Origin of the sequence: Legionella norrlandica (assembly GCF_000770585.1) — a bacterium.
GTDB lineage: Bacteria > Pseudomonadota > Gammaproteobacteria > Legionellales > Legionellaceae > Legionella > Legionella norrlandica.
Genome location: NZ_JNCF01000005.1, coordinates 1 through 97,875, shown reverse-complemented (window position 1 = coordinate 97,875; position 97,875 = coordinate 1). Strand labels below are relative to the sequence as shown.

Sequence of the window (97,875 nt, the reverse complement as noted above, 5' to 3'; positions counted from 1 at the left end):
CGGCAGCTATATTTTCAACTCCTACACGAAAATTAGCAAGATCAGAAAAATCGTTGAAACATTCTTCAACACAATTTTCTCCATTCCAAACGATATTCATATGGGAAAGGAGCGCGATGAACTTCGGAAGGAAATGGCCGAATCCATGTTTTATAGGGTTTGCTTTTTCGATGTCAGTGTCATTGCCATGTACGTACGCCCATGAAACGCGTGATCAAAGCAAATTACTGCTTGTTTACCAGTATAGGCACGTGCAATTTTAATTGCATTTTCTACTGCTTCCGCGCCTGAATTTAACAGGAATGATTTTTTTTCAAAATTTCCAGGCGTATGATAATTTAATTTTTCACATACTTTGACATAGCTTTCATAAGGAATAATAGTAAAGCCGGTATGGATAAATTTTTCAGCCTGAGCTTTGATTGCATTTACTATGGCATCAGGAGCATGCCCTGTATTCACCACGCCAAACCCAGAGGAGAAATCCAAAAATACATTCCCATCCACATCTTCCAAAAAGGAACCTTTTGCTCGTTCCACAAAAATGGGAGTCGCGTGAAATGGTCCCTTCGCAATATGTTTACGACGTTGCTCCATCAATTTTTGGGATATTGGCCCCGGTATTGAAGTTTTAATATTAATTTGCATTTTTAGTACCAACCGATTGGTGTTTCATCAAGGTTAATATTCACTTGCTTGACTTCAAGGTAACTTTCGATTCCATATAAACCCAGCTCGCGACCTGATCCGCTTTGTTTGTACCCTCCCCAGGGCATTTCATTAAACGTGGGATGATAGTGGTTTACCCAAAGAATTCCAGCTCGAAGATGAGAAGTCACTCGATGAGCGCGATTAATATTCTTGGTCCACACAGCAGCAGATAAACCGTAATCCGTATCGTTTGCAATGCGAATTGCTTCTTCTTCGGTGTCGAAAGGAATCACTACGAGTACAGGGCCAAAAATTTCTTCACGAGCGACGCGCATCGTAGGCTTCACCTCATCAAAAATAGTTGGCTCAAAAAAATTACCTTTCGCAAACTCACTACCGCCAGGGCGTTTACCACCACAGAGCAATGTTGCACCTTCATCAATTCCGATCTTGACATAAGACTCTACTTTTTCACGGTGCGCGTCCGAAATTAATGGCCCCATTTTTACCCCAGCTTCTAAACCATGGCCAAGTTTGATGTTTGGAATTTTTTTCAACATTTCTTCCACAATTTTTTTGTGGACAGCTCGCTCCACTATCAAGCGAGAACCTGCAGAACATACTTCACCTTGGTTTGCAAATGCCCCAAATAGAGCGCCATCAATTGCCATATCAAGATCACAATCTGCAAAAACAATATTTGGATTTTTTCCACCAAGCTCTAAAGATATTTTTTTCAAATTCCCAGTAGCAGCCTGCATGATTTTTTTTCCAGTTACTGTTCCCCCAGTGAAAGCAACCTTATCCACCATAGGATTGCTTGCTAATTCTTCCCCGACTTCAGCGCCTGGACCAGTTATAAGATTCACAACACCTGCTGGGAATCCGCATTGATCAATCAGCTTGAATAACTCCAATGCAGTCAACGGCGTTAGTTCCGAAGGCTTTAATATGACTGTGTTTCCTGCAGCGAGTGCTGGCGCAAGTTTCCAGGCCGCCATAAGTAGCGGGAAATTCCATGGAATAATCTGTCCACACACTCCAATAGGTTCGCGAACAACATAGCTAAAAGAGTTCGCAGGAACTGACATCGTTTCGCCATGAATTTTAGTAGTAAGTCCTCCGTAAAACTCAAAACAATTGGCAGCATCTGTTATGTCAAATTCAGCTTCAGCCAGAGGCTTTCCGCAATTTCGTGTTTCCAACTCTGCCAACATTGTGGCATTAGCACGAATCAGTTCAGCAATTTTAAATAAAAGTTTACCCCGATCAAGAGCCAGTGTGTTCCTCCACTCTCCTTCATCGAAAGCTTTGCGAGCAGCTTTGATCGCAAGTATTGCATCTTCTTTGGCGCTCTCTGGCACTTTTGCAATTAACTCGCCATTACCTGGATCAATAATGTGGCGAGTAGCCCTGCTTTTAGCTAGGGTAAATTTCCCATCAATATACATTTCATATGTTTTCATCGGTTCAACACCTTTTTCTGGAGTGCAATTTGCTACTCGAATTGTTCCCTGCAGCCATTATTGGTGGATTCCATTAAGCATATCATTTCACTATCTTTCTTCAAGTAGATTAAATGGACAATTCCGATGGAAATGGGATGCTGTTTAGAGTTATTTCTTGGTTTGGAAGAATAAGCCAAGCGCAGCTTGGATTCAAAAATCCAGCGAACTGATCTTGGCGATTAATTCTTCAAATTAGTAGGGCTGCAATCGGCACATAATCCTTTAATTTCTATGGTGCAATTTATAATTGAAAATTGAATAGAGTTAGCCGATTCGATTATGGAAGTGAAATCAACAAGGCACTCTAGCTCTTTGGCAAAATCGCACTGATTGCAAATGAGAAATTGAGCTTGTCCTACATGATGTCCATGTAGACAAGCAACATAGGATTTAAGGCTGTCAATGCAATGAATAAAACCTTCTTGATGCCAAAACTGAATAGCCCGATAGACAGTAGGTGGCTTGGGGTTCTTAACTTCCATGGATAATCTTTGCAATATATCATAAGCGCCAAGAGGCTTTCTCTCAGCCACTAGTATTTTGAGGACACGCTCTCTTGGCTCAGTAAATCGGTAGCCACGATTCATACAATGCTTATAAGCCTTGTCCAGTAAATTATGTTTCATCAATTATCTTTAGGTCTAATAGTTAGCGAACATTATATTATCATAATTCCAACACCATTGATTATTTCATAGAAACGATTTGATGTCTAAAAATTATTTAATGTTTCTTGTTATTCGACAATTAAATGTTACAATGTAACATTTTTGTGGGTTGGGATGTACGGTTCTCTTAAGCATCTATCGCCCTTTCGAATAGAGGAAACCAATGTATTACAATAATTATCGATTTCGCCTTTCAGATGATGCCCAACTTCTTGACCTGGAAAAAGCCACAGAGAAAATTGAACAAATTTTGAACAAAGAGAAAGGCTTAGGCTTAGTAAGGGTAGCCATTGATTTGACTAGTCCTAATAAAAGCATCAGCTTGTTGTGTGAATCCAAAGATGATATTACCGTGCAGGCTCAAGTGACACAGCTTTTGTTGGAGGAAGGGATCATTATCCGCGAAAACATGGAGGTAGAAGCACTTTACGATGAGGAAGAAATAGAGCATCAACCTGTACATGCTTCTAAGCACAATCATTCTGGCCGCATTAAAAAGCGCAGAAAAACCGAAAAACACAATCACTCTCATAAGCATCATCACGATCATTCTCATGGGCATCATGGGCATCATGGGCATCATGGGCATCATCACGAAAATCATTGGCTTAAAGCGGTATTAGGTTTAATTTGGGGAGTGGGCTTACTTGTTCTTTCTATTGCAAGCTTTAATATTCCTCTTATTGCCTATTATATCATAACAGGGCTTACTGCGCTGATGACATTATATTTGGGAAGTACCGTTTATCGCTCAGCATGGCAGGCATTGCAAGAAAAAAAATGGGATACCACAACTTTATACTCGATTAGTACACTAACCATCTTTGCTGTGTCTATTGTCAGTTTGTTTGTTCCTGGATTACCCATGATGTTCGAAGCAGCACCTCTTGTTTTAGCATTTTGGCATTTAGGTGAAGGAATTGAACATACCTTAATCGGGGAAATCAATAAAAAATTAGATGTGCGCGATTGCATACCTCCACTAGTCCTCTTAAAGGGAAAGCCAAATAAAGAAATTTCGGTCAAAAAATTAATTCCGAATGATATTATTATAGTTAAAAAAGGAAATGTGATTCCCGTTGATGGTGTATTAACAAAAAAAGCGCTACTTTATACTACACGCATTGATGGCTCACCTCATCTTCAAGAGTTTAAGCCAGGTGATGTTGTGAAAGCTGGCATGTGTTTAGCTGATCATATTCCTTCATTGGAAATGCGCGTTACTAAAACTTATCAAAACTCTTATCTGTCATTAATTGCAAAAAATATTAATAAGGCTAATGATGAAAAAGCCCCTGTTGAAATATTCGCAGATAAGGTATTGAAATATTTTATTCCTGGTTTGATCGCAGTAGCAATTGTATCAGGCATCGTCATAGGCTCATTATTTAACCCTGCACTTGCCATTCAATGTGTTGTATCAGTTCTCGTAAGCGCCTGTCCTTGTGCCTTAAGTTTGATTACGCCCCTCGCAGTTAAAATCGGCATGAAAAAAGCATCTGACAATGGAATTCATTTTAACAATGGAAAAGCATTACAAGCGGCAGCTGATGTTGATACTATTGTTTTTGATTTAAATGGCACACTGACTAAAGGTCAAATTGAAGTCGACACGTTGCATATCGATGATAAAAAATATTTGAGTCATATCGCGTTATTAGAAAGTCAATCCGATCATCCAGCAGCAAAAATTATAAAGTCTTATATAGAAGAACAAGGCGCTGTTACAAGCGAAGTACTAGAAATAACGTCCATTGATAAAAGTCATCATTCTGGCATAAAAGCCACGATTAATGGAGAGACATTCATAGTGGGCAATAAGGATATGCTTTTAGCAAACGGGGTGGCACATATCGATACACCTTATGATAATCCTGAAAATGGCTCCATTTATATTGTCCGAGACAGAACAGTAATAGGACAAATTGCCTTAGCTGATCCTTTGCGAGAAGATGCCTTTACAACAGTGAAACAATTAAAGCGTCTTGGTAAAACAGTACATATGTGTACAGGTGCAGATAGAGCCTCTGCAGAAAAATATGCCGCATTATTGGGTATTTCTAAAGATAACATTTGTGCGAATACTGTAGGCGCTGTCAGTAAACCTGGCGAGGTTTCCAAAACAAGTTATATTCAAAAGTTAAAACGCAGAGGGTGCAAAGTCGCTATGGTAGGTGATGCCGCCAATGACGCCACAGCAATTGCCTATTCAGACATAGGCATTGCTGTTAAATCAACCATTGGTGACAGCATCACTGAACAGCAGGCAGACATAGTCGTACAGCAAGGATTATTATTCCCTATTGCTACAGCATTCGATGTGTCAAAAAAGACCAAGCAAAATATTTTCCAAAACCTGTTTGTGAGCTTAACGTATAATTCCGTAATTACCTTAGTGGCAGCAGGGTTGTTTGTTGCGTTAGGTTTTACGCTTAATCCTATACTTGGTGTTGCCCTGATGGTACTGGAATCTACGATCATTTTAACGAATTTATACCTTTTTAAACAACAAAAAGTTGTGTCTGCAAAACCCAATGATAAGAAGGTAGCTGAAGAAGTCACTGAAAATACAACATCAAAGGTTTTGAATGCTTTAGGTTACCAACCTAAGGCAAATTTAACTATTGAATCGGACCCTAGGACAGCGTGCTCTAAAGCCGGCAATTTATTTGAGCCTAAAGAAGATAGCTCTTCTAATCTTTCTGTGGTAATAAACGAGATGAGGCCCGCATTATGCTGATTTGCCGAGGCAATGAGAGGATTATTCGCTAAGATTGGGCCCTGCCAGCATCCCCAATTTTTCGAATTCCGAACATACTATGCAATTAACCTGGCTTTTATGTAAGCCCTCTATTCTTAGGGTATGCCAGGTTTCATATCATCGCTGGCTTCAGTTGACGCAGATTCATTTTGTTCCATATTACCTTGCCAAAGAAAGAATCTACCACTCATAGGATTAAATTCAACATGGGCTAAAGAGCACTGTTCCTCAGCAAATTCTTCCCAAGTTAAATAACATGGCTCTTCGAGCTGATAATCCGATAAATTGGTCCCGGGGAGCAATTTATTTATGAATCGATCTCCATATAATAAGTTGTAATATACAGAAATAAAATTTTGATACTCTTTAAAAGACAGATGGGCATAATTTCTACTTCTAGAATCGTAAAGAATTAAAAACAAATCATCTATTGTCGCTGTTGATTCTAGATCAAGAGTAATTGACTCTGGATTGTTTTTCTTGCTAATTATAAATTTCATTCGTAATGGTTAACCAAAAATAAGTTATACCTCATTAATATATTTTAAATAGTGAGAAATCAATATATGGTCTATGAATTTTAAAGGTCGATTGGGAAGATTTGACTCCTATAATTCTCATGATTGATATCTCATATTCAGGAAAAACAGCACGATCAACCAAGTACACGAACCATTTTTGAGTAGTTTTAAGGAATTAAGGAATAGATTCAACCCTGAGTCTACAAGAATACTTCATTCAGAATACTTCATTCTTATTGATCATTTAAAAGACTAAATGTATAATGTTAAATCCAACTACTTGTAGGTAATATCATGCCTAGTATTAAAATCAATGGAATAGGAAAATATTTACCTCGGAATTTAATTTCATCTATAGAGCTGGACAAAAAACTTAACTTGCCCTTAGGTACTGTTGAAAAAAAGTCAGGGCTTATTTCTAGGCATTTTGCTTCACCAGACGAAACCACTTCTTATATGGGAGGCCAAGCAGCCCTTAAAGCAATACAGGAAGCTGGTATTAAACCAAACGACATCGATCTCATTATTTCAGCTTGTGGTGCAGTAGAACAACCTATTCCGTCGACCTCAGTCTTAATTCAAAAACAACTAGGATTAGAATCTTCAGGAATAGCCTGCTTTGATATTAATAGCACTTGCCTTAGTTTTTTAACGGCTCTGGATACAGTCTCATACTTAATTGATGCGGGACGTTATAAGCGTGCTTTGATTGTTTCAAGTGATATACCTTCACTTGGACTTAATTGGCATGATATGGAAACCTGCACCATATTTGGCGACGGGGCCGCAGCCTGTGTCATAGAAAAAAGTGATGGTTCCAGTAAAATACTCAGTTCCCATATGGAAACTCATAGCATAGGTTCTTCCTATTGCCAAGTTGAAGCAGGAGGTACGCGCATCCCACCTTCCCTTCCTTTTGATCATCAGCGTTTTGGGTTGTTTACTATGGATGGTAAAAAGGTATTTAAATTGGCAACCCAACTACTATTAAGTACTCATCAAGTGGTGTTTTCACAAGCTAAATTAACTTTATCCGATATATCTTGGGTTATCCCGCACCAGGCAAGTTTGCTAGCTATGCATCATCTGCGTAAACGACTCAACATCCCTTTAGAAAAATTAGTAAATATTTACGCCACCCATGGAAATCAAATGGCAGCCTCTATACCCATGGCTCTTTACAGACTCACGCAAAGCAAGAAATTAAAGCGCGGTCAGCGGATCTACCTGTTAGGTACCGGTGCAGGGCTCTCTTCTGCTGGAATGATCCTGGAGTACTAAAATGCTCTATGTAGTAACTGGAGCTACTGGCTGCCTAGGAATGAACTTAACAAACCGATTACTTCAAGAAGGAAATAAAGTCATTGCATTAGGACGTAATCGACAACTAGGCAACATCCTAACTCAGCTAGGAGCACAATTTATAGAAGTGGATTTAAAAGAAAAAGAGCATCTGAGAAAAATAACTCGCAGAGCCCAAGTTATTTTTCATTGTGCAGCGCTCTCTAGCCCATGGGGACCTTGGGATAAATTTTATCAATCCAATGTGGTGGGCACCCAAAATGTCATCGAAGCAACACCCGATAATTCGCGACTTATCCATGTATCCTCACCAAGCATTTATTTTGACTTTAAAGAAAAACATCAGATCAAGGAAAATGACCCTTTACCCACAATTCCTGCTAATTATTATATAAAATCCAAATTGCTTGCTGAGTCATTAATTGACAAAGCCTATCTTGAGAAAGATTTGAAAGTAATTACTTTACGTCCACGAGCCATTATTGGCCCCTTTGATAGGGCGATTATTCCCAGATTATTGCAAGCAGAACGAAAAGGAATATTGCCTCTTATCGGTTCGGGTGAGCAAATTATTGATATCACGTACGTTGATAATGTCGTAGAAAGTTTGATTCTAGCTGCCAATGCATCGCATAAATTCTATGGGAAGAAATACAATATTACCAACAACGAACCTAAATCATTGATTACTATCCTTAAGTTACTTTATAGAGCACTGAACAAATCGCTTAAAGTAAAACAGATCTCCTATGCGTTTGCCAAACGTATTGCTTATTGCCTTGAAATAATTCATCATCTTCCTTTTTTAGGTGAACCTAGCATTACACGATATAGCTGTGGTGTATTAGCCCTTGGTCAAACCCTTAATATTGACGCTGCCAAACAAGATCTCCATTACAAACCAATAGTGAGTATCGAGGAAGGCATACATCGATACGCCAATTGGTATCAATCTTCATGCTGACTTATCAACTTTTTGAATCCGGTTTTTGTCGACATTGTGAACGAATGACCTTGCAATCCGGAATGCTGAAACAACGAGAATACCCATCCACATGCGCTCTAATAAATCATCCAGAAAAAGGTTTTATTTTATTTGATACAGGCTATAGTCATCGTTTTTTTCAATTAACTCAACGGTTCCCTTTTTCTTTGTATCGTTATTTAACCCCAGTAACCTTGAAAAAATCACTAAAAGATCAACTCAAGGATCAAAATATTGCGCCTACTGACATCAATTATGTGGTGATTTCTCATTTCCATTCAGATCATATCGCTGGTTTATCTGATTTTCCCAACGCTCACTTTATTTGCCATCCGGATGGGCTTGAAAGTATTCGCTATAAAAGCAAATTCAGGGCACTACTCAAGGGATTTTTGCCTGATCTCTTACCTAGCGATTTTTATCAGCGAACCATCATTCTTGGCAACAGGAAAGTTAAATTAGAACCATCATTACACCCATTCCGCTATGGTTATGATGTTTTTGGCGACAAGCGTCTCATCGCTATACCCTTGCCAGGACATGCCAAAGGCCATATCGGTTTGTACTTTAAAGCAGAAACTGAAGTGTTTCTGATTGCCGACAGTTGCTGGCACCAGGAAACCTTTAAAGAACTTATTTACCCCAGTCATTTAACCTACCTAATTCATGACAATAAAGAAGAATACATTAATACAATAAAAAATCTCCATGAACTCTATAAGTCTAATAAGAATATTGAGATTATTCCTACCCACTGTAAGCATTCACGTGAACGGACGGGGGCTCAAAAATCATGCTAGCTCGCATCCTTTATTATTACTATAAGACTCTTTATTTAAAGTATTATTTGAATACTCATGAACAATTAATAGCCTATCAAAATAAGAAGTTCCACTCTCTAGTCCAAAAAACACTAGTTAACTCCCCCTTCTATAAGGATTATCTTGATAAACCTTTTCATCAATGGCCCATTATGAATAAAACCATAATGAATCATTATTTCGATGAAATAAATACCGTGAAAATTAAGAAATCAGACGCATTAACCATTGCTTTAACAGCAGAGGAAACTCGCAATTTTTCGCCCCTTATCAATGACATCGCCATTGGCCTTTCCTCAGGAACATCGGGCACCAGGGGGTTGTTTTTGACTAGTCCAAGAGAACGTGATGCCTGGACTGGGATTATCCTAGCAAAAGTATTGCCTCACGGCCTTAAGACAAAAGAGCGAATCGCCTTTTTCTTGAGGGCTAACAACCAACTTTATATGACACTCAATAAAAGCAGGAAAATACAATTTCATTTTTTCGATCTTCTACACCCTTTTGAGGAGCATCTGAAAAAAATAAATGCACTTAATCCAACGATTGTGTCAGCTCCATCCAGTGTCTTGCGCTTACTTGCCCAAAACAAAAATCTACTCACAATCCGCCCTAAAAAGATCGTTGCAGTTGCTGAAGTATTGGAACAAGCAGACGAAGAATTCATTAGTAAAGCATTCAATTTGCCCGTATCACAAGTATATCAATGCACTGAGGGATTTCTCGCGGCAAGTGATAAAAGCAGTAATAGTCTGGTGATGAATGAGGAGTTTTTAATAATTGAAAAAGACTGGATTGATGAACAGCGTTTTGTTCCAATAATTACTGATTTAATGCGTACCTCTCAACCGATTATTCGTTATCGTTTGGATGATGTACTCATTGCGAAAAAATCTACTGGAGTATTTACTGAGCTTTCTGCTATTGAAGGTCGTTTGGGCGATGTCTGTTATGGCCAAAAAGGGAATGAAATACTGCCGATTTTTGCAGACGCCCTTCGCCAAAAAATGACCAGTAGCCCTATAAATTTTGATGATTATCGGATATGCCAGAACTCCCTTACTGAATTTACTATACAGGTTTTTCCTGAAATAAACCATCGGGAGGAGTTAATTAGGCATTTAAACCAACTGTTCATCAACCTAGGTTGTGACACACCAACTTGGCTTTGGCAGCCCTATAAAACTAAAGACAATACATTGAAACACCGTCGCATCCAATCCAGATATTATCCTGGGGTGGACTGCTTTAAGAGGAGAACTCAATGAGAGTACTAGTCACTGGGGGCCGAGCTCCAGCAAGCATGGATGTCATGCGCAGCCTGATTCAACAAGGGCATGCCGTTTATAGTGCTGACAGTATGCATTTTCCTCTCGGCCGCTTTGTAAAAGGATTACAAAAGCATTTCACCCTGCCTAAGCCTAATACGGAACTTCAACAATTCATTCAAGCTCTTAAAACAATAATCATTGAGTATCAAATTGATCTACTTATTCCTACTTGTGAAGAAATTTTCTTCATCAGCCAAGGATATGAAGAGCTGTCGCAATATACTCGCCTATTCTGCGAATCCTTCTTGCGACTTAATCCGTTACATAACAAGTTTATTTTTAATCAACTTGCTCTAGATTATGGATTAGACGCGCCACAAAGTTGGCTTGTAACAACTGAAGATGAGAAAGGCAGAATTCCATTAAACAAAGACATCTTATTGAAACCTGTTTATTCTCGTTTTGGCTCCCATTTAATAATTAAACCATCACCACAAGCCATTACCGAATTAAAACTTGATGTTCCTTATGTGGCGCAACTCTTCATTACTGGGAAAGAATACTGCAGCTACGCCATAGCAGATAAAGGCAAGATCCTGATTCAAACGGCTTACCATCCCAAATATACTTCCGGCCCGGCTGCAGGGATTTACTTTGAACCCGCAAATATAGAAGCAATCGCACATTTTGTTACAGTTTTTTGCGAAAAATATCGCTTTAGTGGACAAATTGCCTTTGATTTTATAGTGAGTGAAGGAAAGGCTTTTGCTTTAGAATGCAATCCCAGAATTACTAGCGGATTTCATCTGATTTCAGAACAAATAAACTGGTCAACCCTCATGCAAGGTCAAGAACAAAATTGTCTATTACCCAAACAACCCTATATGCTCGGTCTGGCAATGAAACTTCAAGGGGTCCATTATTTTTTAAACAATCCCCAAGGGTTTATTTATAAAAGGGCTCATGACGTGCTAAAAAGTAAAGATTATCCATGGCTGGGTCTAAAAAGCTTCATGACCATAACCAATATTTTTTGCCGTATGATTAAGGAAAAAAAGAATTTCCATTGCGCTTCAACGGATGATATTGAATTTAATGGTGAGCAATAACATCATGATTTTTAATGATAAATGCACTTTATATAGCAATCCCTTTATACACGGTTCGAGCAAAGAATGGATGCTGAATGTTGAAACCAGAATGACCACCGAAGAGATGGGCGGGTTCCTATTCCCAGCCACCTTAAATGATACAGAATATCATTCCTCTTATGTTTGCTCTCCCTACAACGCACTAATTACTTACAGCAAAGATGAGCTCTTTAAAATTAATAATAGGCTGTTGCGTTTTTGTTTAATCCTATTAATTAATTCCATAGGTGGATTGCTCAGGCTGGGAAAGGTTAATAAAAATTATTTTATCAATAATTTTTTACTGTCAACTAATCCTTATCCGAATTGGCATGGGGATGGGGTGAAGGAGCAATTAAACCGAGCCCGAGAAAAGTATCCTCAACATGCCATCATGTATCGCTCATTAAACGAACATACCAATAAGAATTTAATTGAACATTTAAAAAAAGAAGGATTTATCCTGGCTGCTTCACGGCAAGTTTATATTTTTGATGCTAATTTACAGGAATTCATTAACCGTAATAATACTCAGAATGATCGCCGTGCCTTGGCTAAAAGTGAATATGAACTAGTGCTGCATGACCAAATCAAAGAATCAGATTACCACGATATTGTAAGACTATATAATTTATTATATTTGGAAAAATACTCAAAACATAATCCACAATTTAGTTTAAAGCTTATAGCCTATTGGCATCAGAATCGATTGTTAACCTTGATGGGGCTTCGCGATAAACATGGGATATTGCAGGGTATAGTAGGATTATTTGAAAGTGAACAAGTCATTACTGCACCACTCGTAGGATATAATACCAAGCTATCGAAAGATAAATCCTTGTATCGAATTCTGATTTATCTGGTTCTCGACTACAGTCATAAAAAAAATCGTTGCTTAAACCTAAGCTCGGGTGCTTCTCATTTTAAATTATTAAGAGGAGGCCAACCATTCATAGAATACACAGCCGCTTATATAAAACATTTGCCCTTATATCGTAGAATTACCTGGAGAGCCATACAGATTTTGCTCAACGTTGTTTTTGTTCCGCTCCTTAAAAGGTATAAGTTATGATTATAGAGCGATTAAAACAGCAATGGATGCCTATTACTACGGTAAAAAAAATATCAACTAAGCCTCAACGATTCGTCTTACTCGGTACCCCTATCGTAATCTATAAACTTAATAATCAAATAGTAGCACTACAAGATCGATGCCCACATCGTGGTGCCCCTCTCTCATCGGGAAAGCTGGAAGGTACATTATTACAATGTCCCTATCACGGCTGGAGTTTTAATCCATCGGGCGAATGCATTAAAATCCCTGGTCTGGAAAAAAAAATAAATCTTACAGATAAAAATATACCGGCCTACCCAACTCAAATTGATATGGGATTGGTCTTTATTTGCCTCAATAAAAATGAAACAACACTCCCGCTTTATAATATATCAGCATTGAACTCCAAGAAATATCGTTCTTATTTTATGCAGCTTGAGTTAGAAGGGGATATTTTGAATATCATAGAAAATACCCTTGATGCGACCCATACGCATTATATTCATGCAGGCTTGCTAAGACATGACAATAAAAGACAGATTATAAAAGCCAGTTTAAAAGTCAATAAACACAGTGCTGAAGTTTATTATGAGGACAAACAAAAACAATCCGGCCTAATCAGTTCGCTTTTTGAAAAAAATAGAAAATCATCTATAGGACGATTCCATTTTCCTTTAATCGCTGAGCTTGAATATTATAGTCAGGAACATCTAACAGCTTCATTTACTTTTTATCTAAGTCCCATAACCAATAAAAAACACCGGGCATTCCTGTTAATCAGTTACAGACACCATTGGTTAACCAGCTGGTTAAAAAAACTTGCTTTCCTTCCTTTTATCAAAATGGCATTAAAGCAAGATATTTCTATATTAACAAAACAAGAAAACAATAGTACCTTTTTTCCAGACGCATCATTTAAATCAACCGAATTGGATTTATTACGCCCCCATATAGAACGGATTTTTGAGAATAAAGCGCAGATTTACCAGAAAACAATTTTTTTAAATATTTAAATAGGATGTTAACAATTAATGATAATTTGGATTGATGGGGATGCTTGCCCAAAAGCTATAAAACAAATTTTATATCGTGCTGCAATAAAACGTCAGATTTCAGTGAGAATCGTTGCAAACCATTTAGTAACTATTCCTCCTTCTCCCTTTATAAAAAGAATACAAGTAGAATCAGGTTTTGATAGTGCAGATAAATATATTGTCCATCATGTTCAACCTTACGATCTCGTAATTACCGCAGATATTATTTTGGCCGATCAAATTATTACTAAGCAAGCTTTTGCTCTTAGCCCAAGAGGAACACTTTATTCAGCAAACAATATGAAGCAAATATTAAGCATGCGTAATTTAAATGAATCTCTGCGAGAAAGTGGCTTGATACGAGGAGGCTTCGATGCTCTCAGTGCAAAAGAAATTCAACTTTTCTCAAATCATTTGGACAGAATGATTACTCAATATCACATTTAACCGCTTAAGTCTGCGAATTTAATAAAGTGAGCCAAGCATTATTAGGTTACAATAATTTTGCACAATATAATTGTTGTCACCAAACAAATCATAAAGAAAAAATTTTGATCTATAATAAAATGGCATAGCTGGAATATTGTTCCTACATTAGATCTCTTTCGAAACTCGCTTCATCGAGTGAAGTGTGAGGAGACGCGGAACGGAGAACCGGAGTGTACCTGTCAGTACATGAGGATTCTATTATTCCTAGTAACCTAAGCAAAAGAGTAATGCAGATGTTCACAGATCATAAAGAACTTTCAATTATAACCAGTGACACTCAGAATAATAGAATCAATGAAATAATCAAGGCAGAGCAAATTGAATTACTCTATAAGCAATTACCCTTTGGTTTGGCAGGAGAATTTATTGTATCCATTTTTTTATGCTCAGCATTATGGGAGGTAACTAAGCATAACATCTTAATGAGCTGGTTTATGCTGACTTGTATCTCAGTTTTAATGCGCAGCTCGCTGGTTTACTTCTTTCAGAATAACATTATAAATTTATCTTATAAATTGTGGTTAAGCTTATTCATAATAGGCATTCTCTTTACTGGGAGTACATGGGGTTATGTTGGAGGGTTCCTTATCCCCGAAAAAGGAATCGCTTATCAGTCCTTTGTTGTTTTTATGGTATTAGGGGTTAGTGCTGCGGCCAATAACTTATATTCACCTATACTCAGTGTTTACATTTTGTTTTTAATCATTTCCTTCACTCCTTTTTCCATATGGCTATTTACTAAAGGGGATATCTATATTTTATTGGGTTTCTCAAGTTTTATTTATGTTGCGATACTTTTAATCACTGCGCACAAAGCTAATGCGCTACTGCTTTCATCTCTAATTCTAAGATTTGATAATAATAACCTTGATGCGGTCACAAAATTGTTAGAACAGAAAATAGCGGAACGTACTGATAAATTAAATCAAGCCTTAGCAGTTACCCGCTCAACGCTCGAATCAACAACAGATGGAATTTTGGTAGTTAACCTAAATGATAAGATTGAATTTTATAATCAAAAATTTCTAAGTATGTGGAAATTTGATGATGAAACCATTAAAAAATTGAATGACAAAAATGCGATTGATTTTGTTAAAAATCAATTAGTTGAGCCTGAAAAATTTGTTAGCCGAATTCAATATCTATATGCTAATCCAGATCAAAATAGTTTTGATGAATTACATTTTAAAGATAGAAGAATATTTGAGCGCTACTCCATGCCGAACCGGCTAGGTAATAAAATTATTGGCAGAGTATGGAGTTTTCGTGATGTCACCGAGCGAAAAAAAATGGAACTTAAAATTACCCATCAAGCGACTCACGACATACTAACTGATTTACCAAACCGCACCTTATTAAACGATAGAATTATACAGGCTATTAATTACTCAAAACGCTTTCATACCAATTTAGTTGTTACTTTCATTGATGTTGACCATTTTAAATATATTAATGATAGCCTTGGTCATCATGCTGGTGATATAGCACTAAAAGAAATTGCGAGTCGATTAAAAAATTGCATACGAGAGAGTGATACACTGGCACGATTTGGTGGAGATGAATTCGTCATTTTATTTTTAAACGATAAATTTGAGGAAATTCATAGTGTAATTAATAAAATTCATAATGCTATAGGCCAAACAATTACCATTCATAATCAGAAATTAGCTATCACAGTAAGTATTGGTGTAAGTATTTACCCAAGGGATGGAAGAACTCCTTCCACATTATTAAAGAATGCCGATATTGCAATGTACATGGCCAAAAATAACGGCCGAAATTATTATCATCTATTTGATAAGACTATGCACATTAAAACGAAAAGAGAAATGATTATTCATAATTATTTACGGAATGCGCTACAAAAAAATGAATGCACTCTTGCATTTCAACCTATCCTAAATTTAAAAACAAAAAAAATAGTTGCTGTTGAAGCGCTCATGAGATGGTTTCATCCAGAATTAGGGGAGGTCAACCCTGAGGAATTTATTGCGATTGCTGAAAAAACTGGATTAATTATTCAGTTAGGAGAATGGGTTCTGCGGCAAGCTTGTTTACAAATTAAAACCTGGAATGATAAAGGTTTGCCGCCAATCCGAATAGCCGTGAATGTTTCGGGGACTCAAATTAACCGAAAGAATTTTATAGACCTCATTAAGAATATATTAACTGAGTTTGCACTTGATCCCAAAATATTAGAGATAGAAATAACAGAAAGTGCCATTATGACGAATGCACAACACGTCATATCTTCTTTGCAAGAATTAAATTCATTAGGTATTAGTATTTCAATTGACGACTTTGGGACTGGTTATTCCAGTTTTAGTTACCTCAAAGATCTTCCGACAACCAAATTGAAAATTGATAAATCATTTGTTAAAAATTGTGCAAAAAATAATAAAAATGCTTCAATAATCGGGGCCATTATTACCATGGCGCGCCAACTAAATTTGCGAGTACTCTCCGAAGGTGTTGAGACAATTGAACAAGAGAATGTCTTAATTAAATTTAATTGCGATGAAGTCCAAGGTTATCTATATAGTCAAGCTGCTCCGCCAGAGAAAATTGAAGCCATGCTTGGTCACTAAAGGCTTATTCAGAAACCATCTTTAAAACAGCTATCTACTCAATTTAAAATCTTATTTGCAGTAAATCCAAAGCACCAACACCTCAAAAAAGACAACAAAACAATCAAGTAGTTCAATTTTTAATAATTCCTTAATCTATTTCAGCTAATATATGTAGGCAAATTAAATCCATTTAGACTAAAAAGAGGATAATCTGTGTTTAGCAAGCTGTTTAAAACAAAAACCGATATCGTAAACGAAAAAATCCATCGCATTAAAAAGGCCACTGAAGTAAAAGACATAAGATGTCTAGCCAATTTTAATGAGATTTTGAATAAAAACCCATACCGGGAAAATATTCAAGGTTATTATGTTGAAATTCCATTATCGGAATATAAAACGTTTGTTCCAATTAGCTCTCAGTTTCCTGATCGATACGGTAATAATTACGAAGGGGGGCAGTTTGACGCACCATTATTCACATTAAAAGAATGGCGTGACAACTGGAAAAAAGGTCATCCCAATACTGAGATACCGGATTTATTAATCAATGCAAACTGGTTTAATGTATGGACGAGTGGCATCCCAAATGTGGGAGAAAAAATCAACCCCAGAACACAACCACGCACATATCTTATTGGTTTGTCGTTGAGTAATGGGGAACTGGTATCCACCCATAAAGTACTTGATCAAAATAATATTGGGTTAGACACGATTACCTTTGATACCGCAGATAAAAAAGCAGCGATCATTCCACATGATAGTATTGATGCCGAATTAGAGAAAAATCTCAATTTTTATGATAATAAAAATGCCGTATCTGGGTTTATTATTCTAAAAGATCAATCCAAATTAAAAACACCTGATTTGAATAATAACCACTCAAATCGACTACCACGTACAGGCGTTGGATATAAAAATAATGGCAATACTATTGTGATAATAGTTATTCATAATCCAGATCGTAATTTCGGTGTCACTGCAGAGGAATTTGCGGATTTATTTGAAGAACTCGATTGTACAGATGCTATCAACTTGGATAATAGCGGATCAGTAGAACTGTACTATGAGGGCTTGGGTGAATTCGGTAAAAAGTTGGTCACTGCACAAACAAAAACTTGTGATGCAGGGACAACAACTGAGCGGCCTAAGCCTAACTGTTTAGGCTTCAAAAATGTAAGCAAGTGCACATTCTTTGCAAAAGATGACTCAGATCTTCCAACACACAAAAGTTCTATTGTTGAAGAATCATTAATCAAAACAGACGATGATATAACAACGCACACATATTAACTTAAGGCCGACGAAAGTTGCAAATTGCAATTTGCATTTTGTCATTCGTGGAAATTGCGTCGGAGGAAGAGATGTCCGATGCAATTTTTACTGCTAGTTCTACAGGAAATTTCTTCTTCCTAAAGAAACTATTACAATCTCGATAGGCTTGAGCAAGCATATGTGAATCATATTGTATTTTATAGTATTCCGTGAAATAAGGACATATTACTGCAATATGGAATCTTGAAGCGGTATCATGGATACGTCTATCATTGATATATAAGTCACAGTCATCTGATTTAGAAACAATAAGCTTTGCATTATCTAAATTTAATAGATGAATAAAATTATCCTTTGATTTGACAGTTGGAAAAGTAACACCTAATAGCTGGCTTTCTGACAGGAGCGCCGGAAGGAAAACAGTATTCTTATCAATAATTATTGAACCAATTTCTTGATCTTGTGAAGAATTTATTTCAAGTTGCTCCAAAAATATATCGCGCATTCCCTGATTTGGAAATTCAATTGCCAATGATTTTTTTTATCCCTAACAAACTCTGATAATTTTATTACCGGGCCAATTGTTCGCTGAATAAAATTATTTAATCGCTGATTTAGCTCATGATCATCATAACAACAATGATCAATAATCTTTGTAAACCAAGTAGAACAATAATTCTTTTCTGTTAACAAAGTACACAGTTGCTCATAAAGCGCGAGGCTTTTTTTAGAAGCTTCCTGATCTGGTACTAAGCAAATTTGTGATGATATTTGTTCTGAAATAATCAGGTGCATAATACTTATAACAGAATTAATGCGCGAATAATTTGTAGAATTAGGTATCAACCGTTTTGACAAACTGACGAGATCATTTACATAGCTAGTTAGATCTTCTTGAGCTAAGAGATTTTTAGCACTCATTAGGTTAGCTTTTTATTATAAATATATTTCTATTTTGCAATTTTTATTAGCATTAAAGAACGCTCTGAATTACTAGAAACTGATAATTTTTTAGCTTCTCCTTGCCCTAGTAAAAATTATATCTTTAAATATACCGCCTTAAGAGTCTCTTAATATACTTGCTGTACAATAAATATCCTAATTGACCATTATGAGACATTTAAATGAGCATAGAGAGATATATTGCAGCATTACAAGCTAGCACGGTTGATTCTGCTGATTCTGTTTTAATTACTATTCATATCATTGAACACGAGTTAGGTCATTCGCAAGAATTGGATTTAGTAAAGCAAGCTTTTGCCCAAAATGATTATAAGCACGTATTTGATTTAATAGAATCACTTATTAATCCCACCTTGCAAGAAAAAAATGAGGAAGTATTTGAGCTAATCTGTGAAAAAATAGCCACTTCCTTTGAACATGACAATCCACATAAGAATTGGAGCAGAAGATACTTTGATACTCGTCTTTCCCAAGAACTTTGGAATATCCAGAATGCAAATTATTTTTCCAGTATAGAAAAACTTGCCGCTCTCATGGTTGAAAAAAACAGACAGTTTACACCATCAACCCAAATAAAATCGCTTGATGAAGCTGAGAGCGTGATTAAGCTTGTTAGGGATTTTGGTGAAAAAACTCATGAAATCAATGCATTAATGGTGAATTACGCTCAATGAAAACCAGCATTTCTAACTCCAAAGATCGTGGTCCCAAGCGAAAATTACCTGAGGAACTTATAAGCCAAAACCCAGGAATAGTGAAATCGATTTCACCCATGCCAGTCAATGAGCTATTACCCACTGCAATGTCCAATAAGGTTGCAGATATTTTTGAAATTGATCCTTCAATAGTAAGAGGATATTCAAAAACAAATACCCAAGTACCTTATGTGAATTCTGTATCAGGAACAACTTTTGTGCTAGTAGCTGTTTTGACACATTATATTGAAAAATATAAAAATGATTCTAACTTGGAAAATGATACTAATCACATCATCCAGGCATTTCTTTCTTTTACTTGCAAATGTGGCTATCATAGCCTGGCTGAAATGCAAGATGTTTTAAATGATCCTGCAGTTAAAGAAATTTTTGCTACCAATAACATCACAATTCACGATCTCCCACAAAAAGCGTTAGATGCCGCTATTGCTGCCTCAGGCGAATACGCAACCAGAATTACCTTACAACATAGGCTTCATGAACACATAAGTGAAAGGGGCCCATCACTAACCCATGTTGAATCTAATGATCGAAGTAAGCCTTCCCTATCCTTTTTCCGCAAATGTTATCCTATAGTGTTGTCAATATATGGTGTGCGCGAGAATAAAGCAACTGGCCCTCGAGTGACAGAGGCTATAAAAAAAATCCGAGAAGAGCAAGGAAATGTTCCTGCTCTGCAGGCAGCATTTAATTTCATGCATTGGGCTAGACAAAAACATCGGCATTTTAATACCACTGAATTAAAAGAACTTATTGTTAAGATGCGCACAGAGATACAACAAGAGAATTGTAATAATCATCCCAAAGGCTGTATTATCATCTAAACACAGCCCCATCGAAAATAATGGTAGGCTTGGCTTATCAAAATCGAACACGGTAGCTTGGAACCATAGTTCCAGCTACGCAACTATAAATAATTTGAATTAATAGCAATAGAGTTACTGATCAACCTTATTGTCTATGTTTTTTTTGTAATCACTCAATTGCTCTATAATTGCTTTATTAAATTCTGAAATATCACCAGGTTTTCTGCTGGTAATTAAATTTCCATCCTTCACTACTGCTTGATCGATCCATATCCCTCCGGCGTTAATTAAATCAATTTTTACTGATGGCCAAGAAGTCAGGCGTTTCCCTTTAGCAACTTCAGCATTAATAAGAAGCCAAGGACCATGACAGATGGCAGCTATGGTTTTTTGTTGCTCGTTTATTTTTTTGGTAAATTCCACAGCTTTGGGCAAAAGGCGCAATGCATCTGGATTCATCACTCCTCCAGGTAAGAGTAAGGCATCAAACTCATTTGGCTTGGCATTTTCCAAAAGCACATCGACATTAAAGGAATCTGCTTTTTCTGCATGATTCCATCCCTGAACTGTTGATTTATTTGAAATAAGAAAAGTTTGGGCACCTTGACTTTGCAAGGCTTCTCGAGGCTTTACCATTTCTACTTGCTCAAAACCATCTGTCAGCAAAATAGCAATTTTAAGTCCATCAAGTGGATTCATAGTTCATCCTGAAATAAAGTGATTCTATAAAGAATAGACGGCTTAGTGTTTTTTGCAATGAGATAATTTACACAGCATGATTTAGACTCTTAACAAGTTGTGAAATTTAAAGTGAACCATAAAATTTGGAGGATTTTTTGATTTTAAAAAACAAGTAAATTATTATCATGTTCTGAAAATACTTAACATTAAAATAATATGAAGGATTGCGGATGCAGGGAACGAACTACCGATTAGATCTCGGAAAAGAGAAATTCGCGATTGTCCATGATGTGGGCCTTACCAACAATCGACGATTAGCAAGCAGCACTAGATTTTTCTTTATTTTCATATTCCTTCATTACTTTTTATGGTATTCCCTCCCTTTATTCAGAATTCTGGTTTATCTCTCTATTGCTTAAAGCGTATGATGCATTTTGATGCACTCATTATCTTGTGATCTGGGATCGATTGTTGTTGACCATTTTTTATTTCCCCTTTTATTATACAAGGAGTACTTAATGAAGTATTGTTTCTTTATTTCTGCGCTAACAGCCAGTGTGCTGGCAAATCAAGCGTCTGGGGGCACTATAGGCCCTGTTATGTCCATCAAAGATCGGAGTTGGGTAGGTTCAATCAGTGCAGGTCCAGTTTGGACAAGAGCCGGCGAGACACAAACTTTCTTTCTAGCGCAGGAAATTGAAAAAACCTATGTAGCCCGAAAATCTACTAACGCCCTGGCATCTGGTGAATTGTTTGTTGGCTTGCAGAAAATTTTACCATCCAACTGGCAAGGTCAGTTAGGTCTTGCGGTCGCAATTACAGACAGTGCGAAACTACGGGGTGTTATTTGGGATGATGCGGATCCTCAATTTGACAATTACAGTTATCAATACCAAATAAGTCACAGCCGAGTGATAATGAAAGGCAAACTGTTATTTGACAAAGGATATTGGCTTACCCCCTGGGCGAGCGCAGGATTAGGAGTGGGATTTAACCGGGCGCATGATTTTATCAATACCCCATTGATTTTTGAGGCATTACCTAATCCTAATTTTACAGACCATACTAAAACCGCTTTCACCTATACACTGGGAGCTGGGATACAAAAATCCATCAGTGAACATTGGCAAGTGGGAGTTGGTTATGAATTTGCGGACTGGGGTAAAAATGAATTGGATAAAGCTTGGGATCAGACTCTGAGCTCAGGATTGGTGCTCGGTCACCTCTACACCAATGGAGTTTTATTAAATCTCACTTATATCGCTTAAGGAAAAAAGCATGCAAAGGAATAAGAAAAAAATTTTAATGAGCAGGATACTCGTTAGTTTGTTCTCCTGGTTAATGTTAACAGTGGTACAGGCAGCCGGGCCTCTTTGGACTATTGTCCCTGCGTCAGGGAATAATCCTACACAGACGGTACCGGAAAATGGAACGGCCGTTGTGCAATATATAGTGCAAAACCAATCCGGAAAATCCAAAAAACTGGTGATTCAGTCAATGCCAGGGATTACTCAGACCACCCCCTGTTTGCTGGCACCCAAAGGTCGAGCAGGTAGCAGTTGCGTTTTAAATCTTGCCATTAACGGCAGGGCATTACCTAGAAGCGGTATCCATAGCGGGCCTGCAGTGTGCCAGGCAAACCCAGATGGCACCCCTAATCCCAATCAGTGTTACCAACCAAGTGCCATTAACAGTTTAAACATCACCGTGGTCCTTCTATCGCCACAATAAGTGTTACTCCGACCACACTATTGTTTGCTGAAAATTCAACAGGCGAAGTTATAGTGACCAATAGTGCAAGTTCGCCATTTGCAGCAAATAATATAATGGCGACCATTCCTGGAAGCAGCAACATCAGCGTGCAAAGCACCACCTGTGGAGCCAGTCTTGCAATTGGGGCAAACTGCACCATCACCTTTGCCTCAGGCACCCAGGAAGGACCAACCACGATTTCAATTGCTGGGGATAACACCAATACGGTAAGTGTCAGTGTTACTGTCACCAGTCAACCACAAATAAGCATCACTGCTCCGGTGCAACAAGAGCGAGTGGTTGAAGTATCAGGTGCTGCGTTGAATTTACAAATCACTAATGACGCTGGCAGTGCAGTCAATGCCAATGGCATTACCATCAGTAATCAAGCCGCCTGCCCTAACCTCTCAGTCAACAGCACAAATTGCGCAAGCGTGGCACCTGGAAGCAGTTGTATGTTAGTGCTGACTTCCAATACCGCCTATGCCCCCTGCACTATTACTGTCAGCGGCAGCAATACAGCTAATAGCCCTCAAACCCTAATTGCTTTTTTTCATCTGGAAGGATTAGTGTTTGAAGTGAGCGGCAGCATTGGCAAGATCGTAATTGATGTGTCGCAACAGTTTGATACCAATTGGACGGCAATTGACTCTGATATAAGTGGTGCAGAAAGCCTGGATAACGGGATTGCTAATACCAATGCCATTGTGGGCAGTATAGCTTGTACTGCCAGTTGCGCTGCCCGACGTTGTCAAAATATAAGTACAAGCTGGTATCTTCCTGCAATAAATGAGTTATCTGCAATCCGTAATGCATTATGTTCCAATTCGGCAATTCCCTGTAACTTTGGTGATTTTTCTGCGAGCGAGTTCTACTGGAGTTCATCACAAAACGTCGACCACCCTAACGACAGCGCATTGCTCTTGGGCTTCCCATCGGGTACCATCAAATCTGACTTTAAGAGCCTGGGACGGCTTGTCCGTTGTACCAGAACGTTTACCCCTTAATCGTCTTCCTTAGAGGCAGCTTCTTGCTGCCTCATGATTCTTAAAGATAATTATCATTCCTTACAATTATTTGATTTAAGAGAAATTTTTCTAGAAAGACAATTTGCTTTAAAAGTATAATAACTGATTAATTACTTTATCTATGAATTAAAATATGCAACTAGAAAAAAAAGAACATTCCGCTCATCCAATATTTCACAAGATTCCTTGGAAAGTATGGCACCATGCTTTCTATACTATTGAGTCATCTATAAGATATTATCATGTATTCTTACGATACAAGGACCCAACCAGGCCATTGCAAAGGTATGAGGATCCCTTACAGGCTCTTTTAAGTATTATTTATTTTCATCCTGAACTAAATGATGCAACCTTACTAGAACTAGCACGGAAACTCGGTATTAAGCCCGAAACAATTTACCAAGCAGCAATAATTACGGGGAAACGTTCCTTCTTTGATAATGTTGTTGATACTCGTAAGCCAGATATTCTTCAGAGGATCCGCTCTGGCTATTTTTTTGATTTTTTAAATGCGGCAAAATTTGGTCATCTTGAAATAATAAATGGCTTAGTTAATTTGGTACCTGATCGAGTGCATGAGATAGTGGCTGCCTATAATTTTGCACCGCTTAGAGAGGCAGCAACCTATGGCTATATGGATATAGTAAACCGATTAGTGGAGTTAGTGCCTGATCAGGTTGCTGAGATGGCAGTTGCTGGGGAATACGCTGCTTTTCGTTTTGCAGCAAGTCATGGCCATCTTGACGTCTTAGACCGTTTGATAGAGTTAGCGCCCCATAAAGTCCCTGAAATGATAGCCTCTTTTAATTTTTCAGCATTTTGTTGTGCCGCCAAAGGCGGCTATCTTAATGTCCTAAATCGCCTGATTGAGTTAGCCCCCGATAAAATAAGAGAGATGATAACTGCCGAAAATTTTCATGCCTTCAGGTATGCTGCGGCTAATGGACATCTTCATATAATAAACCGTTTGATAGAGCTGGCTCCAGACCTCGTTCCTGATATGCTCGCTTCTGACTACTTCTTTGCTTTTCATTATGCCGCTATGGGTGGTTATCTGGATGTCATGAATCGACTATTAGAGTTGGCCCCTGAAAAAACAGATGACATGATCTCTGCCTTAAGTTATTCCGCTTTTCGATGGGCCGCTAGGTATGGCCATCTTGATTTAGTGAATCGATTGGTCGCTTTGGCTCCGAATAAAGTTGACAAAATGGTGGCTGCCGATGATTTTTTTGCTTTTAAGCATGCTGCTCAACAAGGTCACCTTCATATAATAAATCGTCTGATAGAGTTGGCGCCTGATCAAGTAATCAATATGATCATTGCAGACCGCTTTCATGCCTGTCACGATGCTATAGCTTGGGGGCATATTCCTGTTTTAATTCGCTTAATGGAATTAGCGCCTAATGAGATAGCTGGGTGGATTGATAATAATAGAGATCTTGTTTTAACAAGAGCCAGTAATCATGAGTCCATGCTCTATCATATGTTGAATATCCCAGAAAATTTTGCTTATGCAGAGCTCCATGAGCAATGTTTCTGGTATGATAAAATCATGCCATTTATCAATACTTATTTAGAAAAGTGGCATAATGAACAACGAGAATTAGAGCAGCAGTCCCCTAATCAGTTATTTAATTTGGACAATCCCCAAGAAGCAAGTTTAGGATTTTACATGGTGCGTCATTTGATTCGTTGCAATGACATAAGCCTATCCGATGAGATTCATTTTTTATTAGATATTCCGGCCATTAGGCATCTGGCTCATCAAGAAATGACCCCTAATCGCCCTAATGAACTACTGCGACTGAGTTTAAGTGTGGGTAATGAGGACGCAGCCAATATTCTTCTAACTATTCCGGCAGTATATGAGTTAGCTCAAACACAGCAGTTTTATTCCGAAGAACAACAAGCAGGCATGGATTTAAGGGCTTTGGCTACGGATCGTGAATCCTCAATGAATACATTGACGCAAGGCGAGCAAAAACGCCTCGCAGAAGTGATCAAGCGTTATCGACCGGTTTTAAAAAAGCAAGGTGTTGCCAAACTGGCAGGAGAGCTCCGCCAACAATTGATTGAAATTTATGAAAAAGCACCTGCCACTATTCAGATCAATAATCAAACCATTTCCTTACCCTTAACTTGGATTGATTTTAACGCCATGTCTTTGACTCCAGAAGAACGTCAACAGGCATTGCAAGCCTATTATCAGCATAAAACACACACAGCCTTTCGTTATCTTTCGAAGCCCAATTTTTGGATGGCAAAAAATGCTAATCATGTTCAGGTGAATCTAGATAACACGAACGAACGTTGGTCTACTTTTGAAGAATATTTACCATTGATTGCTATGTTCTGGTTGGCTGCCACTGATAAGGATACACCACCATGTGATGATCACACCTTTGAAAGCCGTCTTGCTCATTTTATTGAAGAATTGGCCTTCATAGGGCGAGCTCATAACTGGGATAAGCATCGAATAAAAACTGACACGCATGAGCAAGCCCTGTGTCATATCGATAGGCCTCAAAAAGGAAATCTGATTACTGAAGAATATGACGATCTGGAAGGAGATAAACCCAGTTGCTTTTCAGGAGTGAAGCGGCGTCTTTTTCAATCGGTATTAGGACATCCCTTATTAAAGGTATTAACTTTAGACGGTGTGCAAGAAGAGCTTCGGAATTTTCTAAGAGACGAATTCAGACAACGAATTCCTAATGAAAGTGAGCGTGCTTTGCTAAAACAATATCTTGATGGTTATATTGTCAATTTGGAATTGAGTGATACGGAGAAACAAGCGTTTCAAATATTCAATATTAGGCCTGAACAAGCCAATCAATTTATTGAGAATTTAGCCAACAAATACGGTTCTCAGCTTACCAAAGCCTTCAGGACTCATCTTGAAAAGCAACTGGCACTCAACCCAGCAGGCGGTAGCTTACTCGATGAGCTTCATTTTTTTCGCTTTGGAGAATGGGTCAATGATATCTTGCTACCCCAGAGCCAAGCAAAAATGTCGCCTCTCGCTCAAGTGGGATTTTTTTCTGGAACTGAACCAAGCGGAAGGCAGTTGATTCACTCGGACTCTATGTCTCCACCATGTGCTTGACTTATATTATAAGGAGAAAAGTCGTGAGGCCAATTGGTGATTCCTTTGCCTCACGTTTTCTCAATCACTTAATTTCCATGACATTTTAAAAATAAATCACTGAAACTTCCTTTTGGATCATATTGTTTCTTCAAACTATCATACAATTCTTTATTAAATATTTTCCAAAATTGGTCTTCAGAATAATAAACCCGTGAATAAAGGGATTTATTTCCATCTAATTCTTGTACTTTGTTTTCGATTTTTTTATTGTAAAAACCTTCTTCATGTTTTGTTGGCACCATATCCCAAAATCCGAAATTAACATACAGTATATTAGGGTCCATTTCATAAAATGAATAAAGATGATTTTCTTGATATGCCTTCGTCGGACAAATCCAAATTGGTTTGATTCCAATTTCGTGTTGAAAAAAATCTAGGAAATTTTTGGCGTGATGGATGGGAATTTCGACATCCTGAATGACTGATTCCACTGGACCAGTCATTGCATCAGCCACTTTTCGTGCGAATTTATTCGAATTAAAAAAACGTCTTATTTTCATATAAACAGTCGACTTCAACATTAATTTGCCAAACAAGAAACGTACAAAATAATTTTGCATAAAAAAATTTTTGGAACACCAAAACCAATCAGAATCCCAACGCCAGATGTAATCTTTTGTTATTAGATAATCAACGCTTTTTCTCTTGATGGATTGGTAATAAATATTCATGTATTTGTAATTGCTGGTAAATGGCGCATCATCAACAAACTCGCCTAAGGTGATATACATATTATCTTTATCAAAGATAACACCATCGATAAAGCAAATGGGACTTTGTGTTCGATTTTCTCCACATAATTTCTTTAATTGAAGAAAATATTCCTCTGCATTAGTAAAATGTAAATGATTTAATTTTACATATTTCTTTACTGGAATAAGTTTGATTTTAATTTTGAGTGCATAGCCTAATGTTCCATAAGTATTAGGGAAGGCATAGTAAAATTTTTGATGCTCATTATTCTGATTGACAGTAATCACACGGCCATCACCCAGTATCACTTCATACTCCAGCATGGTTTCATGGGCTAATCCATAACGAAATGAGGACGATTCAATACCACAACCTGCGAGTGCACCTCCTATCGTGATCGATTTCAATTGAGGGACAACCGTAGGTAGAAAATCGAATTCTAGCGTCTTATTCACGATTTCTTCATACGTTGTCATGCCTTCAATTTCAGCAGTTTGATTGATTGAGTCAATCGAAATGACTTGATTAAAATGCCTTACATCAATTTTCTTTTTTGCCGGTTTCCGATCGCGAAATAGATTGGATGTGGTTTTCTTTAGTCTAATTCCATTACCCTGAGCAATAGAAAGAGCTAATAGTTCTTGCATTAATTTTGCTTTTTTTTCTTCGTACTTTCTTAATCTTTCCGCATTATCGAAAACTTGTGTATCCATGTAACATCCCTTTTGGTGTAAGCGCAAATTGCCAAAGCTCCATATCACGTGCGCGGAATCCTCCAGCACAAGTAAGCAAATAATAATTCATCATACGATGAAAATTTTCATCGTATGATGACTTTAATTCGTGCCAATGGGCATTTAAATTTTGATACCATCCTAATAAGGTTTTATCATAAAAAGCACCAAAATTTTGCAAATCTTCTACTATAAATCGACCTTCGAACGCTTTGCCAAGCTGTTTTAATGAGGGTAAATGACCATTGGGGAAAATATATTTATTTATCCATGGATCACAATAAATTTTTGTCACATTTCCACCAATTGAATGTAATAAGAATAAGCCATCATCTTTTATAAATCGACGTGCTATATCGAGAAATGTGCCATAATTTTTATAGCCAACATGTTCTAAAACACCAACACTGACTACTTTATCGAACTTCTCTGCATTTAGATTGTAAACCTCTATGTCACGATAATCGCATTGATATATTTTTACTGGAAGATCCCTACAAAGATTTTTTGCATAAGCAGCAGGTTCCCTTCCTATATCACAAGCAACCACTTCACACCCATATTTTTCCGCAATGTACTTCGCAAGGCCGCCCCATCCGCATCCAAGTTCTAGTACCTTCTCTCCGGGATTAAGATACATCTTTTTACAAACAAGCTCGTACTTTGCGAACTCTGCTTCATCCAGGTTTCTTGCCTCTTTCCAATAGCCACAAGTATAGGCCATACTTTTACCTAGCATACATTCGTATAATCGGTTGCCTAAATTGTAGTGAACATTGGCGACTGTTTCGGATTTGCTGCGTGATTGTTGATTGAAAAGGGAATATTTGAGATTTAAAAAAAGATTAGACAATGTTGATGACAATTTATCATAAAGCTTATGTCGGCAAATTCGATAAAATAATTCATCCAGTTGATCACAGTCCCACCAACCTTTCATATAGCTTTCGCCAGCGCCAATTGATTTTTTTTTAAGAACTTCTAAGTAAAAACGCTTATCATGAATTTTGATATCGTATGGTTTATTACCATTAATCGTAACACCAATTTCATCAAGAATTTGTTGCAGCATGCTCATTCATCCTTCCATAGAGTGAAGTATCTTCCTCAAAATCCTTATTCCAAGAATTTTTATTAAATGCCATCTTTGAATTCACCGCTGAGCGTAATCTTCTCACCGTAGTGGTAGCTACTGTTTTCACGAAAAAATTCAAAAAGATCCAGTATCTTCAACGCCCTTATCTTCTCGCTACGGTCTCAAATGCTTTTTCCAAGATAATTTCTCTCAAATTGAGATGACTTGATAATTTGGATAATTTTTTTACTCGCTATATTGTTGTGTTTTTCAGGTCTATACACTAAACAAATCTCATCTTTAAATATAGGAGCACCTTTTAGTTTTTTAAGATGATTATATTGAGACGCAACCCTTGTGGGTAGAAGACCGTATCCAAGACCTAAGGATGTCAACTTGGCCACAACTTCCAGGTTAGCAGATTTAAGCACACCATTAAAAATGGTTTTATTGCCGATTTTGTTAAGAATGTATTGTGATTGAGCAAGGTTTTCATCATAAATCAGCCTATCCTGTGCGTTCTTGGCATAAAAAACAGTGACCTCATCTTTATATAGCTGGCTAATAACCAGATCGGGATGTCTCACCGGGTTAACAACGATTCCAAAATCTGCTTCCCAACTAATCACTTTTTCTGTCATCTCTCTTGAAAGGCCATGAATAAAATTAAATCCAAGCCCTGGGAAACCAACCTGAAGCTTTGGCATAAAACATTCGAGAGTGTAAAGAGCAACTGAGGGATGAACAGCAATGGTATAGCTTGCTTGAATAAGGCCTGATTCAGGATTAGCTAAATTTTGGGCCTGCTCCCATTCATATAATAGACGATGAGAGCGTTTCTTAAACTCTTCTCCAAGTTTTGTTAGCTGGATACCGTTTTTAAGCCTAATAAGTAGTTGTCCACCAAGTTTATTCTCTAATCTTTTTACAGCATAACTAAGTGCAGGCTGAGATATCCCAATAATTTCTGAAGCCCTTGTAATGTTAAGAGTATCGCTAACAACTATAAAATATTTTATATCATCTAATAATAAAGACATAAGTAAATCTTATCACAACCATTTGAATAAGTCATTTTATTTATTGATTGAAAGTTAGTAATCTACTCACACAGGAGAGAAAAGATGAAAAATACCGCTTTCAGTTTAATTGCAGTTCAAAATCATTCTATTAAAAATTCCGAATTTAAAAAGTCATCAGATAGCGATTCTGCTATGGAAATGGCTAAAAGGATATTAGCTGAGTTCATGATTTTTCGCCGTGTTCCAGAGATCAGCAAATCATGTAAGCATACAGATTGTCAAAAATGCCTTTCACCACATTTACCAAAAGTTATTTCAGCAGTGGAAAAACATAAGCCTGTTATTTTTGTATTGCCGGCCTTCCCTGGAAAGTCTCCAAACCCTGAAAAAGTTCTTGGGCCACTCCCAGATTTTGCTGAACGACTTGCACTTAATTTTCTTGGGAATCTTTGTCAACGAATAAAAAAATTTTACACACCTGGGATTAAAATTATTTTGTGTTCCGATGGAAGAGTTTTTAGTGATGTGGTTGGAATGAAGGAAAGCAATGTGACTGCTTATCAAGTTGAACTCGATAGATTGATAGAGGGAATGTCTCTTCGAGACATATCCACTTTTAACCTTGATGACTTTTATAAAGACCTCAACTTTGTCCAAATGCGTAACGAGCTGATGAAAAGTTATGAACAATCATTAGATTTTCTCAAGCATAAGGTACGCAACGGCGCAAAATCTTCAGCAAGCCAGATGAACAAGAAGCAAATCGTATGTACCGTGGAATCACGCGCTTTTTATTTGAAGACTCCATGCATAAAGACCAAACGAAAAGTCGTTCTGCTATCCAGAAAGAATCTCGTTTCAAAGCATATGAGGTTATCAGAAGGAGTAACGCCTGGAGTAATTTAATTAGAGAGCACTTTCCAGAGGCAGTTCGATTATCCATTCATCCACAAACTTGCGGCGCAAAAAAATTAGGAATTCGTTTAATAGGAAGCGAAAGCTGGATGACACCATGGCATGGAGTGGCCGTTGAAAGCAAAAATGGGTATGTCTTGCTGAAACGTTCAGAAGCTGAAGCGATAGGTGCAAAATTAATTTACTCTCCTGATGGACGCCGCAGTCATTATAAATTAATGACAGATGAGAGTTTATCCACAGCAGGAGTATAGTATGAATTATAAGATTACTCATCTTAAGCCATTTGGTGTGCTCTTAGAACCTAATAGCATAAATATTAATGTAAAAGACCTGGATATAGAGAGCTTACGCAAATTATTTTGGCAAGAACAACTTGTTTTATTAAGAGGGTTTGGTACTTTTCAAAATGCCGAGGATTTTTCTAACTATTGTGAATTCTGGGGGGAAGTTAGTCTTTGGCCATTTGGAAAAGTACTTGAGCTGATTGAGCAAGATAATCCAGAAGATCATATTTTTGATAATAGTTATGTTCCACTGCATTGGGATGGTATGTATCGCCCCCAAATCCCTGAATATCAAATTTTTCATTGTGTAAAAGCTCCTTTATTAGGACAAGGTGGACGAACCACTTTTTCAAACACAATTTTAGTCTTAAAACATGCATCTCCTGAATTAAGAGAGCTTTGGGGCAAGGTGACTGGGATCTATCAAAGAAAAATGGAATTTTATAATAGTAAAACTGTGTCGCCTATTATCACCAAACACCCTCAAAAGGATTTGTCAGTCATTCGCTACAATGAACCTCCTTCTGAAGACAAAGGGCATTTTGTAAACCCACCAGATCTTGAGTTTATTGGAATTAGTCATGAAGAATTAGATGCCTTCCATATCAGTTTAAAGAAGGCCCTGTACCACCCGAGCAATTTTTATGCACATGAATGGCAAATAGGGGATGTAGTCATTGCTGATAATTTTTCGCTGCTACATGGTAGAGAAGGGTTTATCTCTAAATCTCCGCGTCATATTCAACGCGTTCATGTTTTGAGTACCCCCCCTTTGGGTAACCCTGGTCTTGAGTCTTACGAATGAGCACACAAACAGCAGACATTGTAATAGTTGGAGCTGGTCCTGTTGGGCTTATGTGTTCATACCTGGGACAACTTTGTGGTTTACACACGATTATTGTCGATAAGAGTGATGGGCCTTTAGAAGTTGGTAGAGCAGATGCTCTTAACGCGCGCACTCTACAACTCCTTGAGATAATCGATTTATTTGCTGAGCTCTATCCTTTGGGAAAAACTTGCAACACCAGCTCAGTATGGGCGGGTGGAAAATTCATCTCCCGCCAATCTTCATGGTGGGATAAACTGGAAGGCTGCCTACATAAACATTTCCTGATGCTTGGACAGTCCTATGTAGAGAAACTGTTGGATGAAAAGCTTAAAACGATTGGCGCTGCAGTAAGACGTTCATTGACAATTGAGGATATCACCCTTAATGGGGGAGAGTGCCTCACAACTCTATCCAATGGAGAAAGCATTCGATCAAGCTACGTTATAGGCGCGGACGGGTCTCGTTCCTTTGTTCGAAATCACTTTAAAATACCTTTTGAAATCATACGACCACAAATAGTATGGGCAGTCATAGATGGCATTATAGACACTGATTTTTTAAAGGTTCCCGAAATCATCGTTTTTCAGGCTGAAACATCCGATGTGGCGTGGATCCCAAGGGAAGGAGAAATCGATAGGTTTTACGTAAGAATGGATACTAAACACTTTACTCTAAGGGATGCCACTGACAAAATTAATCATGCCATGCAGCCTCATACCTTAAGGTTTGAAGAGATTGTCTGGTTTTCACAATTTTCGGTCAAGGAATCTGTAGCCGAGAAATTCTTTATACGAAATCGTATTTTTCTTGCAGGTGACGCCTGTCATATTCATTCAGTAAACGGAGGACAAGGGCTCAACACAGGTCTTGCTGACGCATTCAACCTCATGTGGAAGTTAAATATGGTTATAAATTTCGGTGCTCCTGCAGAACTGTTGCAGAGTTATGAAGACGAACGTAAACCTGTTGCTCAAAGTGTGATTGAAACTTCTGGTGAGCTTGTTCGTTCAACCAAGTACTCACAGAACGGAACCCACGCCCAAGATTACGTAAAGATTGTACAAAATCGTGCAGGAAACATAACTGGAATGGGGATTCGTTATGGGGGCCAGGGGCTTCGTGGCTCACGACTATATGATTTTGAAATTTTTAATGGCTTCGTCAAAACACGACTTTATTCTCTTCTAGACTACACTAAATTCACACTATTACTCTTTGGCGATCAGAAATTGATTCGAAATCTACCCGAATTTGTAAAAGTTATTCAAATTTATTCAAACAAATACCAGGCAGAATATTGGACCAATAGTCCTCAGTATATAAATCAGGCCATTTTAGTTAGGCCTGACTCCTATATTGAAGCGTCCGCGCCTTTAGATAAAGCGGAATCTCTACTTGAATTGACTAGGTTATGATGAAAAATCTAATTTTTTTAGCAATAGGAATGTTTACAGTAGGCTGCAGCTCATTTCTAATTGCTGGACTATTACCTCAAATTGGCCAAACTATCGGACAATCAATTGCAATAACCGGGCAAGGTATTACCTTATTTAGCTTGACTTATTTTCTTTCAGCTCCACTATTTTCAATGCTCTTTATTAATAAGTCAGTTAAGCGCATTATTCAATTCGCACTTACTGTATTCATTCTTGGCCATTTAATCACGCTGGTTTCTGAAAATATCGCACTATTTCTAATAGGAAGGGCCTTTGCTGGAATAGGCGCTGGAATTTTTACTCCGTTATGTATCACCATTGCAATTCATCTTGTTAATCCATCTGCCAAGGGGCGAGTTTTAAGTTTTGTCTGGGGTGCTAATAGTGCCGGTGTAGTATTTGGCGTTCCCTTTGGACTTTACCTTTGTTCATTGTTTCATTGGCAGACCTCGATTGCCTATATCGTTACTTTAGGCTTACTTGCATTAATTGGTTTTTCACTACAAAATGCAGATATAATGCTACCCAAATCTCCATCATTTGGAGATAGACTTCGCCTTTTCGTCGACCAAAAAATTCTATCAGTCATTGGAATTACCTGTTTTACTTCCCTGGCAAGCTTAGGACTATACTCGTATGTAGCCCCTATTCAATCAGGATCTCCCAATTCACTCACCATGACGTTGTTTATTTGGGGACTGGGAGGTTTCACAGGAAGCTCATTAGTTGGGATTTTTATCGATCGAACTGAAAAACCACGGGTTATTATGGCTTTCATTTTAGTTGGCCTCATGCTAACTATCATTTCAATTCCTTTTACGAAGAACTTACCCTATTGGGGATTAATTCCTTTCTTTATGTGGGGCGCTTTCGGGTGGGCTACAACGACTCCCCAGCAACACATTTTACTTGAACTGCATGAACAACAGGGGAACATTCTTGCCGCTATCAATGCTTCAGCCATTGGGCTGGGAGGAGCTTTAGGAACGACTCTTGGTGGTCTAATAATTACTTCTGGATTTAGGGAAATCTATCTTCCTTTCCCTGCTGCAACTTTATTACTTGTCGTATTGATATGTCAGTTAATATTAATTAAAAACTCAAAAAGGAATATATTACGTGAATAGACCAGTCGTTATTGTTGAACCATTATCTTCAGGAATAGAATTGGCTCCCACTTTTAAGTCTCGAGGGATACCTGCTATTGCAATCACTTTTAAATCCCCAAACTGGATTGGATTTGGAGCGAAAATTCAACCTTCCGATTTTGCCGAGATTATTCCCTATCAACCAAACCTTGTAGAGGTTCTTAGGAAATACAACCCACTTGCTATTATTCCTGGTACTGAAGAAGGAGTTCCTCTGGCAGAAGAACTTGCTACAGCCTTAACACCTCAGTTCACCAATGATCCTAAGAAATCACTTCACAGATTACACAAAGCCCTAATGCAAAAAGCCTTGGATGAAGCGGGTGTACCTGCCCTTAAGACACTTAATACTTCATCCGAAAATGAAGTTGAAATTTGGATTAAGACAAACGAGTTAGCTGATTCTCCGCTTATAATTAAACCTCCAATTTCTGCCGGCAGTGATAAGGTCTTCCACATTCCAGCAATGGGGGATTGGAAAAGAGCTTTCAACCACGTTTTAACCGAGCCATCTAAAATTACTGGAAAAATTAGCGAAACAGTGGTTGTACAGGAACAAGCTATTGGTACGGAATTTGCCGTCGGCACTGTAAGCGCCAATGGAAAACATTATTTGGCGCATTTGATCAAGTATAATAAAACCTCTTCTAATGATCGTAAAACTGTTTTCGATTACGTTGAATTTGTTCCTTACAGCGAAGGAATACATAGTGAATTATTTGATTATACTCAAAAAGCCCTAGATGCTTTGGGAGTTCGCTGGGGAGCTGCTCACAACGAAATAATGCTCACTGAAAAAGGACCACGCCTTATCGAGTCAGGCGCGAGAATGTGCGGAGGTCCGGTTGTAGGATTTGCTAGAGAAGCAACTGGCAGCAGTCAAGCAGATAAATTAGTTGAAATTTATGCCCATGGTGATGTCGTGACAAAAAACTATGATTTCAAAAAAACGGTTGTACCTGTTTTTTTGAAATCACCTGCTAAAGGAACAATATCGAATATTGAGGCCTTTGATGAAGTTTCTATGTTGCCGACTTTGCTTAATAAGTATATTTGGTTTAAAAATGGTGACCAGGTGCCCCAGACAGTAGATTATCTAACAAGTATTGGAATTATTAGTTTGGCTGGAGACCGCGAGTCCATTTTTTTAGATTACCAAAAAATTCGACACATGGAATCAAAATTAATTATCCACAAGGTATAAATTTTAGAGTTCATTCATAACTTTGGAAACCTTTGAAATCTTTTGGATAGCACTTGATATAGGAAACCTCCCCCTTAGCATACATGTCAGACGGGCTTATAGCAGGGCTGTATTATTGCTTGACCAATAAACAATCAATGAGTACAATTGTTTTTATATTCCTCAGATTGAATATTATATGCCTCTTTTCATTATAGATTTTGATGAGACTATTGCTTCTGAAAATACGCATAATGCTGTGTCACATATTACTACTGGCGGCATAGACAGTGTGTGGGCAATTATTAAAAATATTCCTCCCATAGGAGGCGAAGAAATTTGGCAAAAAACAATACGCTCAATTATTGAAAATGGACATCGTCTCGCAATTGCATCCTTTAATGCCTATGGATCTACGGTTATTCCTCAATATCTAGAAGAAGTCATAGGATTGAGTTCTGAAGAAATTAAAAAAATACATATTGAATCCTGGCTGCCAATGAACCCAGATACTTCTGATAAGAATGAACACATACAATATGTTATTCAAGAGATGGGATATAAAGGTTCCCCAGAATCCATTGTTCTTATTGATGATGACCTGAAAAATATTCGATCGGCTCAGGCAAAAGGATATAGAGCAATCCTTGCAACAAATAATTACATGCAAAAAATTCAGTCTTTAAGTTACGACTGGAACCAACCAATCTCAACCTCCAGCTTTTTTAAGAAAGTGCCTGCCAATAATAAAGAAGATAACTCCACCTCAAAAAATCAATGCTTAATTATGTAGAAATAGCATTAATATTTTATTAATAATTATCCACTATAATTATATTTAAATCTTACTGTACATAATTAATCTTATTCTTCAATTCTATTAGACGCGTAAATATATGCAATGGAGTAGGAAAAATGGGTGTACCTGAAACTGAAATAACCACGATAATGCATGAGAGAATTAAAGTACTTTCACAAAAAGCAAAAGAGCATTTTTCTAAATCTGAGAAACACAACATTTTTGAAGATGGCGAAGACGAACATAAAATCGTCCGATTATATGATGAAAAGAAAAATCCAATTTATTTCCTCATGTCTCAAAAATTAGGAGCTGGTGCATTTGGCGAGGTATCACACGGAATTCAACTGGATATTGAAAATGGTAGCATGCTTCCTGGCACTGATGTTGCGATTAAAGTGACCGATTTTTCTGAAGGTGGAACACTTGGGAAAGATGATATTGAACAAGCTCAAAAAGAAACAGAACATGAAAAGGAAATTCTTAGTAGAATACAGCAAAATAGAGGCTTTTCTATTGGGGGACGTACAAAAAAAATTAAATTTGAACTTGATGAGGAACTTACTCTGGAAAAAGATGCCTATGTGCAAGAAGCGATAATTGCAATGCCTTTACATCCTGGAAAAGATGTGCAGCATAAGGCACATAAAGATAAATTTAGTTATGGTTCTATTACTTTTGTTAAACTAGCCTCCAAACTTTGCAGCAATCTTGAAAGATTACATGATAATGGCATTATTCATTCTGATCTAAAACCTGCCAATATTATTTGGGATGCTCAAAATGGTAACGTTAACATCGTTGATTTTAATCGTGGCAAATTTATCTCCCCTCAAGAGACTCACGTCTTTTCTTCCTCATCCTCAGATCAAGCTTACATGGCTCCTGATTGCTTTACAAAAGATCAAGGATATAGATTCTCCAAGGCTAGTGACATCTATTCATTGGGAAAAATTCTTGCTGAAAAATTTGACCTCTCTCTACAAAATGATCAAAAAGAAACTTTAAATAACAAGAAATACTTAAGTTATGACCAGTTAATAATTAAGCCTTTCCTAGAGAAAATGACTTCTGCGGATGAATCTAAACGACCAATGCTTAAAGAGTGCATAGAATTTTTCAATCAAATTGAAAATAAAATGACACTGGACATCGAACAACCTGACAATAAAACTCGTTTAGAGTTAAGTAAAAAAATAATAAGCTTGGAATTATATGCGAACCAATTAAAAAAAGAGAGCAGTAAAGAGAATAAAATAAATAAATTTCTAGCTTCTTCGGGTATTACTGCTAACAAAACCCAAAAATATGAAGAAACAATTAATACTATACAACTATTAACAAAAGCTTTGTCTACACCTGAAATTGATAAGGATTTGATAAAAAAGCATCAGGAATCACTAGACTCAAAAGCACATGGAATTTTCAGTTTTAAAGGCCGATACCATAAAATAATTGATGATGTGAGAAAAGCCCTAGCCAAAGATGAAACAGAGCCGGAGCAGCAAAATACCAACAAACTGATGTGATTTTTCTCTTTTACGACGAAAAAATCTAAAGACCGATGTAATCAAATTTTCAAACGAGTTATAAGTTTTCAGAATCTAAGTGTCACCCATTACCTGATAATCAACTTTATGATATAATTGTTTTAAAAATAATCATTCCGTTGATGAAATTATAACCTAAAGAGGTTTATCAACCAGTCTTTTCCTCAACTGCAATGTAAATACATAAGGAAAAACAATGAGTTTTGCAGCATTAGGTTTGATCGATCCTTTAGTCCAAGCAATCAGTAAATTAGGCTACACAGAGCCTACCCCCATCCAATCAAAAGCAATTCCAGTAGTCTTATCTGGCTACGATTTGTTAGCTTCAGCGCAAACCGGCACCGGTAAAACAGCTGGGTTTGTATTACCAGTCCTACAACAATTAAGCCAAAAACCCAGAACTAAAAATAATCGGGTAAAGGTTTTAATTCTAACTCCTACCCGAGAGCTAGCGGCTCAGGTATATGAAAATACTGTGCAATTTGCGCAGAATTTAACAATACGCTCTGCAGTAGTTTATGGCGGAGTAAAGATAAATCCGCAAATGATGAAATTACGCCCTGGTGTTGAAATTTTAGTAGCAACTCCTGGACGTCTATTAGATCTACATCAACAACGCGCTTTAAGCTTTGATGAGGTTGATACTCTGATTTTGGATGAAGCGGATCGTATGTTGGATATGGGTTTTATTCATGATATTAAAAAAATCATTAAATTGATGCCTTTGAAAAGACAAAACCTAATGTTTTCTGCTACTTTTTCTGAAAAAATACGCTCGCTTGCAAAAAGCATATTGCGCCAACCAGTTGAAATTGATGTAGCCCCTAGAAATACCTCGGCAATCGACGTCAAACAAATTATCCATCCTGTGGATAAAAATCGTAAGTCTGAGCTTCTTTGTCATTTAATTCATAAAAATAAATGGAAGCAAACTTTGGTTTTTTCACGCACTAAACATGGCGCCAATCGATTGGTAAAACAGTTAGCAGAAAACCATATACATTCAGTGGCTATCCATGGCAATAAATCACAAGCTCAACGAACAAAAGCTTTAACTGAGTTTAAATCAGGCGAAGTGCATATTTTAGTTGCTACTGACATTGCAGCCCGCGGTATTGATATTGATAAACTTCCTTGTGTGGTTAACTTCGATTTACCACAAGTCCCTGAAGATTATGTCCATCGCATCGGCCGAACCGGTCGCGCCGGAGCCTTTGGGACTGCTGTCTCACTCGTAAGTGCTGATGAATCTCATCAATTACAGGCTATAGAAAAATTAATTAAACGGAAACTTGAGCGAGTAGAAATTGATGATTTTGAACCTATGCATCGAGTCCCTGCTTCAGAAGCAACAATTAAAAAAAGTGCTTATCCCTCACGGAAAAAATCAGGTTTTCTTTCTAAACAAAAATCCAAATTAAAGAAACCGAGTAGCACACGACCAAAATTTGAATAATCTATATCTATAACTCCATCACATTGCTGCCAAAAAGTTAACGAGGATATGCGATAATAATGGACAGGTATGCTTTCGTAACGGCCATTTTCGCTCAACTTATTAAAAGCAAAAAATAAATTGAGGCCAAGATAATACCTAAAAAGTATTGTATATTTGCAAAATTATTTCTGGGCATGCTAATGAGCCCACCTAAACCGGCTAAAATACCTACCAAACACCTCCATTTTTTCTTAAATTATAACCATGCTATTTTTGCTTTTTTATTTCTCGTTCCTCTTAACTTAATGAGAAGCGTTGCTTCATTTTTGCTGAAATTATTTCACTTTCTTTATTCCATTGCTTCTTTTTAAACAAGGTTATTCCGGTAACAAAGATAGAAGTGTTTTTTGAGTCCTTTTGTTCTGTTAATGGAGCCTCTTCTTCTAGTTTAAATTCTTCTTTAATAGATTTTACCAAGCTTGCAAGATACTTGTCAGAGATTCCTTTATTATAATAAGGAAGACGCCGCTTAAAAAATGATTGGACATCACTGAAAGTACAACCAAATAACAAAGGACTTTTCGTTTCCAAAAGTTTACGCATTACTTCAATTTCATAGATATACGCATTGGCTTCAGTATTAGCGATTTTTGCTGCAACATTAAACGCATGTCCTGCTTCATGAACAGTCGTCCCAATTATATCAATCGTATTTTGTTCAAAAAAATTTTTTTTAAAAGCAATAGTTCGATTTATGTCCCAATCTTTATGGTGATGTCCTAATAGGGCATAAGTATCTTTATTGACAAAGACAGCAGGATTACCTCGGACGCCCAAAAAATCATACGGCGGTTTTAAAATATCAATTTGAAGTTGCGGAATAGAAGCAGTTACACCATTGAGCCCACTCCATCCAATATTGCGGCATTCTTCTATGAGTAATCTAATGTGATAACTAGTCAGCATGATGTTCTCCTTTTGCAGATCGAGCAACTCAAATTTGTAACTAAAATGATTATTGCGAATCAATTTTCATCAGTCAATATATTTAGTGAATATTTGGATTTTATTAAGGGTTAGTTGACAATTCACCTACCACCTACGTGCCGCGGCCATATCATTACCCATAACTTTTTTAAGGCCCTATGACCTGTGAATAGTAAATTTTAAGGGCTTTAAGTTCTTTTAATCCAAAATTTGTATAACTTTGGATTAATTATGTATTTATATTTTTATGTTTATATTTTTGCGATAATGCCATTTTTTAAAGATGTTATTCTTCATGGATTGGGTACTGCGACTCGATGTTGCAAGAGAGAGTTGTCTTCTTCAGCAGTAAGAGAAGGCCATCTATGCCACTAGATGAACCTAGGATCATGAATAAAGTAGCTGATCTGACAATGTAACGAAGGAATTTTTTTCCGGGAATCAAATCGTGAGCGAGTAGGGTCAGATCTTGCCCTTTGCCTCTTGTATATAATATTGTTTTATAATTCTGCTGATTCTTGAATAGTGAAGCCCAAAATATTTTCCAATTTCCTTCATAGAATACAATCCACTTTTATAAGAACTGTATATTGCTTCATCTCGATTGCCTGACATTCGTTCATACTCTTCAATTGTAAAGCCCTTAACTAAATCGGGGACATGAGTGTTAGGAAGATCTGTAAAATCAACTGTAGTGTCAACATAGCTCGATACTCTGGAAATAAAGTCATCCGATCCCAGATATATTTGATGCTTTAAATCAATCCACGGACTTTTCTTACTTAGGCCAGCATCAACGAATTGTTCATATTTTATTAGCACCGATGATTTTATAAAGCTAAATGATGACAAAAGCTAGTCTACTGTCAGCCATGAAGGAACTGGTACTCTACCACTTGTTGCTAAATAACTACTCCAATGCCATTCATCTGCCTTTTCAACAAGGCCTGCCCTAACCGGATTTAATACTATGTAGCGCGATAACTCCAATAGATAGTTGTCTTTCTCAACCAATATAGATTTATAGCGACCTTGTATGACATGCTCAATCCGCTTATGTGATTTATTAAATTTCTGAGTGTATACCCGTTTAGATAGCGCATACCTTTCGATAGATTATCAAACGGTGTTTCAATGAGTGAATGGTAATGATTTGTCATCAAACAATACGAATGACATAGCCAATCGCATTTTAAACAAGCATCACCTAAAACAGATTTGGACATCGTTATTAGTGGAGATACTTCAGCTAAACTGCTCTATTAAATTACATAGTCGATTATGACTATTGATAATAGACATTAAAAAAACTCTTTGGGAATCCGCTAGTTAATAAATCGAAATAAAAGTAATAAAAATCAAGGAGTTGGTGGAGGCGGCGGAATCGAACCCGCGACAATTTATTATAACTTATTGATAATATGAAGTTTTACTTTATGCCTTAATTTTTTGGGCATATATTGGGTAGTTTTATTAGGATTAAGCACTCTTTCGATCTTCAAAATCATTTGGCATAACAGACAAGTGAAATCCCAATGCATTCAAAATCTCATTTGTATTTCTTAGATAAGGATTTCCTTTACCTGAAATTGTTTTATATAAACTGTTTCTACCCTTAGAAGCCTTTTCTGATAACTTGGTCATACCTCCATGCGCTTCTACAACATTGCGTAATGCTTCTAAAAAACCATCAATATCACCATCATCGAGCGCTGCATTTAAATACCCAGCAGCCTCAGAAGGTTCTTTTAAGGATTCAATTAAATAATCATGATAATCGATACTCTTAGCCATGATTCTCTCCTTCTAAATAATCATTCAAATATTCTTTTGCTAGTTTAATGTCTTTACTTTGTGTTTTTTTATCTCCAGCACAGAGCAAAAGCACAATCAAATCATCTCGCTCACTATAATAAATACGATAACCTGAGCCGAATTTAAATTTTAATTCACTTATCCCATCGCCTAGAACTTTATGCTCGCCTAAATTTCCAATAGCGACTCTAGCTAAACGAGATTGAATGCGATGACGAATCGAAGCATCCAATGATTCAAGCCATGAGATGAATGGACAATCTCCATTATCTTTTTGGTAAATCTTTATTGTTTTTCTTTTTATTTCTTTCATATGCATATTGTATCCCATGAGATACAATAATGCAATTTTTATGCTTACAACTCATATATTAGTAAGAGCATATGTGGATGTTTTGGCATGAAAAAGACCTACTTTTATAGGGTACTAAAAATATTTATAATCTATATACTTTATAGCTAACCCAAATTTTGAACATTGCATATAATGTAATTAATTATCTTAAAAATAATTTATATGACTAATTTAGCACTAATCAATCCTAAAATTCTAACATGGGCCAGAGAGCGTGCTGGTTTAACCGAGGATTTATTAGCTGAAAGAATGCATGTAACAGTTGAGAAAATTATTTCATGGGAAGAAGAAAAAAATAAACCTACATTTACTCAAGCTCAAAAAATTGCTCAAATTACGCACATTCCCTTTGGTTATTTTTTCTTGGAAAATCCCCCCATAGAAAAGCTCCCTATTCCAGACTTGCGTACTGTTGGCAGTACTAAAATTCAAGAACCATCTTTGGATTTGCTTGATATGATTAAGCAAGTTATTTTAAAACAAGAGTGGTATAAAGATTATTTAATTTCTCAAGATGCTAAACCACTTCCATTTGTAGGTCGTTTTAATACTAATTCCTCCATATATAAAGTTGCTGAAGATATTAGAAAGGTATTAGAAGTTCCTATACCCCAAAAAGGTACTTGGGAGGAATACCAGAAAAATTTATTTGAAGGTGCGGAAGCAGCTAACATTTTAGTAATGTGTAGTGGTGTTGTAGGGAGTAATAATCATAGAAAATTGTCTGTTAATGAATTTAGAGGTTTTGCTATAACAGATCCGATAGCCCCTCTAGTATTTATTAATAATTCAGATGCACCAACTGCAAAATTATTTACCTTAATTCATGAACTGACTCATATATGGATTGGCTCCAGTGGTATATCTGATTTAAATAATCATAATAAAGTAGAGTCCTTCTGTAATAAAGTTGCGGGAGAGTTCTTAGTTCCAAAAGAGGAGATCCAGTCTATCTGGAAACCAAACAATGAATTATTAATCAATCTAACTGAAATTTCTTCTAAATTTCATGTGAGTAAATTAGTTGTCGCAAAACGAGCAGTAGATTTAAATCTCTTAGATGTTCAAAGCTATAATAAATTTTACTTAACCGAATTAAAAAATTATAAAAATAAAAACCACTCTGGGGGTAATTATTACCGCACAGCGGGAGTAAAAAATAGTCATTTGCTTTCAAAAACTGTAATTACTGAGGTACTTAGTGGTCGTTTACTTTATAGAGATGCTGGAAGGCTTTTGGATATTAATCCAAGTAAAATTCAAGCATATGCAAATGAGCTATTTAAATGAAGTATTTACTTGATTCTAATGCGTTTATACAAGCACATAAAACATATTATGGTATGTTAATATGCCCTGGATTTTGGGATTGGATTCTTCATGCAAATAATAACAAAGATATTTCAAGCATAAAGTTTGTCCAAGATGAATTGGAAACAGGTAATGATGAGCTAGCTAAATGGGCAAAAGATAATTCTCATATTTTTCTACCTATTGATGATGAGTCGACTCAACAAGCAATGCAACAGGTAGTTAATCATGTTTATTCATTAACTAATTTGAAAACAGGCGCTGTTGATCAGTTCTTAAAGGGAGCAGACCCATGGTTAATTGCTAAAGCAATGGTCAGCAATGCTACTGTAGTAACACAAGAGACTATTGATTTAAATGCAAAAAAAATAATAAAAATTCCTAATGTTTGTCAACATTTTAGGATTAATTATATAAACACTTTTGAGTTGCTGCATTTATTACAGGCTCAGTTTATAATGTCCAATAGTTAAGAGTATTAATACCTTATAAGCCAGTATCCACTCTTAACGGTAATGTCCAATCATTAACCGGTTGATATCCTGCAACCATTGATTTATCTGGTATCCATCGCCCATAATGCTTAATAATCATCTCCGTATCCTTATGTCCATCTGGGTAGCTACCACAAGGGATTTTCACCAGCAGATAGCATCATTGATGCATAAGTATGGCGAGTTTGATACGGATTACGATAACGCACACCTGCTTTCCTTAAAATATGTGCCCAACAAGTTTTACGAATCTGGCCATCTGTCTCCCATGGGGTATTGGTGCGTGGATTATAAAAAACTCGTTTCCCTTCAAGAAAAGTAAATGTTTTTTGATTCTTTAAAGCTTCCAAAGCAGGTGGAAGTAACAAAACGTCTCGAACCCCAGACTTAGTTTTTGTTCCTTTCTCTTGTTTTAAAACCACGGCACGAGAAACACGTACCAAACCTTTCAACCAATCTATATCATCCCACTCCAAAGCAATTAGCTCGGATGTGCGAAGACCTGCAAAAAAAGCAAATTGGAATAAATTTCTTGTCTGCCCTTTTGCTTCATTTAATATTGCTTTTATCTCATCTTGATCAAATGGATCTACTTCCCAGTTACTTTGGCTAGTTTTTTTATTGATCAATTTAGATAAAACTAATTTATCAAGTGGATTACGCTCAATCACTCCATCATTCAATGCTTGATCAAGCATATTGCGCAAAGGGGTTAGAATATTACGTACCGTTTTAACTGTTAGGTTTAATCCAGTAATCCAATTGCGAATAATTAATGGAGATAATTCTCGAATAGGAACATGTCCAAAAATTGGATATAAATGTGCTTCGCAAACTTTTCTATAACCGTTATAGGTACTGGCTTCTAGTGTTTTTTCTGCAATCATCATATAGTCTTTAAGCATCTCACCAGTAGTTGCTTTGATTATTGCATGACCAAATAATCTTGCACGCTTTGAATTTGGGAAATAATCTGCATAATTAAAAGTACCAAGAGCAATTGCATTGATAATTTCTCCTCGAAGACGCTCAGCATATTTTATGTTTGCTTTCGTTGGTTCAAGTTTTAACGTTTCTCGGCATTGGACACCGCGATAACTAAAGATGATCCGGATTGCATGCCCAGTCCCCCATTCACGAATGCTTACACCGCGCGGAGGCTGCAATTCGTTGCCTTGTTGCCGTTTTCCACCCATTTTTCAACCTCAACTAAATTAATCCATATGTTGCCGTCTGGTCCTAATTTACATTGTACACCATCAAGCCAGATACCACGTTTGCGTTTAGCGTGTACTGCATCAGAAGTATCTCCTGAATCCTGACAATATTTTTTAAGTTTTACCCATTTCACGATATGTCACTCCATTGATGCACTGAGTTGCCGAAAACCTTTAGGAAGAGGTAAATATTTTTTAAACTGTTTTTCTTGAGTGTGTATTTCAAGAATCATTTGATATAACCGTACTAATTGTAGTTCGGAAGAAAAATTAAGTGGTACGAAGTTATCGCAATAAATTGCACGAATATTTTTAATTGGTGAATAAGAAAGGTCTGCAATATTTTTTAAGGTGTAGTTAGTTGACTCCAAAAGATATTGAATAATTCCTTTATAAATTTGTGCCTTGGAATTGTTATCCATGAATAATACTCCTTTGACTATCTTATCCAGTAGCTAACTTATTCATTAAATGTCAAATTATCTCGCAATTTTATTTGGTGAACTAATCAGCAACATGATATATTGGCGATAATTATTCTATTTAAGATTATTTTAGCAGGTTAATTGAATAAATTTATTCAATTAATGGTAATTTACATATCATTATATGTTTTTGTCAATCTATTTTTGAATAAGTCTATTCATTTTATCGGGTTATTATTAATGGCTGATATGACGTTAAGCGAGAATTTGCAACAACTCATGAGGATACATGGGAATATTTCTGTTAGTGAGTTAGCTCGGTTAACTGGCATACCTCAACCTACTATTTATCACATTCTAACTGGTTCTACGAAAAATCCACGGAAAAAAGCATTAGAAGAATTATCCCGTTATTTTTCTGTTTCCATCGATGAATTAATTGGCCAAGAACCTTTGCCTGCTGTGATTCCTGATGCTGTTAAAGAGAACCTGCAGATCAGTACCATACCTGTCATCAAATGGGAGTCATTAAAAGAATGGCCTTCAGGAACAGCCAGAACTCAAGACACACAAGAAATATTAATTGATAAGAAAATTGACAAAAACTCTTTCGCGTTAATTATGCCCGACACATCAATGGAACCTCTTTTTCAACAAAATAGTCTTTTAATCTTTGATTCAGGTAAAGCTCCTAATGATAGGGATTTCGTAATCGTGCATTTATCAAAAGAGGGAATAATCGCTTTTAATAGATTATTTATCGAAAACAATACCTTTTATCTGCGACAAGGCTTAGAAGATGGAAGCCTCAAACTAATAAAATTAGACAAACCTCATGATCGAATTCTAGGGACACTTATTGAGGCACGGATTCAATATTAAGTTTGTATTCATTAGGAATTTCTTCATGTAATCCAAATATAAATGGATTAAAGTTTGTATGAATATCGTAATGGTCAACTTGCTCCACCTTCTTTAGATATTTCACGATCAACCAAGCAGGAAAAACCATTAGCACTGCACAACTCATTTTCCATAAATAACCACAAACCATCATCCATCCAAGATGATGTTCTGTTAGCTTGCCAAAATAATTAAGCATATCAACAACTATTGTAAGCAATGCTTGCCCTAAAGCTGTTGATAGTAGGCTTCTCATTATAAAAAATTTACCCTTTAGAAAAATCTTCCACTTTGATAAAAGGTAAACATTAGTGAGCTCTCCAATAAGCAAACCAACAAGCCCCGCACCTACATATCTTAGGTAGGATCAAAAACAATTTCATATGCTGATGCTTGTGTGAAAAATTCGGGCGCAGGTAGATGAGATACAGTAATCACAACTAAAGAAAATATAAATTCAGCTAAAACACCAATCCAAATAAATAATCTGGGGTATGCATATCCATATACCTCACCAACAATATCACAAATACTAAAAGTAAGAGGAAATACAAAAATACCTCCGGGTTCAAGCATTGATCCAATCTGAGTTATCCTGCTTGCTAAACACACTGTTGATAGTAAAAAAGTTAAATAAAGACCAAGCAATAAGTAAGGGTATTTATATTGCTTCTTGCGAGCTAATGCGTCAAAAATTTCCTTCCTCAAAACATCTCCTTACTACTGCTATTTATCTTTATTAACTAATTGGTATTCTTTCACAGTTTCTCTAACCCCAGCCATATAACCAATTTTATTAGCATCTTCAGGTTTAAACTTTGCTATTAATTCTTTATCTTTTGAAAGCTCGGAAGGAGATTTTTTTATAGTAGTTGCTTTAGACTTTGATCTTATTTCAAGTAAATACTCATCTACTTCAGGAGTCATATGCTGAACCACGATAGAATAATCAGGTTTTAATCGCTCTACAGTAGCCATATAAGTTAAAGTACGTACGGTTTTAGTATCCAGATTCTCAATTAATTCGTTATCCATGATAATATCGCTGATATTTTTTTCTTTTGTATGCCTCTCAGACAATTTAATTACTGCTTTTGTGAAGCCTGTTTTTTTACACTCAAAAATATCAACAATCTCATATTGAGGCTTTTTCGCTGTTTCAGCCACAAATTCTTTTAGCATGTCGGCAAACCACTCATACCAACTGATCTTCTGTTTCATAATCCATTACTCAAATCATTCCAATTGCACCAATACTCTCTTTACCATACTCTGGCAATAATAAATCATCAGGAAATTGTCCCTTTCTATTTATGTATTCGGAGTGTTCTACTGAAAAACCAGCTTTCATTAAACTCCGTTCTAATACTTCCTTTGTGATCCAATGCACAAACTTAGGTAACGAGCTAACCCGCCCACTACTTTCATACTTTGCTGGTTCAGTTATTTCACCAGGCCATTCTTCATTATTATCGACTCGTCTATTAAATTCAGGAATAAATCGCTGCCAGTTTTTCAAAAACGGTGTTTCGCAAACGATATATATTTTTCCATTTGGAGTCAGTAATTTTGACAACAAAGCCAATGATTCCTCTATTTTTGCACCTGAGAAAAAATGTAAAACACGACAAATCAAAATGGCATCAAATTGTTTTTCAGGAAGGCCAATGAGCTCATTAGGCAATTCTCCGGGTACAAGAATTAGCTTACTACTATCTCCGGTCAAGGATTCACTGGAATCATCAGTTAGTTCCAAGAAACGTTGACGAACAACAGCTAGATTTTCTGGCTCAACGTCATTACAAAAAACGGTTGCTCCTTTTGCAATTGCTTCCAATGTTGCTGCACCAAAGGCTGCACCTATTTCCAGTACTTTACCACCTTGCTTAGCTGATAAAGCTGCATGTTCAATGAATTTCTGAGAAACTGGATCGCACGGTGTTGTTGTAAACCCGCCAAAAGGATTATGTGTTTTAGTAAATATACCAGTGCTTTCTTTGGATGATGGTGCCTCTACATGAGTAATGCTTTTGGGATTAGTAACGATATTATTATCACTATCTATGCTCAGCTCCTCAGTTTTGGAAATATTCCATGGAAGCTCAAGAGGAGGCTCTACTTCATCAGTTAATTCACCGAATAGTTTTACTGTCTGATCAATCTGCGTTTTGAATGATAGAAGAAAAGTAATTGTGGGTGTGCCAAAGTGATGTGCCCATCGATTAGCTCTAATAATCTGAAATTCATGTTTAAGAGAGTCTGTGCTCAGATGACGGTAAAAGCCTTCAAATAAAATGGTTGCTTGGGTCATGCAGAGAGATTGATTAAGATCATGGCTTCCGATGAGTTTATCTAACTCTGCCAGTAAAAAAAGGCTATTTTTTAAAACGCCATTAAGTTTGTTGTAATTTTCAACAGATACTTTAATTGCTTTGCAAAAATCTAAGAATTCCATTTAAATCTATCCTACATCCTAAAAACAAATGCAATATATAATTAAGACTAATTAATTTCAATAATTTTATTCAAATAAAAAGAGCTCCTTGGCCTGTATATTAATCTATTTCTACTGCTTAATTTACTTTATTAGAAATGTTAGAATCTTTGTTTGTAATTAAAATTTCGACAAGCCTCTCTCCAAGATAAGCGGCGATATCATGTGAGTTAGGGGCGGTATTTTTCTTCAATTCATCTTTGGCCACTAATTTTCCAATAGTTTTACCTATTGCAACCTCCCAAGATACCGGTTTTTCAATTAAATACATTAGGTCGTTTCTAATTTCTTTTAGGTTAAAATTTTGTCTATCGTATCCACTATCTTTAAAATTCAACATTACTTGATAATGTGGGTGGCTTTGTTTATTAGAAAGCCATGTCTCAATTCTCCTTACTAACTCATCCCATGTTAAATCGAGAGTTTCTAATACTTGATCAGTTAATAATAAATTTTCTGCTGCCCGACAATTCAGGATAAAACGCTTAATTTTTTTTAGATCCTCTATATTAGAAGTATTTTCATCTTTATCACGCAAAGAGAAGGCACTTGCATCATCATAAACAGCCATTATTATTTGCTCGATATCTTGCTCATAGGCTGGCATGTTCGATATGCCATCGGTTGAGCATGGATACAATTTCAGTTTCTTATTTGATGTTCTTATTGCCTGTTGCCATATTCTCTCGTCATCTTCACCTTCAACGAGTAAAATAGGAGATTGATTAAAAAGATTGGATAAAGGATGAGCTCCAAAAATTGGTAGTATCTTACGATATTCATCCGAAATTTTTTTGAAATTTAGTTCTTTTTGTCCCGCAATCATAAATTCTATGTGTGTACCTTCAAAATCTTCTAATGCTCCCAAAATTGCGGTGCTATGAGTTGCCAAGAAAATGATGGCATTTTTATTACTTACTAATTCACGTATAAAGTTACATAACCTTGCTTGAAGATCTGGATGCAAATGGACATCGGGTTCATCTAAAAATAAAATGTTTTGTTTTTCTTTGTTACATTCCTTTTCAAAGACAAGGCATTCTATTCCTAAAGAAATGAGTTCCGACTCCCCACTACTTATTTCATTCGGATTTAATTCTTGATCAGTTCCTTTTTTGTAGATTTTAAATATTGAACCTGATCGCTTAACTTCAATATTATCTAATAACTTGTTTAGTTTGTTGAAATACAAATCAAATGTATAGTTAAAATCGGATCTTAGTTCTTTTGATATTCTACTTCCCTATGAAATAAAAGTTCAAGATTTCTAAATTGGGCAACACTTTGCTGGCGGAAATTTTCAAGTCGATTAACATAGCGAGTATCATTTAACCAACTAACATTTGTCGAAATATTATGATCGATGTTAGGTTCGTATACTAAATTACCACCTCTCTCAGGAGTAATATATTTTATTTTTCCATATAAATTGGTATCAATATTTCTTGAAAGTTGCTTAAGAAGAGTACTTTTTCCACAACCATTTTTACCCAAAACAATGTTTATTTTGCCTATATTTTTAAGTTGATACCCAACATAGTTAAGTTCTGTCATTAATAAAACCTCAATCATTGTTTAAACAAATGCTGTCCTTTAACTTCTAATCTCTTTTCAAGAGACGCATCTTGCTTCATTAGATCAAAAATATAAACAAGAGCTCCCAAAATAGTAGATTTATTAAACTGATTCATTCTTGATTTAATTACTAAACCTCCAAACTCAATTTTCAGCCGAGTATCTGCACGACGGTTCTTTAATTTTTCCAGAGCAAGAGACTTTTCACTACGAGCGATCAATTGCTTTTCCTTCTCAATTTGTTTAAACGTTATCATGTCGCAATTCACTAGCAATTTTTAAAAATGCTGCATCCAATCGCTTAGTATCAAATTGATGAAGGCCGTGTTTGTAGGCAAGATGGCCAATTTCAAGCTTATGCTTCTGTTGTAATTTATCCAGCTTGATTTTAGCTTTTTCGATTCTATCCAAGAGTACTGCTTCCATTTGCGATACTGTCATCTTTGACATAATTTTATCTCCGCAAATGAGGTTAACAAATCAAGCGTACAATGTAGGATCTCTAAATGCAATAGAAAATCGTCCAAAAAAGTGAGCGCAGCGAACTTCAAAATCCCGAAGCGAAAGCTAGGGCGCAATATACATTCATTCGAATGTTTGCTAAATTAGAACTACATCCCAAAAATGCCTTTATGGATAAGGTATTTTTCTTTTTTCAAAGCAACCGATGGATCACTTCGATTAGAGCGTGAATTCATGGCGATTGCTTTTGCCCAAGTCTCCATTCATAGTCGTGCCAAAGGCCACAGTGCCATTGCTGCCAGTAGCTATCGTTCTGGTGCCAAGTTATATGATGCACGCACTGGCATAACACATGATTATTCCAACCGTCATGATGTCATTTACTCCGACATCCTGTTACCCGAAGGGAGTCCTAACGCATTTTCCGACCGTGAATTTTTATGGAATCAGGCCGAACTTGCTGAAAAAAGATGTGATGCTCAAGTGTGTAAGGACATCGTTTTGGCACTTCCCAAAGAACTGGATTTAGTGCAACAGATTGAGTTGGCAAGACGATTTGCACAGACTCATTTTGTTGATAAGGGGGTTCCTGCTGATGTTGCAATTCATGATCACCATGATGGCAATCCTCATGCGCATATTCTGATTACCACCCGCCGTTTGGAAAAAACAGGATTTTCAAAATACAAAGCACGCGATCTGAATCCCGCTTTTGCTAAAGGATTTATTGTCGAAAAAGACTATTGGGGCGAACAGTGGCGTGATATACAAAATGAGTTTTTTCTTGAGAAGAATCTCGATTTTACGGTTGACCTGAATCACATCATTTCAGAACGGCATCATGGCAAACTCAAAGATACAGACAACCATTATCTACTCACCGAAAAGACCATTCTACAGCAGGCGCGGCAGGAGGTTTTGTTGGATGATATTGATAACGTCATCAACCATATTTCGGCACAGCACAGCGTGTTTACCCGCCGTGACGTAGAGCGATTAGTGTTTAAAACCTTTAATTCAAGCGATACCCCACAGAATTACTTGCACTGGGTTGAGCAAATTATGGGGCATAAAGATCTCATTGAGCTGGGAAGCAATGAACGGGGTCAGTTGTGTTATACCACCCGTCACCAATACATACAGGAAGCAAAACTGCGGGATGATGTCGAAGCCATGATGAAAAACAAGGATGTTATTGGCGATAAAGGCATCGATAAAATCATCAAAAATTACACCTTGAGCGATGAGCAATTAGAGGCGGTTCGCTACATTACCGGAGGCTCTCAAATTTCAGTTGTGATAGGTCGGCCGGGTACAGGTAAAAGTTATTTGTTAAAGCCGATTAAAGATCATTATGAGCAGCACAACTATCGTGTTATCGGTGCTGCCTTGTCTGGAAAAGTTGCTAAATCCTTGCAAACGGATACAGGCATTGCATCCTCTACCATTGCCTCATTGACTTATAAATTGGCGAACCAGCAACTAAAGCTCAACAGCAACGATGTTTTGATTATCGATGAGGCGGGCATGGTGGATTTTTCCAGCATGGCACTACTGATTCGTGAAGCCAAAAAGGCAGGTTCCAAGGTGATTCTTGTGGGCGATCCGGATCAATTAAAACCCATTCACAAGGGTGAAATTTTCAGGGGGATAGCCGTCTTAACAGGCTATATCGAGCTTGAACACATTAAACGTCAAAATGATTTGGGCGACAGGCTTGCCAGTATGAATATGGCTAAAGGTATGATTGCTGAGGCGGTAGACCACTATCATGAAAAAGGCGCAATTGTCTTTTCTGAGACGACTGAGGCTGCAGCCCAAAATTTAATCCACGAGTGGCAAGCAGATATTAGCAAGACAAATTTGCAAGATTCTGTCGTGTTGGCATTTACCAGAGCTTCTGTTGGCTATTTAAATGAGCAGGCACGATTGGCATTAAAGGAGAAGCAAATACTTGGACTGGAAGAAATCACTTTTCAAGGGTTTGAAAAACCGTTAAAAATAGCCATCGGGGAGCGGCTGCTATTCCGGCAAAATGATAAAACCCTTGGAGTCAGAAACGGAGATTTGGGCACCGTTCAATCCATCAAAAACGACCAGTTTCAAATCAAACTCGACAGCGGCGAGCTGCTCACCATCCCCCGTAGTTACACTAAGATGGATTACGGTTATGCCCTGACGGTTCATAAATCACAGGGGATGACAGTCAAACATTCAAAGGTTTTGATTGATAGCAAATACTGGGATCGGCACTTGAGCTTTGTTGCCATGACCCGCCATAAAGACAGCCTCAAAATTTATGCGGATTCTATTAACCATCCCACCATGAACGTACTGAAACAAACCTTATCGCGGAGTAACACAAGGGATAATGTGATTGATTGGCCGCTGGACTTTGCAACCCGTGCCGGATTTAATCCGGATCAGCTCATAGGTCGCGTGCTCAATCACATTGCTGGCGTGGGGCATAAAATCAAGAGTGCATATAATTATGTTGTTCATTATGAAGCTTATCTTTTGAACGCTGGGGAACAGAATCAATTGCAGTCTATTGTCCAAGCAAGAATTTATGCGAAGCAGGAAGCACTCAAAATTGATACAAAAGTGACTGAGCGCAAAGACAAACTATCAAAGCAATCCTCCGATAGTTTGAAAAAACACTTTCCTCAAATTGATGAGATTGAAACCCTTATTAAGAAGCGGCAACGAATGACTGGTTACTTTGCTGAAAAAGCTGATAAGGAGATCATGGCTATTTCACATGAAATACTAAATAATAAGGATGTCGTCAAACAAGTTAGAAATCGGCATCCAGAGCTTTATCAAAAGATAAACAATTTCTATCAGAAACATAAAGAAAAACAGTTAAATCAAGAGCGTTGATATGAATAAAATCTGAAAATATACCCTATGACCGCGTAGAAAATTTGGAGAATGAATAGCACAGCCTAGAATTGAAGTAGGTTACCCTAAGGTAACCCCCCATTTTCAACAAAAGTGTGCTAATGATAAAAGTTGAATATACTTTAATAAATTTACCTAATATTGAATTATATGGACTCTATTGATCAGCAAATAGAAAATGCTGCCAAGAACTACCAAGAGCGGCCTACAAAAGAAAGTTATACGTTCTTGTGTGCATTTGTAAATATAAAAAATGAAGCTAAATGGGCAAATGGAGAGTATAGCGATGAGCTTGATCCCATTTCACAGAAAATGAGGCAAATTGAGATTGAATATGGTCTTAAAAGTGATGAGTCATTTAATATTGATCATGCTCCAGAGAAATGGCTGGAGTTGGATAAGCAATACAATCAGATAATTAATAAAAAATTAGGGGATCTTTTTTTGAGCCTAGGATTCCAACAAATTAGCGAAGAGATTAACAACAACTTTGAAGAATTCCATACGAAATTTGAAAAATATAATGTACATCTTCAGGAATCATCAAAACTAATTAAGAAAGGCACAAGCCTAATACATCAAATAGCAGATGAATTGACTGTAATATTGAATCAAAATGGCCTTGAATTATCTACATATATGCTTTTGACACATGGCATTGAGGCTGCGGTTTGTTTGATTATGTATAAATCATATATATCATTTATTTATGAATTTGATACTAGAGTCAAAAATGATGAAAACTATAAAAATAAAAAACCCCATAAGCTATGTATTGGTGATTTGCTAGATATTCTTATGACTCTTCCGCAAAGCCCGTTCAATCAATTTGAAAAATCCCATAAAGAGCAAATTAAAGAATATCTCTCATGTATCAGAAATGATTACCATCACCCGTGGAGGTTCATTCATAAAGAGATAACACCCAATAAAGAGGAAATATTAAACTTAATAAAAGCATTTAAAGAACTTGCCCAATGCTCAGGAATTAGTATTGATTAAATAAGATGTGACTCTTGTGTTTTAAGTTGTATGTGCTTTAACTACCCATAGGCAAATGAGTAGTTATTGCTTGACATTAAAATCGACTAACCGCTCTGACGTGCCCCAAAGTATTGGCCTTGCCACTAGCTGTTAACTCCCCAGTCGAAAAATTCTGAAGCCATGCCTCACCTACTCCAGATTCAGTCGAACTCCAATAATAGTCCGGTGCAAAAGTACTAATGCCCTGACGTTGCAGATTATTGTGAAGCAAGGTCAATTCATAGGCTGAAGGCAAATACCATCCCCCGTAACAAGTGGGTGATTCTGTAGTTGGGTTTGGGCAAGGCGTTATGCCATCGCCTAGCACGCGATAATTTGCAGCCAGAAGTGCGGCAAAGGTACCTGATTGGTTGTCTATGGTTTGTTGGGCAATGATGAGTTTGGTATTGGATTCGCCTGCATAAATCCCATCAGCGCGGGCATTGGTTACTTTATTGCCACTTTCGCCGTTTCGCCATTGTATCCCTTCATTGTTATTGAGGTCGGTTTTGGAAGCAATTAATCCATGCTGTCCTGTTTTATCGACCCAGAAGATAATGCCCCCGTTATATTCTTCGCCAATGTGGTGGGTTAGAGTCGTTTTTATTTCACCATTGCTGATCGAAATGCCTTCTCCTGCTGTATAGGTTCCGGCAGGTCCTCGCTCCCCTTTTGGTCCTGCTGGACCCATTGGACCGGGTGCACCTTGGGGTATCGAGTTAATTTGCGTTTGCAAAGTACCAATTTTACTGTATAACGCCTCAATATGAGCCCAAAGTTCCTTGTCATTTGCCTGAGCTGCACATGACATCACGAAAAGCCCTGCTGTACCTATAATTTTAAGATGATTCATTCTGATTCTTACCTCAATTAAGTCTGTATGAATCCATAATCTCTTTAAAGAGCATCCTTTGTGATTTTATTACTGGCTTTGTTTCCTCCTGTAGTGGTTTATAGTTCGAGTGCTTCAGGCATCAGCGATTTATCCGATGCCTGATGGACAAATGGATGATGCGTAACGTTTTGGCGCGGTACTTCGGTACTGCCGCAGGCTAAATGCTTCATTGTGGTATCCAAATACCAAACCATTTGTTCTGCTTTTACTGGTGCATGACCTGTTCGCATAATCAGGGTTTTATCTTCGGGTAAACGCATGACTTCATCCGGTCTTAATAAAGGGATGGCCTGATAGTTGTAGCTTTTAGACTCGGAATAACCTTGGGTTTGGGTACTGGTGGAGCCTGCGGATACTTTCACGGTGCGCGTACCCAGCAATTTACTGACATACTCCGCATCGTGGATGTCCTCCGTGGCAAAAGCTATTTTGGTTTTAATGTTGGTAAAGGCTTTGGCTTCGTCATGGGAATATTGTTCATAGGTTTGGGCAATGTATTGCATGATGAGCACACAACGCACACGGTATTCGCGCAGCAATTTTAGTGAGCGTCTTAGCCTTTCGATACGGCCTAATGACGAAAATTCATCAATCAGGCATAACAGCGGATAGGGTTCATCCACTGGGTCGGGGATTTTTTTAATCATGACAGAAATAAGCTGCTGCCAAAACAGTGTTAGTAATGGTGAGAGCCTTTCCATGTCATCATCGGTAAAGCCTATGTAAATCGTTATTTTTTCTCGTCTTAACTGGCGTAAATCAAAATCAGAACGCGCTGTGGCTGCATCAATGGTTGGATCATCGAATAACTCAAAGTATCCTGAAAACGTTTCAAGAATCGAGCTTCTCGTTTTTTCATGATTATTCAAATAGGAATAGCCATTGCGGTAAAACTCAGGGTCTAGATGATCGGTTTCTTCCAAAACTGAGGCCAGCCAATCATCAAATCCAGCTTGTTTGACCAAGCGGTTTATCTCACCAAGTGTTGTGGGTCTGTCCGGTGTATCCAGCAGGTACAGCACAGCCACTTTAAATAATTTGCGTGAGGCTTGTTGCCAGATAGGGTCGGACTTTTTATTGTCCGGAATTAAAATATGGGCTATGCGCTGGATGTCGGTCAGGCGTTGAATTTTGTCCTCAGAGATTAAAGATAAGGGATTGTAACAGTGAGTGATTCGGTTCTCATCGGCTGGTGCCCAGCAAAAGCATTGATGCCCCAAAACACGTTCACGATAGCCTGATGTGGTCTTAAACAGCGTGAGCTTTACATCATTACACACTACCGAATAGGGGTAGTTAAAAAGATTAGGTATGCCGATACTTCGTGTTTTACCGCTTCCGGTGGGTGCAAAAACCAGAGCGTGTTCAAAGCCGTTTGAATACAGAGGCGCACCGTACTTTTTTCCAATAATGATGCTTTGTTCCTGACGCTCGAAAAATCCAGCCTTTTTAGTTTCAAAACCATTTGAAAAATGCGCGTTACCGAGTGCCTTGTTGTTGGGCTTAAACCAATGAAACAAGTAAAGCGCAATAGCCAAGAATGTCAGGAGAAAAACGATCCCCTCGACCGTCAGGAAAAGATACCACAGCTCAGGTTCTTGATAACGAAGGAAGGCAAGCTCCATGAGTCCTGAGAGGCTTTGTACAGAACTTAAAAAAATCCAGCTATAAAGCTCAAATCCCAGCAGAAAAACAGCCATTCCACCCAGAAAAATGCTGCTGATTAAAAACGAAAGGTATCGGTAAAATCCCTGTTTCAAAAAGCCAACCACACAACTCATTAAAAGCGCAGTGATACCACTTGCTATGGCTGTTTCCCAATAAAATCCCCGTGTTAATAAATCAACCAACACCAGCGGACTTGCCCATTGAGCGATACCAGTTAACAGCACTGCCATTTGGCAGGTTACGGTAAGCCCACATATCAAGACAATGGCAACAACCCATGGATTACGCCTGTTTATAATACACCTCCACCAAACGTCTGCCGCTATTCGTTTTTTGCAACTGCACTACAACATCAATGACTTCATGTAATACCTTGTAAATATCAGCCTCATCCATGCCCGCAACCTGATTAAGCTTATAGAGTTGCGCCATGCGCATGAAAGCAACTCTTGGGCTATTGGCATGTATGGTTGCCAGTGCACCACTATGTCCCGTGGAACAGGCTGATACAAAATCAAAGAGTTCTCGTCCGCGAATTTCACCCATGATAATGCGGTCTGGACGCAGTCTTAAGGTGGCTTGAACCAAATCCTGCATGGTGACTTTTTGCGTTTGATCCCCAACTTGCTTTAATGCTTTTAATCGAACGGTATTGCTGTGAGGTAGATCCATTTCATAAGTATCTTCAAGGGTGATGATGCGTTCATGAAGGGGAATTTGCCCTACACAACTGTTGAGAAAGGTTGTCTTACCCGAAGAGGTTCCACCCGATATGATGATGTTTTTCTTCTGCAAAATGGCTTGTCTTATAAAGCCCTGCCAGTTTTTTGCATCGAATAAATCAAGCAATTCATCGGTTTTGCTATGGCTCTCAGAATACTCCTTAACTCCAACCCCTCGCGCGGATGAAAAAAAGTTCATGGCATCGTACTCTTCGAAGCTGACCTGCTTTAAGGTGAATTTTCTAATAGAGAGCGTTTCATAAAGAGAAGCCGGAGGAATCACCAGTTGTACTCTTGAGCCATCGGCCAGATTGCCCGAAAGCACGGGCGAGACTTCCGATACAGTTTGTTTGTTTTCATTGGCTATGAGTAAAAACAAACGCCGCAGGTATTGAGACGTTAATACCGGAATATCAAAACGAGTCAATTGCCCGTGTCGCTCGATAAAAACCTCTTTGGGCTTATTGATTAAAATCTCAGAAACGTGCTCATCTTCCAGAAAATCCTGCAAGGGAGAGAGCAGCCCTGTTGCACCGGGTGAGAAGCAGGCTTTGATGGCGTCCATCTTATGCCCTCCCAGCCACACGGTAGAAATCAAGATCGTGGGCTACAAAGACATTAATGGCAGCTCCCTGATTGATTTGCAAAGTCGGGCGTGTTTGCATGTCTTGCTGGAGCGTTTGATTGGCTGCCTGCTGGAAACTGCTCGCAATGTTCATGCGGTATTGTGACCTGGAGTTATACTCATCCTGACCATTAACGCCACCGGTTGCTGTATAGGCACCTAAAACAGACAACAACGCACCGGTTCCGAAACGCTCAAAGAAATGGCGGTCAATGTAATCAGCCGCTTGTCCTGAACGACCTATTGGGTCACTGCTGGGACTATTTAGGGTCACAATCACGCCATTGGTCATCTGCAAACGATTCCATACGACAAAGATTCGGCTTTGGCCTTGGGTAATTGCGGTATTAAATTGTCCGACTAGCGTGGAGCCTTTGGGGATTAGTAATTTACTGCCTTCCAAGGCAAAGATATCCCGTGTTGTAATTGCTCGTACCATACCCGCCAACTCCGAATTAATGGCGGTTTCGAGCGTTGCTGGAATCATTTCTCCTGCAGGTACGGTCATGGCCGGATGCGGTAATCGTTTTGCAGAAACCGATGTAATATCATTTTGCTGATTCAAAAACTCGGAATTTCCATCACGGCCTGTCAGGGTTTTGCTGGCTTGAACTTCGCCGCCTGTTGCTTGACTTACCACCTCGTTACTTCCTGAATTAAAAAAGGTGGAAGGAGCATTCATTCGGGCTAGAGTTTCCTTGCTGACCGTTTGGGTTTGCATGGTTTTTAGTAAGGGGGGACGCCTTGGGTCGCCGCCTTTATAACCCGACTGCGCTTTGGCATTTTTCTCCTTAAGGGCTGCAATCAACTCCAGATTTTGGTTTAAGGCCATGCTTAAACTTTGTTTTTCATCGGGTTCATTCATGGCGTTTGCTTTTCGCTTAGGCAGCAAGCCACCAATCGCGATGACAATACAAATCACCACAACGCCTGCGAGCAATAACTTGTCTTTGATTGCTGTGTGTTTTGGATTTTTGGCAACCTGAGTTCGATTGCCCAAAGTATCCTCTCGCTTTTTATCATCCATACTCATTTTGGCCTCCTGTTGGCTCTGATGCGATTGATTTCCGGTGTATTAAAAACAGAAGCGGTAAGGCCACCTTGTCTTAAAGTAAATTGCGGAGCTAAACGCTGTACAACAATGTATTTCCCTTCGCGCCTTGTATTAACGGTTGATTCCTTTCCGCTTTGATCATCCACCGCAAAAATCGCTGGAACGCTGCCCTGGCTACTTAGCTCAAAATAGGTGAACTTCCCGTCATCAAATACATGGCGAGGGACAAGCTGCGGGCTGCCACTAAACCGATAAGCGGTGTTGACCACTTTTGGATGCACCGTTTTATTGGGAGTCGTATTTTTTGTGTGAACGGGTTGTGGTTGGGGGTATTCAAATTTCAAGGCATAGGCTTTTTTACCTGGCTCCTGCTCCAGTTTTTTAGCGCTGGTCAGGCTAAAATAGTAGGCGCGTTGATTAGTAATCACCGTCATATTAGTTTTGGAATCAAACATTGTGGGTTTTATAAAAATCATATTTTCCAGTTGTGGATGATAGGTCACCATCCATGCGGTGGTGTCGCCGCCTTCAATATCAAGAACCCGCTCTTGCTTCGCAAATTGAATTTGCGTGGTGGTAAAGGGAATGCCGTGCACTGGAATCACATCGTTTTCCCGATAAACCACTTTCTTGATTCGGGTGTCGGTTGGTAAGGACGTTGGGTTATTTTGGGCATAGGTGCCTAATGACAAGAGCAGGACTGCCGCACTCAACAGTATTTTTTTCATGCTTGAGCCTCCATTAAACGGGTTTGCCTTGAGTAGCGCGTGACTTCAAATCCATCCCAGTTTTTCCAGCGGGTTTCAGGGGAATCCGGGGGATTGGTGTATCGCCATGAAATCATGGCGTTGTAATGCGTAGAGGTGGTTTTTCCGCTGGTTTTGTCGGTATCAATCAAACTGAATACCACTTCTGCCAATGCGTGGTGGTCTTTATGAAGGTCTTTTTCATTCGCCAAGACGGAATCAAGGAAGTTAATGCTGTAAATGCGAACCTCTCGCTTGATATGATTCCCCAAGGCATGAATGGGTGAGGCAGTATTTGCAGCATCTTGCTCCTGCAAATATTCTTTGACAACTGTGCTATTGGATAACAGGTGCACCATTTCAAATTGAGCGCGATAGCTTGAGGCATCATAGGACTCACGGTATTGAATGTAACGAGCGATGTCACTTTCAACCTGTGCGCGATTGATTGGAGTGACTTTATTCTCTATCGGTTCAACAGTGATCACCCCATTGTCGTAATGATGAACCAGCATCGGCACTACGGTTTGATAATGCGCGAGCATACCTATTACGATGAGAGCTACAACATTCAAGCCCATGGCTGAGAAAAATGCGGCTTGGTAGCGGTTTCTGGATTGTTCGATTCGGCCAAACTGGTCGTCTGCCCAACTTCGCGCGCGCTTAAAGTAATCGTTCAAATTGGTTTTACTCATGATGCTCCTTTTCGCAGGTTTTTATGCAGTTGCTTGAATACATGGTGGCTGGCTTCCCCCAGTTGTTTGCCCTTTTCCATCAGGCGCGATGCGTTGCCTAATCCTTGGCGCAGAGTATTTATTGGCTTTTGAACGGAGGACTTGGAAAATCCCCATGCCCCTAAGCCTCCGCCAATAAAGCCTCCCACCATGGCAGAGCCAGCCGAAGTGCACACCGAACCACCAATACTTTTTCCAATAGCAACAACTTGTGTGATGCCCATGACACATAAACAGGCCACGATAAAAATTGGTACCCAAATGGCTGCAGTTAGTTCATCCGTATTGCCTAAAAAGGCATAAGTCACCCAATGCAATAAGTGAATGCAAAGCCCCACCACGCTGGACACAAAAATAAGCACAAAGGCAAATCCGGCCAGCACCCCAAGCCATCGGTCAAAAAAGGATTTGGTTTGGTCAAAAAGCGTAAACAGAATGAACAAGGGCGCCGTGCACAAGGTCACAGCCAACATCAACTTGGCGATGACGATTTCAATAAAGGCAAGACCTATCGTGACGCTTCCCGATAAAAACACCATCATGCCCGCAAAATAGGGCGTGAGTTTTCTGAGCGATCCCGCATCAAATAAGTCCGAACCCAGATTGAGAATTTCATTCAATACGTTTTGTAACCCCTGATTGATTGAACCGCCTGATGGGTATTTGTGAACCGCCTGCATTAATCGGGTGGCAATGGACTCACTACCCGATACAAACAGATCGCGCATGTAGGATGAAAACAGATCCCAATTCATGGCCATCATGTAAATAAGTCCCGCCCGCATACTGAATCGAAACAATTCATGCTGAGGTCGTTCGATAACACCCAAAGCAATTCCATAGCCTTTCAAAATGATGTAAAGAATAATCATTGCTCCCAAAGGGGCTTTAAGCAGTGTTGCAAGAGCCGTATAGCCATCAAAAACAAAATGATTGGTAAGCTTATCGACTTCACCTGCAAGCTGTATGATGAAATTGTCAAACTGTAGTGTATTCATGATTTAACTTCCCGAAACAAAATGAGGAAAGCTGGTGGCTGCTGTTTCGGCATATTCATCAGCCAGTGATTCAAACACTTTTTGCTCGGTTAAATCAGCCTGCGTTATCCTTTGGAAGCCCACATAATGCCCCTCTTTGGCAAAAGTAATCATGCCTTGATACAGCGCATCACAATGGATTTCTGGACTTTGCTTGCCTTCCATACATTCCAGATAGGCAAAGCCATAAGCATCCTTGTGAATAGCAAACTCCAATCGCTTTTCAGCATTGGCCGAGGCGTTAATCAAAAACGTAACACTGGCCTTGGCAGGTTGTGTTTTTAACGGGTTTTCGTGATGACACGCGCTAATTGTTACAGCCATTACACCAACCATTAGACCTTTTATGAGTGTGTTCATTTTGTGAGTTCCATAATGGGTTCATCGTTAATGGGATACTGAGGGCAATACTGCCCAAAGTGATGGCAGGGAGAATCCAAATCAGGGAGCTTTGAACAGCCGCTCAGTAATGCAATCATCAATACACTCAAAAGCCATTTCATGTGGTTACTCCTTGTCACTTGGGTAATCGATTGAACTTTGCCATTTCAGCTCTGTCTTGGAGCGCAGATAAATTTTCCTGTGCTGCTTGCTGGCTGATTAACGCCTGAAGTCTTAAGCTCATTAATTGAATAAACCCGATTTCGGTAATGAGGCGGGAATTTAAATCAATAGCTCCCTTGGTGTTGGGTGTTTTTTCAATTTGTTGCGAGAGCTTATGAAGCGCCTCCATATGCTTGTTGATTTCGTTATAGCTTTCGGTGGTTTGCACCATCACCGCACGATTGACGGCCTTATCTTCTTTAAAGCGAGCGGCATTGGCAGGAGTAGTGAAACGCGCATAACTGTTTTCATCCAGTGCGGGATGGTTCTTTTCGTAAGCCTCCATGAGTGCTTGATATCGTTGTTGATTGCCACCAGAGAGGTTTTGCAATGCATCCTGCCAAGTGCTTACAGGGGATTGCCAGCTTTGTAATGAATCGAGACTATTATTAAAATCTCCAAATCCATAATGTCCAGAGTTCATGGATTTAAGTTGATTCAGGTTATCAAGTTGGTTTTTCGCTGTTTGGTAGGTATCGGATAAAACTCGGTATTGCTCTTTGAGCTCACCTAATTGTTTCATCGCTAATACAATCAACTGCGCATCTTCGACCCCTAAAATATCCGCATGACTGGCGCTGCTGATACCCATTGCTGCAATTAAGAAACAGGCTGCTCTTTTCATTTTTTGCTCCTTTCATAAAAGACAGGAAGCCAAAGTTCTGGGTCATGACCGACCTCTTGCATGATGTCATCCAGCAATTTAACCGATTTAGTATTGGCAGAAAGTACCCTGATGTATTGGCTTAAACCGCTTAAATCCAGTTTGCATAAAAAGGCGTCGTGGTCTTGTTTATAAAGAAAAATGCGTGATTCGGGTGTGTTTTCTTTAATCGCCTCAAATTGTGCCTCACGCAGCTTTAAATGCTCCATGTAGGTTTCCCTGTCTGCGAGCGGATTAGGAAAGGCAATCAAGGTGGCCAGGTTATCCAGAACAATGTGTTTAATAGGGGAATCAGTAATCGTTTTTGGGGATTGGTATCAAAAATAAAATGCCCGTTTTTCTTTCGAATCGTAGGCAGCCATTCCCGAAGTGCTTTTTCCCAAAAAGGTGAGGCAAAGAGCTGCCATGCTTCGGCGATAATAAAAGAGGTTAACCGACCATCGAGGCATTGGCGCATACGATGCAGCAAATACAAATAAACTGGTGTTGCGATGACGCTTTGTACTTGATCCATCAGGTATGTCACATCAAAGCCCACCTTGTCAAAATCAAGATTTAAGGCATCGTGCTGGTTGTCAAACAACCAATGAAATTCGCCATCAATTCTGGAATCATTACGTTTTAACCATCTTTTTAAATGTGGCCAACGTGGAAAATCAACAGGTAGAAATTGGCTCAAGTGACTTAGCGTTCTGAACTCCGGTGCAAGTTGCTCAAAGCTGTAATCGATACAATCATTGATGATTTCAGCAATGTGGCTTGGGATAACACGTTCGCTTTCTTCTTGCACCAAGGTTGCAAACCATGATTTAAGAAAGGAGCGATTTTCTGATGTGTCTGGAAGTTGCAAAGGATTCATGGCTATTGGGTTTGATGGCTCTATTTTGATGTAAGAGCTGTTACCGGAAGCTAAAATGTAAATTTTGGAGGACTCATCCCTATCAATGAAAAAACTTCTTCCACCAAAACGCCCCATTTGTGCATCAAGGAAATTCACCAGTGTGGTTTTTCCTGCGTTATTTCCTCCGAAAATGGCAGCATGTCCTTTGGAGGGGTTGGTTTTAGAGCCTCGTGCATGGTAGTTAAAATAGACTGGTGTTTTTGATGGGGTTTCCAGAAGCGTAACCGCGCCACCTAAAAAGTTCTCATTGGAAAAGCCCGTTTGGGTGTTATGTAATGGGCAAAAGTCCACAAAGTTTTGAGAGGTAATCAGGGATGCTCGCGTTATAAAATGCTGGTTGCATGGTAATTGGCTCCAGAAGGCTGGCTCTTGTCCCAGGGTTTCTTTCACCACAACAATTCCAGCAGAGCCATAGCGTTTGGTGGCTTCCAATATGGCTGCATCCAATAGTGATTTGTTTGGAGCCAATAACATCACCGTGTGATGATGTGTGCCCAGCAACAGGGTTTCACTGGCAACACCGTCTTCCAAATCGCTTAATGCAGTGGTTTGGCTTAATGCCTTGTCCTCCGCACTTAAGAGCTTGGAGCGTTTTTTAGAAATCATATCCAAGGCACTGTCACGACCAATGGGGGCAAAAGTGTGTGTAGCAATAAATTCACAATCCAGCGATAACATCGAATCCAAGAGGATGCTGGCAGTGTTGGTGGGATATTTTTTGAGTGACAGCATCGCACCAAACACGCAATCCTTTTGAGTATTGCCCTGAAACTGGATGCACTCCCCAAATAAAAGCTGACAACTACTTAAATATTGGCCGAGGTGCCCTTCAGGGTATTTGGTTTCTTGTTTGAATGTATGAGGAATCGAGTTGGCTATTGGAGGGCTGTACACAGGGTGTTTAAATGACGTTGTTTGGCCTGCATTCACGACCAACCCAAGGAACTGAAGCAGTTCGCTAAAACCTAATGCCTCATCCTGCTTGCCAAGTATCGTTGCCCCAAAAGGGGTTAGGTTCGTTTGCAATTGCTCAACTACACGATTTAAGGTTTGGATGTTTTGTTCCCTATGGTGTTCGGACAACTCACTATTGCCCTTAATCGAGAGGCTTTTTGCCCACTGCAACCAAGAGCCTGTTTTGCTCGTGTCATCTCCTTTAAGCACAACGGTAATATACAGGGTATTTTTATACAGGTTTTTATCTTTAAAGCGTTGTTGGTAACGCTCATCCAGATCTTTGGCAAACCCTTGCTTAAATTCCCCAATCAAAGGGCATGATATTTTTTGTCGGTGTGTGGTCACATAAATAATGAAACGCGAATCCAAACTCACTAATGCCTGATGGAGCAAGAAGCGTTGGTGATTTAGGGTATCGGCTTCTTCGATTTCAAAAGCCGCACCATCCACCTTAATCACCGATCCCACCAAGCCTGATTGCGATTCAAAAATGCTGGGGCTATTAAGATGCGTTACGGGAAACAAATCAGACACTTTTGCTTCCTGATAAACGTGCTTCAATGTCTTAGAAAGGTTCATAAGCGCGAACCCTCCATAGTGATGTATTGGGAGCTTCTGGCAATAAGAAACGCTTTGCGCAGATGGTAAAAAAATGGGTGTCGTATCGACACACTAGCCATCCAAAAACATGCAGTGGAATAAAAATCAGCCCGTACAGTGGAGAGAACCCAATAAATGCGCACATCGAGACAATGAGGTTTAACATGTGGTATTCAAAGGTCACCCCAGCCGTCATTGCCGGACGGGTTAGCGCATTAAATATGGGGCTTATTTCCAAATCGCTCACAAGAATCTCCTATCCAATGAGTGTTGAATACAGGGAAGAGCCGCCAAAAATGATCCCCATCCTACAAGAATCATCACAAAATATTCTTTAGGAAATTTTTGACGTGCCAAACACAGGTAACCTGCAATGATGATGCAAAAAACGCCCACGGTTCTGGCAAGCCCACCCTGAAGGTAATTGATGGTTCTGTTGATGATGCTTTCTATTGATTGGGCATGTGACAGCGTTGGCAGCAAAGTGCAAACTGCTATTAAATAGAGGTTGCCAAGGGATTGGCTCCATCGTTTTAATATACTCATGGCGCCACCTTTTGCATGGAAGATTCAGCCTGCTCCTGTTGGAGTTTTTTCAAATAAATCTCTTCGCGGTCAATATCAATATGCTGGGGTGCTTTAATGCCAATGCTGATGATGTCATCATCGACCTTGAGCACTTTCATTTGAATTAAGCCCTTACCAATTAAAATCTGTTGTCCTGCTTTTCGTGTTAAAACCAACATGGTGTTCTCCGGTTATTTTGCTAAAAGTTCCTTGCACTTCTGCAAACAGGAACTCACAACAGCTTTGTTTGCAGGTTCATACACATCCTTAACCACATAAAAAGACTCTTGTTTCCTAATTTGTCTGCAGCAATACAACATTTGCGGCAGCGTAGGCGGTAACTCATAAAACTCACGGCAATTTAAAATCGCCTTGGTCAGTACCACATCGGTAAAATCCGCTAATGCTTCTTGCCATTCTTTTTTGGCAAATTTCAAAAACACTTCATCCTTAAACTGACTTCTCCAAACATGGCCATAAAAGGCTGCAAACTTGGAGAACAGCAAATCAATACGTCTCTCAGCTTTGAAGGTATCTTTGGAGCTGGATGACATTGTTGTGCTCTCGGTCTTCGACATCACAGGGTGGGCAGAACAGGTCTTCTGTGGCGTGACGTTTACGAGTATTTTTTGTATGTTCTGCATGGTGTTTCTCCTGTAATGCATCCGTAGGTAATTCATCCTCCCAGCAACGTTGAGCAAGCCAATTCGCTGGGTATTTCCAAGGTGGCACCCATGTGCCTTGTAGCTTCATGGTTTCACGATGACTTATTTGCGCGTTCAATGCGTTGATGATGGTGTGGCACAGCTCATCATTGGGCTTAAGCTCTTCAAATACGGCTTGTGCATTGTTCTTTGATTTTTTCTCAGGATAAAGCGACCAGAATTTTTCGAATTGCGATAATAAATAAATATAATAATTATCTTTATGAGGTATGGCGGCTTTTGGGCATTCCACTGTGTCGGCTTTTAGTGCCTCAACCTCGGATAACCCCATATTCTCAAGGATTTCCCCGCGCGGCTTTATGGTGGCTTTCTGTGGCGGATTTATGGCGGCTTTATTTTGGACAGAATAATGCGGTGAAGCCAAAAGGCATTTTAAAATCAAATGCATCCCTTCGGATTGCACTTCGATTAAACCTGCACGAACTAATCCTGAAACAGCACGCCGAACCTGATCACGCGAAAAACCCTGGCTTTTTATGCCTTGATGTGGTTCAACATAAAGCTGTTCAGAAATCGACTGATGACTGATGCGCCTTTTGATTCCCACTATTCCGGTTTTAACGTCCATATAAGGTCGTATCCCTCTTAAATAAGTCAGTTGCTGGATATGGGGTAACCCACACATTGCCTCTAACTCATCACCATTAATCACAAAATCCATCATGGGTAATATCCCTACTCATCCTCGTTTTTATTTCCATAATGTGATATCTTTATAAAAATAAAAGATCTTTATTCACGAAATGTGAAATTATAAGCTAATTTATATCACATAAAGTGATATTTCAACAGTTAATTCTCACTTTTTAGGGGTAACCTTGACTGAACTGAATATCAAAAAGGAAATTGGCAAACGTATTCTTGAAGCACGAAAAGCTAAAGGCTTGACGTTAAAGGCTCTTGGCGAGCTTGCTGGGGGATTGAAACAAACACGTCTAACCAATTGGGAACAGGGTGTTCGGACTCCCGGACCGGAAGAAATTAAGTTACTTGCTCAAACGCTAGATGTTTCACCTGCTTATTTGATGTGTTTGTCAGATGAAAAACAATTTAAAGAAACAATAAATCCAAGCCGACTAATTCCTCTTTTAGACTATCAGCAGGCTTGTGAGGCTAAATTGCATACCGATAAGATTAATGAGAAGGACGCAAATACAGAAGTTGTATTTATTTCTGTAAGTTCTATGTTATTACCTGAATTAAGTGATGATGCATTTGCACTGAAAATGATGGATGCAAGCATGTCACCTGAGATACGTGTGAATGACGTGCTGGTAGTTGATCCTGATATTATACCCAGGCCAGGCAGCTTTGTGGTGGCCTTGCTTGAAAATAATAAGGAGGTTTTAATTCGAAAATATAAGCAATTATCAGCCTCTAAAGCTAATGAGGAATATGAGTTAGTAGCCCTAAATCATGACTGGGCAGATATTCATGTTGGTCCCAAAGAAATACAAGGTAGGATTATCGGTTCTGGGGTTAGTCTGATTCGAGGACTGAGAGAGTAGGTCAAAATTATCATATTATTTTATATTTCAATAGCTTAATTCATAGTTAGTTAGACGTATGTTGAGTTGGCTAAGTTACTTGATTGGTACTAAAAATCTCACACTAACATGAAGGAATTGCTTTATGCTTCCAGATTTTAGCAGCAAAGGCAGTTCAAGCTCTTTCAAAAAGGCATTATACCTATCAAACGCAACATCAATTTTTCCTTCACGCTTTACCAGCTCAGCATGCACTGTCTATAGATCAATCTCTTCTTTAGGTTTTACGCTACTGATATAACGTGAAATATTAAGGTTATACCCATACTTATCCTTAATCTCTTCCATTAAAGCAACTATTTACTGTTTTCAACAGGGATGATTGACTACAACTTCCAATCATATGTTATTCTGAGTACTAAAGATTATTTATGACGAAATATCTGGTTTGTTGCATATTAATTTTTGATGGATAAAAGATGGATAATAGAAAATATGGTTTTGGAAAAAAGACACTGTATTCATTTGATGATGCAATTAAAAAGGTTACTGAAGAACTACAAAAAGAGGGATTTGGAGTTCTTACAAATATTGATGTGTCAGCAACCCTGAAAAAAAAGTTAAATCAGGATATGCCTCCCTATCAAATTCTTGGCGCATGCAATCCCCAATTTGCTCATCATGCTTTAGAAAAAGAACCATCTATTGGTTTGCTTCTACCCTGTAATGTGGTTGTACGCCAAGATAATACAGGCATAGTGTATATTGAATTCATGGATCCGAAAGCGGTATTAGAATTGGTCAGCAATCCTGAAATTAATCATATCGCTAGTGAAGTCAGGAAGCGACTTGAGAGAGTATTAAACGCATTATAATTACTCATCTAAGGCTAAGACTTTAACATACGAAGACCACTTGCAATAACAATAAGCTCACTGATTTCATGAGCTAAAACTGCTATCGGCAACGTGAAATAACCTGTTATTGCACCGACAACAAGAGAGCTAATTACAATTATAGAAAGTCCCAAGTTTTGTAAAATTATATTCCAGGTTCGACGACTAAATGCGATAAGATAAGGTAATTTTAATAAATTATCACCCATTAAGGCTACATCCGCAGTTTCTAATGCAACATCGGTTCCGACAGCTCCCATAGCAACTCCTACATGAGCTGCTGCAAGTGCTGGAGCATCATTTACTCCATCACCAACCATCATTACCTTACCATAACGTCTTTCTAACTCTTCAATTTTTCGTGTCTTATCTTCTGGTGATAAATCAGAAAATACTTCATCAACACCCGCTTGTTCGCCAATTGAGGAGGCAGTTATCAAATTATCTCCTGTGAGCATAACCACACGTTCAATACCCATCGATTTTAAGTTAGACACCATCTGCCTGGCTGTTGGTCTTAGAGGATCAGCAATTGCAATTAAACCGAGGATTTCCTTATCAGTTCCTAATAATACGACTGTCTTTCCAGCGGCCTGTAATTTATTTATTTCCTGTGTTAATGTTTCTATCAATAGGCCCATATCAATAAATAATTTTGGATTGCCTATGTAGAATTTTTCCCCATTGATAAAACCAAGTACACCTGAACCAGTTAATGACTTAAACTGTTCAACAGGATTATATTGAATATTTTCTTCATTGGCTTGTTGCAAAATGGCTTGGGCCATGGGATGCTGGGAACGCGATTCAAGAGTTGCTGCTGCATTTAAAATTTGGTTCCGAGTATGGTTATTCAATGGAATGATATCAGTAACCTTCGGTTTACCTTGTGTTAATGTTCCTGTTTTATCTAGTGCAATAACCTTTATCTTCACTAGTTGCTCCAAATATAAGCCACCTTTTAGTAATATTCCATTTCGACTTGCTGTGCCAAGAGCAGCTACAAGTGTAATGGGTATAGAAATCACTAGGGCACATGGTGCTGCAGCAACAATAAATACTGTGGCACGAATCACCCACTCTTGCCAAGGTTGCCCAAATAGAGGTGGTAAAGTAGCTATGAGTATTCCCACCAAAAGGATAAATGGACTATATAGGTTACCAAAACGTTCTATAAAACGTTGACTACGCCCCTTTTTGTCTTGTGCTTTTTCGACAAGAAATATGATATGAGATAATGTATTATCAGCAAATTTTTTGGTTGCACGAACAGTAAGAGTTCCTTCACCGTTTATAGTTGCAGAAAAAACTTTACTCCCTATAGTTTTTTCTACTGGAATTGACTCACCCGTAATAGGTGCTTGATTAACACTAGAATGTCCTGAAATGACTTCTCCATCTGTGGCAAGACTTTCACCAGGAAGAACAATGAATTCATCTCCAATATGAATTTCTTCTATGGGTATTCGAAATTCAGTATTATTTCGCCGGACCAATGCTGTTTTTGGGGCAAGATCCATCAATGCTCGGATAGCATGTCGCGCTCTTTCACCGGAATAACCTTCCGCAGCTTCAGAAATAGAATACAAAAATACCAATGTTGCTGCTTCCGCCCATTGTCCCATGACACCGGCAACAATGGCAGCAAGAGACATCAAGAATTCAATACCGATTTCATATTCTTTGATAAATTCGTCTATTGCTTCGCGAGCGAAATAATATCCGCCAATTAATACTGCGCCTATGTAAAACCCATTAGCGATAATCATTGGTAATGCCAAATATGAGCCTACAAAACCAACAGTTAATAATAAACCAGCTATAGTTGCTGTAATGACTTTGGGATTATGCCATAGCTTTGGCATTGGTTCTTTATGTGAAGAGCATGTGCAGCAGCCCATTTATTTATGCACCTTATTCATGGTTTTTTTCAAAACACTAGTATTAAAGTACCATTGTTACCTAAAAATAAGGTTTTTTAAAGAATCTACCAATAGATATGATAACAAAACACTGATCCAGTCGCGCATTTTTGAACAGGAAAAGGTGATTACTAAGGGCTTTTACTCGTCTAAATAATACTCCATTTTTTTGGGCAGATATTGGGTACTTTTCCAAAAATTTTGGGCATATTTTGGGTGATTTTTGAGCCAACAGGAAACCACAAAAGACAACTTAAATAGTGAGAAAACTAAACTTAATCCCTTGATTTACAAGGGTTTATGATGGTCTTTGGTGGTCAGAAATGGTTTTGATAATTGGTGGAGGCGGCGGGAATCGAACCGCGTCCGCAAGTCCTCTGCCTTTAGCTCTACATGCTTAGCCTTGTCTATTAAATTTAACTGTGGCTCCTCCGACGGGCAGGATGATACACAGCGATTCCCTAAATTTCGCACCATAACCCAGGATAGATTAAAGTACTAGCTTATCTTCTATGACCGTTGATTCGATACCGATAAGCGAGCTCGGTCAACGGGATACTGGGTTTTTGGCCAGTACACGATTGGGGTTTATCTAATCGTGCTTATTAGGCAGCGATAGCTTCACCACCAGCAAAGTTTTCATCGTTTGCATTTATATTTAATTGAGTCTTATTTACGAGAGATCTCATTCTCGGCATGCACTTCCGGTTTTGCAACCCACGTCGAAGCCAGGTCGCCCCCGATTGGTACATCTTAATTATAACATAAAATGCGGGTATGTAATCAAAATCTCCTCACACAGAGCTGTTATTTTTACACAATCCCGTTATGTCTGAGCAAAGCATCAATAGTCGCTGGCCTGCCCCTGAATTCAACAAAAGCCTCGGCAGCTTTCTTGGAGCCACCTACCTCCAAGATGGATTTTAAAAATTCATGGCCAGTTTGGGGGTTAAACACACCTTCTTCTTCAAATCGAGCAAAAGCATCACTGGATAATACTTCTGCCCACATGTAGCTGTAATAGCCAGCCGCATAACCGCCTCCAAAAATATGAGAGAAGCTATGTTGAAAACGATTGTAAGATACAATCGGTATCACACTAGTTTTGGAACGAACATCAGCTAGAATATCTGCAACAAACGATATTTTATCCACCTGATATTCGTGGTGGATGCGAAAATCAAATAAAGCAAATTCCATTTGCCTTAACATAGCCATAGCCGATTGAAAATTTTTGGCGGTAATTAGACGCTCAAATAAAGAAGAAGGTAAAGTTTCTCCTGTATCTACGTGGGAAGTAAGTAAATTTAATGCCTGTTCATCCCAACACCAATTTTCAAAAAACTGGCTTGGCAATTCAACAGCATCCCATTCCACTCCATTGATACCTGAGCCACCAAGATAATCTACTTGGGTCAAAACATGATGTAAACAATGACCGAACTCATGAAACAGAGTTACAACCTCATCATGAGAAAGCATGGCTGGTCTGTTTGCTGAAGGCTTTGCAAAGTTACAGGTTAAAGTAGCAATAGGTAACTGGATAGTCTCATCTTCCAGTCTTCTTCGACTTTGCATTGAGTCCATCCAAGCGCCATTGCGTTTGTGGGGTCTGGCAAATAAATCAGTATAAATGTAACCACGAACTTGATTAGTTTCATCAACGACACAGTAACACTGAACGTCTTTATGCCAAACATCCACCCCCTCAATTTCTTCAATACTCATGCCAAACAGTTTATTGACAATGGCAAATAATCCTTGCATCACTTTAGGCTGAGGAAAATAAGGCCGTAATTCTTCTTGAGATAATGAATACAAATTTTGTCTTCTTTTTTCAGAAAGATAAGCAACATCCCATGGTTTTACAGAATCTAAGTTAAATTTATTAGCTGCAAACTCTTTCAAATGCTCAAACTCACTTTCTCCTTTTCCGCGAGCTCTCTTCACTAAATCTGTCATAAAATCAATGACTTGATATGTTGACTCTGCCATCTTGGTAGCCAAGGATAACTCTGCAAAATTATTGAACTCTAAAAGCTGAGCTTTCTCATGACGTAAAAAGAGAATTTCATCAATTAGATGAGTGTTATCAAATGTTCCCGCATTAGGCCCTTGATCGGAGGCTCGGGTGATATAAGCCTGATATATTTCTTCGCGCAAAGCTCTGTCTTCAGCATGAGTAATTACCGCCTGAAAGCAAGGATATTCGAGAGTTAAAACAAACCCATCGAGCTCTTTTTCAGTCGCTAATTCTTTGGCTGTATTTAAAGCATGTTCTGGTACGCCTTTTAAGCGTTTTGCATCAGTCACATGAATGGTATAAGCATGAGTAGCATCTAATACATTGTTTTCAAATTTGCTGGATAATTCAGCTAATCTTGATTGAATGACCTCAAAGCGTTGTTTATCTGCCTTTGATAAGGCAACACCAGATAACTCAAAATCGCGCAGGTTATCGTTAATAATTTTTTTCTGCGCTGAATTCAATGATTCCTGATCTATAGATTTAATCGCTTCATATAATCTCTGATTATGTCCAATCGCCGCATCATAAGCTGAAAGCAAAGGTAAACATGCGTCATAAGATTCACGCAAAGCTTGAGAGTCCATTACCGCATGCAGATGGGCAAAAGGCGACCAAAAGCGTACGAGTTCATCGGCCAAACTATCCAAAGGATAAATTAAATTATCCCAAGTATAATGATGATTTTCTTCAAGAAGCTTATCGATTTCTTTTAAATGATTTTTTAATAAAATATCCAGATGAGATTTGAAATTTTCAATTTCAATATGGCTAAATCTTGGCAATCCAACAGTAGCAGACATATTATACCTTTCAATCATACAATTTTTGAAAGCATAACATTCTATTGATTCAGTCTCTATACTTTAGTTCACATAAGTGAATATCGTTTAGTAATAATTAAGTAGTGGAATTGGGGCACGTCATTTAATACTAACCTACATCAGAAAAATACGGAATTATTAATCATTAACAATTGTCAATTCCTAATTAAAAGCAAAAGAGGCTGTAGTTAATTCAATATCCAAACACTCTGTTTCTTGCTCTTCGGGAATATTAATTTTTCCTTTTTTATCATTTTTTGAGGCAAAAAAACCTAGTTTTTTAATGGCTTCAGAAGCAGGCTTTTCAATATCATCAACAGGTTTATTTTTTTCAAGCCTTTTTGTTAAATAAAAGGTCACACCCCATAGGGCCATTAAAAAGATAGCTCCAATCAATGGCAGGGCAGGATTTGCCAAGGCTAAAGCAGGTATAGCGAAAGACATGGCTAACAACACAGCAAGCGCCCCTCCAATAGCTAATGAAGAGCGTAAAATCTCGAACTTTATTCTATGATTAATATAGTCCTGATGTTCTCTTATTGCTCTCCTTTTCTCTGGATTTTCTTCTGTTTTTAACATTTCCGTATATTCTTCTTGCAAGTGATATAATCTACTAAGTTCAATGTATGCCCGTAAGCTCACATTGAATACATCAAATGCAAAAGCAAATAAAGATAAATAAATAGAGAAAGGGGCCAATGCCCCAACTAACACAAAGCAACCCAAAATGCCGGCTGCAAACCAAACACCATCATTTCCAAGCTCAAACCAACGTCGTTGCAAATGAACATAAAAGCGAACATACCAATCCAGTGATTTTTCCTTTTCTCCCATTTGTGGCCAAGGATGGTATGTTTTATGAGTAAAGCAAGATTTGTAGATAACCTTGGAACAAAAAAACACCACCCAAGATAGGCAAAAAAGGGATTGGTGTATTTATCGAGGACCGAGATTAAATCTCTAAATACTTCGGAGCTGATGACTACACTATCTAAAAGATTAATCACCCGCTTGCTTCTGCTTAAGAAAATTCTAAACCAATTTGCCAAAGCTGTTTTATTGCGAATTTCTTGGGTTATAGATAAACCAGCCGCTACTGCCTCCACTTTTTCATCGGAGGCAAAAGAGTATCCCGCCAATTGCGTTAGCAGCTCTTTATATATTGCCTTATGTCTACTCAAACGTACGACTTCACGTGGAACAACTATATAATGAAGATAAGTGTATTCCAAAAGTTCAGCCAGTTGGAGCGCATCAATGAGCTGTTCCTTAACTTGCTCTTGATGAGCAGGATAAGAAGAAGACAAGTTATGTCTTAATTGCTGGCATAGTATGCTGTATTCCATGTTTAAAACAGGGTGAAGACGAGCTACTTTACTATAAAAATCAGGGCCCAGCTGTTTTATTCTCTCGATAAATGTCCAATTTCCAGAATCAGCATTCACATGTGAAGAAAGCTCTGGAAAAATTTTCAATAAATGACTAATAATTGGTGTCATGATTTTTTGGTATAAATAGTTTATATATCACTTTTTTATTGCATTTTATCAATCAATTTTTCTTTATTATCTTATTAGAGATGATACAGTTGGCAAATTATGTCAAAAAATGGACAACAGGTAAATATTAATTTACATTCTGCACTAATATTAACACTATATTCAACTAAAAATGAATGGTCTTCTTGCTGATTTATGCCTTCTGAGCGACAATAGTGCCTCAGTTAAATGCCGAAGAGTAAGCATGAATAGTTTTAGAGAATTAGCCAATGCAGTGCGCATCTTAAGCATAGATGCAGTAAATCAAGCTCAATCTGGTCATCCGGGCATGCCTTTAGGCATGGCTGATATTGCAACTGTTTTATGGAAAAAATTCCTAAAATATAATCCTAAAAATCCTCATTGGTATAATAGAGACCGTTTTGTATTATCGAATGGCCATGGTTCCATGCTGCTTTACTCTTTATTACATCTGACCGGGTATAATTTAGACATCAGTGAACTTAAAAATTTTCGGCAACTAAACTCTAAAACACCAGGCCATCCTGAGTATGGTCATACTCCTGGTGTTGAAACGACTACAGGTCCATTAGGACAAGGTTTGGCAAATTCGGTAGGATGGCACTCGCAGAAAAAATCCTTGCCAGTACGTTCAATCATGACAATTTTAAGATAATCGATCACTACACTTATACCTTTGCTGGAGATGGCTGCTTAATGGAGGGCATTTCTCATGAGGCCTGCTCATTAGCAGGGACGCTTGGTTTAGGGAAACTTATTGTATTTTATGATGACAATGGCATCTCTATTGATGGTAGAGTGGAATCCTGGTTCACGGATGATACTGCTTCACGCTTCAAAGCGTATAACTGGCAAGTCATAGGTCCGATCGATGGGCATGATACGGAGCAAGTAGAGCAAGCAATCATAAAAGCCCGAGACAATACCACTCAGCCCACATTAATTATCTGTAAGACTATCATAGGATTAGGGGCCTCTGTAGCCGGGAGCGAAAAAGCACATGGCTCCCCATTGAGTTCTAGTGATATCAATTCGGTCCGTGAGTTCTTTAATTGGAAATATGAGCCTTTTGTAATTCCTGACTCTATCTATGAGCAATGGAATCATGTAGACCAAGGAGAAAAAGAAGAGCAACAATGGCTTCTGGCACTCCATGAATATAAACGACAATTTCCATTAGATCATGAGGAGTTTTTACGTCGCGCTAATGGTGATTTGCCTGACGATTGGCAAGAAATATGTAGTGAATTTCTAAGCAAATGTCTCCAAAATGATAAAGCCATTGCAACTCGCAAAGCATCACAACAATGTATCGAATTTTTTGCGGCTTTACTCCCTGAAATGCTAGGTGGTTCAGCTGATTTGACCGGCTCTAATAACACCGACTGGTCGGGCAGCAAAGCCATCACCGCCCATAATTTTTCTGGCAATTATCTTTATTATGGAGTTAGAGAATTTGCAATGGCTGCCATTATGAATGGCCTTGCCGTCCATGGAGGATTTATCCCCTATGGAGGAACTTTCCTTGTTTTTACTGATTATGCAAGAAACGCAGTACGCTTAAGTGCTTTGATGAAGCAACGCGTGATATATGTACTGACTCATGATTCTATTGGTTTAGGAGAGGATGGACCTACTCACCAACCTGTCGAACATATCGCTATGTTAAGAATGACACCTGGTATGACTGTCTGGCGTCCAGCCGATTTAATGGAAACCGCTGTTGCATGGCAACAATCATTAGAGCATCATAGTGGACCGTCTGCTTTATTACTCTCAAGACAAAATTTACCAGCTCTGAACCATACCCCCAATGCTGCTGAATTAATAAAGAAAGGGGGATACATTATTGCGGATTGTGATGGAAAACCAGATGCTATCTTGATATCTACCGGTTCTGAAGTTCAACTGGCTATTGCAGCAGCAGAACAGGTGAAATCGAAAGGTCTTAAAGTTAGAGTGGTATCTATGCCTTGTGCTGAACGCTTCCTTTCCCAAAGTGATACTTATAAAAAGCAAGTATTACCTAATGACGCTCGTATACGTGTTGCTATAGAAGCGGCCAGTAGCGCTTATTGGTACCAATTCGTCGGCCTGGAAGGTGCTGTGATTGGGCTCGATTCTTTTGGGGTATCGGCTCCGGCTGCAGATGCCTTTAATTACCTTGGAATTACTGTAGAAAAAATTATTAATACCCTGGATACATTAACCAAACAAACAATTGTGTAACCCCGTTCCTTTTGAATTTTCAAAGGAGCATGCTCAGTTCGTCTGAGTATAAAGGGTACCTTCAACTCGGAGAAGTAGTATGACAATACGAGTCGCGATTAATGGCTATGGCCGCATTGGTCGTTGCATTTTAAGATCGATTTTTGAATATAATAGACAAAATGAGTTTCAAATCGTTGCAATTAATGATTTATCTGGTATTGACGTTACCGCTCATCTAACTCGCCACGATTCAACTCATGGTCACTTTAGTTCCGACGTCAGTATAGAAGGCAATATGCTTATTATTGATGGGCAAAGCATTCAAGTTATTGCTGAACGAGAACCAGCAAAACTGCCATGGAAACAACTCGATATAGATATCGTCTTTGAATGCACTGGTTTCTTTACTAATAGAGAAACCGCAATGGGTCATATTACTGCTGGTGCTAAAAAAGTATTGATTTCTGCTCCAGCCAAAGGAGTCGATACTACAGTAGTATACGGGGTTAATCACTCGGTTATTAAATCCTCTGATATCATTGTATCCAATGCCTCCTGTACGACAAACTGTCTTGCCCCTGTTGTCAAAGTGTTACATGACGCTATAGGTATAGAATCAGGCCTAGTGAATACCGTTCATGCTTATACAAAAGATCAAATGCTTTTGGATGGCAGCCATAAAGACTTGCGCCGTGCTCGCTCTGCAACTCAATCAATAATTCCTACCAAAACTGGTGCTGCAGCTGCCGTTGGCTTGGTTTTACCCGAGCTGGCCGGGAAGTTAGATGGATTCGCTATGCGAGTTCCTGTTCTAAACGTATCAGTTGTTGATTTAACTTTCCAGGCAAAACGCGAAACATCTGCCGAAGAAATCAATGACGTAATGCGCAAGGCTAAAAGCCGAATTCTACAAATTAATGAAGATCCTTTGGTTTCTTGTGACTTTAATCACAACCCTGCCTCTGCTATTTTCGATACTACTCAAACTAAAGTCATAGGCAATTTAGTCAAAATAGTAGCCTGGTATGACAACGAATGGGGTTTCTCTAACCGAATGGTTGATACAGCGCACCAAATGATGAACTGCTAAGGGATAACCAATGAACTTAATAAAAATGAGCGACATTGACCTGTCTGGAAAAAGAGTTCTAATTCGTGAGGATTTAAACGTCCCGATCAAAGAGGCATAATAACCAGTGATCAGAGATTACAAGCTGCCCTGCCCACTATCAAATTAGCTTTGGATAGTGGAGCAGCAGTTATCGTACTCTCTCACCTTGGTCGCCCCGAGGAAGGCAGGTATGAAAAAAAATTCTCTCTCGAACCTGTTGCTGATTATTTAAAGAAAAATTTGGAATATCCTGTTCGATTTGTCAACAACTACCTGAATGGTATAGATGTAAAATCAGGAGAATTAGTCCTCTGTGAAAATGTTCGATTCAATCCAGGTGAAAAAAACAACGATGAGACTTTAGCTAGAAAATTGGCTAGTCTCTGTGATGTGTTTGTAATGGACGCCTTCGGCACAGCACACAGAGCGCAAGCGTCTACTTACGGTGTTGCTCAATATGCTCCGATTGCGGTGGCTGGCCCCTTGTTAGTTCGGGAACTTGAAGCGTTAGACCAAGTGCTCAAAGAGCCTAAAAGTCCTATTGTCGCTGTTGTGGGCGGAGCAAAAGTATCTTCTAAACTAAGCTTGTTAAAGCAATTAGTAGGAATGGTAGATTTTCTTATTCCCGGGGGAGGCATTGCTAATACTTTCTTAAAAGCCCAGGGATTTGAAATTGGTGTATCGCTTTACGAACCTGATTTATTAGATGAAGCGCGTAATATCCTTATTTTAGCAAAGGAAAAAGGCTGTCGAATTCCATTGCCCACTGATGTGGTAGTAGGCAAAACTTTTAGTGAAACATGCCCCGCTTTTAATAAATCTCTTGTCAATGTTGCAGAGGACGACATGATTCTCGACATTGGACCAGACACAATAAGCGATTACGTTGACATCATTAACGAAGCGAATACCATTATATGGAATGGGCCAGTTGGTGTTTTTGAATTCCCACAATTCGCTTATGGAACGAGAGCTCTGGCCATAGCAATTGCAGAAAGTGATGCCTTCTCCATTGCTGGTGGTGGTGATACCTTAGCTGCTGTAGATCTTTACGATTTAAATCAACAAATTTCCTATATTTCCACAGGAGGTGGGGCATTTCTAGAGTGTCTGGAAGGAAAAACCTTGCCTGCTGTTGCTATTTTGCAGGAGCGCGCAAAGCATGCTAAGACGAACTAAAATTGTTGCCACATTAGGCCCAGCTAGTAAAGAACCTGAAACCCTGCGTTCTTTGCTGGCTGCCGGTGTCAATGTAGTGCGAATTAACTTCTCACATGCTGATTCTTCTGCTCTCAAACTCATTACTCTCGTTCGTCAAATTGCAGGGGAACTAAATCATCCCATTGCAGTGATGGCTGATTTACAAGGACCAAAGATAAGGATTGGTCGTTTTAAAAATCGTTCCATAACTTTGGTGGATGGCCAAAGTTTTACACTGGATTGTATAGCACAGGATGTCCTTGGAGACATTAATGGGGTTTCGGTAGCCTATCCCAACCTAGCCAAAGAGCTAAACATTGGTGATCATCTTTTGATTAATGACGGATTAATTGAATTAAAAGTCACACAAATTTCAGAATCGAAAATCCATTGTAAGGTCTTGGAGGGTGGAGTATTAACCGATTTGAAGGGCCTAAATCGCAAAGGTGGTGGCCTAGCTGCCAGAACTTTAACTGAAAAAGATAAAAACGATCTACGAACAGCAATTGAAGCAGAAGTTGATTACATCAGTTTGTCATTTGTCAAAGATGCTGAAGATATTCGACATACCCGTGCCTTAATGAAAGAATATGGAGCAAAAATAACTCCTATTATTGCTAAAATTGAACGCATGGAAGCTTTGGAGCATTTAACTGACATTATTCGAGAAGCCGATGCTATAATGGTGGCCAGAGGAGATTTGGGAGTTGAAGTTGGAGCAGCAGAAGTTCCAGCCATTCAAAAACACATCATAGAACAAACTCGATTATTAGATAAGGTAGTCATTACTGCCACACAAATGATGGAATCTATGATAAGTAACCCTCAACCCACTCGCGCTGAAGTTTCTGACGTTGCTAATGCCATTCTAGATGGAACTGATGCTGTTATGCTTTCTGCTGAAACAGCAAGCGGTCTGTTTCCAGTGAAAGTCATTACCATGGTCAATAAAATTTGTTTAAGTGCTGAAAAGCATGCCAGCTTTTTTTATCACACCGATCATGAAACTTGTCATTACCACCGTGCTGATCAAGCAATAGCTATGGCAACTATGCATGCCGCCAATCATTTTCCAATCCAAGCCATTATTACCCTAACAGAATCTGGCGATACTGCCGTGTGGATATCACGGCAGCACAGCACTGTTCCTATTTTTGCAATCTCAGCCAATAAGCGCACTATTGGCCGTTTAAGTTTAGTAAATAATGTTTTCCCAATATACATTGATTTCCATCAATTCGATTTAGAGAAATTAAATCAGCAAATTTTAAATGAATTAGTCAATGCCGGATACCTTACAAAGAAGGGTTATGTTTTATTAACGCGTGGGAGTACAATTGGCACCCCAGGTGGCACCAATTGTATGGAAATTATTTCTGTTGCCTGATTGATGTAGTTAAATAAAATTAACTATGTCATTCCTTTAAAATCATAAAATAAGCTTCGACATAATCAGGCAAATTTCGAGTGGCTCGGTATAACGCATCTTTTCCAGGAAAACTACCAGCTAAATAGTCAATTTGATATAAATTATTATTAAAAGCGCCTCCCGTATCAGCCAAAATACCCATTTTGGTAATTTTATTTCCTGATTTATTTTGATACTGAATCATTAGCAGTTTTCCTAAGCCAAACTCAGTTAAGTCAGCAGCAAAGGTTACAGTGGGCTCGACTGTAATCTTATACTCAGCATCCTTGCCATATCCTTTTATTCCATCTACTTCTTTAAAGTACCAAAAACGCTCTTGTTGGTATGGATTTTTAGTACGGTCATAAGCGATATTATTATTACGATGAACATTAAATATTTTTTTACCAATAGAAGACCCCAAATCGGCCACGATCGTGCCTTGTAGGAGTGCTGCTTCCAAATCCTCACGACTCAAATAGGCTAATTTAGTAACAGGTTTCTCTTTAAGTGCGCCAGATAAAATAGATTGCTTACCATATTTAAAACGGATTAATCCTGGTTTCAAATTTGCTTGTTCTAAAGTCAAATTCCGTTCGTCATCTGGGAGAGCATATAAGGCATAAGGTCTTGTAGAAGTAGGCTTTGAACTCGCATTCGCCAAATGAACAAAATATTTCGTCATTAAAACCTTATTTTCCGGTATATTTAGTAGTAATGGTTTATTGGAAGATAATTGCCTTGCCTTCTCTAAATCAGGATACCAACGAATAAAATTAAAATGCTGTTTAACAAAAACTGGATCATTTAGTTTATCTTTATTCTGACAAATAAATTTTAATGTTTTCTTAACTCTCCCTAAAGAAATCTTAATTACTTTTCCATCATGGATAACTTGAGGATCGTAATTTTTGCCTTTATTTAAATACTCTAAAGTATGCTTCGCTGTATTACATAAGTCAGTGCCATTGGTCCCATATGTCCCATAAAAAGCGGGTAGAGATGTGAGAAATTTTGGCGCCGCCCATGATTGATAATTAAAAAGAAGACCTAAAAATAATATCCCAATTCGCATTTATTCTGCCGTCTCTTTTTTCTCTTCTGATTTTCTAGACAAGCCAAGTTTTTCTTTCAAACGAGCTACCGCATCAGGGTCATATTGTCTAGATACTTTATGTTTTATAATTACAGGAGACTTAGCTGTCTGAGTCGGCTCATTTTGTGACGTATAAGCAGAACTTCTTAGGGGGTAGATAGGTAAAAAAGGTTCGTTATGGAATTCAGCTGCATTCGTCGATTTTGCTGTTGAAGTAATAGCTTGTTGAGCATTGGGATGACCAAGCATTTTCCCCATTACTAATTTACGAGCATTCTTAACGCTTTTTTCTACTCGCTTTTTAATTTTGGTTGCAGCATGCTCTGCTTCTTCTGTCGTAACTTCCGACACAGGATTTCCTTGCAGATCGATTCGTATTTCACGTGCCTTCAAGCATGCCAGGTAATCAAGACGACGAGTAAAAAGCACAACCGCTTCTCTTAATTTGCTCTTGGAAATTCCAATTTGCGCAGCTTTATCAGCATGAAGCAATATATCTGACATAATGCCAATCTTTAATGGCCGGATACGCAATGAATTATCAAATGCTTCAGGGAAATTTGCCGCAAGCCATAATAAAGCTTCAGAGCGCGCTCGTTTTGATTTATTTTTTTGAGCCTTATTGATGACAGCGGTGCGTGGGTGCAGCTCCTGTTTTCTCATTCTGGTGCCCTTATTATGTTTAATAAATAAGTATGAAAATCATCAAAATTATCTAATTTGAAAAAGTCAGTCGACCCTGAGTATTTGATAGTCATATCTTGAAATTAGCTAGTGTAATTGCGCTATTAATTACTCGAGAAATGAGCGCACAATGTACAATGTTTATTGAGCATTTGCAAGTCCTCTTTCTTTTTTATGCCAAACTTTCACTGAATTGCAGCCGATGGACAAAATAAATATGTTAAACTTATAATTAAATATCGACTAATGGTGAAGCAATATGAAAATAAAAAAAATCTTATTATCAATTCTCGCTATATCCATGCCATGGGTAGTATTATTGATTAAAGACAATCCTGGTGGAGCTGTTGTCGCCTTAATTATGCAAGCTACAGTAATTGGATGGCCTTTTGCTTCCTATTGGGCATGGCGCACGGTAAATCCTGTGGCTCCAACACACCAAAGTAAACAATAATTTATCTTCTATAAATTCAAGATCACTAATTGGGAGTACACATGTTAGCACGTGTCATAGTTAATGGCGCCAATGGTAAAATGGGATCACTTGCTTGCGAAACGTTAGATAATCACAAACAATTTGAATTAGTTGCAAAACTAACAAAACAAGACAATCTTGGTCAAACCATCCGTGATACCAATGCACAAATTGTTGTTGACTTAACTCGTGCCGACTGTGTCTACGAGAACTCTTTAACCATTATTAATCACGGTGCTCGACCTGTTATTGGAACTTCAGGTCTTTTGCAAGCACAAATAAAGGAATTAGCGAAACGTTGTGAAGAAACGCAAATAGGCGGAATTATTGCACCTAATTTTTCAATTGGTGCTGTTCTAATGATGCTTTTTGCCGTTAGGGCTTCTGAATATTTTTCAGAAGTAGAAATTATTGAAGGACACCACCAACAAAAACTAGATGCTCCATCTGGAACTGCGTTAAAAACTGCAGAAATGATTGCTGCCGCGAGAAAAAACCCAAAAAACAAACTCCCTATAAAAGAGTTAATTCCTGGCGCTCGTGGAGGCTCTCATCATGATATTAATATACACTCCCTACGCCTACCTGGCTTACTGGCACGACAAGAAATTATGTTTGGCAGCGTAGGTGAAACATTGTCTATTATCCACAACAGCATTGATCGCCACTGTTTTATGCCCGGTATAGTATTGGCTTGCCAAAAAGTATTAGAGTTAAATACCCTAGTTTATGGTTTAGAGCATTTACTTTAACTGCTCTAAATTATGCCTCTTACCTGAATTTATTGGCCCATTACCTGTGAGCCAATCCTGGCTAAACACTATTATAGCCAAAAGTATTTTCTCTTTTTAAGCTCTCGTTTTCTATTTTTGAGTTCTCAAATAGAGTCCGCCATTCTGAAATAGCCTCGTTAGCTAATTTTTCTAACGTCTCTGAATTTTTTAAAGGTTGTAACAAGCTCCTGATGCGATCATAGACTGAATTCGTGGCTGAAGTTCTGGTTGAATCGCTTTCTGGCCTCTTCAGAACAGAAAAAAATATCTTTCCCATACGAAGCACATTATCATTTCCAGAGTTTTCATCTTGCATTACTTCCCGGATATTTCTTATCCCAGTTGGTCCGTCCTCCTTATCGGGAAACCAACGTGGTTTCCAAGAGCTCTTTGTTGGTTTTTGAAAACGGCTTTCTTCATTTACTAGCGCACTTAATATGTCATAAAGCTTAGTGCATAGTTTTTCACCGAGCTGTTTTGCGATTAAGATACAATGCAATACATTTTCTGGTAAAAAATAATAGGCTAAATCTTTGTGGATATTTTTTATTTCATTATCAGTTGCCAATCTATCATCATAAGATAATGCCTTTTCTGTACCCAATCGCTCGTTAATTGCTGCTGCGACGTCTTGTGGCCAATACCAGTCTGGAGTTTTAATTCCTTCAGAACCCGGAGCATTTTGTCCTGCAAGCTCATGTTGATGTCTTGAGACGTAAAGATCTACAACAATGTTAATAAAATTAATCCGCTCTTTTTCTTCTTTAGGGGTACCAAATTTAGGCCAGACTCCATATTTTTCCTTATATAAAATCATCGCATCCGTATGCAATAGCTCCACCGCCTTTCTATCTTTACCGCTAACACAGGAACCATAACTATAGCCAGACAAAGTTAAAATAATCAATTCTTCCAAAGAACTTAAAAATAACTCCCTTCCGTCATAGTCCCAAAAAGTGGCCGAACCCAACGGTGAATTAAGAACTGCTTTATACTCATCTATTAATAACTGCAATTCTGGGATACTAGATACATAACTTTCTGCAACATTTAATAAATATTCGCTATCCGAATCATTAGCCGCAGTATAATAAAACCGCTTTGCCACATTAAAAGGATGGTTATGTTGAAAAATATCCTGCCTATGTTCACTTCGCGCAACAGCCTCTCGAGCGATTTTATAGAGCTCCAAATCAGGGGGTAATTCCGGCAAATAATCTGTTACTACTGTTGGAATATAATCTACTGCATGGATGGGGCTAATTAATGTTTGTAGTAACTTCTGTTGTCCCAATTTGGCATTTTCCATAACTTTAATCAGATTTGAATCAACATGACGCTGTTGGACAGCCTTTGGAAATTTTAATACATCACGACTTGCAATATGACTTGATCGATATCGCTTGCCGTAAAATAACTTTTCATTACCCTCACCATCTATCAAATATAAGCTATGAGCACCATAATTTGCTGGAGCGGGCAAAGTTCGATGTCGGCTTGACAGAAAAGATACAGCCTCTTCTATGGTTTCTGCATTCTCAAGAACATATTGTAAGAAATATTGCTGCCTTTCAGGCAACACCCAATACCATTGGGCAATTTTTGTCACTAATGGTAACGTAGAGGTGTATTGCTCGTTTTTGGCTTGTTCAGACATAAATAGTTTAAATTTTTTTAAATTAGATTCAATTTCATATGCAGAACAGCCTGGCAAAGCGCGAATCATAGTCTGCTGAGCTAAGCTCAAATCGTTAAACCAAGAAGGATAAGGTGTTAAATCTTTATGAATGTGGTTTAAATCAGCATTCAAATTAAGTGCTTGTTTTGTAATTTCCCCCCACTTCATTAAAAATTGATTTAAATCTTGCCCTAACCTTTTTGTATCAATGGGAGTTAAACGTAAATTACAATAGTAAGCCTGTTGATACTCCGGCAAATTTCGAAACCAGATCGGTGTTTTAGGATAATTACTTATTTTTAATTGCTTTAATTCCTCTAACCATTGCCCATAAACAGGTGACAACGATTGATCTTGTTGCAAAACATACGCAGTCCCGCTCTCAAGTTCGATAGGCATTAAAGTAGCTATATCATGCCGACCTTTACTCATTAATACGTATTGTTCAGCTTCATTAAGAGAGGCTATGGCTTCTTTAACTGCTCTGCCCTTGGGCCATTTCCAGGCAATTGAAATAACCTCTACTAATTTAGCAGTATATTTTTCAAGTTCAACATGCAAATCATCTAAAGTAGATTTTTTTAAATTACACGCTGCCTTACATTCTTCAGCATAAGCACTCAAAGTTTCAACAGTTAGAGAAGTGTGTTCGGGATCTAATGGATAAGCTTTTAAAATAAACAAAAAGGCATCATGGAGACTTTCGATTCGGCGAGCAATGCTTTTTTGATAATTGGGCTTTGCTTCAAAATATTCTAATTTACAACCAGGAAGAAGTCTTTCTAAAGTATTAATAACTCCAGAAGATAATACTGTATTTTCCAAAACACGTAAAACTTTACCTTTTCCCATAGCTTAATTCCCTTACTGCTTTAAATTTCTCATTATTGTATAAATAATTTAATGAAACAATGAATTAAATCAATAATTAAATTATTTATTTATCTAAGATATCAGGAAGTTAATTACCTTAATAGCATTACTTCATGCTAAACTAGATTTTTTGGAGGAATAGTAAAAGGATAGCCATGAAAAGTATAGAAGATTTTACAGGTTTTTCTGAATCTGGAATTGATGATGCCATCCAGAATGCCTTAAAAAAAGCAGGTGACCCCGTCCATTTTGAAGTGATTGAAACTTTAAGCTCGCAAGGAAATCAATCAGATAGGCAATATCAGGTTACTCTTAAAACATTCAATGAATAATCTTAAATGACGATAATCATTAGCTCGAGTTAAATGCTTGGAATAGGTTCTAACTTTTTCTAAGATTATCTATCTAGCTGCCCTAATAATAAATAAAAGGAGTTAAAAGATGGGATATAATGTACCTCACTACATTGGGGGCCAACTCATTAATGAAACCAACACCGAATCTCAATCCATTTATAACCCAGCCTTAGGAGAAATTATTGGCCAGGTTCATTTTGCATCAAAAGCAACTTGCGATAAAGCAGTAGCTAACGCCAAAGAAGCCAGTGTGGGATGGGCGCAAACTCCGGCAATAAAAAGAGCGAGAATTTTATTCCGTTTTAGGGAATTATTAGAAAAAAATCAATTGGAATTAGCCCGAATAATTACTCGTGAACACGGTAAAACTTTAGATGATGCGAAAGGATCAGTGGCTAGAGGTATCGAAGTAGTAGAATTACACTGTGGCCTTGTTAATGAACTTAAAGGAGATTTTTCTGCTGAGGTAGCGACCCATATTGATTGCCACACGTTTCGACAACCCTTGGGTGTGTGTGCCGGCGTCTCCCCCTTTAATTTCCCCGTCATGGTTCCTATTTGGATGATGATACCAGCTATTGCTTGCGGGAATACGTTTATCCTTAAGCCTTCTGAACAAGATCCTTCTGCGCCCATTCGCTTGCTGGAATTACTAAGCGATGCGGGTTTACCTCCTGGTGTTGTGAATTGTGTTCAAGGCAACAAAGCTACAGTTGATTATTTACTTGCCCATCCCGATATTGCAGCATTTACAGCAGTTGCTTCAACACCTGTCGCAGAACACATATATACAACGGCAACCGCTTATGGCAAGAGAGCCCACACTTTTGGCGGAGCGAAAAATCATTGTGTTGTTATGCCTGATGCTGATTTAGACCAAGCTGCCAATGCTATAGTAGGAGCAGCCTATGGTTCGGCAGGAGAGCGTTGCATGGCCTTGTCAGTAGTTGTAGCAGTAGGACAACATACTGCGGATGCGTTAGTAAACAAAATGGCACCTTTAATTCGTGCTATTCGCATAGATGCCGGGGATGTTGCAGGTACAGACATGGGCCCACTGATCAGTCAAGCCCATCGCCAACGAGTTTTGGCCGCTATTGAAAAAGGAGTGAATGAAGGTGCTCGTTTAATCATTGATGGCAGATCTTTTAAGCACCCACAACATTCTCAAGGTTTCTACCTAGGACCATGTTTGTTTGACGAAGTCACAGAAGAAATGTCAGTTTATCAAAACGAAATTTTCGGTCCTGTACTGGTTATAGTTCGGGTTAATCATTTTGAAGAGGCTTTGGCTTTAGTCAACAAACATCAATATGGAAATGGCACGGCTATTTTCACTCGGGATGGATTTACAGCCCGTGAATATAGTCAACATGTTCAAGTTGGTCTGGTAGGCATTAATATTCCAATTCCTGTTCCTATTGCTAATCACCCGTTTGGAGGTTGGAAACGTTCTGTCTTCGGAGACACTAATATGCACGGTGAAGAGAGTGTGCATTTCTATACCCGACGCAAAACAGTGACCAGCAAATGGCCCGTAACTGAATTAAAAGACAGTGCCTTTGCTATGCCTACCCATAATTAACCCAGATAATTACGGAGGAATATATGGCCAAGATTGGATTTGTTGGATTGGGACATATGGGTTTGCCCATGGCCCTCAATCTTCTAAAGGCAGGTCATAGCGTAACAGGTTATGATTTGCAGCAATCAGCTCTCGAGCATTTTGCCGAGTCTGGTGGAGAAAAAGCACATAATTTGCAAGAATTGGCAAAAGAAAAAGAAGTAATCATCACTATGCTACAAACAGGACAACAAGTATTACACGTATGTCTTGGAGTAGATGGATTATTTAACAGATTAAGCCTGGTGCATTGTACATTGATTGCTCGACAATCGATGTAAAAAGCGCACGAGAGGCTCACCAAATTGCTAAAGAAAATCATCTTTTAATGGTTGACGCTCCTGTCTCGGGTGGGGTGGCAGGTGCTTCAGCAGCGACTTTAACTTTCATGGTAGGGGGAGAAATGGAGGCCTATAATGCAGCACGACCCATCCTCTCTGCCATGGGACAGAAAATCATTTATACGGGAGGGGCAGGTAGCGGACAAGCTGCCAAAATTTGCAATAATATGATCCTGGGCACCTCCATGATCGCCATATCGGAAGCTTTCGTATTAGCAAAAGAATTGGGATTATCCTCTGAAAAACTATTCGAAGTAGTAAACAATTCTTCAGGACAGTGCTGGGCCATGAGCAAATATGTACCTATTCCGGGAATCCTTGAAAACGTTCCTGCCAATAATGATTACAAACCGGGATTTGCAGCAAAAATGATGTTGAAAGACTTATTATTAAGTCAAAATTCCGCAAAATCCGTACATATTGAAACTCCACTGGGGGCTAAGACCACCGAAATCTATCAGCAATTTGTAGATCAAGGTCTTGGCGATATAGATTTTTCTGCAATTATTAAGCAAATTGCCAAGACAGGCGAGGTATAAAATGCCCCATGTTCATCTTGCTCACCCCCATTTTACCCAAACAGAAGATTCTTTAATAGAATTCTGGTCTGAAATTGCCAAACAGACCATTGATTGGATATGTCCTTGGAATACTACTCTTGGAGGAGGTTTACAAAAAGGAGATGTTAAATGGTTTCAAGGTGGGTTATTGAATGTCAGTACCAATTGTCTGGACAGACATTTACCTCATAAAGCCAATCAAACTGCCATTATCTGGGAAGGGGATGATGACAACCAAAGTAAATCCCTAACTTTTTCTCAATTGCATTCTGAAGTATGCAAAATGAGTAATGTACTAAAACGCTTAAACATTCGCAGAGGAGATACTGTAGGCATTTATCTGCCCATGATTCCTGAAGCTGCGATTGCCATGCTTGCTTGCGCTCGTATAGGAGCTATACATACTGTTATATTCGCTGGTTTTTCAGCACACGCATTACAACAGCGATTGATTGCTTCTTCTTGCAAATGCCTAATCACTGCTGATGCATTTCAACGGGGTGGCAAGAAAATCCTATTAAAAAAACAAGCTGATGAAGCGAGCAAAGATCTCAATATTACCAGACTGATTATTAAAAATGATAACACTCCTGTCGTTTTAGATAAAAGCAAAGACCATTGGTGGCATGAATTAAAACAAACCGTACCTGAACAATGTACACCAGAACCTATGGATGCAGAAGACCCGCTCTTTATTCTTTATACCTCTGGAAGTACAGGACAACCTAAAGGAGTGGTACATACTACAGGAGGATATTTAGTACAAACAGCTTATACGCATCAATTAATATTTGATTGCCAAGAAGACGAGGTATTTTGGTGTACTGCCGATGTCGGTTGGATTACAGGCCATAGCTATGTAGTATATGGACCTCTCTGTAACGGCATTACAACATTAATGTTTGAGGGGATACCTACTTGGCCAGATGCCGCAAGAAACTGGCGTATTATTGACAAACACCAAGTCAATGTGTTTTATACAGCCCCAACAGCCATTCGTTCCTTAATGAAAGCTGGAGATCAATGGCTTGACTCAAGCTCAAGAGCTCGCTTCGCCTATTGGGTTCAGTGGGCGAACCATAAATCCTGAGGCTTGGAATTGGTATCATCAAAAAGTTGGACAAGGCCGATGCCCTGTAGTCGATACCTGGTGGCAGACAGAAACTGGCGCCATTATGATAAGTCCCAGACTAAATGAGGGAAGAATGAAGCCTGGTGCAGCTTGTAAACCTATTCCAGGCATAGTGCCAATCCTGTTAAATGACCAAGGCCATGAAATTGATGGTGCTGGTGAAGGATTATTAGCCATCAAATATCCCTGGCCTTCTATAGCCAGAACAATCGCGGGAGATCATAAACGTTACCGCGCTACTTATTTATCCGACGGTTATTACATTACTGGCGATGGAGCCAAGCGGGATGAAGAGGGAGATTACTGGATTACCGGCCGTATTGATGATGTACTCAATGTCTCAGGCCACAGACTTGGGACTGCAGAAATTGAATCCGCTTTAGTGAGTCACCCTAAAGTGGCAGAAGCTGGTGTCGTCGGCATTCCTCACGATTTGAAAGGGCAAGGAATATTCGCCTATGTCATTTTGAAACATGGGAATAAGCCGGACAATAATCTAAAAACAGAATTGATAGAACGAGTCAAAGAGGAAATAAGTGCTATCGCGAAACCGGACGTCATTCAGTTTGTAAACGATCTTCCTAAAACCCGCTCAGGTAAAATTATGAGGCGGATACTAAGAAAAATCGCTTGTAAGGAAGTTTCTCATGTTGATGAGCTGGGAGATTTGACGACATTAGCGAATCCTCAAGCGGTTGAAGCGTTGATGGAAAAGCATTAATGTAATTAACTTACAAAGCATCGCAACCTAATTAGCGCAGTGGTATGGAGCTCCTATAAATTCCCAATTCTTTCCTGAAATGTAACTTCGCCTAGTCCTGGCTACGAGTTTAACCTAGAAAAAACAGTTAAAACCTACTGCTTTTTCTAGGTAAAAAAATATCAAAATCAAATTTATCAAGATTTGACTTGGAGAGTTTGTAGCGTTTCTGAGAACTCTTTAACAGTTTTTTCAGATTCAGTTTGAGTTGGAAATAATCTCCATCGTCCCGCCAGTAAATTAGCGCCCCCGAAAGTCATTATACTAAGCAGGGCACCAGCAATATCAGCAAGAACTTGTTTCCAGCCTCGATGCTTTTCTAAAACTGGTAACGCCTTGTTAATCGCTTTAGAACAAGAAGCATGAAATGCTTCACATCTTATTTTTGTAGGCAATTGAGAATCCAAGAAAGCATCTTTTGCACTTACTAAATCATGATAAAGAACTGCTGCTGCTTGAGCTGCATTCCTGTAATCTTTATTGTCTTTGGCCTTTTTCACTAACTTACCAAACATACTCTCTATAATTTCTAAATGCTTTATGAATTCAATCTCTTCAATTATCTTTCTGGATTCTTCTTTAGCCTGTATCTTATTTATTATTTCATCAGCATTAATCCGAATTTCACTAATTTTATCTGTTAATGCCTTTTCGATAACAAGATGATTGTTATTGAAATATCCAAATTGCTTTTGGGCTTCCTCTAAATCAGGTTTGTTATCTATTAAGTGTTGAACTTGAACTATTAAAAGTTGTTTTTGCGCTTCAACTGCTTTGGGAGTATTACACCCATCAAATGTTACAGGAAATTTTTGGATTTGCTCACTCACCTCACTCATCACTTTTCTTGCTCTTTCTATGATGTTTTTTTGTAGAGTTTCCGCTTCAATATTAATCTTCTGGATCTTCTCTTGAAAAACCTTCCTTATTTTTTGGTTTGTAATTAATGGTTGACCTAGAAGATCATCTAACTCAGTAATTGCTTTCAATTGCTCATTCAAATGAATACGTTGTTTTTCAATGATTTCTATGGTGCTTGTATCATCAAATTTTATGGGAAATTCTTCTATTCTTCTGACATATTTTTCTATTTCTTTTTCATTGCTTATTGCAGCAGCATTTCTCTTATTTATCGCAATAATTAATTGTCCCGCAAGCTCATTTACTTTTTGCTTTCTGGCTTCAAGCGCTTTTACAATTTCTTCAGGAATCTCCGGCAGGTGTAAAATAGATTGAACTTTCAATAATTCCTGATTCTCTTTAACTAATTCGTCCAGTTGTCGTAATAAATTGTTTTTCTGTAATTCTATTGCCGAATAGGAACTCTGATCACCAAAACCAATGTGAAATGAGTCAATTTGTTTTTTAATTAAATCTATCGTTTCTCTTGCTCTCTCAACAATTGTCATTTGTAGCTTCTGGGCATGAGTATTAATTTGATCAATTTTGTCTTCAGAAGCTTTCTTTATTTTTGGAATTATAATTAGTTGTTGGCCCCAAAAATCTTCAAGGTCAGTAATTTTCTTTACTTGCTGATTCAAGTTAATACGTTGCTCTTCAATCGCTTCTATAGTGCTGGTATCATAAAATCTTACTGGCAATTCTTTTATTTTTTCGGCGCAGTCTTCTATTTCTCTTTCATAGTCCTGGATAAATTCAAGTTGTTGTTTTGCGACAATATCAATCATCTGCAATTGATTTTGTAAAGCGTTCTGTACCTCGGGATGCCGTTCTTTAGTGAAACCTAATTCCTTTTCAGCTTGTAGCAGTTCAGAAGAATCGCTAATTTTTGCAAGTTCTTTCTTTAACTCATCTGCATGAAGTTGAACTAGCACAACCGTTCTCAAATTATCAAAATTAAACTTAAAAGAATTGATTTTCTCAATACCTTCTGCAATTATCTTAGCATTCCCATCTTGTATTTTAATAGCAGCTTTTTTCTGGTTTATTTCAATAATTAACTGCTGAGCAACCTCATTAATTTCTTGTTTTTTAGTTTGAAGTGCTTTTTTAATTGCTTCAGGAATTTCAGGAAGGCCTAAAAAAAATTGAGCTTTCACCAGCTCCTGGTTTTCTTTAACCAGCTTATCCAATTGTCGCAATAAATTCTCTCTCTGAAATTCTATTAGGGAAAAGGAAGAATTCTTATCACTGAAATTAACAAAGAATTGATTAATTTGTTCCGCAACTGTTCTTATTAATTCTCTTGACCTCTCTGTCATCTCCTTTTGGACTCCTTCTGACCGATCATTAATCTCTTTGATTTTGTCATGATAGGCATTTTTTATTTTGGGATTTTCAATTAATTGTTGGCCAAAAAAATCTTTATTCTGAATAATTTCAAACACTCTCTGACTCAAGCGAATTTCTTGTCTTTTAATAGCCTCTCTTGTACTTTTATTGTAAAACACTATGGGAAATTCTTTTATTTGTCTGATATATTCGTCGATTCCCCTTTCATGTTCCTTGATGAGATCAAGCTGCAGTGTTGCGGCAAGATCAATCTGACACCATTGATTTTGCAGGGCTTTGTGAACTTCGGGATGTTGTCCATTCATAAATCCCAACAGATTTGCCGCTTGTTGCAATTCGAGAGAGTTACTTATTTTTTCAAGTTGCTTTTTTAATGAGTTGGTATGAACGTCAACGTACTCAGCCAGGGTTAAATGACTAAAATCAATTTTAATAGAGTTGATTTGTTGAATACTATCTAAAACTGCCTTCCTAGCCTGCTCAAGGGATTCTGTCATGATATTATCAATTATAGGAATTTTTACAGTTTGTTTGGGTTTATATAAAGATTCAAACCAAGATTTAAATTCACTGGATGCTCTGAAATCAACTGTTTGGGCATATTCTTCAAAAGATTGGCCAAATAAACTATGAATTTTCTGTGAAGCTAAGACAAATAAAGCCTTAGCCATTACAGGATTAAGTTGACTTAGCCTATGCAAACTTCTAAACACTTCATCTGAATTTTTAAAGTTAGTACTGGCAAGAAGCGCATTTAGAAATCCTTCATCCACTTGAGATGTATCTTTGCCTTGAATGTATCTTTCTACTTCCGGCGAAGAATCATAAGCAGCAAGATATTTGGCAACTGCTTTGGCTAAAAGAATTTTGGGAGTAAACAAGGTCTCTATCGATTGTCCAGTAAACACTCCAGCTGTAAATAAAGCTCTTAATCCGGAGTTTCGAGTTAAATTATTTATGCCTCCAACAAAATAAAAGTGGATAAGCCCATCTTCAATCATTTTTTTCGCATTTTCAAAGGAGCCACCCAGTTGCGTCTTCTTTTGTGTTATCGCAGAACTTACAACGAATTCAAAAAAAGCCTTACTGCCAAAATTGATCCCGGCGTTGTTTTCCTGCCCTAGGTTTTTTGAAGCTAACTCCGCCAAAACCTCACCTAATAATTCTTGAGATGCTTCTTCCCTAAGAACCATTTCAAGCAAGTCCATCCGCGAAACATTAGCTAAAAGCAGTTTCAAAAAGTCTTTCTTAGAGCCATTGGCATTTTTTAGACAATTAGCTGCTGTCGCTTTTTCACCTGCACAAAGCTTAAAGAGCTTTTCAAAATAAGGTATTTCCTGATACAAAATGATGCAGGAAGGAATAGTCTTATTATCAATTAAAAGATTTTTTTCCTCCAAAAACATAAGCATCTCTTGCAAACTAGGGCTAGCAAAGACATATTTTCCAAGATTTTCAGGAAGCTCTAGAAGTTTTCTTGTTAAACCAGCTCTATGGGGATTGGTATTGAAAAGGCAGAATCTACAGTTGCGTTTCTCGATGTCATCTAAGCTATAGGTTTCTCTTTTAGTATTATCATGTGGATTTATTAATACAATATCATAATTTCCTGATCCTTTAGGAATTACCTTATCTATTCGTAAAGCATGGCGGCCATGAAATTTCCCGAATATATCAGCCTTTCCATAAGACATGCTGATATACACCGGTTCTTCAGGATTCATTAATTTTAATTTAATCATATCCTTAATCTGTGAACCAGGGATATCATTAGCCTGGATGCCAAAAAATTTACCTACAAAAGCAGTAGATGAGACGTTGGCAATCCTGTCAGGAATATCATGCGCAATAACACTGGCCATGGGATCATCATTATTCCAATCACCAACATAATAATAAGAAACCAAACGTTCCAGGATTTTTATTGCAAGAGCATTACTACTGGCTCCACCATATCGG

General features: G+C 38.3%; 85 protein-coding genes, 1 other RNA gene and 7 pseudogenes. 42 read left to right on the top strand and 51 right to left on the bottom strand.

Annotation, left to right across the window (positions count from 1 at the left end; translation table 11 throughout):
* The 3 genes and pseudogenes from OK13_RS02435 to OK13_RS02425 all read right to left on the bottom strand — a co-directional run.
* Nucleotides 1-676, bottom strand: a pseudogene (locus OK13_RS02435) (aminotransferase class III-fold pyridoxal phosphate-dependent enzyme); the annotation flags it as partial.
* Entirely contained in the window at nt 651-2,117 is a 1,467-nt protein-coding gene (locus OK13_RS02430; RefSeq protein WP_035887294.1) for an aldehyde dehydrogenase family protein, read from the bottom strand. The pseudogene OK13_RS02435 and the gene OK13_RS02430, both read right to left, overlap by 26 nt.
* A gap of 221 nt (nt 2,118-2,338) precedes the next feature.
* The gene (locus tag OK13_RS02425; RefSeq protein ID WP_035887291.1) at nt 2,339-2,785 is read right to left on the bottom strand and encodes a Fur family transcriptional regulator; all 447 of its coding nucleotides are present in this window, start codon (nt 2,783-2,785) and stop codon (nt 2,339-2,341) included.
* Nucleotides 2,786-2,990: 205 nt separating this feature from the next.
* Between OK13_RS02425 and OK13_RS02420 the strand changes: the two genes are divergently transcribed.
* Nucleotides 2,991-5,567: a heavy metal translocating P-type ATPase gene (locus OK13_RS02420; protein WP_052117529.1), complete on the top strand. Its 2,577-nt coding sequence runs from the start codon at nt 2,991-2,993 to the stop codon at nt 5,565-5,567.
* A 116-nt stretch (nt 5,568-5,683) separates the two neighbouring features.
* On the opposite strand, the gene OK13_RS02415 is transcribed toward OK13_RS02420, so the two are convergent.
* Complete coding sequence (locus OK13_RS02415; protein WP_035887288.1) at nt 5,684-6,088, bottom strand: hypothetical protein; 405 nt, start codon at nt 6,086-6,088, stop codon at nt 5,684-5,686.
* Between the two features lie 315 nt (nt 6,089-6,403).
* Between OK13_RS02415 and OK13_RS02410 the strand changes: the two genes are divergently transcribed.
* The 10 genes from OK13_RS02410 to OK13_RS02365 all read left to right on the top strand — a co-directional run bounded on the left by OK13_RS02410 (nt 6,404) and on the right by OK13_RS02365 (nt 18,055).
* Nucleotides 6,404-7,390 (top strand): beta-ketoacyl-ACP synthase III, encoded by a 987-nt coding sequence (locus tag OK13_RS02410; protein WP_035887282.1) that lies wholly within the window; start codon nt 6,404-6,406, stop codon nt 7,388-7,390.
* Nucleotide 7,391: 1 nt separating this feature from the next.
* Nucleotides 7,392-8,375: an NAD-dependent epimerase/dehydratase family protein gene (locus OK13_RS02405; RefSeq protein ID WP_035887279.1), complete on the top strand. Its 984-nt coding sequence runs from the start codon at nt 7,392-7,394 to the stop codon at nt 8,373-8,375.
* Nucleotides 8,369-9,196 carry an MBL fold metallo-hydrolase gene (locus OK13_RS02400; protein WP_035887276.1) on the top strand — a complete coding sequence of 276 codons (828 nt, stop codon included), beginning with the start codon at nt 8,369-8,371 and terminating at the stop codon, nt 9,194-9,196. The genes OK13_RS02405 and OK13_RS02400 overlap by 7 nt, the downstream gene beginning before the upstream one ends.
* The gene (locus OK13_RS02395; protein WP_035887273.1) at nt 9,190-10,485 is read left to right on the top strand and encodes a F390 synthetase-related protein; all 1,296 of its coding nucleotides are present in this window, start codon (nt 9,190-9,192) and stop codon (nt 10,483-10,485) included. The genes OK13_RS02400 and OK13_RS02395 overlap by 7 nt, the downstream gene beginning before the upstream one ends.
* On the top strand, nt 10,482-11,597 hold the full coding sequence (locus OK13_RS02390; protein ID WP_035887270.1) for an ATP-grasp domain-containing protein: 1,116 nt from the start codon (nt 10,482-10,484) through the stop codon (nt 11,595-11,597). Before OK13_RS02395 ends, OK13_RS02390 begins: the two co-directional genes overlap by 4 nt.
* A 4-nt stretch (nt 11,598-11,601) precedes the next feature.
* Nucleotides 11,602-12,690 carry a hypothetical protein gene (locus OK13_RS02385; RefSeq protein ID WP_035887324.1) on the top strand — a complete coding sequence of 363 codons (1,089 nt, stop codon included), beginning with the start codon at nt 11,602-11,604 and terminating at the stop codon, nt 12,688-12,690.
* Nucleotides 12,687-13,685, top strand: coding sequence for an aromatic ring-hydroxylating oxygenase subunit alpha (locus OK13_RS02380; RefSeq protein ID WP_035887267.1), 999 nt, complete (start codon nt 12,687-12,689; stop codon nt 13,683-13,685). Before OK13_RS02385 ends, OK13_RS02380 begins: the two co-directional genes overlap by 4 nt.
* Before the next feature lie 18 nt (nt 13,686-13,703).
* The gene (locus tag OK13_RS02375; protein ID WP_035887262.1) at nt 13,704-14,153 is read left to right on the top strand and encodes a YaiI/YqxD family protein; all 450 of its coding nucleotides are present in this window, start codon (nt 13,704-13,706) and stop codon (nt 14,151-14,153) included.
* A gap of 275 nt (nt 14,154-14,428) precedes the next feature.
* Complete coding sequence (locus OK13_RS02370; protein ID WP_052117528.1) at nt 14,429-16,783, top strand: putative bifunctional diguanylate cyclase/phosphodiesterase; 2,355 nt, start codon at nt 14,429-14,431, stop codon at nt 16,781-16,783.
* A 195-nt stretch (nt 16,784-16,978) separates the two neighbouring features.
* On the top strand, nt 16,979-18,055 hold the full coding sequence (locus OK13_RS02365; RefSeq protein WP_035887260.1) for a phosphodiester glycosidase family protein: 1,077 nt from the start codon (nt 16,979-16,981) through the stop codon (nt 18,053-18,055).
* A gap of 1 nt (nt 18,056) precedes the next feature.
* Here OK13_RS02365 and OK13_RS15040 read toward each other — a convergent pair whose 3' ends face one another.
* Nucleotides 18,057-18,569, bottom strand: a complete 513-nt coding sequence (locus tag OK13_RS15040) for a hypothetical protein (RefSeq protein WP_241480361.1) — start codon at nt 18,567-18,569, stop codon at nt 18,057-18,059.
* A complete protein-coding gene (locus OK13_RS15035; protein WP_241480360.1) occupies nt 18,509-18,958 on the bottom strand; it encodes a hypothetical protein in 450 nt (149 codons plus the stop codon). Before OK13_RS15035 ends, OK13_RS15040 begins: the two co-directional genes overlap by 61 nt.
* Before the next feature lie 203 nt (nt 18,959-19,161).
* On the opposite strand from OK13_RS15035, the gene OK13_RS02355 reads away from it, so the two are divergent.
* The gene (locus OK13_RS02355; protein ID WP_035887258.1) at nt 19,162-19,674 is read left to right on the top strand and encodes a hypothetical protein; all 513 of its coding nucleotides are present in this window, start codon (nt 19,162-19,164) and stop codon (nt 19,672-19,674) included.
* Entirely contained in the window at nt 19,671-20,540 is an 870-nt protein-coding gene (locus OK13_RS02350) for a hypothetical protein (protein ID WP_035887256.1), read from the top strand. The genes OK13_RS02355 and OK13_RS02350 overlap by 4 nt, the downstream gene beginning before the upstream one ends.
* Nucleotides 20,541-20,654: 114 nt before the next feature.
* Here the strand turns inward: OK13_RS02350 and OK13_RS02345 are convergent, their stop codons facing one another.
* Nucleotides 20,655-21,221, bottom strand: coding sequence for a type 1 glutamine amidotransferase domain-containing protein (locus OK13_RS02345; RefSeq protein WP_035887254.1), 567 nt, complete (start codon nt 21,219-21,221; stop codon nt 20,655-20,657).
* A gap of 500 nt (nt 21,222-21,721) precedes the next feature.
* On the opposite strand from OK13_RS02345, the gene OK13_RS02340 reads away from it, so the two are divergent.
* The 4 genes from OK13_RS02340 (at nt 21,722) to OK13_RS02325 (ending at nt 27,092) form a co-directional block, all read left to right on the top strand.
* Nucleotides 21,722-22,471, top strand: a complete 750-nt coding sequence (locus OK13_RS02340; protein ID WP_035887252.1) for an outer membrane protein — start codon at nt 21,722-21,724, stop codon at nt 22,469-22,471.
* A gap of 10 nt (nt 22,472-22,481) precedes the next feature.
* A complete protein-coding gene (locus tag OK13_RS02335) occupies nt 22,482-22,934 on the top strand; it encodes a hypothetical protein (RefSeq protein WP_052117527.1) in 453 nt (150 codons plus the stop codon).
* 53 nt (nt 22,935-22,987) lie between these two features.
* The gene (locus tag OK13_RS02330; protein WP_052117526.1) at nt 22,988-23,962 is read left to right on the top strand and encodes an Lcl domain-containing protein; all 975 of its coding nucleotides are present in this window, start codon (nt 22,988-22,990) and stop codon (nt 23,960-23,962) included.
* Nucleotides 23,963-24,116: 154 nt separating this feature from the next.
* Nucleotides 24,117-27,092, top strand: a complete 2,976-nt coding sequence (locus tag OK13_RS02325) for an ankyrin repeat domain-containing protein (protein ID WP_052117525.1) — start codon at nt 24,117-24,119, stop codon at nt 27,090-27,092.
* Between the two features lie 68 nt (nt 27,093-27,160).
* Here the strand turns inward: OK13_RS02325 and OK13_RS02320 are convergent, their stop codons facing one another.
* From OK13_RS02320 to OK13_RS02310, 3 genes are all read right to left on the bottom strand, one after another.
* Nucleotides 27,161-28,540, bottom strand: a complete 1,380-nt coding sequence (locus OK13_RS02320; RefSeq protein WP_035887250.1) for an FAD-binding oxidoreductase — start codon at nt 28,538-28,540, stop codon at nt 27,161-27,163.
* Nucleotides 28,518-29,633 (bottom strand): cyclopropane fatty acyl phospholipid synthase, encoded by a 1,116-nt coding sequence (gene cfa, locus OK13_RS02315; protein ID WP_052117524.1) that lies wholly within the window; start codon nt 29,631-29,633, stop codon nt 28,518-28,520. Before cfa ends, OK13_RS02320 begins: the two co-directional genes overlap by 23 nt.
* 185 nt (nt 29,634-29,818) lie before the next feature.
* Complete coding sequence (locus OK13_RS02310; protein WP_035887246.1) at nt 29,819-30,676, bottom strand: LysR family transcriptional regulator; 858 nt, start codon at nt 30,674-30,676, stop codon at nt 29,819-29,821.
* Nucleotides 30,677-30,760: 84 nt separating this feature from the next.
* Here OK13_RS02310 and OK13_RS02305 point away from each other — a divergent pair.
* From OK13_RS02305 to OK13_RS02270, 8 genes and pseudogenes are all read left to right on the top strand, one after another.
* Nucleotides 30,761-31,827, top strand: a pseudogene (locus OK13_RS02305) (L-tyrosine/L-tryptophan isonitrile synthase family protein).
* A gap of 1 nt (nt 31,828) precedes the next feature.
* On the top strand, nt 31,829-32,665 hold the full coding sequence (locus tag OK13_RS02300) for a TauD/TfdA dioxygenase family protein (protein WP_035887244.1): 837 nt from the start codon (nt 31,829-31,831) through the stop codon (nt 32,663-32,665).
* Complete coding sequence (locus tag OK13_RS02295; protein ID WP_035887242.1) at nt 32,662-34,104, top strand: FAD-binding protein; 1,443 nt, start codon at nt 32,662-32,664, stop codon at nt 34,102-34,104. Before OK13_RS02300 ends, OK13_RS02295 begins: the two co-directional genes overlap by 4 nt.
* Nucleotides 34,101-35,252: an MFS transporter gene (locus OK13_RS02290; RefSeq protein WP_035887240.1), complete on the top strand. Its 1,152-nt coding sequence runs from the start codon at nt 34,101-34,103 to the stop codon at nt 35,250-35,252. Before OK13_RS02295 ends, OK13_RS02290 begins: the two co-directional genes overlap by 4 nt.
* A complete protein-coding gene (locus tag OK13_RS02285) occupies nt 35,245-36,477 on the top strand; it encodes an ATP-grasp domain-containing protein (RefSeq protein WP_035887238.1) in 1,233 nt (410 codons plus the stop codon). Before OK13_RS02290 ends, OK13_RS02285 begins: the two co-directional genes overlap by 8 nt.
* A gap of 178 nt (nt 36,478-36,655) precedes the next feature.
* On the top strand, nt 36,656-37,249 hold the full coding sequence (locus OK13_RS02280; RefSeq protein WP_035887235.1) for a hypothetical protein: 594 nt from the start codon (nt 36,656-36,658) through the stop codon (nt 37,247-37,249).
* A gap of 122 nt (nt 37,250-37,371) precedes the next feature.
* Nucleotides 37,372-38,784 (top strand): protein kinase domain-containing protein, encoded by a 1,413-nt coding sequence (locus OK13_RS02275; RefSeq protein ID WP_035887233.1) that lies wholly within the window; start codon nt 37,372-37,374, stop codon nt 38,782-38,784.
* Nucleotides 38,785-39,001: 217 nt separating this feature from the next.
* Nucleotides 39,002-40,261 (top strand): DEAD/DEAH box helicase, encoded by a 1,260-nt coding sequence (locus tag OK13_RS02270; protein ID WP_035887232.1) that lies wholly within the window; start codon nt 39,002-39,004, stop codon nt 40,259-40,261.
* A 279-nt stretch (nt 40,262-40,540) separates the two neighbouring features.
* On the opposite strand, the gene OK13_RS02265 is transcribed toward OK13_RS02270, so the two are convergent.
* From OK13_RS02265 to OK13_RS02250, 4 genes are all read right to left on the bottom strand, one after another.
* Nucleotides 40,541-41,209 (bottom strand): hypothetical protein, encoded by a 669-nt coding sequence (locus tag OK13_RS02265; RefSeq protein WP_052117523.1) that lies wholly within the window; start codon nt 41,207-41,209, stop codon nt 40,541-40,543.
* Between the two features lie 483 nt (nt 41,210-41,692).
* Complete coding sequence (locus tag OK13_RS15025) at nt 41,693-42,082, bottom strand: hypothetical protein (protein WP_241480355.1); 390 nt, start codon at nt 42,080-42,082, stop codon at nt 41,693-41,695.
* A 627-nt stretch (nt 42,083-42,709) separates the two neighbouring features.
* On the bottom strand, nt 42,710-43,024 hold the full coding sequence (locus OK13_RS02255; protein ID WP_014843117.1) for an addiction module antidote protein: 315 nt from the start codon (nt 43,022-43,024) through the stop codon (nt 42,710-42,712).
* Nucleotides 43,017-43,358 carry a type II toxin-antitoxin system RelE/ParE family toxin gene (locus OK13_RS02250; RefSeq protein ID WP_027268225.1) on the bottom strand — a complete coding sequence of 114 codons (342 nt, stop codon included), beginning with the start codon at nt 43,356-43,358 and terminating at the stop codon, nt 43,017-43,019. The genes OK13_RS02255 and OK13_RS02250 overlap by 8 nt, the downstream gene beginning before the upstream one ends.
* Before the next feature lie 204 nt (nt 43,359-43,562).
* Here OK13_RS02250 and OK13_RS02245 point away from each other — a divergent pair, with 204 nt between their 5' ends.
* Both OK13_RS02245 and OK13_RS02240 read left to right on the top strand, forming a co-directional pair.
* Nucleotides 43,563-44,690 carry an XRE family transcriptional regulator gene (locus OK13_RS02245; RefSeq protein ID WP_014843115.1) on the top strand — a complete coding sequence of 376 codons (1,128 nt, stop codon included), beginning with the start codon at nt 43,563-43,565 and terminating at the stop codon, nt 44,688-44,690.
* The gene (locus OK13_RS02240; protein ID WP_014843114.1) at nt 44,687-45,184 is read left to right on the top strand and encodes a DUF4411 family protein; all 498 of its coding nucleotides are present in this window, start codon (nt 44,687-44,689) and stop codon (nt 45,182-45,184) included. The genes OK13_RS02245 and OK13_RS02240 overlap by 4 nt, the downstream gene beginning before the upstream one ends.
* 13 nt (nt 45,185-45,197) lie before the next feature.
* Here the strand turns inward: OK13_RS02240 and OK13_RS02235 are convergent.
* The 3 genes and pseudogenes from OK13_RS02235 to OK13_RS02230 form a co-directional block, all read right to left on the bottom strand.
* Nucleotides 45,198-46,401 (bottom strand): annotated as a pseudogene (locus tag OK13_RS02235) (Arm DNA-binding domain-containing protein).
* Nucleotides 46,350-46,556 (bottom strand): hypothetical protein, encoded by a 207-nt coding sequence (locus tag OK13_RS14035; protein WP_011214455.1) that lies wholly within the window; start codon nt 46,554-46,556, stop codon nt 46,350-46,352. The pseudogene OK13_RS02235 and the gene OK13_RS14035 overlap by 52 nt, the downstream one beginning before the upstream one ends.
* 6 nt (nt 46,557-46,562) lie before the next feature.
* Nucleotides 46,563-46,844, bottom strand: coding sequence for a hypothetical protein (locus tag OK13_RS02230; RefSeq protein ID WP_035887229.1), 282 nt, complete (start codon nt 46,842-46,844; stop codon nt 46,563-46,565).
* A 144-nt stretch (nt 46,845-46,988) separates the two neighbouring features.
* On the opposite strand from OK13_RS02230, the gene OK13_RS02225 reads away from it, so the two are divergent.
* Nucleotides 46,989-47,729, top strand: a complete 741-nt coding sequence (locus OK13_RS02225) for a helix-turn-helix domain-containing protein (RefSeq protein WP_173402492.1) — start codon at nt 46,989-46,991, stop codon at nt 47,727-47,729.
* Here OK13_RS02225 and OK13_RS15720 read toward each other — a convergent pair.
* From OK13_RS15720 to OK13_RS02190, 8 genes are all read right to left on the bottom strand, one after another.
* On the bottom strand, nt 47,704-48,081 hold the full coding sequence (locus OK13_RS15720) for a VUT family protein (RefSeq protein ID WP_277619254.1): 378 nt from the start codon (nt 48,079-48,081) through the stop codon (nt 47,704-47,706). The two genes, OK13_RS02225 and OK13_RS15720, sit on opposite strands and share 26 nt — an antisense overlap.
* Nucleotides 48,082-48,107: 26 nt before the next feature.
* The gene (locus OK13_RS15715; RefSeq protein WP_277619253.1) at nt 48,108-48,458 is read right to left on the bottom strand and encodes a VUT family protein; all 351 of its coding nucleotides are present in this window, start codon (nt 48,456-48,458) and stop codon (nt 48,108-48,110) included.
* An 18-nt stretch (nt 48,459-48,476) separates the two neighbouring features.
* On the bottom strand, nt 48,477-48,971 hold the full coding sequence (locus tag OK13_RS02215; protein WP_011214451.1) for a hypothetical protein: 495 nt from the start codon (nt 48,969-48,971) through the stop codon (nt 48,477-48,479).
* A gap of 10 nt (nt 48,972-48,981) precedes the next feature.
* Nucleotides 48,982-50,205: a class I SAM-dependent methyltransferase gene (locus OK13_RS02210; protein WP_035887227.1), complete on the bottom strand. Its 1,224-nt coding sequence runs from the start codon at nt 50,203-50,205 to the stop codon at nt 48,982-48,984.
* A gap of 118 nt (nt 50,206-50,323) precedes the next feature.
* A complete protein-coding gene (locus OK13_RS02205; protein ID WP_035887225.1) occupies nt 50,324-51,436 on the bottom strand; it encodes an AAA family ATPase in 1,113 nt (370 codons plus the stop codon).
* 26 nt (nt 51,437-51,462) lie between these two features.
* Entirely contained in the window at nt 51,463-51,798 is a 336-nt protein-coding gene (locus tag OK13_RS02200; RefSeq protein ID WP_206538880.1) for an ATP-binding protein, read from the bottom strand.
* A 14-nt stretch (nt 51,799-51,812) separates the two neighbouring features.
* Complete coding sequence (locus OK13_RS02195) at nt 51,813-52,076, bottom strand: conjugal transfer protein TraD (protein ID WP_027224718.1); 264 nt, start codon at nt 52,074-52,076, stop codon at nt 51,813-51,815.
* Nucleotides 52,063-52,269, bottom strand: coding sequence for a hypothetical protein (locus OK13_RS02190; protein WP_027224717.1), 207 nt, complete (start codon nt 52,267-52,269; stop codon nt 52,063-52,065). Before OK13_RS02190 ends, OK13_RS02195 begins: the two co-directional genes overlap by 14 nt.
* Before the next feature lie 246 nt (nt 52,270-52,515).
* On the opposite strand from OK13_RS02190, the gene traA reads away from it, so the two are divergent.
* Together traA and OK13_RS02180 are read left to right on the top strand one after the other, a co-directional pair.
* On the top strand, nt 52,516-55,164 hold the full coding sequence (gene traA, locus OK13_RS02185) for a Ti-type conjugative transfer relaxase TraA (protein WP_035887221.1): 2,649 nt from the start codon (nt 52,516-52,518) through the stop codon (nt 55,162-55,164).
* A gap of 171 nt (nt 55,165-55,335) precedes the next feature.
* The gene (locus OK13_RS02180; RefSeq protein WP_027224715.1) at nt 55,336-56,187 is read left to right on the top strand and encodes a hypothetical protein; all 852 of its coding nucleotides are present in this window, start codon (nt 55,336-55,338) and stop codon (nt 56,185-56,187) included.
* 76 nt (nt 56,188-56,263) lie between these two features.
* Here the strand turns inward: OK13_RS02180 and OK13_RS02175 are convergent, their stop codons facing one another.
* From OK13_RS02175 to OK13_RS02105, 17 genes are all read right to left on the bottom strand, one after another.
* The gene (locus OK13_RS02175; protein WP_035887216.1) at nt 56,264-57,061 is read right to left on the bottom strand and encodes a DUF1566 domain-containing protein; all 798 of its coding nucleotides are present in this window, start codon (nt 57,059-57,061) and stop codon (nt 56,264-56,266) included.
* A 98-nt stretch (nt 57,062-57,159) separates the two neighbouring features.
* Nucleotides 57,160-59,001, bottom strand: coding sequence for a type IV secretory system conjugative DNA transfer family protein (locus OK13_RS02170; protein ID WP_052117522.1), 1,842 nt, complete (start codon nt 58,999-59,001; stop codon nt 57,160-57,162).
* A 52-nt stretch (nt 59,002-59,053) separates the two neighbouring features.
* Nucleotides 59,054-60,058 carry a P-type DNA transfer ATPase VirB11 gene (gene virB11 / locus OK13_RS02165; protein ID WP_035887212.1) on the bottom strand — a complete coding sequence of 335 codons (1,005 nt, stop codon included), beginning with the start codon at nt 60,056-60,058 and terminating at the stop codon, nt 59,054-59,056.
* Nucleotide 60,059: 1 nt separating this feature from the next.
* Nucleotides 60,060-61,151 (bottom strand): TraB/TrbI/VirB10 family type IV secretion system protein, encoded by a 1,092-nt coding sequence (locus OK13_RS02160; RefSeq protein ID WP_035887210.1) that lies wholly within the window; start codon nt 61,149-61,151, stop codon nt 60,060-60,062.
* Nucleotides 61,148-61,900, bottom strand: coding sequence for a P-type conjugative transfer protein VirB9 (gene virB9, locus OK13_RS02155; protein ID WP_035887208.1), 753 nt, complete (start codon nt 61,898-61,900; stop codon nt 61,148-61,150). The genes OK13_RS02160 and virB9 overlap by 4 nt, the downstream gene beginning before the upstream one ends.
* Nucleotides 61,897-62,613, bottom strand: coding sequence for a VirB8 family type IV secretion system protein (locus tag OK13_RS02150; RefSeq protein ID WP_035887206.1), 717 nt, complete (start codon nt 62,611-62,613; stop codon nt 61,897-61,899). The genes virB9 and OK13_RS02150 overlap by 4 nt, the downstream gene beginning before the upstream one ends.
* The gene (locus OK13_RS02145) at nt 62,610-63,650 is read right to left on the bottom strand and encodes a TrbL/VirB6 family protein (RefSeq protein ID WP_035887204.1); all 1,041 of its coding nucleotides are present in this window, start codon (nt 63,648-63,650) and stop codon (nt 62,610-62,612) included. The genes OK13_RS02150 and OK13_RS02145 overlap by 4 nt, the downstream gene beginning before the upstream one ends.
* A 3-nt stretch (nt 63,651-63,653) precedes the next feature.
* Entirely contained in the window at nt 63,654-64,049 is a 396-nt protein-coding gene (gene lvrD, locus OK13_RS02140; RefSeq protein ID WP_035887200.1) for a T4SS-associated protein LvrD, read from the bottom strand.
* A complete protein-coding gene (gene lvhB7, locus OK13_RS15710; RefSeq protein WP_152571539.1) occupies nt 64,046-64,192 on the bottom strand; it encodes a T4SS-associated protein LvhB7 in 147 nt (48 codons plus the stop codon). Before lvhB7 ends, lvrD begins: the two co-directional genes overlap by 4 nt.
* Nucleotides 64,193-64,206: 14 nt before the next feature.
* Nucleotides 64,207-64,917, bottom strand: a complete 711-nt coding sequence (locus tag OK13_RS02135) for a TrbJ/VirB5 family protein (protein ID WP_035887197.1) — start codon at nt 64,915-64,917, stop codon at nt 64,207-64,209.
* Nucleotides 64,914-65,165 carry a hypothetical protein gene (locus OK13_RS15015; protein WP_241480349.1) on the bottom strand — a complete coding sequence of 84 codons (252 nt, stop codon included), beginning with the start codon at nt 65,163-65,165 and terminating at the stop codon, nt 64,914-64,916. The genes OK13_RS02135 and OK13_RS15015 overlap by 4 nt, the downstream gene beginning before the upstream one ends.
* A 38-nt stretch (nt 65,166-65,203) precedes the next feature.
* Nucleotides 65,204-67,393, bottom strand: coding sequence for a VirB4 family type IV secretion/conjugal transfer ATPase (locus OK13_RS02130; RefSeq protein ID WP_241480348.1), 2,190 nt, complete (start codon nt 67,391-67,393; stop codon nt 65,204-65,206).
* Nucleotides 67,380-67,661 (bottom strand): VirB3 family type IV secretion system protein, encoded by a 282-nt coding sequence (locus OK13_RS02125; RefSeq protein WP_011214430.1) that lies wholly within the window; start codon nt 67,659-67,661, stop codon nt 67,380-67,382. Before OK13_RS02125 ends, OK13_RS02130 begins: the two co-directional genes overlap by 14 nt.
* On the bottom strand, nt 67,658-67,960 hold the full coding sequence (locus OK13_RS02120; protein ID WP_241480346.1) for a TrbC/VirB2 family protein: 303 nt from the start codon (nt 67,958-67,960) through the stop codon (nt 67,658-67,660). The genes OK13_RS02125 and OK13_RS02120 overlap by 4 nt, the downstream gene beginning before the upstream one ends.
* Entirely contained in the window at nt 67,957-68,160 is a 204-nt protein-coding gene (locus OK13_RS02115) for a carbon storage regulator (protein ID WP_010946989.1), read from the bottom strand. The genes OK13_RS02120 and OK13_RS02115 overlap by 4 nt, the downstream gene beginning before the upstream one ends.
* Before the next feature lie 12 nt (nt 68,161-68,172).
* Entirely contained in the window at nt 68,173-68,535 is a 363-nt protein-coding gene (locus OK13_RS02110; RefSeq protein WP_052117521.1) for a hypothetical protein, read from the bottom strand.
* Nucleotides 68,501-69,370 (bottom strand): hypothetical protein, encoded by an 870-nt coding sequence (locus OK13_RS02105; protein ID WP_035887186.1) that lies wholly within the window; start codon nt 69,368-69,370, stop codon nt 68,501-68,503. The genes OK13_RS02110 and OK13_RS02105 overlap by 35 nt, the downstream gene beginning before the upstream one ends.
* A gap of 154 nt (nt 69,371-69,524) precedes the next feature.
* Here OK13_RS02105 and OK13_RS02100 point away from each other — a divergent pair, with 154 nt between their 5' ends.
* Nucleotides 69,525-70,214 (top strand): helix-turn-helix domain-containing protein, encoded by a 690-nt coding sequence (locus OK13_RS02100; RefSeq protein ID WP_014843087.1) that lies wholly within the window; start codon nt 69,525-69,527, stop codon nt 70,212-70,214.
* Between the two features lie 458 nt (nt 70,215-70,672).
* On the top strand, nt 70,673-71,068 hold the full coding sequence (locus OK13_RS02095; RefSeq protein WP_014843086.1) for a DUF302 domain-containing protein: 396 nt from the start codon (nt 70,673-70,675) through the stop codon (nt 71,066-71,068).
* Nucleotides 71,069-71,082: 14 nt separating this feature from the next.
* Here the strand turns inward: OK13_RS02095 and OK13_RS02090 are convergent, their stop codons facing one another.
* The 5 genes from OK13_RS02090 to OK13_RS15005 all read right to left on the bottom strand — a co-directional run bounded on the left by OK13_RS02090 (nt 71,083) and on the right by OK13_RS15005 (nt 77,360).
* Nucleotides 71,083-72,990, bottom strand: a complete 1,908-nt coding sequence (locus OK13_RS02090; protein WP_035887180.1) for a heavy metal translocating P-type ATPase — start codon at nt 72,988-72,990, stop codon at nt 71,083-71,085.
* Nucleotides 72,991-73,348: 358 nt separating this feature from the next.
* Nucleotides 73,349-73,752: a transfer-messenger RNA gene (ssrA, locus tag OK13_RS14030) on the bottom strand.
* A 72-nt stretch (nt 73,753-73,824) separates the two neighbouring features.
* Nucleotides 73,825-75,840, bottom strand: a complete 2,016-nt coding sequence (locus tag OK13_RS02085; RefSeq protein WP_035887179.1) for a M3 family metallopeptidase — start codon at nt 75,838-75,840, stop codon at nt 73,825-73,827.
* Between the two features lie 183 nt (nt 75,841-76,023).
* Nucleotides 76,024-76,575 carry a hypothetical protein gene (locus OK13_RS15010; RefSeq protein ID WP_241480345.1) on the bottom strand — a complete coding sequence of 184 codons (552 nt, stop codon included), beginning with the start codon at nt 76,573-76,575 and terminating at the stop codon, nt 76,024-76,026.
* Nucleotides 76,569-77,360 carry a hypothetical protein gene (locus OK13_RS15005; RefSeq protein WP_241480343.1) on the bottom strand — a complete coding sequence of 264 codons (792 nt, stop codon included), beginning with the start codon at nt 77,358-77,360 and terminating at the stop codon, nt 76,569-76,571. Before OK13_RS15005 ends, OK13_RS15010 begins: the two co-directional genes overlap by 7 nt.
* Nucleotides 77,361-77,532: 172 nt before the next feature.
* Between OK13_RS15005 and tkt the strand changes: the two are divergent.
* The 4 genes and pseudogenes from tkt (at nt 77,533) to pyk (ending at nt 83,290) form a co-directional block, all read left to right on the top strand.
* Nucleotides 77,533-79,610 (top strand): annotated as a pseudogene (tkt, locus tag OK13_RS02075) (transketolase).
* Nucleotides 79,611-79,689: 79 nt separating this feature from the next.
* Complete coding sequence (gap, locus tag OK13_RS02070; protein WP_035887178.1) at nt 79,690-80,682, top strand: type I glyceraldehyde-3-phosphate dehydrogenase; 993 nt, start codon at nt 79,690-79,692, stop codon at nt 80,680-80,682.
* 10 nt (nt 80,683-80,692) lie between these two features.
* A pseudogene (locus OK13_RS02065) lies at nt 80,693-81,882 on the top strand (phosphoglycerate kinase).
* Nucleotides 81,866-83,290, top strand: coding sequence for a pyruvate kinase (gene pyk, locus OK13_RS02060; RefSeq protein WP_035887176.1), 1,425 nt, complete (start codon nt 81,866-81,868; stop codon nt 83,288-83,290). The pseudogene OK13_RS02065 and the gene pyk overlap by 17 nt, the downstream one beginning before the upstream one ends.
* 28 nt (nt 83,291-83,318) lie before the next feature.
* Here the strand turns inward: pyk and OK13_RS02055 are convergent, their stop codons facing one another.
* A complete protein-coding gene (locus tag OK13_RS02055) occupies nt 83,319-84,386 on the bottom strand; it encodes a hypothetical protein (protein WP_035887174.1) in 1,068 nt (355 codons plus the stop codon).
* Nucleotides 84,387-85,070: a ProQ/FinO family protein gene (locus OK13_RS02050; protein ID WP_035887172.1), complete on the bottom strand. Its 684-nt coding sequence runs from the start codon at nt 85,068-85,070 to the stop codon at nt 84,387-84,389.
* A gap of 280 nt (nt 85,071-85,350) precedes the next feature.
* Between OK13_RS02050 and OK13_RS02045 the strand changes: the two genes are divergently transcribed.
* Both OK13_RS02045 and dapB read left to right on the top strand, forming a co-directional pair.
* Nucleotides 85,351-85,545 (top strand): hypothetical protein, encoded by a 195-nt coding sequence (locus tag OK13_RS02045; protein ID WP_035887171.1) that lies wholly within the window; start codon nt 85,351-85,353, stop codon nt 85,543-85,545.
* A 41-nt stretch (nt 85,546-85,586) separates the two neighbouring features.
* A complete protein-coding gene (gene dapB / locus OK13_RS02040; protein WP_035887168.1) occupies nt 85,587-86,318 on the top strand; it encodes a 4-hydroxy-tetrahydrodipicolinate reductase in 732 nt (243 codons plus the stop codon).
* Between the two features lie 61 nt (nt 86,319-86,379).
* Here dapB and OK13_RS02035 read toward each other — a convergent pair whose 3' ends face one another.
* Nucleotides 86,380-88,869, bottom strand: coding sequence for a hypothetical protein (locus tag OK13_RS02035; RefSeq protein ID WP_052117520.1), 2,490 nt, complete (start codon nt 88,867-88,869; stop codon nt 86,380-86,382).
* A 176-nt stretch (nt 88,870-89,045) separates the two neighbouring features.
* Between OK13_RS02035 and OK13_RS14365 the strand changes: the two genes are divergently transcribed.
* The 4 genes and pseudogenes from OK13_RS14365 to acs all read left to right on the top strand — a co-directional run bounded on the left by OK13_RS14365 (nt 89,046) and on the right by acs (nt 93,624).
* A complete protein-coding gene (locus OK13_RS14365) occupies nt 89,046-89,222 on the top strand; it encodes a dodecin domain-containing protein (RefSeq protein WP_152571537.1) in 177 nt (58 codons plus the stop codon).
* 109 nt (nt 89,223-89,331) lie between these two features.
* Entirely contained in the window at nt 89,332-90,831 is a 1,500-nt protein-coding gene (locus OK13_RS02030; RefSeq protein ID WP_035887166.1) for a CoA-acylating methylmalonate-semialdehyde dehydrogenase, read from the top strand.
* A gap of 23 nt (nt 90,832-90,854) precedes the next feature.
* A pseudogene (mmsB, locus tag OK13_RS02025) lies at nt 90,855-91,750 on the top strand (3-hydroxyisobutyrate dehydrogenase).
* A gap of 1 nt (nt 91,751) precedes the next feature.
* Nucleotides 91,752-93,624: pseudogene (acs, locus tag OK13_RS02020) on the top strand (acetate--CoA ligase).
* A gap of 176 nt (nt 93,625-93,800) precedes the next feature.
* On the opposite strand, the gene OK13_RS14520 reads toward acs, so the two are convergent.
* Nucleotides 93,801-97,875, bottom strand: a 4,075-nt coding sequence (locus OK13_RS14520; RefSeq protein WP_052117519.1) for a coiled-coil domain-containing protein, incomplete at its 5' end; no start/stop codon positions are given.

Bases quoted from the DNA above. Each gene is read 5' to 3' on its own strand.
- OK13_RS02290 (WP_035887240.1), top strand. From the start codon at position 34,101: ATGATGAAAAATCTAATTTTTTTAGCAATAGGAATGTTTACAGTAGGC.
- OK13_RS02425 (WP_035887291.1), bottom strand. From the start codon at position 2,785: ATGAAACATAATTTACTGGACAAGGCTTATAAGCATTGTATGAATCGT.
- OK13_RS02355 (WP_035887258.1), top strand. From the start codon at position 19,162: ATGAGCATAGAGAGATATATTGCAGCATTACAAGCTAGCACGGTTGAT.
- OK13_RS02190 (WP_027224717.1), bottom strand. From the start codon at position 52,269: ATGTCAAAGATGACAGTATCGCAAATGGAAGCAGTACTCTTGGATAGA.
- OK13_RS02160 (WP_035887210.1), bottom strand. From the start codon at position 61,151: ATGAGTATGGATGATAAAAAGCGAGAGGATACTTTGGGCAATCGAACT.
- OK13_RS15015 (WP_241480349.1), bottom strand. From the start codon at position 65,165: ATGGAGCATTTAAAGCTGCGTGAGGCACAATTTGAGGCGATTAAAGAA.
- pyk (WP_035887176.1), top strand. From the start codon at position 81,866: ATGCTAAGACGAACTAAAATTGTTGCCACATTAGGCCCAGCTAGTAAA.
- virB11 (WP_035887212.1), bottom strand. From the start codon at position 60,058: ATGGACGCCATCAAAGCCTGCTTCTCACCCGGTGCAACAGGGCTGCTC.
- cfa (WP_052117524.1), bottom strand. From the start codon at position 29,633: ATGCTGCAACAAATTCTTGATGAAATTGGTGTTACGATTAATGGTAAT.
- OK13_RS02405 (WP_035887279.1), top strand. From the start codon at position 7,392: ATGCTCTATGTAGTAACTGGAGCTACTGGCTGCCTAGGAATGAACTTA.
- OK13_RS02265 (WP_052117523.1), bottom strand. From the start codon at position 41,209: ATGCTGACTAGTTATCACATTAGATTACTCATAGAAGAATGCCGCAAT.
- lvhB7 (WP_152571539.1), bottom strand. From the start codon at position 64,192: ATGAAATGGCTTTTGAGTGTATTGATGATTGCATTACTGAGCGGCTGT.
- OK13_RS02320 (WP_035887250.1), bottom strand. From the start codon at position 28,540: ATGGATACACAAGTTTTCGATAATGCGGAAAGATTAAGAAAGTACGAA.
- OK13_RS02120 (WP_241480346.1), bottom strand. From the start codon at position 67,960: ATGAGTATATTAAAACGATGGAGCCAATCCCTTGGCAACCTCTATTTA.
- OK13_RS02055 (WP_035887174.1), bottom strand. From the start codon at position 84,386: ATGCGAATTGGGATATTATTTTTAGGTCTTCTTTTTAATTATCAATCA.
- OK13_RS02050 (WP_035887172.1), bottom strand. From the start codon at position 85,070: ATGAGAAAACAGGAGCTGCACCCACGCACCGCTGTCATCAATAAGGCT.
- OK13_RS02385 (WP_035887324.1), top strand. From the start codon at position 11,602: ATGATTTTTAATGATAAATGCACTTTATATAGCAATCCCTTTATACAC.
- OK13_RS02200 (WP_206538880.1), bottom strand. From the start codon at position 51,798: ATGACAGAACTTAACTATGTTGGGTATCAACTTAAAAATATAGGCAAA.
- gap (WP_035887178.1), top strand. From the start codon at position 79,690: ATGACAATACGAGTCGCGATTAATGGCTATGGCCGCATTGGTCGTTGC.
- OK13_RS02270 (WP_035887232.1), top strand. From the start codon at position 39,002: ATGAGTTTTGCAGCATTAGGTTTGATCGATCCTTTAGTCCAAGCAATC.
- lvrD (WP_035887200.1), bottom strand. From the start codon at position 64,049: ATGAACACACTCATAAAAGGTCTAATGGTTGGTGTAATGGCTGTAACA.
- OK13_RS02230 (WP_035887229.1), bottom strand. From the start codon at position 46,844: ATGGATAACAATTCCAAGGCACAAATTTATAAAGGAATTATTCAATAT.
- OK13_RS02350 (WP_035887256.1), top strand. From the start codon at position 19,671: ATGAAAACCAGCATTTCTAACTCCAAAGATCGTGGTCCCAAGCGAAAA.
- OK13_RS02145 (WP_035887204.1), bottom strand. From the start codon at position 63,650: ATGAATACACTACAGTTTGACAATTTCATCATACAGCTTGCAGGTGAA.
- OK13_RS02095 (WP_014843086.1), top strand. From the start codon at position 70,673: ATGGATAATAGAAAATATGGTTTTGGAAAAAAGACACTGTATTCATTT.
- OK13_RS02255 (WP_014843117.1), bottom strand. From the start codon at position 43,024: ATGGCTAAGAGTATCGATTATCATGATTATTTAATTGAATCCTTAAAA.
- OK13_RS02130 (WP_241480348.1), bottom strand. From the start codon at position 67,393: ATGAACCTTTCTAAGACATTGAAGCACGTTTATCAGGAAGCAAAAGTG.
- OK13_RS02275 (WP_035887233.1), top strand. From the start codon at position 37,372: ATGGGTGTACCTGAAACTGAAATAACCACGATAATGCATGAGAGAATT.
- OK13_RS02430 (WP_035887294.1), bottom strand. From the start codon at position 2,117: ATGAAAACATATGAAATGTATATTGATGGGAAATTTACCCTAGCTAAA.
- OK13_RS14365 (WP_152571537.1), top strand. From the start codon at position 89,046: ATGAAAAGTATAGAAGATTTTACAGGTTTTTCTGAATCTGGAATTGAT.
- OK13_RS15035 (WP_241480360.1), bottom strand. From the start codon at position 18,958: ATGAGTGCTAAAAATCTCTTAGCTCAAGAAGATCTAACTAGCTATGTA.
- OK13_RS02380 (WP_035887267.1), top strand. From the start codon at position 12,687: ATGATTATAGAGCGATTAAAACAGCAATGGATGCCTATTACTACGGTA.
- OK13_RS02390 (WP_035887270.1), top strand. From the start codon at position 10,482: ATGAGAGTACTAGTCACTGGGGGCCGAGCTCCAGCAAGCATGGATGTC.
- OK13_RS02210 (WP_035887227.1), bottom strand. From the start codon at position 50,205: ATGGAATTCTTAGATTTTTGCAAAGCAATTAAAGTATCTGTTGAAAAT.
- OK13_RS02170 (WP_052117522.1), bottom strand. From the start codon at position 59,001: ATGGCAGTGCTGTTAACTGGTATCGCTCAATGGGCAAGTCCGCTGGTG.
- OK13_RS02195 (WP_027224718.1), bottom strand. From the start codon at position 52,076: ATGATAACGTTTAAACAAATTGAGAAGGAAAAGCAATTGATCGCTCGT.
- OK13_RS02420 (WP_052117529.1), top strand. From the start codon at position 2,991: ATGTATTACAATAATTATCGATTTCGCCTTTCAGATGATGCCCAACTT.
- OK13_RS02175 (WP_035887216.1), bottom strand. From the start codon at position 57,061: ATGAATCATCTTAAAATTATAGGTACAGCAGGGCTTTTCGTGATGTCA.
- OK13_RS02030 (WP_035887166.1), top strand. From the start codon at position 89,332: ATGGGATATAATGTACCTCACTACATTGGGGGCCAACTCATTAATGAA.
- OK13_RS02345 (WP_035887254.1), bottom strand. From the start codon at position 21,221: ATGAATCCACTTGATGGACTTAAAATTGCTATTTTGCTGACAGATGGT.
- OK13_RS02280 (WP_035887235.1), top strand. From the start codon at position 36,656: ATGCCTCTTTTCATTATAGATTTTGATGAGACTATTGCTTCTGAAAAT.
- OK13_RS02105 (WP_035887186.1), bottom strand. From the start codon at position 69,370: ATGATGGATTTTGTGATTAATGGTGATGAGTTAGAGGCAATGTGTGGG.
- OK13_RS02115 (WP_010946989.1), bottom strand. From the start codon at position 68,160: ATGTTGGTTTTAACACGAAAAGCAGGACAACAGATTTTAATTGGTAAG.
- OK13_RS02250 (WP_027268225.1), bottom strand. From the start codon at position 43,358: ATGAAAGAAATAAAAAGAAAAACAATAAAGATTTACCAAAAAGATAAT.
- OK13_RS02395 (WP_035887273.1), top strand. From the start codon at position 9,190: ATGCTAGCTCGCATCCTTTATTATTACTATAAGACTCTTTATTTAAAG.
- OK13_RS02340 (WP_035887252.1), top strand. From the start codon at position 21,722: ATGAAGTATTGTTTCTTTATTTCTGCGCTAACAGCCAGTGTGCTGGCA.
- OK13_RS02400 (WP_035887276.1), top strand. From the start codon at position 8,369: ATGCTGACTTATCAACTTTTTGAATCCGGTTTTTGTCGACATTGTGAA.
- OK13_RS02085 (WP_035887179.1), bottom strand. From the start codon at position 75,840: ATGTCTGCTACTGTTGGATTGCCAAGATTTAGCCATATTGAAATTGAA.
- OK13_RS02150 (WP_035887206.1), bottom strand. From the start codon at position 62,613: ATGAGTAAAACCAATTTGAACGATTACTTTAAGCGCGCGCGAAGTTGG.
- OK13_RS02215 (WP_011214451.1), bottom strand. From the start codon at position 48,971: ATGAAACAGAAGATCAGTTGGTATGAGTGGTTTGCCGACATGCTAAAA.
- OK13_RS02325 (WP_052117525.1), top strand. From the start codon at position 24,117: ATGCAACTAGAAAAAAAAGAACATTCCGCTCATCCAATATTTCACAAG.
- OK13_RS02180 (WP_027224715.1), top strand. From the start codon at position 55,336: ATGGACTCTATTGATCAGCAAATAGAAAATGCTGCCAAGAACTACCAA.
- OK13_RS02310 (WP_035887246.1), bottom strand. From the start codon at position 30,676: ATGTCTTTATTATTAGATGATATAAAATATTTTATAGTTGTTAGCGAT.
- OK13_RS02240 (WP_014843114.1), top strand. From the start codon at position 44,687: ATGAAGTATTTACTTGATTCTAATGCGTTTATACAAGCACATAAAACA.
- traA (WP_035887221.1), top strand. From the start codon at position 52,516: ATGGCGATTGCTTTTGCCCAAGTCTCCATTCATAGTCGTGCCAAAGGC.
- OK13_RS15005 (WP_241480343.1), bottom strand. From the start codon at position 77,360: ATGACACCAATTATTAGTCATTTATTGAAAATTTTTCCAGAGCTTTCT.
- OK13_RS02335 (WP_052117527.1), top strand. From the start codon at position 22,482: ATGCAAAGGAATAAGAAAAAAATTTTAATGAGCAGGATACTCGTTAGT.
- virB9 (WP_035887208.1), bottom strand. From the start codon at position 61,900: ATGAAAAAAATACTGTTGAGTGCGGCAGTCCTGCTCTTGTCATTAGGC.
- OK13_RS02090 (WP_035887180.1), bottom strand. From the start codon at position 72,990: ATGGGCTGCTGCACATGCTCTTCACATAAAGAACCAATGCCAAAGCTA.
- OK13_RS02415 (WP_035887288.1), bottom strand. From the start codon at position 6,088: ATGAAATTTATAATTAGCAAGAAAAACAATCCAGAGTCAATTACTCTT.
- OK13_RS02410 (WP_035887282.1), top strand. From the start codon at position 6,404: ATGCCTAGTATTAAAATCAATGGAATAGGAAAATATTTACCTCGGAAT.
- OK13_RS02035 (WP_052117520.1), bottom strand. From the start codon at position 88,869: ATGGGAAAAGGTAAAGTTTTACGTGTTTTGGAAAATACAGTATTATCT.
- OK13_RS02045 (WP_035887171.1), top strand. From the start codon at position 85,351: ATGAAAATAAAAAAAATCTTATTATCAATTCTCGCTATATCCATGCCA.
- dapB (WP_035887168.1), top strand. From the start codon at position 85,587: ATGTTAGCACGTGTCATAGTTAATGGCGCCAATGGTAAAATGGGATCA.
- OK13_RS02245 (WP_014843115.1), top strand. From the start codon at position 43,563: ATGACTAATTTAGCACTAATCAATCCTAAAATTCTAACATGGGCCAGA.
- OK13_RS02110 (WP_052117521.1), bottom strand. From the start codon at position 68,535: ATGTCATCCAGCTCCAAAGATACCTTCAAAGCTGAGAGACGTATTGAT.
- OK13_RS02135 (WP_035887197.1), bottom strand. From the start codon at position 64,917: ATGAAAAGAGCAGCCTGTTTCTTAATTGCAGCAATGGGTATCAGCAGC.
- OK13_RS02295 (WP_035887242.1), top strand. From the start codon at position 32,662: ATGAGCACACAAACAGCAGACATTGTAATAGTTGGAGCTGGTCCTGTT.
- OK13_RS02370 (WP_052117528.1), top strand. From the start codon at position 14,429: ATGTTCACAGATCATAAAGAACTTTCAATTATAACCAGTGACACTCAG.
- OK13_RS02375 (WP_035887262.1), top strand. From the start codon at position 13,704: ATGATAATTTGGATTGATGGGGATGCTTGCCCAAAAGCTATAAAACAA.
- OK13_RS02300 (WP_035887244.1), top strand. From the start codon at position 31,829: ATGAATTATAAGATTACTCATCTTAAGCCATTTGGTGTGCTCTTAGAA.